Origin of the sequence: Pseudarthrobacter naphthalenicus, assembly GCF_029076445.1 — a bacterium.
Taxonomy (GTDB): Bacteria; Actinomycetota; Actinomycetes; order Actinomycetales; family Micrococcaceae; genus Arthrobacter; species Arthrobacter naphthalenicus.
Genome location: NZ_JARESG010000001.1, coordinates 227,001 through 341,247, shown reverse-complemented (window position 1 = coordinate 341,247; position 114,247 = coordinate 227,001). Strand labels below are relative to the sequence as shown.

General features: G+C 65.8%; 108 protein-coding genes, 1 tRNA gene and 1 riboswitch (2 of these 110 only partly in view). Of the genes, 45 read left to right on the top strand and 64 right to left on the bottom strand.

The annotated features are described in order from the left end of the window. On the bottom strand, positions 1–159 hold the 5' end (the start) of the coding sequence (gene hemE / locus PY310_RS01645) for a uroporphyrinogen decarboxylase (RefSeq protein ID WP_275212398.1). Its footprint begins 960 nt before the window's first position; the window shows 159 of its 1,119 coding nt (coding positions 1–159); the start codon lies at positions 157–159; its stop codon lies beyond the left edge, outside the window. A 159-nt stretch (positions 160–318) separates the two neighbouring features. Here hemE and PY310_RS01640 point away from each other — a divergent pair, with 159 nt between their 5' ends. Continuing rightward, complete coding sequence (locus tag PY310_RS01640; RefSeq protein WP_275212397.1) at positions 319–1,647, top strand: glutamyl-tRNA reductase; 1,329 nt, start codon at positions 319–321, stop codon at positions 1,645–1,647. Positions 1,648–1,804: 157 nt separating this feature from the next. Here PY310_RS01640 and moeB read toward each other — a convergent pair whose 3' ends face one another. Further along, on the bottom strand, positions 1,805–3,004 hold the full coding sequence (gene moeB, locus PY310_RS01635; protein ID WP_275212396.1) for a molybdopterin-synthase adenylyltransferase MoeB: 1,200 nt from the start codon (positions 3,002–3,004) through the stop codon (positions 1,805–1,807). 85 nt (positions 3,005–3,089) lie between these two features. On the opposite strand from moeB, the gene PY310_RS01630 reads away from it, so the two are divergent. The 3 genes from PY310_RS01630 to PY310_RS01620 all read left to right on the top strand — a co-directional run bounded on the left by PY310_RS01630 (position 3,090) and on the right by PY310_RS01620 (position 4,405). After that, entirely contained in the window at positions 3,090–3,755 is a 666-nt protein-coding gene (locus tag PY310_RS01630; protein ID WP_275212395.1) for a TetR/AcrR family transcriptional regulator, read from the top strand. A gap of 51 nt (positions 3,756–3,806) precedes the next feature. Beyond that, the gene (locus PY310_RS01625) at positions 3,807–4,031 is read left to right on the top strand and encodes a DUF3107 domain-containing protein (protein WP_056343932.1); all 225 of its coding nucleotides are present in this window, start codon (positions 3,807–3,809) and stop codon (positions 4,029–4,031) included. Positions 4,032–4,102: 71 nt separating this feature from the next. Then, complete coding sequence (locus PY310_RS01620; RefSeq protein WP_275212394.1) at positions 4,103–4,405, top strand: hypothetical protein; 303 nt, start codon at positions 4,103–4,105, stop codon at positions 4,403–4,405. A 33-nt stretch (positions 4,406–4,438) separates the two neighbouring features. Here the strand turns inward: PY310_RS01620 and PY310_RS01615 are convergent, their stop codons facing one another. From PY310_RS01615 to thiO, 4 genes are all read right to left on the bottom strand, one after another. Then, the gene (locus PY310_RS01615) at positions 4,439–5,116 is read right to left on the bottom strand and encodes a 4a-hydroxytetrahydrobiopterin dehydratase (RefSeq protein WP_275212393.1); all 678 of its coding nucleotides are present in this window, start codon (positions 5,114–5,116) and stop codon (positions 4,439–4,441) included. 59 nt (positions 5,117–5,175) lie between these two features. Continuing rightward, positions 5,176–5,982: a thiazole synthase gene (locus tag PY310_RS01610; protein ID WP_275212392.1), complete on the bottom strand. Its 807-nt coding sequence runs from the start codon at positions 5,980–5,982 to the stop codon at positions 5,176–5,178. Between the two features lie 4 nt (positions 5,983–5,986). After that, positions 5,987–6,223, bottom strand: a complete 237-nt coding sequence (thiS, locus tag PY310_RS01605) for a sulfur carrier protein ThiS (protein ID WP_275212391.1) — start codon at positions 6,221–6,223, stop codon at positions 5,987–5,989. Next, positions 6,220–7,545, bottom strand: a complete 1,326-nt coding sequence (gene thiO, locus PY310_RS01600) for a glycine oxidase ThiO (protein WP_419095435.1) — start codon at positions 7,543–7,545, stop codon at positions 6,220–6,222. The genes thiS and thiO overlap by 4 nt, the downstream gene beginning before the upstream one ends. Further along, a riboswitch (TPP riboswitch) is annotated at positions 7,538–7,657 on the bottom strand. It overlaps the preceding gene by 8 nt. A 27-nt stretch (positions 7,658–7,684) precedes the next feature. Here thiO and thiE point away from each other — a divergent pair. From thiE to PY310_RS01580, 4 genes are all read left to right on the top strand, one after another. Further along, on the top strand, positions 7,685–8,434 hold the full coding sequence (thiE, locus tag PY310_RS01595) for a thiamine phosphate synthase (RefSeq protein ID WP_275212390.1): 750 nt from the start codon (positions 7,685–7,687) through the stop codon (positions 8,432–8,434). Positions 8,435–8,539: 105 nt separating this feature from the next. After that, a complete protein-coding gene (locus tag PY310_RS01590; RefSeq protein WP_275212389.1) occupies positions 8,540–10,042 on the top strand; it encodes an RNB domain-containing ribonuclease in 1,503 nt (500 codons plus the stop codon). A gap of 291 nt (positions 10,043–10,333) precedes the next feature. After that, positions 10,334–12,028 carry a DEAD/DEAH box helicase gene (locus tag PY310_RS01585; protein WP_275212388.1) on the top strand — a complete coding sequence of 565 codons (1,695 nt, stop codon included), beginning with the start codon at positions 10,334–10,336 and terminating at the stop codon, positions 12,026–12,028. 8 nt (positions 12,029–12,036) lie between these two features. Continuing rightward, positions 12,037–12,909 (top strand): DNA-methyltransferase, encoded by an 873-nt coding sequence (locus PY310_RS01580; protein ID WP_275212387.1) that lies wholly within the window; start codon positions 12,037–12,039, stop codon positions 12,907–12,909. Between the two features lie 48 nt (positions 12,910–12,957). On the opposite strand, the gene PY310_RS01575 is transcribed toward PY310_RS01580, so the two are convergent. Further along, a complete protein-coding gene (locus PY310_RS01575; protein ID WP_275212386.1) occupies positions 12,958–13,833 on the bottom strand; it encodes a PHP domain-containing protein in 876 nt (291 codons plus the stop codon). Between the two features lie 82 nt (positions 13,834–13,915). Between PY310_RS01575 and PY310_RS01570 the strand changes: the two genes are divergently transcribed. The 4 genes from PY310_RS01570 (at position 13,916) to PY310_RS01555 (ending at position 19,005) form a co-directional block, all read left to right on the top strand. Beyond that, a complete protein-coding gene (locus PY310_RS01570) occupies positions 13,916–15,508 on the top strand; it encodes an aminopeptidase P family protein (protein WP_275212385.1) in 1,593 nt (530 codons plus the stop codon). Between the two features lie 192 nt (positions 15,509–15,700). Then, the gene (locus PY310_RS01565; protein ID WP_414004225.1) at positions 15,701–17,071 is read left to right on the top strand and encodes an ABC transporter substrate-binding protein; all 1,371 of its coding nucleotides are present in this window, start codon (positions 15,701–15,703) and stop codon (positions 17,069–17,071) included. 33 nt (positions 17,072–17,104) lie between these two features. Then, a complete protein-coding gene (locus PY310_RS01560; RefSeq protein ID WP_275212383.1) occupies positions 17,105–18,091 on the top strand; it encodes a carbohydrate ABC transporter permease in 987 nt (328 codons plus the stop codon). A gap of 80 nt (positions 18,092–18,171) precedes the next feature. Beyond that, complete coding sequence (locus tag PY310_RS01555; RefSeq protein ID WP_275212486.1) at positions 18,172–19,005, top strand: carbohydrate ABC transporter permease; 834 nt, start codon at positions 18,172–18,174, stop codon at positions 19,003–19,005. Positions 19,006–19,197: 192 nt separating this feature from the next. Here PY310_RS01555 and PY310_RS01550 read toward each other — a convergent pair whose 3' ends face one another. Next, positions 19,198–20,118, bottom strand: a complete 921-nt coding sequence (locus tag PY310_RS01550; protein WP_275212382.1) for a YflT domain-containing protein — start codon at positions 20,116–20,118, stop codon at positions 19,198–19,200. A gap of 76 nt (positions 20,119–20,194) precedes the next feature. Between PY310_RS01550 and PY310_RS01545 the strand changes: the two genes are divergently transcribed. The 3 genes from PY310_RS01545 to PY310_RS01535 all read left to right on the top strand — a co-directional run bounded on the left by PY310_RS01545 (position 20,195) and on the right by PY310_RS01535 (position 23,380). Next, the gene (locus PY310_RS01545) at positions 20,195–21,478 is read left to right on the top strand and encodes a magnesium transporter MgtE N-terminal domain-containing protein (protein WP_275212381.1); all 1,284 of its coding nucleotides are present in this window, start codon (positions 20,195–20,197) and stop codon (positions 21,476–21,478) included. Positions 21,479–21,587: 109 nt separating this feature from the next. Continuing rightward, on the top strand, positions 21,588–22,241 hold the full coding sequence (locus PY310_RS01540; RefSeq protein WP_419095437.1) for a DUF1003 domain-containing protein: 654 nt from the start codon (positions 21,588–21,590) through the stop codon (positions 22,239–22,241). 11 nt (positions 22,242–22,252) lie between these two features. Continuing rightward, on the top strand, positions 22,253–23,380 hold the full coding sequence (locus tag PY310_RS01535; RefSeq protein ID WP_275212379.1) for an Mrp/NBP35 family ATP-binding protein: 1,128 nt from the start codon (positions 22,253–22,255) through the stop codon (positions 23,378–23,380). A gap of 28 nt (positions 23,381–23,408) precedes the next feature. On the opposite strand, the gene PY310_RS01530 is transcribed toward PY310_RS01535, so the two are convergent. The 3 genes from PY310_RS01530 to sigE form a co-directional block, all read right to left on the bottom strand. After that, on the bottom strand, positions 23,409–23,816 hold the full coding sequence (locus tag PY310_RS01530; protein ID WP_275212378.1) for a twin-arginine translocase TatA/TatE family subunit: 408 nt from the start codon (positions 23,814–23,816) through the stop codon (positions 23,409–23,411). A 69-nt stretch (positions 23,817–23,885) separates the two neighbouring features. Further along, complete coding sequence (locus PY310_RS01525; RefSeq protein WP_275212377.1) at positions 23,886–24,731, bottom strand: anti-sigma factor; 846 nt, start codon at positions 24,729–24,731, stop codon at positions 23,886–23,888. Positions 24,732–24,739: 8 nt separating this feature from the next. Then, positions 24,740–25,354 (bottom strand): RNA polymerase sigma factor SigE, encoded by a 615-nt coding sequence (sigE, locus tag PY310_RS01520; protein WP_275212376.1) that lies wholly within the window; start codon positions 25,352–25,354, stop codon positions 24,740–24,742. A 228-nt stretch (positions 25,355–25,582) separates the two neighbouring features. Here sigE and PY310_RS01515 point away from each other — a divergent pair, with 228 nt between their 5' ends. Beyond that, on the top strand, positions 25,583–26,215 hold the full coding sequence (locus PY310_RS01515) for an O-methyltransferase (protein WP_275212375.1): 633 nt from the start codon (positions 25,583–25,585) through the stop codon (positions 26,213–26,215). Positions 26,216–26,307: 92 nt separating this feature from the next. Here the strand turns inward: PY310_RS01515 and PY310_RS01510 are convergent, their stop codons facing one another. The 4 genes from PY310_RS01510 to PY310_RS01495 form a co-directional block, all read right to left on the bottom strand. Next, positions 26,308–26,475 (bottom strand): DUF3117 domain-containing protein, encoded by a 168-nt coding sequence (locus tag PY310_RS01510; RefSeq protein ID WP_009357720.1) that lies wholly within the window; start codon positions 26,473–26,475, stop codon positions 26,308–26,310. Between the two features lie 233 nt (positions 26,476–26,708). Continuing rightward, positions 26,709–27,956, bottom strand: a complete 1,248-nt coding sequence (locus PY310_RS01505; protein ID WP_275212374.1) for a hypothetical protein — start codon at positions 27,954–27,956, stop codon at positions 26,709–26,711. Next, positions 27,953–28,363, bottom strand: coding sequence for a DivIVA domain-containing protein (locus PY310_RS01500; protein WP_275212373.1), 411 nt, complete (start codon positions 28,361–28,363; stop codon positions 27,953–27,955). The genes PY310_RS01505 and PY310_RS01500 overlap by 4 nt, the downstream gene beginning before the upstream one ends. 23 nt (positions 28,364–28,386) lie before the next feature. Further along, positions 28,387–29,172, bottom strand: a complete 786-nt coding sequence (locus tag PY310_RS01495) for an LOG family protein (RefSeq protein WP_275212372.1) — start codon at positions 29,170–29,172, stop codon at positions 28,387–28,389. 116 nt (positions 29,173–29,288) lie between these two features. Here PY310_RS01495 and PY310_RS01490 point away from each other — a divergent pair, with 116 nt between their 5' ends. From PY310_RS01490 to PY310_RS01475, 4 genes are all read left to right on the top strand, one after another. Further along, a complete protein-coding gene (locus tag PY310_RS01490) occupies positions 29,289–30,044 on the top strand; it encodes an amino acid ABC transporter ATP-binding protein (protein ID WP_275212371.1) in 756 nt (251 codons plus the stop codon). Between the two features lie 74 nt (positions 30,045–30,118). Continuing rightward, on the top strand, positions 30,119–31,006 hold the full coding sequence (locus tag PY310_RS01485) for a glutamate ABC transporter substrate-binding protein (protein WP_275212370.1): 888 nt from the start codon (positions 30,119–30,121) through the stop codon (positions 31,004–31,006). A gap of 113 nt (positions 31,007–31,119) precedes the next feature. After that, a complete protein-coding gene (locus tag PY310_RS01480; protein ID WP_275212369.1) occupies positions 31,120–31,770 on the top strand; it encodes an amino acid ABC transporter permease in 651 nt (216 codons plus the stop codon). Continuing rightward, the gene (locus PY310_RS01475) at positions 31,767–32,606 is read left to right on the top strand and encodes an amino acid ABC transporter permease (RefSeq protein ID WP_275212368.1); all 840 of its coding nucleotides are present in this window, start codon (positions 31,767–31,769) and stop codon (positions 32,604–32,606) included. The genes PY310_RS01480 and PY310_RS01475 overlap by 4 nt, the downstream gene beginning before the upstream one ends. Before the next feature lie 85 nt (positions 32,607–32,691). Here PY310_RS01475 and dapE read toward each other — a convergent pair whose 3' ends face one another. Next, positions 32,692–33,828 (bottom strand): succinyl-diaminopimelate desuccinylase, encoded by a 1,137-nt coding sequence (gene dapE, locus PY310_RS01470; protein ID WP_275212367.1) that lies wholly within the window; start codon positions 33,826–33,828, stop codon positions 32,692–32,694. 50 nt (positions 33,829–33,878) lie between these two features. Here dapE and dapD point away from each other — a divergent pair, with 50 nt between their 5' ends. Next, positions 33,879–34,907, top strand: a complete 1,029-nt coding sequence (gene dapD / locus PY310_RS01465) for a 2,3,4,5-tetrahydropyridine-2,6-dicarboxylate N-succinyltransferase (protein ID WP_275212366.1) — start codon at positions 33,879–33,881, stop codon at positions 34,905–34,907. Between the two features lie 25 nt (positions 34,908–34,932). After that, positions 34,933–35,763, top strand: a complete 831-nt coding sequence (locus PY310_RS01460) for a transglycosylase SLT domain-containing protein (protein WP_275212365.1) — start codon at positions 34,933–34,935, stop codon at positions 35,761–35,763. 8 nt (positions 35,764–35,771) lie between these two features. On the opposite strand, the gene PY310_RS01455 is transcribed toward PY310_RS01460, so the two are convergent. The 3 genes from PY310_RS01455 to PY310_RS01440 form a co-directional block, all read right to left on the bottom strand. Next, positions 35,772–37,145 carry an NAD(P)-binding protein gene (locus tag PY310_RS01455; RefSeq protein WP_275212364.1) on the bottom strand — a complete coding sequence of 458 codons (1,374 nt, stop codon included), beginning with the start codon at positions 37,143–37,145 and terminating at the stop codon, positions 35,772–35,774. Between the two features lie 295 nt (positions 37,146–37,440). Next, positions 37,441–38,052: a hypothetical protein gene (locus tag PY310_RS01445; RefSeq protein WP_275212363.1), complete on the bottom strand. Its 612-nt coding sequence runs from the start codon at positions 38,050–38,052 to the stop codon at positions 37,441–37,443. A gap of 91 nt (positions 38,053–38,143) precedes the next feature. Next, a complete protein-coding gene (locus PY310_RS01440; protein ID WP_275212362.1) occupies positions 38,144–38,755 on the bottom strand; it encodes a TetR/AcrR family transcriptional regulator in 612 nt (203 codons plus the stop codon). Positions 38,756–38,819: 64 nt separating this feature from the next. Here PY310_RS01440 and galE point away from each other — a divergent pair, with 64 nt between their 5' ends. Then, positions 38,820–39,833, top strand: a complete 1,014-nt coding sequence (gene galE, locus PY310_RS01435) for a UDP-glucose 4-epimerase GalE (RefSeq protein ID WP_275212361.1) — start codon at positions 38,820–38,822, stop codon at positions 39,831–39,833. 158 nt (positions 39,834–39,991) lie between these two features. Here galE and PY310_RS01430 read toward each other — a convergent pair whose 3' ends face one another. The 3 genes from PY310_RS01430 to fdxA form a co-directional block, all read right to left on the bottom strand. Further along, the gene (locus PY310_RS01430; protein ID WP_275212360.1) at positions 39,992–41,275 is read right to left on the bottom strand and encodes a citrate synthase; all 1,284 of its coding nucleotides are present in this window, start codon (positions 41,273–41,275) and stop codon (positions 39,992–39,994) included. A 228-nt stretch (positions 41,276–41,503) separates the two neighbouring features. Further along, on the bottom strand, positions 41,504–42,652 hold the full coding sequence (gene dapC, locus PY310_RS01425) for a succinyldiaminopimelate transaminase (RefSeq protein WP_275212359.1): 1,149 nt from the start codon (positions 42,650–42,652) through the stop codon (positions 41,504–41,506). A 14-nt stretch (positions 42,653–42,666) separates the two neighbouring features. Further along, complete coding sequence (gene fdxA / locus PY310_RS01420; RefSeq protein ID WP_275212358.1) at positions 42,667–42,993, bottom strand: ferredoxin; 327 nt, start codon at positions 42,991–42,993, stop codon at positions 42,667–42,669. Positions 42,994–43,128: 135 nt separating this feature from the next. On the opposite strand from fdxA, the gene PY310_RS01415 reads away from it, so the two are divergent. Then, positions 43,129–43,374, top strand: a complete 246-nt coding sequence (locus tag PY310_RS01415; RefSeq protein ID WP_275212357.1) for a putative acetyltransferase — start codon at positions 43,129–43,131, stop codon at positions 43,372–43,374. 101 nt (positions 43,375–43,475) lie between these two features. Here the strand turns inward: PY310_RS01415 and typA are convergent, their stop codons facing one another. Then, on the bottom strand, positions 43,476–45,404 hold the full coding sequence (gene typA / locus PY310_RS01410; RefSeq protein ID WP_275212356.1) for a translational GTPase TypA: 1,929 nt from the start codon (positions 45,402–45,404) through the stop codon (positions 43,476–43,478). Positions 45,405–45,774: 370 nt separating this feature from the next. On the opposite strand from typA, the gene PY310_RS01405 reads away from it, so the two are divergent. Beyond that, positions 45,775–46,593, top strand: a complete 819-nt coding sequence (locus PY310_RS01405; RefSeq protein ID WP_342755727.1) for an SGNH/GDSL hydrolase family protein — start codon at positions 45,775–45,777, stop codon at positions 46,591–46,593. Between the two features lie 78 nt (positions 46,594–46,671). On the opposite strand, the gene PY310_RS01400 is transcribed toward PY310_RS01405, so the two are convergent. From PY310_RS01400 to PY310_RS01380, 5 genes are all read right to left on the bottom strand, one after another. Further along, on the bottom strand, positions 46,672–48,378 hold the full coding sequence (locus PY310_RS01400) for an ABC transporter ATP-binding protein (protein ID WP_275212354.1): 1,707 nt from the start codon (positions 48,376–48,378) through the stop codon (positions 46,672–46,674). Positions 48,379–48,389: 11 nt separating this feature from the next. Further along, entirely contained in the window at positions 48,390–49,334 is a 945-nt protein-coding gene (locus tag PY310_RS01395) for an ABC transporter permease (RefSeq protein WP_275212353.1), read from the bottom strand. Beyond that, complete coding sequence (locus PY310_RS01390; protein WP_275212352.1) at positions 49,324–50,253, bottom strand: ABC transporter permease; 930 nt, start codon at positions 50,251–50,253, stop codon at positions 49,324–49,326. Before PY310_RS01390 ends, PY310_RS01395 begins: the two co-directional genes overlap by 11 nt. Positions 50,254–50,378: 125 nt before the next feature. Next, a complete protein-coding gene (locus PY310_RS01385; protein ID WP_275212351.1) occupies positions 50,379–52,064 on the bottom strand; it encodes a peptide ABC transporter substrate-binding protein in 1,686 nt (561 codons plus the stop codon). 275 nt (positions 52,065–52,339) lie between these two features. After that, a complete protein-coding gene (locus PY310_RS01380; RefSeq protein WP_275212350.1) occupies positions 52,340–54,097 on the bottom strand; it encodes an ABC transporter family substrate-binding protein in 1,758 nt (585 codons plus the stop codon). A 173-nt stretch (positions 54,098–54,270) separates the two neighbouring features. On the opposite strand from PY310_RS01380, the gene PY310_RS01375 reads away from it, so the two are divergent. Further along, a complete protein-coding gene (locus tag PY310_RS01375) occupies positions 54,271–55,311 on the top strand; it encodes an LLM class flavin-dependent oxidoreductase (protein WP_275212349.1) in 1,041 nt (346 codons plus the stop codon). A 56-nt stretch (positions 55,312–55,367) separates the two neighbouring features. Here the strand turns inward: PY310_RS01375 and PY310_RS01370 are convergent, their stop codons facing one another. Next, entirely contained in the window at positions 55,368–55,763 is a 396-nt protein-coding gene (locus PY310_RS01370) for a hypothetical protein (RefSeq protein ID WP_275212348.1), read from the bottom strand. Positions 55,764–55,864: 101 nt separating this feature from the next. Continuing rightward, positions 55,865–56,518 carry an SDR family NAD(P)-dependent oxidoreductase gene (locus tag PY310_RS01365; RefSeq protein WP_275212347.1) on the bottom strand — a complete coding sequence of 218 codons (654 nt, stop codon included), beginning with the start codon at positions 56,516–56,518 and terminating at the stop codon, positions 55,865–55,867. Positions 56,519–56,622: 104 nt separating this feature from the next. Between PY310_RS01365 and PY310_RS01360 the strand changes: the two genes are divergently transcribed. Next, positions 56,623–57,207, top strand: coding sequence for a DapH/DapD/GlmU-related protein (locus PY310_RS01360; protein WP_275212346.1), 585 nt, complete (start codon positions 56,623–56,625; stop codon positions 57,205–57,207). 99 nt (positions 57,208–57,306) lie between these two features. On the opposite strand, the gene ychF is transcribed toward PY310_RS01360, so the two are convergent. Continuing rightward, the gene (ychF, locus tag PY310_RS01355; protein WP_275212345.1) at positions 57,307–58,392 is read right to left on the bottom strand and encodes a redox-regulated ATPase YchF; all 1,086 of its coding nucleotides are present in this window, start codon (positions 58,390–58,392) and stop codon (positions 57,307–57,309) included. A 129-nt stretch (positions 58,393–58,521) separates the two neighbouring features. On the opposite strand from ychF, the gene PY310_RS01350 reads away from it, so the two are divergent. After that, a complete protein-coding gene (locus PY310_RS01350; RefSeq protein WP_275212344.1) occupies positions 58,522–59,751 on the top strand; it encodes a DNA recombination protein RmuC in 1,230 nt (409 codons plus the stop codon). Between the two features lie 112 nt (positions 59,752–59,863). Here PY310_RS01350 and PY310_RS01345 read toward each other — a convergent pair whose 3' ends face one another. Together PY310_RS01345 and PY310_RS01340 are read right to left on the bottom strand one after the other, a co-directional pair. Beyond that, positions 59,864–60,940: a 4-hydroxy-3-methylbut-2-enyl diphosphate reductase gene (locus PY310_RS01345; RefSeq protein ID WP_275212343.1), complete on the bottom strand. Its 1,077-nt coding sequence runs from the start codon at positions 60,938–60,940 to the stop codon at positions 59,864–59,866. A 9-nt stretch (positions 60,941–60,949) separates the two neighbouring features. Beyond that, on the bottom strand, positions 60,950–61,801 hold the full coding sequence (locus tag PY310_RS01340) for a hypothetical protein (protein WP_275212342.1): 852 nt from the start codon (positions 61,799–61,801) through the stop codon (positions 60,950–60,952). A gap of 194 nt (positions 61,802–61,995) precedes the next feature. Here PY310_RS01340 and xseA point away from each other — a divergent pair, with 194 nt between their 5' ends. Continuing rightward, a complete protein-coding gene (gene xseA / locus PY310_RS01335; RefSeq protein WP_275212341.1) occupies positions 61,996–63,321 on the top strand; it encodes an exodeoxyribonuclease VII large subunit in 1,326 nt (441 codons plus the stop codon). Then, the gene (locus tag PY310_RS01330; RefSeq protein ID WP_275212340.1) at positions 63,302–63,520 is read left to right on the top strand and encodes an exodeoxyribonuclease VII small subunit; all 219 of its coding nucleotides are present in this window, start codon (positions 63,302–63,304) and stop codon (positions 63,518–63,520) included. The genes xseA and PY310_RS01330 overlap by 20 nt, the downstream gene beginning before the upstream one ends. On the opposite strand, the gene PY310_RS01325 is transcribed toward PY310_RS01330, so the two are convergent. The 6 genes from PY310_RS01325 to PY310_RS01300 form a co-directional block, all read right to left on the bottom strand. After that, positions 63,517–64,371: a polyphosphate kinase 2 family protein gene (locus PY310_RS01325; RefSeq protein ID WP_275212339.1), complete on the bottom strand. Its 855-nt coding sequence runs from the start codon at positions 64,369–64,371 to the stop codon at positions 63,517–63,519. The two genes, PY310_RS01330 and PY310_RS01325, sit on opposite strands and share 4 nt — an antisense overlap. A gap of 49 nt (positions 64,372–64,420) precedes the next feature. Then, positions 64,421–65,641 carry a pyridoxal phosphate-dependent aminotransferase gene (locus PY310_RS01320; protein ID WP_275212338.1) on the bottom strand — a complete coding sequence of 407 codons (1,221 nt, stop codon included), beginning with the start codon at positions 65,639–65,641 and terminating at the stop codon, positions 64,421–64,423. 134 nt (positions 65,642–65,775) lie between these two features. Further along, positions 65,776–66,735 (bottom strand): ABC transporter substrate-binding protein, encoded by a 960-nt coding sequence (locus PY310_RS01315; protein ID WP_275212337.1) that lies wholly within the window; start codon positions 66,733–66,735, stop codon positions 65,776–65,778. Beyond that, a complete protein-coding gene (locus PY310_RS01310; protein ID WP_275212336.1) occupies positions 66,725–67,477 on the bottom strand; it encodes an ABC transporter permease in 753 nt (250 codons plus the stop codon). The genes PY310_RS01315 and PY310_RS01310 overlap by 11 nt, the downstream gene beginning before the upstream one ends. Continuing rightward, entirely contained in the window at positions 67,474–68,184 is a 711-nt protein-coding gene (locus tag PY310_RS01305; RefSeq protein ID WP_275212335.1) for an ABC transporter permease, read from the bottom strand. The genes PY310_RS01310 and PY310_RS01305 overlap by 4 nt, the downstream gene beginning before the upstream one ends. Next, positions 68,184–69,284 carry an ABC transporter ATP-binding protein gene (locus PY310_RS01300; RefSeq protein ID WP_275212334.1) on the bottom strand — a complete coding sequence of 367 codons (1,101 nt, stop codon included), beginning with the start codon at positions 69,282–69,284 and terminating at the stop codon, positions 68,184–68,186. Before PY310_RS01300 ends, PY310_RS01305 begins: the two co-directional genes overlap by 1 nt. A 248-nt stretch (positions 69,285–69,532) precedes the next feature. Between PY310_RS01300 and PY310_RS01295 the strand changes: the two genes are divergently transcribed. After that, entirely contained in the window at positions 69,533–70,561 is a 1,029-nt protein-coding gene (locus PY310_RS01295; RefSeq protein WP_275212333.1) for a pirin family protein, read from the top strand. Positions 70,562–70,585: 24 nt separating this feature from the next. Here the strand turns inward: PY310_RS01295 and PY310_RS01290 are convergent, their stop codons facing one another. Then, positions 70,586–71,479: an N-acetylglucosamine kinase gene (locus tag PY310_RS01290; protein ID WP_275212485.1), complete on the bottom strand. Its 894-nt coding sequence runs from the start codon at positions 71,477–71,479 to the stop codon at positions 70,586–70,588. Between the two features lie 113 nt (positions 71,480–71,592). Continuing rightward, the gene (locus PY310_RS01285) at positions 71,593–72,579 is read right to left on the bottom strand and encodes a LysR substrate-binding domain-containing protein (RefSeq protein ID WP_275212332.1); all 987 of its coding nucleotides are present in this window, start codon (positions 72,577–72,579) and stop codon (positions 71,593–71,595) included. A gap of 101 nt (positions 72,580–72,680) precedes the next feature. Between PY310_RS01285 and PY310_RS01280 the strand changes: the two genes are divergently transcribed. Together PY310_RS01280 and PY310_RS01275 are read left to right on the top strand one after the other, a co-directional pair. Then, positions 72,681–73,949 (top strand): MFS transporter, encoded by a 1,269-nt coding sequence (locus tag PY310_RS01280; RefSeq protein WP_275212331.1) that lies wholly within the window; start codon positions 72,681–72,683, stop codon positions 73,947–73,949. A 165-nt stretch (positions 73,950–74,114) separates the two neighbouring features. Further along, the gene (locus PY310_RS01275) at positions 74,115–74,618 is read left to right on the top strand and encodes an Lrp/AsnC family transcriptional regulator (RefSeq protein WP_275212330.1); all 504 of its coding nucleotides are present in this window, start codon (positions 74,115–74,117) and stop codon (positions 74,616–74,618) included. A 12-nt stretch (positions 74,619–74,630) separates the two neighbouring features. Here PY310_RS01275 and PY310_RS01270 read toward each other — a convergent pair whose 3' ends face one another. Then, on the bottom strand, positions 74,631–75,872 hold the full coding sequence (locus tag PY310_RS01270; RefSeq protein WP_275212329.1) for an MFS transporter: 1,242 nt from the start codon (positions 75,870–75,872) through the stop codon (positions 74,631–74,633). Positions 75,873–76,024: 152 nt separating this feature from the next. Between PY310_RS01270 and PY310_RS01265 the strand changes: the two genes are divergently transcribed. Next, entirely contained in the window at positions 76,025–76,555 is a 531-nt protein-coding gene (locus PY310_RS01265; RefSeq protein WP_275212328.1) for an Lrp/AsnC family transcriptional regulator, read from the top strand. Further along, the gene (corA, locus tag PY310_RS01260; protein ID WP_275212327.1) at positions 76,552–77,547 is read left to right on the top strand and encodes a magnesium/cobalt transporter CorA; all 996 of its coding nucleotides are present in this window, start codon (positions 76,552–76,554) and stop codon (positions 77,545–77,547) included. The genes PY310_RS01265 and corA overlap by 4 nt, the downstream gene beginning before the upstream one ends. 12 nt (positions 77,548–77,559) lie before the next feature. Here the strand turns inward: corA and PY310_RS01255 are convergent, their stop codons facing one another. Together PY310_RS01255 and PY310_RS01250 are read right to left on the bottom strand one after the other, a co-directional pair. Further along, complete coding sequence (locus PY310_RS01255) at positions 77,560–79,155, bottom strand: ABC-F family ATP-binding cassette domain-containing protein (protein WP_275212326.1); 1,596 nt, start codon at positions 79,153–79,155, stop codon at positions 77,560–77,562. A 162-nt stretch (positions 79,156–79,317) separates the two neighbouring features. After that, positions 79,318–79,899, bottom strand: coding sequence for a hypothetical protein (locus PY310_RS01250; protein WP_275212325.1), 582 nt, complete (start codon positions 79,897–79,899; stop codon positions 79,318–79,320). A 332-nt stretch (positions 79,900–80,231) separates the two neighbouring features. Between PY310_RS01250 and PY310_RS01245 the strand changes: the two genes are divergently transcribed. Beyond that, complete coding sequence (locus tag PY310_RS01245; protein WP_275212324.1) at positions 80,232–81,341, top strand: cytochrome P450; 1,110 nt, start codon at positions 80,232–80,234, stop codon at positions 81,339–81,341. A 49-nt stretch (positions 81,342–81,390) separates the two neighbouring features. Here the strand turns inward: PY310_RS01245 and PY310_RS01240 are convergent. From PY310_RS01240 to galU, 4 genes are all read right to left on the bottom strand, one after another. Further along, positions 81,391–81,463: transfer RNA gene (locus PY310_RS01240), tRNA-Ala, on the bottom strand. A gap of 80 nt (positions 81,464–81,543) precedes the next feature. Then, positions 81,544–82,467: a hypothetical protein gene (locus PY310_RS01235; RefSeq protein ID WP_275212323.1), complete on the bottom strand. Its 924-nt coding sequence runs from the start codon at positions 82,465–82,467 to the stop codon at positions 81,544–81,546. Between the two features lie 108 nt (positions 82,468–82,575). Then, a complete protein-coding gene (locus PY310_RS01230; RefSeq protein ID WP_275212322.1) occupies positions 82,576–83,193 on the bottom strand; it encodes a GNAT family N-acetyltransferase in 618 nt (205 codons plus the stop codon). A gap of 5 nt (positions 83,194–83,198) precedes the next feature. Beyond that, a complete protein-coding gene (gene galU / locus PY310_RS01225; RefSeq protein ID WP_275212321.1) occupies positions 83,199–84,104 on the bottom strand; it encodes a UTP--glucose-1-phosphate uridylyltransferase GalU in 906 nt (301 codons plus the stop codon). Positions 84,105–84,204: 100 nt separating this feature from the next. On the opposite strand from galU, the gene PY310_RS01220 reads away from it, so the two are divergent. From PY310_RS01220 to PY310_RS01210, 3 genes are all read left to right on the top strand, one after another. Beyond that, a complete protein-coding gene (locus tag PY310_RS01220; protein ID WP_275212320.1) occupies positions 84,205–84,825 on the top strand; it encodes a 5-formyltetrahydrofolate cyclo-ligase in 621 nt (206 codons plus the stop codon). A 136-nt stretch (positions 84,826–84,961) separates the two neighbouring features. Continuing rightward, the gene (locus PY310_RS01215) at positions 84,962–85,234 is read left to right on the top strand and encodes an FmdB family zinc ribbon protein (RefSeq protein ID WP_275212319.1); all 273 of its coding nucleotides are present in this window, start codon (positions 84,962–84,964) and stop codon (positions 85,232–85,234) included. A 122-nt stretch (positions 85,235–85,356) separates the two neighbouring features. After that, positions 85,357–86,103 carry an RcpC/CpaB family pilus assembly protein gene (locus PY310_RS01210; RefSeq protein ID WP_275212318.1) on the top strand — a complete coding sequence of 249 codons (747 nt, stop codon included), beginning with the start codon at positions 85,357–85,359 and terminating at the stop codon, positions 86,101–86,103. A 43-nt stretch (positions 86,104–86,146) separates the two neighbouring features. Here the strand turns inward: PY310_RS01210 and PY310_RS01205 are convergent, their stop codons facing one another. From PY310_RS01205 to PY310_RS01175, 7 genes are all read right to left on the bottom strand, one after another. Next, the gene (locus PY310_RS01205; RefSeq protein WP_275212317.1) at positions 86,147–90,244 is read right to left on the bottom strand and encodes an AAA family ATPase; all 4,098 of its coding nucleotides are present in this window, start codon (positions 90,242–90,244) and stop codon (positions 86,147–86,149) included. Between the two features lie 128 nt (positions 90,245–90,372). Further along, positions 90,373–91,962, bottom strand: a complete 1,590-nt coding sequence (gene guaA, locus PY310_RS01200; protein WP_275212316.1) for a glutamine-hydrolyzing GMP synthase — start codon at positions 91,960–91,962, stop codon at positions 90,373–90,375. A gap of 101 nt (positions 91,963–92,063) precedes the next feature. Beyond that, positions 92,064–92,564, bottom strand: a complete 501-nt coding sequence (locus tag PY310_RS01195; RefSeq protein ID WP_275212315.1) for a DUF3817 domain-containing protein — start codon at positions 92,562–92,564, stop codon at positions 92,064–92,066. Further along, complete coding sequence (locus tag PY310_RS01190) at positions 92,561–93,421, bottom strand: SURF1 family protein (RefSeq protein ID WP_275212314.1); 861 nt, start codon at positions 93,419–93,421, stop codon at positions 92,561–92,563. Before PY310_RS01190 ends, PY310_RS01195 begins: the two co-directional genes overlap by 4 nt. 54 nt (positions 93,422–93,475) lie before the next feature. Beyond that, positions 93,476–93,964, bottom strand: a complete 489-nt coding sequence (locus PY310_RS01185) for a PTS sugar transporter subunit IIA (protein WP_275212313.1) — start codon at positions 93,962–93,964, stop codon at positions 93,476–93,478. Between the two features lie 42 nt (positions 93,965–94,006). Continuing rightward, positions 94,007–95,746 carry a glycerol-3-phosphate dehydrogenase/oxidase gene (locus PY310_RS01180; protein ID WP_275212312.1) on the bottom strand — a complete coding sequence of 580 codons (1,740 nt, stop codon included), beginning with the start codon at positions 95,744–95,746 and terminating at the stop codon, positions 94,007–94,009. A gap of 83 nt (positions 95,747–95,829) precedes the next feature. Next, a complete protein-coding gene (locus PY310_RS01175) occupies positions 95,830–96,966 on the bottom strand; it encodes a GuaB3 family IMP dehydrogenase-related protein (protein WP_275212311.1) in 1,137 nt (378 codons plus the stop codon). A gap of 56 nt (positions 96,967–97,022) precedes the next feature. On the opposite strand from PY310_RS01175, the gene PY310_RS01170 reads away from it, so the two are divergent. Beyond that, entirely contained in the window at positions 97,023–97,670 is a 648-nt protein-coding gene (locus PY310_RS01170) for a hypothetical protein (protein ID WP_275212310.1), read from the top strand. A 53-nt stretch (positions 97,671–97,723) separates the two neighbouring features. Beyond that, the gene (locus PY310_RS01165; RefSeq protein WP_275212309.1) at positions 97,724–98,257 is read left to right on the top strand and encodes a hypothetical protein; all 534 of its coding nucleotides are present in this window, start codon (positions 97,724–97,726) and stop codon (positions 98,255–98,257) included. A gap of 36 nt (positions 98,258–98,293) precedes the next feature. Here the strand turns inward: PY310_RS01165 and PY310_RS01160 are convergent, their stop codons facing one another. The 3 genes from PY310_RS01160 to PY310_RS01150 form a co-directional block, all read right to left on the bottom strand. Then, a complete protein-coding gene (locus tag PY310_RS01160) occupies positions 98,294–100,135 on the bottom strand; it encodes an ABC transporter ATP-binding protein (RefSeq protein WP_275212308.1) in 1,842 nt (613 codons plus the stop codon). A 74-nt stretch (positions 100,136–100,209) separates the two neighbouring features. After that, a complete protein-coding gene (guaB, locus tag PY310_RS01155; protein ID WP_275212307.1) occupies positions 100,210–101,721 on the bottom strand; it encodes an IMP dehydrogenase in 1,512 nt (503 codons plus the stop codon). A gap of 236 nt (positions 101,722–101,957) precedes the next feature. After that, positions 101,958–104,024 carry an acyltransferase family protein gene (locus PY310_RS01150; protein WP_275212306.1) on the bottom strand — a complete coding sequence of 689 codons (2,067 nt, stop codon included), beginning with the start codon at positions 104,022–104,024 and terminating at the stop codon, positions 101,958–101,960. Positions 104,025–104,155: 131 nt separating this feature from the next. Between PY310_RS01150 and PY310_RS01145 the strand changes: the two genes are divergently transcribed. Continuing rightward, positions 104,156–105,124, top strand: a complete 969-nt coding sequence (locus tag PY310_RS01145) for a DUF389 domain-containing protein (protein ID WP_275212305.1) — start codon at positions 104,156–104,158, stop codon at positions 105,122–105,124. 26 nt (positions 105,125–105,150) lie between these two features. Here PY310_RS01145 and PY310_RS01140 read toward each other — a convergent pair whose 3' ends face one another. Continuing rightward, positions 105,151–106,689 carry an ATP-dependent DNA ligase gene (locus PY310_RS01140; protein WP_275212304.1) on the bottom strand — a complete coding sequence of 513 codons (1,539 nt, stop codon included), beginning with the start codon at positions 106,687–106,689 and terminating at the stop codon, positions 105,151–105,153. A gap of 63 nt (positions 106,690–106,752) precedes the next feature. On the opposite strand from PY310_RS01140, the gene PY310_RS01135 reads away from it, so the two are divergent. After that, positions 106,753–107,355, top strand: a complete 603-nt coding sequence (locus PY310_RS01135; protein ID WP_275212303.1) for a dihydrofolate reductase family protein — start codon at positions 106,753–106,755, stop codon at positions 107,353–107,355. Positions 107,356–107,424: 69 nt separating this feature from the next. Here PY310_RS01135 and groL read toward each other — a convergent pair whose 3' ends face one another. Continuing rightward, positions 107,425–109,035, bottom strand: a complete 1,611-nt coding sequence (groL, locus tag PY310_RS01130) for a chaperonin GroEL (RefSeq protein WP_275212302.1) — start codon at positions 109,033–109,035, stop codon at positions 107,425–107,427. A gap of 78 nt (positions 109,036–109,113) precedes the next feature. Then, on the bottom strand, positions 109,114–109,407 hold the full coding sequence (groES, locus tag PY310_RS01125; RefSeq protein WP_275212301.1) for a co-chaperone GroES: 294 nt from the start codon (positions 109,405–109,407) through the stop codon (positions 109,114–109,116). Positions 109,408–109,700: 293 nt separating this feature from the next. On the opposite strand from groES, the gene PY310_RS01120 reads away from it, so the two are divergent. Continuing rightward, entirely contained in the window at positions 109,701–110,831 is a 1,131-nt protein-coding gene (locus PY310_RS01120) for an AI-2E family transporter (RefSeq protein WP_275212300.1), read from the top strand. Here PY310_RS01120 and PY310_RS01115 read toward each other — a convergent pair. Beyond that, entirely contained in the window at positions 110,828–111,877 is a 1,050-nt protein-coding gene (locus PY310_RS01115) for a phospholipase D-like domain-containing protein (protein WP_275212299.1), read from the bottom strand. The genes PY310_RS01120 and PY310_RS01115 overlap by 4 nt on opposite strands. 34 nt (positions 111,878–111,911) lie before the next feature. Next, the gene (locus tag PY310_RS01110) at positions 111,912–112,439 is read right to left on the bottom strand and encodes a phospholipase D-like domain-containing protein (protein WP_275212298.1); all 528 of its coding nucleotides are present in this window, start codon (positions 112,437–112,439) and stop codon (positions 111,912–111,914) included. 169 nt (positions 112,440–112,608) lie between these two features. On the opposite strand from PY310_RS01110, the gene PY310_RS01105 reads away from it, so the two are divergent. Beyond that, positions 112,609–114,204: a S53 family peptidase gene (locus tag PY310_RS01105; RefSeq protein ID WP_275212297.1), complete on the top strand. Its 1,596-nt coding sequence runs from the start codon at positions 112,609–112,611 to the stop codon at positions 114,202–114,204. Positions 114,205–114,236: 32 nt separating this feature from the next. Here PY310_RS01105 and PY310_RS01100 read toward each other — a convergent pair whose 3' ends face one another. After that, on the bottom strand, positions 114,237–114,247 hold the 3' end of the coding sequence (locus tag PY310_RS01100) for a hypothetical protein (RefSeq protein WP_275212296.1). Its footprint extends 373 nt past the window's final position; 11 of the gene's 384 nt are visible here — the last part of the coding sequence; its start codon lies off the right edge, out of view — the gene reads right to left on this strand; it ends in the stop codon at positions 114,237–114,239.

Below are 114,247 nucleotides of genomic sequence, written 5' to 3'. Positions count from 1 at the left end.
GAACCACACGGGGCGCCGCGATGGCTTGCCGCCCCGGTAGGCGGTGATCAGCGGTGAATCGGCCGTGCGGCCATCCATCAGCGGGTGGCTGTCGGCAAGGGCGCCGCCGTGAGACGGGGCATTGGACGCGGTGTTTGACGCGACGGAGCTGGAAGTCATGCCTTTGATTGTGCCCAAAAACGGGGCTAAAAGATAACGCACAATCTGTCACATGCAGGCGGATTCACCGCAGCGTGGCAGGAATCACGGGCAGGACGCCCGGGAACTGCGCCCCCGGGTTGTTCTACAGCACCACGAAAAAGCTATGATGGGTCTGCTGTGGTTCTTTTCTCATTGGTGGCTACACACGCCGACATCGATCTTGAGACCGTTGCTCAACTGAGCAGCGGTGCTTCAGAGATCGCAACATCCGCACTCTCCGGATCGCCGGCAGTGAAGGGTGCGGTGGTGCTTGCCACCTGCAACCGGTATGAAATCTACGGTGAAGCCCCCAACGCCGATGACGTTGAAGCCGCCAGGGCGGCCCTGGTGTCCGAGATCAGCGAACTGAGCGGACTCAACGAACAGCTGGTGTCCCGCTCCTTCAGCACCCGCACCGGCCCGGAAGTCAGCCAGCACCTCTTCGCAGTCAGCGCGGGCCTCGATTCCGCCGTCGTCGGAGAGCGTGAAATCGCCGGGCAGGTCCGCAGAGCCCTCATCAACGCCCAGCACGGAGGCACGGCCAGCGCCGGCCTGGTCCGGCTGTTCCAGGCCGCATCCAAAACTGCCAAGGATGTCGGCGCGCAGACGGCACTCGGATCACGGGGCCTGTCCATCGTCTCCGTGGCCCTGGACCTTGCCACCGATTTGTCCGAGAACCCCGACTGGGCCGGTAAAAAAGTCGTCCTGTTCGGCACGGGTGCCTACGCCGGCGCCACCATGGCTCTCCTGCGCGAACGCGGCTGCACCAACATCTCCGTCTTCTCCTCATCAGGCCGCGCCGAAGCCTTCGTCGCCAGCCGCGGCGGAACAGCACTGGACGCGGAGACGCTCCCGTCCGCTGTGGCCGCAGCCGATGTGATGATCGGTTGCAGCGGCTCGGACACCCGCGTTGAGGCCGCTGAACTGGCTCAGGTCCGTGCCGGGTCCGCCCAGCCGCTGATCGCGATCGACCTTGCCCTCACCCACGACTTTGACCCCGAAGTGGGCCAACTGGACGGCGTCGAACTGCTCACGCTGGAATCCGTCCGCCTGGCCGCTCCGCAGGAACAGGCCGAATCCCTGAGCCAGGCCAGCAGCATCGTGTCCGGCGCCGCCCAGGCGTTCGAACAGGAACGCGAAGCACGCTCCGTGGACTCCGCCATCGTTGCTCTGCGCCGGCACACCATGAACGTCCTCGATGCCGAGATGGAGCGGGTCCGCGCCCGGCACGGCTGCACAGCGGCCGCCGAGGAAGTGGAGTTCGCGCTCCGCCGCATGGTCAAGCAGCTCCTGCACGTTCCCACGGTCCGCGCCCGGGAGCTGGCGGCGAACGGCCAGCAGGACGACTACGTGTCGGCTCTGGAAACCCTCTACGGCATCACCGTGGAGCAGCCCGCCGCGGCGGCCCAGGCCGAGTGCCCCGTGGACCACGCAGGCAGCGCCCGGCCGGGCACGGCAACCGCCTGACCCAGGGCAACGCTCTCTCACTTAATGCGGCTTTTCCGTCGACGCTCTCTCAGTTAATGCGGCTTTCAGACCGATGCTCTCTCACTTTCTTGAAGGAAGTGAGAGAGCATCGACGTTTAAAACGACATTAAGTGAGAGAGCGTTGCGAGGGGGGTGCTCAGTACACGGGCTTTTCCGGCTCCACGTCCCGCACCCACGCCAGGATCCCGCCGTCGAGATGGCTGACCCGCTGGTACCCGGCCTTCCGCGCAGCCGCCAGGACGTTCGCTGACCTGGTCCCCGCCTTGCAATGGAACACAATGTCCTTGTCCTGCGGCAGTTCCGCCCAGGCCTCGCCTGCAAGGATCCTGCCCTGCGGAATCAGCACTGAGCCGTCGATACGGACAATGTCGTGCTCGCCGGTTTCCCTGACGTCCACCAGTTCGAAGTCCTTCAGGCCCGCCTTGCGCGAAGCCAGCATGGTGGCCAGCTGGGTGGCCGTGACCGTGTGCTCTGTGTCCGCGGCAACGCCGGGGGTGATGCCGCAGAAGGCCTCGTAGTCCGTTAGTTCAGTGATGGGCTCGGCGGCGGGGTCCTTGGACACGCGGATCTCCCGCCAGCTGCCGCCCAGCGCATCGAAGAGTGCCACCCGGCCAAGCAGGGAACGCCCGACGCCGGTAATCAGCTTGACTGCCTCCGTCACCATGAGGGACCCCACGGCGGCGCAGAGCATGCCGAAGACGCCGCCCTCACCGCACGATGGCACGGACCCGGCGGGCGGGGCCTCAGGGTAGAGGTCGCGGTACGTGGGGCCGTGCTTCTCCCAGAAGACGCTGACCTGGCCGTCAAAGCGGAAGATGGACCCCCACACGTAGGGTTTGCCAAGAATCGCCGCGGCATCGTTGACCAGGTAGCGGGTGGCGAAGTTGTCCGCACCGTCCAGGATCAGGTCATAGTCGGCGAAGAGTTCCAGGGCGTTGGAGGCGTCGAGCCGGACGTTGTGGAGCCGCACGTCCACCAGCGGGTTCAGCGCGGCGACGGCGTCGCGGGCGGATTCGATCTTCGGCCGCCCCACATCGGCGACGCCGTGGATCACCTGCCGCTGCAGGTTGCTCAGGTCAACGGCGTCGTCGTCGATGATTCCCAGGGTTCCCACCCCCGCGGCCGCCAGATAGAGCAGGGCCGGTGAGCCCAGTCCGCCGGCACCGATAACCAGCACTTTGGCGTTCTTCAGTCGCCGCTGCCCCACCGAACCTATTTCCGGGATGATGAGGTGCCGCGAGTACCGTTCCACCTCGGCAAGCGTCAGCTCCGCGGCGGGCTCCACCAGCGGCATAAGCGATACAGACGAGTCATTTGCGGTCAAAGTCGAAGCCATACTTCAATCTATGCCTGAAGATACCGCCCGGTCATATTACCGCGCAGTATTGTGTAAGTAACGGCAAGGGAAAGTAGGGCTCACTGTGGCGCATGAAGCACAGGCTGACCGGGCGTCAAGCGGGGAACCGCCCGTACCTCAACGCACTGGGGGCCAGCGGTCTGCGCGGCTTCCGAGGGACGAGCGGCGGGCGCAGCTCCTCGCGGCAGCGCAGGAGGTCTTCGTCGCCAACGGTTACCACGGTGCCGCCATGGATGAGATCGCGGAGACCGCCCATGTGAGCAAACCTGTGCTGTATCAGCACTTTCCGTCCAAACGCGAGCTCTACCTTGCATTGCTGGACACCCACCTGACGTCCCTGACGGACCTGATGCTGGGCGCCCTGAACTCCACCACGGACAATGACGAACGTGTGCAGGCGGTGATGCGGGCCTATTACCGCTTTATTGCCAGCGACGATCAGGCTCACCGCCTCGTCTTCGAATCGGACCTCATCAATGATCCCGATGTCAGTTCGCGGCTGGAGACTTTCAACAAAACCTTCGCGGACGCCGTCGCCCGCGTGATTGCGGAGGACACCAAACTTCCGCATCTGGAGGCGCAGCTGCTGGGACGCGGGCTGGCCGGAATGGCGCAGGTCAGCGCGCGCTACTGGCTTGAAACAGACGGTAACCTGGACCTCGATGTGGCCAGCGACCTCATTTATCGTTTAGCTTGGCGCGGAATCTCGCGCTTTCCCAAAGAGACCTAGACTACAAATAAGAGACCCGAAGAAACTTTTGATTGGCTGGGAGGCCCCCTTTTGGAAATTAAGATCGGCATTCAGAACATTGGCCGCGAAATCGTGCTCGAATCAGCACAGGACGCTGACGCTGTAGCTACGGTCGTTGAAGAAGCCATCACCAAGGGCACCGAGCTTCGCCTCAAGGATGACAAGGGACGCATCATCATCGTTCCGGGGAACGCGCTGGGTTACGTCGAGATCGGCGCCGAGGAAGCCCGCAAGGTGGGCTTCGGCCAGTTCTAAGCCACGAGCTCTAGCACCCAGGCGGGCCACCACCTCTTGGCGGTGGCCCGCTGCATTCCGAGGGAGATCCCATGCTTTCGCTGACCATCGTTGTCCTGGTCACCGCCGCCGCCGGCTTCATTGTCTGGGCAAATGACAAGCGCCATACCAGGTACGGGATGGCTCTGCCCGCCGGCGTGGCCGTCACTGTGGGTGCGCTCAGCTGGATCGTCTTTATCGCGGCAGGCTTCGGCTACCTGCCCGGCCTCACTTGGATCCCCTGGATCCTGCCCATGGCCCTGGGCGCCGCGGCCGCTGTCGCGGCTGTCATCTACCTGGGCCGGACCCGCGAACGGCACGACATCCAGCGGCTCACCAAAGCCCTGAAGCTGTAGGCAAGCTGGAGGAATCCGAGGCAGGCAAGTCCCTCAGGGACCAGCAGACGCCTCAGGCCGGTGACCGGCCTCCGTGCAAAGGCACAGCCGGTTTCCCTGGGCGTCCGTAACCACCACCCAGTCGGGTGCGTGGTCATGATTCATGACGGCCCCCGTGGCCGCGGTCTTCTCCAGCACCGGACCCGATTCAGCCAAGCTCCAGTGCACGTCAACGTGGAGCCTGCTGCTGTTGGGTGTCGCCGTTTCCTGGAACCAGATGGACGGCCCCCGGCCGTACGGGTCCACCAGGTCGCCGCCGGGGCCTTTTTTGTACCCCAACGCCACCCTCCAGACCTCGGCAATTTCTGCCGGGTCCGCGGTGTCGATGCCCACCTCCACCGTCCTGAACAGCCCCGGCTGCGCAATTGCCCCCGCCCGGGCGGCGGCTTCGCTGGCAGCGGTGGCCGCCGCAGTGTCCCGCTCCGTGACCTTGCCGCCGGCATCGTGTGAGGTATAGCGGATGAACACCCTGTTGTAGCGCCAGTCGAGGTCGGGATGGTGGTTCTGTTCTTCTGCGAAACGCCCGACGGCGGCAATCAGCTCAAGTGCGGCAGCCGCCGTCGGCGCTTTATAGACCGTGACGAGCCCGCCCAGCCGGTACCGCCAGTCGGGCAGCACGGCCAAGGCGGCATCAAGCTTTTCCCGGGTGAGGACGTCTTGGGTTCCTTCCACAGCGGACTCCTGGGCTTGTTCCGTGTGCCCGCGCCGGCGGCCGGCCTGCGGTGCCGGACTTAGAGGAACTCGGCCCGGTTTTCCATCGCCGATGACGCCAGGGCGTGCTCGCGGCGCGGTATCCTGCCGGCCGCTTTCGCCAGCCTACCGGCGATCACGGCGTGTTTGAAGGCCTCCCCCATGAGCGCCGGGTTCTGGGCCCGGGTCACGGCCGTGGCAAGGAGGACGGCGTCACAGCCCAGCTCCATGGCCAGCGCAGCATCGGATGCCGTCCCGATTCCGGCGTCGAGCACCACAGGCACCGAAGCGCGCGAGACGATCAGTTCGATGTTGTGCGGATTGAGGATTCCCAGACCCGTCCCGATCGGCGCCCCCAGCGGCATCACCGCGGTGGCGCCCAGGTTCTCAAGGCGCAGGGCCAGCACGGGATCATCGTTGGTGTAAGCGAACACCTTGAAGCCCCGGTTCACCAGCTGTTCGGTGGCGTCAACGAGCTCGACGGCGTCCGGCAGCAACGTCTGCTCGTCCGCGATGACCTCCAGCTTCACCCAGTCCGTTTCCAGGGCTTCGCGGGCCAGCTCAGCTGTCATGACGGCGTCCCGCGCGGTGAAGCAGCCGGCGGTGTTGGGCAGTACCCGGATTCCATGGTCCACGAGGAGCTGGAAGAGGGACCCGGACTCGGCCGGCGAATACCGCCGCATGGCAACGGTGGTGAGTTCCGTTCCCGATGACAGGAGTGCCGCTCCCAGGCCGTCCAGGCTGGGAGCGCCCCCGGTGCCCATGATGAGGCGGGAGCCGAGTTCGACGCCGTCGATGACAAGTTTGTCCGTGTCCGGCGAGATGGCGGTGGTGCTTGTATCTGTCATGGTCTTAGCCTCCCTGAACTGCGGTGACCAGTTCGATGGTGTCCCCGTCCGCGAGCGCTGTGGCGGACCACTGGCTGCGGGGCACCACTTCCGAGTTGCGGGCAATGGCGACGCCAAGTTTCTGCCCGTCGGTGGCCTGGCCGTTGGCCGCGATCGTGCGGCCCGTGATCTGTGTGACGAGTGTCGTGATGGACGCTTCCCGGGGCACGGCATGCGGCGCGCCGTTGAGGGTGATGTTCATGCTGTTTCCTTTGTGGGTTGAAGGGCTTCATGGTGCCGGCCGCTAAACCTTGCCGGGTCCAGGGCGGTTCGGTGCGGATCGATCCGGCCATCCAGCAGGTTCCGGCAGATGGCTGCCGCCGCCGGGGCCAGCAACACTCCGTGCCGGTAGAAACCGGTGGCAATAATCAGCCCCCGCACGTGTCCGCCGTCGGGAACGGAGACCCGGCCGAGCAGCGGTGCGTTGTCCGGTGTTGCAGGACGCGCCCGCGCGGTGCACTCGATGAGCTCCAGCTCGGCCACGGCGGGTACCAGGACCTGCGCGTCGCGCAGCAGTTGGTAAACGCCGCCTGCAGAGACGGCCGTTCCTGGCGCGACGGTATCTCCGGCTTCCGGCAGTGCGTCCTCCCGCTGCGTTGCGCCGATCACCACTGTGCCGTCCTGGCGGGGGACGATGTATACGGGTACTCCGTGGACCAGGCCCCGTACCGTGGAGGTCACTAGTGGACGCAGGTGCTGTGGAACGCGCAGGCGCAGTATGTCGCCGTACACGGGCCTCAGGGGCAGCTGCACCCCGGCCGGCAGGCCCTCCAGGGCAGCGGCCTGAAGGCCGTTGGCTACGATTGTCTCCCCCGCCCGGACCGTTCCGCCATTGGCCAGTTCCACGCCCCGAACCCGGTCCCCCTCCCAGAGGAGTCCGGTGGCCCGGGAACCGACCGCGAAACCGTTAACGGCGCCGTCCACGAAGGTCCCGGCGCCCGGTTGGTGGCCGGCCAGCACTGTCCGGAGCGAGGGGATCAGCCTGCGCGGGTCCACCTGATGGTCCGCCGGAATGTCCAGGGCACAGGAAATTGCAGGACTGAGAAGTGGTTCCTTTGCCCTCGCGTCGCGCACCGTCAGCGGCTCGACGAGCAGTCCGTTGGCCTCCTGGACGGCCCGGAGGTCCATCAGCGCACGACGGTCCGCGGCGTCGGCACCCACGGCGAGGGTCGGCGTCGTCAGGTAGCCAAAGTCCCCCGCCCCGGCCCGGCCGAGGTTTGCCGCGAAGTCAGGCCAGAGGCGCGAGGACTCGAGCATCAGCTCCAGGAGGCTTTCCTCCTGGTAGTGCAGCTCGCTGACGGGGGCGAGCATGCCGGCGGCCGCCCAACTGGCCCCGGAGCCTGGTTGGTCGTCGATCAGCAGTACGGAACGGCCGGAGGCCCGCGCCTCCCACGCGATGCTGTGGCCGATGACGCCGCCACCGATCACCGCCACGTCCGCGTGCACGACGGCGGGCCCGTTCATGTCGCTGCCCACGGCAGGATGGGATGTGCTGGCGGGCGCGCCGCCGGATGGGGGGACCATGTGTTTCCTTCCCTACGCCGGTACTAGCCGGATCAGGTCAAGCGGTCGGCTCTGACGCCCTCTCAGCCCGGCCGCTTGGTGACGGCTGTAACGGGCTCCCGCAGTACTCGCCCAGTTTAGGGGAACTATGGTGGTTTCCATGAACGTGTCCTCCCGCCCCAGCGCCCTACCCAGCCCCACTGCCCAGGAGTCCCGCGGATTGCCCCGTGGCGCCAGGTTGTACTTGTGCACCGATGCGCGCCGGGACCGCGGGGACTTTGCCGATTTTGTGGACGCCGCGTTCGCCGGCGGCGTGGACATCATCCAACTCCGCGACAAGGACATCGAGGCCGCCGAGGAGTTGGACCTGCTGGCAGTCCTTCAGGCGGCCGCCGCCCGGCATGGACGGCTCTGGGCTGTGAATGACCGCGCCGACATCGCCATGCTCTCCGGCGCCCCGGTGTTCCACATCGGCCAGCAAGACCTGCCCGTGGCCTCCGCCCGCACGCTGCTGGGGCCCGGCGCCGTGGTGGGGCTTTCCACCCACACCACTGAACAGGTGGAAGGCGCCATCCGCTTGTCGTCCTCGGTGGCCGGCGACGACGGTCTTGACTATTTCTGCGTGGGACCGGTGTGGGCCACCCCCACCAAACCCGGGCGTGCCGCCGTCGGCCTTGACCTGGTGCGTTACGCCGCAGACGCGGTCAACGCCGCCGGTGACGCCGGTGATGCGGCCGGTCCGGGTGCCGTGCCGTGGTTCGCGATCGGCGGGATTGACCTGACGAACGTTGAACAGGTGGTGGCGGCCGGTGCCAGCAGGATCGTTGTGGTCCGCGCCATTACGGAAGCGGCTGATCCCGCCGCCGCTGCCACGGCCCTCCTGGCCGCCCTGGATGCCGGTACCGCCTGAGATTTCCCTGCCGGTTCCGCAGAATCAGCCGGCCGGTTCCGGGAATCCGGCGCACGGCGGGGCGGAGCGTGCACGATCCCCGGAAATCGGGCTAATCTGACTTTTGTGTCCCATCATCGGTTGGCTCCCAACGTCCACGAGAAGACCAACGCTCTCGCGGCAGCCCTGAGTGCACTGCGGACTGAGCTGGAACTGCCCGGGCCCTACCCGGCCGAGGCAGTCCGCGACGCCGAGGCTGCCGTGGCAGCGCATCAGCTGCCGGTTACTGACCTGACGGACGTTGAATTCCTGACCATCGATCCGGCGTCGTCCACGGATCTGGACCAGGCGCTGTTCATTGAGCGGGCCAGCGCCGGCTACCGCGTCCTGTACGCCATCGCGGACGTGCCGTCCTTCGTCCGCCCCGGCGGTAGCCTCGACGCCGAAACCCGACGCCGCGGTCAGACGTTCTACGCCCCCGATGGCCGGATTCCGCTGCACCCCGAGGTCATCAGCGAAGAGGCGGGCAGTCTGCTGGCCGACCAACTGTGCTCGGCGTTTGTCTGGGAATTCGGCCTCAACGGCGACGCCCATGTCGACAGTGTGTCCGTGCGGCGGGCCACGATCCGCAGCCGGGCCAAGCTGGACTACAAGGGTGTCCAGGCCCAGATCGACGCCGGAACGGCCGGCCCGGTGCTGCAGCTCCTCAAGGAAGTGGGGCTCAAACGGGTTGAACTGGAGCGGCAGCGCGGCGGGGCCAGCCTCAACATGCCGGAGCAGGAGATCGTTCAACTGCCCGACGGCGGCTACCGGATTGCCGCGGCACCCCAGCTTCCGGTGGAGGATTGGAATGCGCAGATTTCGCTGATGACCGGGATGGCGGCGGCGGACATGATGCTGGCCGGAAAGGTTGGCATCCTGCGGACCATGCCCGCCCCGGACGAACGCTCCCTCCGGCATTTCCGGCTTCAGACGATGGCACTCGGCAAGCCGTGGGACGGAAAGATCAGCTACGGCGAATACCTTCGCAGCCTGGACCCCACCGAGCCCCGGCAACTGGCCGTCCTCTATTCCGCGGGAATGCTCTTCCGCGGCGCAAGCTACACGGCTTTTGATGGAAGTGTTCCCGAGAACGCCATCCAATCCGCCATTGGCGCCGCCTATGCCCACACCACGGCGCCCCTCCGGCGGCTCATCGACAGGTTTGTCCTCGTGATCTGTGAAGCCCTCAGCAACGGCAAGCCGGTCCCCGGGTGGGCTCGGGAAGCCTTGCCCAGCCTCCCGGAAATCATGGCCGCGTCCGATCAGTTGGCAAGCCGGATGGAGCGCCTGGCCCTGGACACCGTGGAAGCGGCCCTCCTGGTAAACCACATCGGCCAGGAATTTGATGCCATTGTCATTTCCGGGTCCAAGCCGCAGAAGGAGAACGGGAACGGTGCCAAAAACGGCAATGGCGGCAGGAACGGCAACGGGAAAAACGGGAACGGTCCCTCAGGGATCATCCAGATCGCCGAGCCGGCCGTGACGGCCCGGTGCGCGGGCGACCTCGAATCCGGCACGCAGGTCCGGGTGCGCCTGGTCTCCTCCGACATCACCACCCGTACGGTCCACTTCGAACTCCTGGCTTGAGCAGCCTGCCCCTTCTTGAAGGGCCAAAAGCCGGGTTTCGGCATCCGTACGGCTAGACTGAAGAAGTAGAAATGGATGCCCGGTCGTTGATTTCCTTGATTTTGAATTCAACAAGCCCGCCCCTACGCGATCTTGAGACAGACCCGCTGGTCACCAGTGCCAGCATTTAGATAGCCCGCGATCGGCTTCCACTGGATTAGCTTGCGCGCCCGAGCGTGCTCCGGAGCGGCCACGTTGGCCGGCCCGTTGAGCAGGCAGCGCCCACGCCCAAATGAATAAGGAAACTCACCTGTGAGTGAATTGCATACCCACCAGCTCCTGACGGACGATTCCGGCACCGAAACGCTGGAACCTGAAGAGACCATCATCTCCGACGAGAAGCCGCACGAAATCCCGGAGAAGTCCTTCGCCGATTACAACGTCCGCGCCGACATCGTCGAGTCCCTGGCAGACGCCGGGATCACCCACCCGTTCCCCATCCAGTCCATGACCTTGCCGGTGGCCCTCGCGGGCCACGACATCATCGGCCAGGCCAAGACCGGCACGGGCAAGACCCTCGGCTTCGGCATCCCGGCGCTGCAGCGCGTCGTGGGCCCGGACGATGCCGGTTTCGACAAGCTCGCCGTTCCAGGCGCACCGCAGGCCCTGGTCATCGTGCCCACCCGCGAGCTTGCCGTCCAGGTAGCGAACGACCTCCAGACCGCTTCGCTGAAGCGCAACGCGCGCATCACCACCATCTACGGCGGCCGCGCCTACGAGCCCCAGGTGGAAGCCCTGCAGAAGGGCGTCGAGATCGTGGTGGGAACCCCCGGCCGCCTGATCGACCTGTACAAGCAGAAGCACCTGAGCCTGAAGAACGTCAAGATCGTCATCCTCGACGAAGCTGACGAGATGCTGGACCTGGGCTTCCTGCCGGACGTGGAAACCCTGATCGCAGGCACCCCGGCCGTCCGCCAGACGCTCCTGTTCTCTGCCACCATGCCCGGCCCGGTCATCGCCATGGCCCGCCGTTACATGACGCAGCCCACCCACATCCGCGCGGCTGATCCCGAAGACGAAGGCCTCACCAAGCGCGACATCCGCCAGCTCATCTACCGTGCCCACAGCATGGACAAGGTTGAAGTTGTTGCCCGCATCCTGCAGGCACGGGGCCGCGGCCGCACCATCATCTTCACCAAGACCAAGCGCACCGCCGCGAAGGTGGCCGAAGAACTGGTGGACCGCGGCTTCGCGGCCGCCGCCATCCACGGGGACCTCGGCCAGGGCGCCCGCGAACAGGCGCTCCGGGCCTTCCGCAACAACAAGGTGAACGTCCTCGTGGCCACCGACGTCGCCGCACGCGGCATCGACGTGGATGACGTCACGCACGTGATCAACTACCAGTGCGTTGAAGACGAAAAAATCTACCTCCACCGTGTGGGCCGCACCGGCCGCGCCGGCAACAAGGGCACGGCCGTGACCTTCGTTGACTGGGATGACATGCCGCGCTGGGGCCTGATCAACAAGGCGCTGGGCCTGAGCTACCCTGAGCCCGTGGAGACCTATTCCTCCTCCCCGCACCTGTATGCAGAGCTGGACATCCCCGAAGGCACCAAGGGCAGGCTGCCCCGCAACAAGCGCACCCTCGCCGGCGTGGATGCCGAAGTCCTGGAGGACCTGGGCGAAACCGGCAAGAAGAACACCCGCAGCAGCGGACGGGACGCAGGACGCGACGGCGGACGCGACGCCGGCCGTTCCGGCGGGCGCGACTCCAGCCGCCGCGGCGGCTCCGAAGGTGGACGCTCAGGCGAGGGCAGCCGCTCAGGCGAGCGCCGCCGTCGTACGTCCGATACGGCCGCCGCCACCGGGCCTGCCGCCGAACCTGCTGCCCCGGCTGCGGCCGCCGGCGAAGTGGATCCCCGTGCGCGGCGCAGCCGGACACGCACCCGCCGCCGCAACGGCGAAGTAGTGGCCGGAGCCGACAAGCCCGGCAGCGCAGAGGCTTAACAGCCTCGATGACTGACACCGTCTGGGCGCCGGACGGCAGCAACCTGGTGGTACACGCGGATAACGCGGAGTTCCTCCCGTCGCTGCCGGACGGCGCCTTCACACTCATTTACGTGGACCCGCCGTTCAACACGGGCAGGGCCCAGACCCGCCAGGAAACCCGGATGGTGCTCAACACCGACGGGGACGGCGACCGCGTGGGCTTTAAGGGCCGCTCCTACGACACCATCAAGGGCGCCCTGCACCGGTACGATGACGCGTTCAGCGATTACTGGGCCTTCCTGGAGCCCCGGCTGGTGGAGGCGTGGCGGCTGCTGGCAGACGACGGCACGCTGTACCTGCACCTGGATTACCGGGAAGTCCACTACGCCAAGGTGATGCTGGACGCCATCTTCGGGCGCGAGTGCTTCCTGAACGAGATCATCTGGGCCTACGACTACGGCGCGCGCGCCAAATACCGCTGGCCCACCAAGCACGACAACATCCTCGTGTACGTCAAGAACCCGTCCAAGTACCACTTCAACAGCGCCGAGGTGGACCGGGAGCCGTACATGGCGCCGGGCCTGGTGACGCCTGCCAAGCGGGAACTCGGGAAGCTGCCCACTGACGTCTGGTGGCACACCATCGTCTCCCCCACGGGCAAGGAGAAAACCGGCTACCCCACGCAGAAGCCCGAGGGCCTCATCCGCCGCGTGGTGGCCGCGTCAAGCCGGCCCGGCGACTGGTGCCTGGACTTCTTCGCCGGCTCCGGAACACTCGGCGCCGTCGCGGCGAAGCTGGACCGGAAGTTCGTGTGCGTGGACCAGAACCAGCCCGCCATAGAGGTCATGGCCAAGCGGCTGGGTGCCCACGCCGAGTTCACGTCGTTCCCGCCCAACTAGGTAGCAGTAAGTGTCGTTTTGAGCCGTCAAAACGACACTTAGCGCTACCTACTTGGGGTGCGGGGCGCCGGGGCTCTCACGGCGGACGACGGCGGTGCCCGTGCCGAGCTCCTCGATGCGGGCCAGGACGTCGGGCGTCGTGAGGTTCTCCCCCAGCAGGTTGGGTTTGCCGGTGCCGTGGTAGTCGGAGGACCCCGTGATCAGCAGTCCGTGCCTGGCGGCCAGCCCCCGGAGGAACTCACGTCCCTCTTCAGGGTTGTCGCGGTGGTTGATCTCCAGGCCCGCCAGGCCGGCGTCGATCATGTCCCGGTAGGTGCGCTCCCCCACGATCCGTCCGCGCGAGGACGCCACCGGATGGGCGAAGACGGGGACCCCGCCTGCCGCCCGGACAAGTTCGACGGCGGCTGCCGGGTCGGGTGCGTAGTGCTGGACAAAGTAGCGCGACCGGGAGGTGAGGATGGACGTGAACGCTTCCGAACGGTCCGAAACCACCCCCGCCGCCACCAGGGCATCCGCGATGTGCGGCCGCCCCAGGGTGGCGCCCGGCGCCACATGATGGATGACATCGTCCCAGGTCAGCGGGTAGTCCTCGGCGAGGAGGGTCACCATGCGCTCGGCCCTCGTGAGGCGTGCGTCCTTGGACTTGGTGATTTCCTCCAACAGCCCGGGATGGGCGGGATCATGCAGGTAACTCAGCAGGTGCACACTGATGCCCTGCTCCGTGCGGCAGGAAACTTCCATGCCCGGAACCAGCGCCACGCCGAGCTCCAGCGCCGCGCGCGACGCTTCCTCCCAGCCGTCCGTGGAGTCATGGTCGGTCAGGGCCACGACGTCAAGGCCAGCCCGGGCAGCGGAGGCCATCACGTCCGCGGGGGCTTCCGTGCCATCCGAAACGTTGGAGTGGGCATGCAGGTCAATCTTCACCTGCCCAGCCTAGTAGACTGCGCGGGCCCGGGATCGGCTCCGTTGTTCGCGCATGTCAGGGTGCTGGTGAGACGATGGTGCCGTGAACGATGCCGAAAACACCCAGAACTCTGCTTCCCAGCCGCTCGATGAGCGCGTCAACAACCGCTCACAGCGGCCCAGTTCCGATGCCTTTAAGACCTTTATGGCCAGCAACTGGGCGCCCAGTGGCCAGGAACTGCCTGCCCGCGACGCCGTGGCCGACTACGCCGCAGCCAGGCGCAAGGCGATCTCGGACCAGTTCAAAGGCGAACGCCTGGTCATCCCCGCGGGCCCGCTGAAGGTCCGGTCCAACGACTGCGATTACCGCTTCCGCCCGCACTCCGGCTTCGCGCACCTGACCGGGCTCGGTCTGGACCATGAGCCGGACGCCGTCCTGATCCTGGAACCGGTTGAGGAAGGAACGGGCGACGACGGCGGGAACCACCGTGCGACCCTCTACTTCCGTCCGCTCGCGGGACGGGATACGGAACAGTTCTACGCAGACTCCCGGTCCGGTGAATTCTGGATCGGTGCGCGCCCCACGCTCGCCGAGTTCGAGGCCCTGCTTGGCCTGCCCACGGCACACATTGATGCGTTGGAAACGGCGATCACGAAGAACGTGGGGGCCCCCGAAATCGGCGGCATCTCCATCCGGCTGGTCCGCAAGGTGGATGAGAACATCGACGCGCTGGTGGATACGGCCCGTTACAACACGGCCAAGGATCCGGAAAACCTGGACCTCGCCGTCCTGGATGCCCTCGACGAAAAACTTTCCGAAGCCCTGTCCGAACTCCGGCTCCTCAAGGATGACTGGGAAGTCGAACAGATGAAGACAGCCGTGGCAGCCACGGTTGAGGGTTTTGTGGAAGTGGTCAAGTCCCTTCCCCGGGCGCTGACGCACGCCCGCGGCGAACGCGTGGTGGAAGGTGCCTTCTTTGCGCGGGCCCGCGAAGTCGGCAATGAACTGGGCTACGACACCATCGCCGCCGCAGGGAACAACGCCACCGTGCTGCACTGGAACCGCAACACGGGGAGCATTCGTGCCGGCGACCTGCTGCTCCTCGATGCCGGCGTCGAAGCCGACTCGCTGTACACCGCCGATGTCACCCGGACCCTGCCTGCCAACGGCACGTTTACGGACATTCAGCGCAAGGTCTATGAAGCTGTCCTGGACGCCGCCGATGCCGGGTTCGCCGCCGCCCGGCCCGGCACCAGGTTCCGGGACATCCACACCGCCGCCACCACGGTTCTGGCAGAACGGCTCGCCGAGTGGGGCTTGTTGCCGGTCAGTGTGGAGGAAGCCATCAGCGTCGAGGGCCAGCAGCACCGCCGCTGGATGCCGCACGGCACCAGCCACCACCTGGGACTGGACGTCCACGACTGTGCTCAGGCCAAGCGCGAGCTTTACCTCGATGGCATCCTCACTGCAGGCATGGTCTTCACCATCGAGCCCGGCCTGTACTTCAAGAACGAAGATCTCGCCATCCCGGCCGAATACCGCGGGATCGGCGTGCGGATCGAGGACGACATCCTGATGACGGCCGATGGTCCGGTCAACCTCAGTGCCGAACTCCCCCGAAAGGCTGCCGACGTCGAGTCCTGGATGGCCGGCATCTACAACGAGGTCGAGCACGCCGCGCACGGCGGCGCCTGAGGCAATGCGCAAACCCCCGCCCCCGGCGTTGAGGGCTGCCCTGCGCCTGGTGAAGCTCCGATAACAGTTTTTGGCAATCGCTTGCCAAAGGTTGACTTCGGTGAATACGCTAGCCGCGGAGAAACAAAATCGTAGACTGTGATCTACATCTCGGGTCTCTGCCGCAGCGTATGTCTTCGAAGGAGAAGTCTCATGGGTATGTCCAAACCACGTCGCCTGGGTGCTGTTGCCGCCGCGACCATTTCCGTCCTGATGCTCGCCGCGTGTGGCGGCTCAGGCGGGTCAGGCGGCACCAGCACCGGGGGTACGGGCGGCAAGGTGGATGGCACCGGGAAAACGCTCAACGTCCTGATGAACGTGACCGCTCAGTATCCCCAGGAGCAGCAGGCCTGGTTCAAGGAGATGAGCACCAAGTTCAAGGCCGAAACCGGGGCCGACATCCAGTGGGAGACGTTCGCCACCGCCAACGACGAAATGACCCGGATCCAGACTTCCGTGGTGTCAGGGCAGGGTCCCGACGTTTACGGCCTGGGCACCACCTTCACTCCAACGGCCTACTCCACCGGGGCCTTCGTCAAGCTCGGTGACAACGAATGGAACCAGCTTGGCGGCAAGGACAAGTTCGTTCCCGCGGCTTTGGGCATTTCCGGCCCCGACAAGGACAACCAGATCGGCATCCCCTTCGTGAGCCGGCCGTTCGTGATGGCCTACAACACCGAACTGCTGGCGGCCGCCGGCATCGAGAAGCCGGCCACCACCTGGGACGAATTCGCCGAACAGGCCAAGAAGCTCACCAAGGGCGATCAGTACGGCGTGGCCGTGGCCTACAAAGACAACTTCGATCCCTGGAAGTACATCTGGGCAATGTCCATCCAGGCCGGCAATCCCATCATTGACGGCAATAAGGTCCGCCTTGACGATCCCATCACCAAGAAGGCCTATGAGACCTACTTCGGCTGGGTGACCAAGGACAAAGTGGTTGACCCTGCCGCGGTTGGCTGGGCCAACCCACAGGCACTGGCAGCATTCGCAGCAGGCAAGGCCGCCTACTTCCCCATGACCTCCCCGTTGTCCATTCCCGCGTTGGACGCCTCCGCGGTCAAGGGCAAGTACAAGTACGCCCTGATGCCCACCGTTCCGCCGGGCGCCACCTCCAACCCGTCCGGGGGCAAGCCGGCGGCCAGCATTCTTTCCGGTGACAACCTTGTGGTTGCGGACTACTCGAAGCAGAAGGACCTCGCCTTCGCGTTCATCAAGATGATCACCGAGAAGGATGTCCAGCTCAACTACTTCAAGGTCTTCGGCCAGCTTCCTGCCAACGCCGACGCGGCGAAGGAACTTGCCAGCAACGAAATGATCGCTCCTGCCCTCGACTCCGGTGCGAAGTCCGTGGCCACTCCCTTCAGTGGCGCCTGGGGCGACGTCCAGCTCTCGCTGACCAACGTGGTGGTTCAGTCCATTCCGGATCTGTCCGCCGGTGCCGTCAGCGATGCCAACCTCGCCCAGCGGCTCAAGGACGAACAGGCCAAGTCGCAGACGGCATTGGACCGGGCCAAGAAGTAAAGCCGACCGGAGAACTGCGGAAGGTTACGGAACATGGCAAGCAGCGTCACCGAGCCCCGGCCGTCGGACAGCAGTCCGGCGGCCGGGCCGGCCGCCGGACCCGGCGGCTCCACACCCGGGGGAAAGCGCCGGAAGGCACTCAGCGAAAAGAACCGGCCGCTGTGGCTGCTGATTCCCGGCGGGTTCCTGATGACGGTCGTCATCCTCATCCCGCTGGCCATGGGCATCTGGATGTCCGTGATCGACCTGGACCAGTACAGCCTGCGGCGCTGGGTCAGTGCCGAATTCATCGGCATCCACAACTACATTGAAGCGGCAACCAGCAGCGACCTGCTCCGCTCGATCTGGCTGTCCGTTTCCTTCGCGGTCATTTCAACCCTGGTGACCATCCCCCTGGGCGTCGCTGCCGCCGTCGTCACGCAGAACGCCTACCGCGGCCGCGCGCTGGTGCGTTCGGTCTTCCTGATTCCCTACGTCCTGCCGTCCTTCGTGGTGGCCAGCGTGTGGCGGACCATGCTGCAACCGGACGGCATCGTGAACGTGACACTGACCAATATGGGCATGGGCGGCGGGCTCTGGCTCAACGGCCCCAACTCGTACTGGACGCTGGTGTGGGTGGAAATCTGGGCGGCGTGGCCGTTCATCTACCTGCTTGCCCTCTCCGGGCTGCAGGCCGTTGACCACGAAGTTCACGAAGCCTCGGCCCTTGACGGTGCGCTCTGGTGGACCAAGCTGCGCTACGTGATCTTTCCCTACTTGAAGGGCCCGGTCTCGCTCGCCTTCCTGCTGGCCACCTTGAATCACATCAATAACTTCACGCTCCCCTACGTCCTGTTTGGCGCGCCGGCCCCGTCGGACGTGAACGTACTACCGATCCTGGTTTACGTCACCAGCTTCCAGAGCTTCCGGTTTGGCCTCAGCGCCGCCATGGCTGTCGTGTCACTGATACTGATCGCCATCCCCCTCTTCATCTACCTGCGCGCAGTCAGGCTTGACGTGCACGAGGGAGGAAAGAAATGACCCTCGACGCAGCGAACCCTATCGAACGGCAGTCCAAGCAGCCCATCCGCCGTGACGCCGCCCTGGAAGTCACACGCCTGATGCCGAAGCCGCTGCTGATCATCATCACGGTCCTGCTGTGTGCCCTGGTGCTGATCCCCATCCTGTACATCTTCCTCGCGTCCCTGAACACGGACGTCGGGGTGGCCAGCGGTGAGTTCTGGCCAAGCAGTTTCTCGCTGGACAGCTATAGCAAGATCTGGGATTCGGTGGGCCTGGCGAAGGCCATCGGGAACAGCCTGATCGTTTCCGGTGCCACGGCCGTGGTTTCCGCCCTGATGGCTATCGGCACAGCCTATGTCCTGGTCAGGTTCGAATTCCGGGGCCGCCTGACGGTTCTGCGGGGCCTGCTGGGCCTGCAGTCCATCCCCGGAACCCTCATGCTTCTGCCCGTGTTTGTGCTGTTCTCCTCGGCGGGAACCTACCTGGGTGTAACGGTCATCGGTACACTCTGGGGGCTCTTCATCGCCTACCTGACCTTCGCCCTGCCGTTCTCCACCTGGGTCATGGTCACCTACCTGCGCGGACTTCCGCGGGAACTGGAGGAGGCGGCACGCATCGACGGCGCTTCCAACCTTGGAATCCTGTTCCGGATCATCATTCCGCTCAGCTGGCCCGGAATCATCGTTTCTGCAATCTTCGCCTTCCTGCTTGGCTGGAACGATGTCCTGTTCGCGTCGGTCTTCACCCGGCCGGACACCCACACCGCGGCCGTGGCGCTGCAGGTCTTCGCCTCGGCGGTTGAAGGCGGAGCGATCCCCGTGTATTCGCAGATGATGGCCGCATCGCTGGTGTGCGCCGTCCCTGTGGTGGTGCTGTACTTTATGTTCCAGAAGTACCTCGTGGGCGGCCTGACGGCAGGCAGTGTCAAGTAGCCCGCAGCGTCACATAGCGGCAGCGTCAAGTAGCCCGCAGCGTCACATAGCGGCAGCGGCGCCCGGAAAAAGGTCCGGCAAAACCTCCAGCCGGGCACGCAAAAAGAACTCCGTCCCTTCGGCAGACACCCGGGTGGGGACGGAGTTCTTCTGTTGACGTGCGGGCCCGCACGGACTGCCCGGGTGGGCCGTCTACGGCGTGGGCTCGCCTGAATCCTTCGGGGATTCCGCCGGGGCGTTGTTCCGGGCGTGGGGCTCACCGGCGGTGTGCTGGCCGGGACCTGCACTGCCCGCGGCCGGCTGATCGCTGACGCGGACCCCGTACTGGGGCCGGCCGTCAGGAAGGTCGGGGTAGCGGACGGCTGCAACGGGAGCCTTGGCCGGCTGCTGCGCATCCTCGGCGGGCGCAGGCTGCCCGGGTTCTGCCGTGTGGCCGGCACCCTGCTGACCGTAGGGGTCATTCCAGCCAGCGGGCCGGGCGGGGGCCTGTCCCGGCTGGTGCGCCTGACCCTGCTGGCCGTGTTGTTGCGGCTGCTGCTGGCCCGGCTGGCCATACTGCGGATTGTGGTAACCCGGTCCGCTGTAGGGGGTGGCTGCTGCGTCTGAGCGCGTCATCGGCAACTGCTGCAGGAGCCTGCGGGCCTCATGGGCGGCTTCCACGGACACCACAACGTCGTAGTTCGTGGCCACCACCTGGCTGGTCGAGGTGAAGTCGCGCTTGCCCCTTTGCATGGCGTAGGTGACGATGCCGAACAGCATAAAGAAGGCGGCGCCCATCAGCACCGACGCCAGGATGGAGAAGGAGCCGGCGGACGGGGCGAAGAAGGACAGCATGACGCCGACAAACAGGCCGAACCACATACCGCTGAGTGCGCCGGAGAGCGCCACCCGGGGGTAGCTGAGGCGGCCGGTGACCCGCTCCACCATTTTGAGTTCGTTACCCACGATGGACACCATCTGGACCGGGAACTGCTGGTCCGCGAGGTAGTCCACCGCTTTCTGGGCATCCAGATAGGAGGTGTACGAGCCGACGGTGTCACCGACCGGAACCATGCGGGCGTCGTCGGGCCCGTTAGGGCTACCGGCCTTGGGAGCACCAAAGATGTTTGACATACACCCATTCTTGCCCATCAGCATGTGTGCCGCCTGAAATTCAGCTAAAAGAGAGCAGACTCGGTAGCCTGTAGGCGTGAGTACAAATCTTTCGCGCGTCTTTGTGGCCCGCCTTCTGGGTCTTGATGTCTTCGACCCCTTGGGCGACCGCCTGGGCCGGCTGCGCGATGTTGTGGTGCTCTCCCGCGGCAGCCGGGGCGCACCGCACGTGGTGGGCATCGTCGTCGAAGTTCCCGGCAAGAAGCGCGTTTTTGTTCCCATGACCCGTATTACCTCGATCGACCAGACCCAGATCATTTGTACCGGGCTGGTCAACCTGCGCCGCTTTGAGCAGCGCGGCGCGGAGACCCTGGTGGTCGCCGAAATGTTTGACCGCCGGGTCACCCTCCGGGACGGCAGCGGCGATGCCACCATCGAGGACATCGCCATGGACCAGCACCGCTCCGGCGACTGGTTCGTCAGCAAACTTTTCGTCCGCCGCGGCCATTCGCTTTCCCCGCTTAGCCGGCTGCGGCGCAATGAGACCATGATCATCGACTGGGCTGACGCCCTGCAGGGTCCGCGGACCGAACCGCAGGCGGCCACCCAGTTCGTGGCCAACCATGAGGACCTCAAACCTGCGGACTTTGCCGATGCGCTGCAGGAGATGAGCGACAAGCGGCGCTTCGAGGTGGCCAGCGAGCTCCAGGACGAACGGCTCGCCGATGTCCTGCAGGAGCTCCCGGAGGACGATCAGGTGGAGATCCTTTCGGCCCTCGACCTCCAGCGCGCAGCCGATGTCCTGGAAGAGATGGACCCGGACGACGCCGCAGACCTTCTCGGTGAGCTGCCTTCGGCCCAGGCGGAGCAACTGCTGCAGCTGATGGAACCCGAGGGCGCCGAGGACGTCCGGCGTCTGCTCGAATACGATGAAGACACCGCCGGTGGCCTGATGACGCCGGTCCCGGTCATCCTTCCCCCTGAGGCAACGGTGGCCGAAGCCCTCGCCCACGTCCGGCGCGAGGAGCTGTCCCCCGCACTGGCCTCATCGATCTTTATTGCCCGGCCACCGCTGGAGACGCCCACCGGACGTTTCCTGGGGGTGGTTCACATCCAGCAGCTCCTGCGGTTCCCGCCGTTTGAACCGCTGGGGAACCTGGTGGATAAAAACCTTGAGCCGCTGTCCGACCAGGCCCACATCAGTGAAGTCGCCCGGACCCTGGCAACCTACAACCTGAACTCCCTTCCCGTGGTCAACGACGACGGCCGCCTCGTGGGGGCGGTGACTGTTGATGACGTCCTGGATCATCTGTTGCCGGATGATTGGCGCGCCTATGATGGCGAAGCCCCGATAAGAAAACTTGGAGGCCGCATTGGCTGAGACCGGCCCCTCAAAGAATTTCGCCCAGCCAAAAAACTCCACTCAGCGCGGCTCCGCCAAAGTTCCTGCCAAGGGCGGCCTGGATACGCCGTTGAGCGGCCGGCAGCGAATGCTGCCGAAATTCGCACCCAACCCTGACGCTTTTGGCCATGCCACCGAAGGCTTCGCCCGATTCATGGGTACGCCGCAGTTCCTGGTGTACATGACAATCTTCGTGGTGGTCTGGCTTGGCTGGAACACGTTTGCGCCGGAACAGTGGCAGTTTGACTCGCAGGCGCTGGGCTACACGTTGCTCACGCTTATGCTGTCCCTGCAGGCGTCCTATGCCGCCCCCCTGTTGCTGCTTGCCCAGAACCGGCAGGACGACCGGGACAGGGTGTCACTCCAGCAGGACCGGCAGCGTGCGGAGCGCAACCTGTCGGACACCGAGTACCTCACCCGCGAGCTCGCTTCGCTGCGCATCGCCCTGCGGGAAGTGGCCACGCGCGATTATGTCCGCGCCGAGCTGCGATCGCTCCTGGAGGACTTACTCGAAGCGCAGGAGGAGTTGCGTACCCACGATCCCGCCGGCTCCGCCAGCCACGAGTCGCCCCGCGACAAGGTCAAGGAAAAGCTGAAGGAAAAACGCGACAAACAGCGGGGCCCCCGCACACAGCAGCTGCCGCGGACCAAACCCGGCCACGCCGCCACCGGGGCCGCGTCCGGCGGGAGCACAGAGCAAGTCCCGGCCGCCCCGAAGCACACCACTACCCCGGAAAGCTGAGCCCTGCCCGCATGAGCAACACCTTGGAGCAGGCAGTCCACGCTGCACTGGCCACCGTCATCGATCCTGAGCTCCGCCGTCCCATCACGGAACTGGGCATGGTGGAATCGGTGGACGTTGATGCCGGCGGCAGGGTGAAACTTGCTGTGCTGCTCACCATCGCCGGCTGCCCGCTGCGGGGCACCATCACGGCGGACTCCGAACGGGCGCTGTCCGCCGTGCCGGGTGTGACGGCCGTGGAGGTTGACCTGAAGGTGATGAACCAGGCTCAGCGTGATGCCTTGAAGGAGCAACTGCGCGGCGCCGGGAGCCAGCGCGGCATTCCGTTTAACGAGCCCGGGTCGCTGACGAAGGTCTTCGCCGTTGCCAGCGGAAAGGGCGGCGTGGGCAAGTCTTCCCTCACCGTCAATCTCGCGTGTTCCCTCGCTGCCCAGGGCCTCCGCGTTGGCATTGTGGACGCGGACGTCTACGGCTTTTCCGTCCCGGGGCTCATGGGCATCACCCAGCCGCCCACCCGTGTGGACGACATGATCCTGCCCCCCGTGGCTTACGGCGTGAAGGTCATCTCCATCGGCATGTTTGTCCGTGGCAACCAGCCTGTTGCCTGGCGGGGGCCCATGCTCCACCGCGCCTTGGAGCAGTTCCTCACCGACGTCTACTTCGGCGACCTTGACGCCCTCTTCCTGGACCTCCCGCCCGGCACCGGCGACATCGCCATTTCAGTGGCCCAGCTGCTGCCCAAGGCCGAGATTTTGGTGGTGACAACACCCCAGGCCGCGGCAGCCGACGTCGCCGAGCGCGCGGGCGCCATCGCGACCCAAACGGGGCAGTCGGTGGCCGGCGTCATCGAGAACATGTCCTACCTGGAAATGCCCGACGGCGGGAGGATGGAACTGTTTGGAAGCGGCGGCGGGGCGGTCCTCGCCGAACGGCTCACTGCGACGGTGGGCACCGACGTTCCGCTGCTGGGACAGATCCCGTTGGACATCCTGCTGCGTGAGGGCGGCGATGCCGGTGAGCCGATTGTGCTTGGCCGGCCGGAAACGCCGGCGGCCGTTGCCCTAAACGCCATCGCGGGGAAGCTCGCCGCCAAACCACGGGGCCTGCCGGGCATGAAACTAGGCCTGCAGCCGCGCTGAAGCCTGGCACCGGGAAACCGGGAACCGACTACGTGGCCTCGGTGTCGAACGGAGCTGCTGCGCCCGGCGGCAAAGTCTGGACCACGCGTTGGGGCCGGGCCGGTGCACTGCCGGCGGCAGCCACAGCGGTGCCTGTGACAGCCGCCACAGCGGCGGGAGCCCCGGAGCTGACGGGTTTGGTGTCGTCGTCCAGCAGCGCTTCCTTGATGATGCGGCGCGGATCGTACTGCCGGGGATCGTACTTCTTCCAGTCGACATCATCGATGTCGATCCCCACTTCTTCTTTGATCTGCTCACGGGCCCCGGAGGCCATCCGGCGGACTTCCTTGACCAGGTTCGCCAGCTTCTGGGTGTATTCGGGCAGCCGTTGGGGACCGATCACCAGGATGCCGATAATCAGGAGCACAAAGAACTCAGGGCCGTTGATTCCAAACACGTTAGGAAGATTACCCTCTCCGAAGCCGCTCTGACGATTCGTGTCCGCCGGGCCGGGTACGTGCCAACATTACCCCGCCAAAATCTCTCCAAATTTGCGGATTCCCCGTTCCAGCCTGGCCGCCGGCGATTCCTCACCGGCAACCGGGGAGGCCGCCCCTGACGCGATGCCGGCGTCGGCCTCAACACCTTCCGCCGCCACTGAACTGAGCCGCTGGAACACCGGGAGCGTGGCCTCGGCGCGGTCTGCGGGGAGGTCGGACTCCACGGAGAACGTGCCCGCGGACGTGGCATACGTAGCCGTCCAGGGAACCGTGCCGGTCACCTCAAATTCGCCGGTGGCCGCGGGCGGAGCGGTGGGGTGCTGTTCCACCACGGTGGCGTAGTGCTGCCCGTCCGAAAGGTGCAGCTCCACGGCCGGCATGCCGTTGCGTGTGACGGCGTTGGCACTGCGGATCCGGAAACCCAGCGACTCCAGCCCCGGGCACACCCACCCTTCGGCACGAAGCGCAGACAGCTGCGGGGCCGTGAGCGCCCTGCCGTCGGCGGGCAGCTGGGTGGCGTGCTGCATCAGGCTGCCGTTCATAGCCGCGCCCGCCGCGGGTAGGGTGTCTCCTGCCAGCGCGAATGCGCCGACGGCAAGAATCCCGGCCGCGGCAGCCGTCCCGCCGGCGGCGAGGGCAAGTGCCCGCACTCCGGGGTGCCGGCTCTGGGCAGGTTCCGGTGCGGCCGCGAGCAGGTGGGTCCGGGCCAGCAGGCGGGCTGTCAGATCATCGCTGGCCGGGGGCACGGCCGATTCACGGAGCCGCTCGATGTATTGACGTTCGCGCTGGACGGTCGCAGCGCACTCCGTGCAGCACTGCAGGTGTTCTGCTCCGCGGTGGTGCCGGCGGCCAAAAGGGTTCTGAGGCGTCATGGTGCCGATCAGAGGATGCTGGCGATGCGCGGCAGCGACAGCTTTGGCTTCCGGCCCTGCTGCGGCCGGGGATCCCGGTGTGCCAGTTTCTCGCGGAGCATGGTCCGGCCCCGGTGGATCCGTGAACGCACGGTGCCAAGCTTTACTCCCAGTGCCGCGGCCACTTCATCATAGGAAAGGCCTTCCAAGTCGCACAGGACGACGGCGGCGCGGAAGTCCGGCGGCAGCTCCTCCAGGGCGGCCTGAACATCAAGGTCCAGGTTGTTCAGCTCGAAGCTCTGCTCCGGACCGGGCTCGCGCCCGGGGATCCGGGCCTCCGCATCCTCGCCCAGGGCATCGAAGCGGATCCGGCTCTTGCGGCGTGCCTGGTCCAGGAACAGGTTGGTGGTGATCCGGTGCAGCCAGCCGTCGAGGGTTCCCGGCTTGAAGTTCTCCAGGGAGCGGAAGACGCGCACGAACACTTCCTGGGTGAGGTCCTCGGCGTCGAACTTGTTTCCGGTCAGCCGGTACGCGAGCCGGTACACCTTCGCAGAGTGGTTGGCCACCACTTCTTCCCAGGTCGGCCTGACCCAGGCGGCGGAAAGTTCTGTTGCAGGGACAGGTGTCACATCTGATGCTGACATCGTCCACTCCCATCGTGGATTGCTATCGCCCGGATACTGTTGACATCTCTGGTTCGGCGCCGATCACCTCGCGGATGAGCGGATCTCCATCATTTCAAAGTTGACTGGGAATTTCCTGATCAGAGCAGCCCTTCAGCCGACGGCGCAAAGGATTACTTCCACTGCCCGCACCACCGGACACAGTAGGCTGTACTAAACACTCCCCTGCGCCTAGAAAGCGAATCCCCCATGAGCGCCGACAAGTCCACGAGCTGGTCCTATGCTGAAGATCTGCCCGCCGAGGACGAAGTCATGGTGCGTGCCAGGGAGCGGTCCTTCGAGCTGGGGGTGACCCCGATCGGGACGGGCGTCGGTGCTGTCCTGACGGTGCTGGCTGCAGGGTCCAAAGCCCAGACCGCCGTCGAAATCGGAACAGGGGCGGGCGTCTCCGGTGTCTGCATTCTGCGGGGCCTGGGTCCGCACGCGGTGCTCACCACCATCGACGTTGACGTGGAGCACCTGAAGGCTGCCCGCGAGGCGTTTTCGGAGGCCGGCAGCCCGGCGAACCGCACCCGGACCATCTCCGGCCGGGCGGGCGACGTCCTGCCCCGCCTGACCGATGCTGCCTATGACCTGGTCTTCATTGACGCCGACAAGCCCGGCCTGCCCGGGTACGTGGAGCAGGCGGTCCGGCTCCTGAAGACCGGGGGGCTGCTGATCATCAACGACGCCCTGGACAAGGACCGCGTCGCCAACCCTGCCGCCCGCGATGCCAACACCGTGGTTTTGCGTCAGGTGGGCAAAACGATCCGCGACGACGACCGCCTGGCCTCTGCCATGCTGCCCACCGGCGACGGCCTGTTGGTCGCCGTCAAGAGATAGAACAGTCAAGAGACAGCACCGTCAAAAAACAGAACAGGGCCCGCAGCCTGTAGCTGCGGACCCTCGCCCCACGGGATCAACCGGTCCCGAAATTATTCGGTAACGCCCACGAGGCATTCCTTAAGGTTGGCCGCCTCAGCAGCGTTGAGTTCCACCACAAGCCGTCCGCCGCCTTCGAGCGGTACGCGCATGATCAGGCTGCGGCCCTCCTTGGTGACTTCCATAGGGCCGTCGCCCGTGCGTGGTTTCATAGCCGCCATGAGGAATTTCCCCTCCATTTAGTCCCAGGACATAGCAGCCCGGGCGGGCTGTGTCCGCGTGGTCAAATCAAGCCGCTATGGCGGCCCGTACTGATGCCGCCATTGCTGAACATTCTGAATCCTGTTGTCCCTGCTTACTCCCTATTATCCTGTAATTACCCGCACGTAGCTAATCGATGGACATTTACGGCCGCGTCGGATTCTCCGATCCCGGGGCGCGGGACCGCTTACCGTCACGGGGGATAATCGCCGCCACCCGGGAGCGGTGCCCATGCCCAGAGCCAGACAATCCACACGACCTGGAGCAGCACAAACATGGTCAGGACGGTGCCGCGGTACGCCTTCGAACGGGACAGCATCGCCGCCCCGAGTGCCAGCGGAAACAGCGGGAGCAGCATGCGGAATGTACTGGTCTGGGGGTCCAGGAATACCAGGAGGTACCCCATGTAGCACGCGCACCACAAGCGCAACTCCGTGCCGAGCCGGAGCACCGGCCGGGCGAAAAGCAGGAGTGCAAAGAGTCCCGCAAAAACGAACGGCGCCAGGATACCCAGGACCGGGCCGAACAGGTCCACGCCGGTATCGAACCATGGCTTGAAGGGCACCAGGCTGTGGCCGCGCCAAACGGTTTCGGTCTTGGTATAGGCGGCCATGTCGCCGGTGGCAACCCATGCCGCGACGGGCCAGGAGAGGGCCGCTGCGCCGCATACGGCGGTAAGCCCGGCAAGGGACACCAGCCCGCGGATGCTGTGGGATCCCTCGGGACCTTTGCGGATCCGTTCCGCGGCCCCGGCGATCAGGAGTACTCCCAGCATGACCGCAAATGGGACGCCCACGGGGCGGGACAGGCACAGGAGGACCACCGCCGGCATGGCCCACCCGTAACGCTGCCGGATAACCAGCAACAGCGTGATGGCCAGCAGGAGGATGGTAAGCGGTTCCGCGTACGGAACCTGAAGGATGGCCGAGGCGGGAAAGGTTGCGAAGAACGCCGTTCCCCACAGGGCCGTGCCATGTGATGCCCTGTGCCGGAACAGGGAGTAAACGGCAAGGGCGGCCGCAAGGCCCGCGAGCATCGCCACAACCGTCAGACCCGCCGCCGGGCTGGCCCCGGTCACCTCTGACAGTATCCGCCCCAGCGCGGGGAAGAGCGGGTAGAAGGCCCAGGCGTTTTCCTGCACATTGCCCGCTGCATCGGTGGGCAACGACGAGGGGTACCCGTCAGTGATGATCCGGCCGTACCACCGCGCATCCCAAATGTTGATGAAATTCCAGTAGTCAGGTTTGGAGGGTAGCCAGGGATTGGGCCCCTGATGCCGGGCAGCGGCAATAAAAATGCAGGCACTGACCAGGCGGGCCGCGACGTAGAGGACTGCTACCTGGAGCCACCACGGCCACCGCCCGATGGCACCGGCGGCGCGGGCCCGCAGGGCAGCGACCGGCGCCGTCGGGCCCGTCCTGTCCCCCGTGTCAGCGCTCAAGCGCCGGCCTCCGGGGCAGCGGCCCGTTCCGCATCGAGCAGCCGGGCCCGCAGTTCCGCCAGTTCGGCGTCCTTGGACGCCAGTTGGTCCCGCAGTTCGTCCAGGACCTGGTCCACCTGATCCATCCGGTAGCCCCGCAGGCCCAGGGAGAACCGGACGTTATCGACGTCGGCCGGTGCCGCGTCCGCGGGCAGCAGCACCGGCGGCAGGTTGGCCGGGGGCTGGGTGAATCCGCCATAGAGCAGCTCCGCGCCCGGAGGGTCGGCCGCAGGTTCGGGGCTGGAATCCCGGCCGGTGATGCGCCGGAAGCCGGCCAGGAAGCTGTGGGAACCACCGGCGCCGGCCCAAATCGTGGCACCGACCAGCACAACGGCGATGAAAACCAGGAAAAAACTCACAGCACCCATCGTGCCAGATCACGGCCCACGGACTACTCGGGCCGCTGTTCCCCGTTGCTTGAGGGGGTGGGAACCGGGCCATGCAGCACCAGGTCCACGGCTTCAGCGGGATCGTCCACCACCTGGATCAGATCCAGGTCCTTTTCCGAGACCATGCCCTCGGCCACCAGCGTGCCGCGGATCCATTCGATCATCGGCCCCCAAAAGTCCACGCCCAGAAGCACGATCGGGAAGGACGTCACTTTCCGGGTCTGGACCAGGACCATGGCCTCAAAAAGTTCATCCAGGGTCCCCAGTCCACCGGGCAGGACGATGAAGCCCTGGGCATATTTGACGAACATGGTCTTCCGGGCAAAGAAGTAACGGAAGTTGATGCCGAGGTCCACCCACTGGTTCAGGCCCTGCTCGAACGGCAGTTCAATGCCCAGCCCAACGGACACACCGTTCCCCTCCACGGTGCCGCGGTTGGCCGCCTCCATGGACCCCGGGCCTCCGCCGGTGATGACGGCTACCCCGGCGGCCGCGAGGTGACGCCCCACCGCCATACCCATTTCATAGAACGGGCTCCCGGGTTTGGTGCGCGCCGAACCGAACACGCTGACAGCCGGCCCCAGGTCCGCGAGCGCTCCGAAACCTTCCACGAATTCGCTTTGGATCCGCAGGACGCGCCACGGATCAGAGTGGACGAACTGTCCTGCGCCCTTGGTATCAAGCAAATGCTGATCGGACATTTCCACAGCTGCCTGTTTGCGGCGCAGTTCCAGGGGACCCTTACGGCGCGGCTGAGTGGATTTTGCCGGATCTGCGTTGATGCTCATCCCCCTAGGCTAGTGCCCCCGTCCCGTTGCCGCGGCAGGTATCTCTTGAATCACGATTCCGCGGGAACATGGCGTGATTCCCGTCATAAGCAGTCTTTGTTCGCTAGATTCTTCTTATGACTACTCATGTGCCCGGCGACGCGCTCGTCTCCCTGAATGGTGTGAATAAGCATTATGGCCAGCTGCACGTTCTGAAGGACATCAATCTTCAGGTCAAGAAGGGCGAGGTGGTGGTTGTCATCGGGCCCTCAGGCTCGGGCAAGTCCACACTGTGCCGTGCCATCAACCGCCTGGAAACGATTGAGGGCGGCACCATCAGCATTGACGGCAAAGTGCTGCCGGAAGAAGGCAAGGAGCTGGCTCAGCTGCGCGCCGACGTCGGCATGGTTTTCCAGTCCTTCAACCTTTTCGCGCACAAGACGATTCTTGAGAACGTGACCCTGGGCCCCATCAAGGTCAAAGGGGTGGCCAAAGGGCAGGCGGACAAGGAAGCCATGGCCCTGTTGGAGCGCGTGGGCGTCGGTCACCAGGCGCCCAAGCTCCCGGCCCAGCTTTCGGGCGGCCAGCAGCAGCGTGTGGCCATTGCCCGCGCCCTGGCCATGAAGCCCAAGGTCATGCTCTTCGATGAGCCCACCTCAGCGCTGGACCCCGAAATGATCAACGAGGTCCTGGACGTCATGATCCAGTTGGCGAAGGAAGGCATGACCATGGTGGTGGTCACGCACGAAATGGGCTTCGCCCGGAAGGCTGCTGACCGCGTGGTGTTTATGGCCGACGGCCAGATCGTCGAGGACGCCACCCCAGAGGAATTCTTCACCAACCCGAAGAGCGACCGCGCCAAGGACTTCCTGTCCAAGCTGCTCACCCACTGATTTTTCCAGCACCCATTACCCACTCCAACTCGCATCCGGGCCGCGACTTGCGGCCCACCAATGAAAGGAATGTCATGATGGCATTTATGACCCGCCGGAAGTCGTTCTTCGTGGCGGCCAGCGCCGCCCTGGCACTGTCCCTGAGCGCATGTGGCGGCTCTACCCCCGGCACAACGACCAACCCGACGGTTGCCGAGAAGCCGTCGTTTGCCGCAGGCACCACCATGGCGAAGCTTTCCAGCGCAGGCACCATCAAGATCGGCACGAAGTACGATCAGCCCCTCTTCGGCCAGGTCGGCCTGGACGGAAAGCCCGTCGGGTTTGACGTGGAAATGGGCAAACTCATTGCTGCCAAGCTGGGTATCCCGGCGGACAAGATCGAATGGTCCGAGACCGTGTCGGCCAACCGCGAACCCTTCATCGAACAGGGCAAGGTTGACCTCGTCATCGCCACGTACACCATCAACGACAAGCGCAAGCAGGTTGTCAGCTTTGCGGGCCCGTACTACGAAGCCGGCCAGGCCCTCATGGTCAACAAGGACAACAACACCATCAAGAAGCCCGAAGATGTCAAGGGCAAGAAGGTCTGTTCCGTGACCGGCTCAACCCCGGCCGCCACCATCGTGGACAAGTACGGAGCCGAACTCGTTCCGGCAGCGACCTACTCCGCCTGCCTCGAGCCGCTGCGCAACAAGCAGGTTGAAGCCATCACCACGGACAACGTGATCCTGGCCGGCTTTGTGGACAAGGAACCGGACGCCTTCAAGCTTGCCTCGGATGAGACCTTCACCAAGGAGCCCTACGGCATCGGCCTGAAGAAGGACGACGCCGAGTTCCGCAACTGGATTGACGACCAGCTTGAGGCATTCGCCAAGGACGGGTCCTACAAGAAGGCCTGGGAAGCCACCGCAGGTTCGGTCATCAAGACCGCCCCTGAGCTTCCCGCCATCGTCCGTTACTAGGCAGCACCGCTACCCTGTAGCCTCCCCAGTTTCCGGGGCGTACGCATCACAGCGGACGCCCCGGAAGCTGCCAGCCTGGTTTACGCCCACTACGCCCAGAGCCGAAGGATCCTATGGACGTCATCATTCACAACCTCCCCCTCTACTGGGAAGGCCTTCTGCGCACCCTCTTCCTCTCTGTCGTCTCCGGGATCATCGCGCTCATTGTCGGAACACTCCTGGCTGCTGCCCGGGTCTCCCCCATAGCGGCCCTCCGCGGATTCAGCACCGTGTACGTGGAAGTCCTCCGCAACACACCCCTGACCATTGCCTTCTTCTTCGCAGCGATTGTCCTCCCCCGCCTCGGCGTTAAGTTTGAGCAGTTTGAGATCGCAGCCATCATCGCGCTCAGTGCCTACACCGCGGCATTCATCGCCGAAGCCGTCCGCTCGGGCGTCAACAGCGTCCCCATCGGCCAGGCCGAGGCAGCGCGCAGCATCGGCATGAAGTTCGGCCAGGTCCTCTCGCTCATCATCCTGCCGCAGGCCCTTCGGACCGTGATCCCGCCGCTGATCAACATCCTGATCGCCCTGGTCAAGAACTCCTCGGTGGCCGGTGCGTTCTTCGTGCTTGAACTGTTCGGCTACGGCCGCCAGATGGCCAACGCCAACGGTGACCAGGTCATGGCCGTGCTGCTCGGCGTGGCATTCTTCTATCTGCTGCTCACCGTCCCGCTGGGCATCCTTGCCAGCACGGTGGAACGAAAGGTGGCGATTGCCCGATGACTTCAGTCCTCTACGACGTACCGGGCCCGAAGGCCCGCCGGATCTCCCTCATCGGTTCCATCATCGGAACAGTGATCATCCTGGGCCTGTTGGCCTTCATCATCATGACGCTCGCTCAGCAGGGTATTTTCGAAGGCCGCCGCTGGGCCATCTTCACCCGGGCCGATGTCTGGACACTGCTTGGCAACGGCATCGGGGCCACCCTCAGCGCCGCCGCCATCGCGGCTGTCATTGCTTTCCCGCTGGGCCTGATGCTGTGCCTGCTGCGCATCTCCCTGGTCGCCTGGATCCGGATCCCCACCCGGGTGGTGCTGGAGTTCCTGCGCGGCATGCCCGTTGTCCTGATGATGCTGTTCGTCCTGCTGGTGTTCGGCACCAGCTCGTTCATCGCAGTGATCGCCGGGCTTGTCCTCTACAACGCTGCGATCTTCGCGGAAATCATCCGGGCAGGCATCCAGTCGCTGCCCAAGGGCCAGCGGGAGGCAGGCCTGACCATTGGCCTGACCAGCTTCCAGTCCCGGATGCTGATCGAGCTGCCCCAGGCTATCCGGCGCATGATGCCGTCACTGGTTGCCCAGCTGGTGGTCCTCCTGAAGGACACCTCGCTGGGCTACATCGTGGCCTACGGCGAACTGCTCCGGGCCGTGCAGGTCATGGCGGACTTCCTGGGTAACGCGTTCCTGTTCCCCATCTTTTTCGTCGCCGCCGCAATCTACATCGCGATCAACATCACGGTTTCCCGGATAGCGGTCTGGATCGAGCGCCGCGGGTCGAACAAGACCGCGGGCGGTGTGGCGAAGGCACCCACCGCCGTCGTTGCACCGGAACTCAAGTAGCCCATCGCCCACACAGAGGAGGGTCCGCAGCCAACTGGCTGCGGACCCTCCTCTGTGTGCGCGCTATGTGCGTCTAAGGCGGCAGCTACTCCGCCAGCCAGCTCCGCAGCACCCTGAGGCACTCGCGGATGGCATCGGCGTCGACGTGTTCCTCATCCTTATGGGCCAGCAACGGATCACCGGGGCCAAAGTTCACCGCCGGGATCCCCAGTTCACTGAAACGCGCGACGTCGGTCCAACCGTATTTGGGTTTGGGCTCGGCTCCGACCGCGGCCACGAAGGACGCGGCAGCCGGATGGTTCAGTCCGGGACGCGCGCCCGCGGCAGCGTCCGTGCGCACCACCTCGAACCCCGCCAGCAGCTCCCGGACCACGGCCTCAGCCTGCTCCGGAGACTTGTCCGGGGCGAAGCGGTAGTTGATCTCCACCACGCACCGGTCCGGAATGACGTTTCCCGCGGTGCCGCCGTTGATCTTGACGGCGTTGAGGCTTTCCCGGTAGTCGAGGCCGTCCACGTTGATGGTCTGCGGTTCGTAGGCTGCCAGCCGGGCAAGGATGGGGGCGGCGGCGTGGATGGCGTTGCTGCCCATCCACGCACGTGCGGAATGTGCCGCCTCCCCCACCGTCGTGGCTTCGAAACGGCTGGTGCCGTTGCAGCCGCCCTCCACGGTGCCGTGCGTCGGCTCCAGGAGGATGGCAAAGTCGCCGTCGAGGAGGTCGCCATGGTTGCGCACCAGGCGCCCCAGTCCGCTTTTGACCGCTTCCACTTCCTCATGGTCATAAAACACAAAGGTGACGTCCCGCCCCGGGACGGCCCCGCCGTCGAACATGGTGGCCGCAAGCGCGAGCTGCACCGCAACCCCGCCCTTCATGTCCGTGGCGCCACGCCCGTAAAGGACGCCCTTCCCCGGAGTGCCGGAATCCCAGGTTGACGGGACCGTGCCGCGCGCGCCGGGGGTGGTGGGCAGCGGCACTGTGTCCAGATGCCCGGCAAGAATGACGCGTTCCGGCCGGCCCAGCTCCGTGCGCGCAATAATCGAGTCGCCGTCGCGGACCACACGGAGCTCCGGAATGGCCCGAAGCGCCACGTCAACGGCGTCCGCCAGGTCCTTCTCGTTCCCGGACACACTGTTGATGTCCATCAGGGCGGCGGTCAGCACCGCAACGTCCTGGCTGAGGTCTAAAGGAGCGGTGGTCGGTTCAGGGGCGGTTTCGGCAGTCACGTTGCCAGTCTAGTTCGAACCCCGCGCCCTGCTCTCGCTAGACTGGGGGCATGACTGAGACCGCTACTTCCGCCGTGCCCGAAGACCAGAATGCAAGCTCCGAAGACCGCTCCGCTTACGGCTTCGGCCTGGCGACCATCGCCACAGCCGGCGGACAGGCCACTGTCCTGGATGTCTGGTTCCCTGCACCGGCCCTGGGCATTGCGGCCGACAGCCTGCGTGCCGTGGAGAACGCGGACGCAACCCTCCTCCAGCTCGCCGAAGAGGGAACCGACGCGGACCGCGGGACCGACCAGAAGGTGGTCTTCGCCCAGATCAACCTTGATGAAGCACCGGCGGACACCGTGGACGCCTACCTCCGCCTGCACCTGCTCTCGCACCGGCTGGTGCAGCCCAACACCATCAACCTGGACGGCATTTTCGGCAAGCTCCCCAACGTTGTCTGGACCAACTTCGGCCCCGCCGCCGTGGAGGGCTTTGAACTGACCCGCGCCAGGCTGCGCCGCCGCGGGGCCGTGACGGTCTACGGGATCGACAAGTTCCCGCGCATGGTGGACTACGTCGTACCCTCCGGTGTCCGGATCGCCGACGCCGACCGTGTCCGCCTGGGCGCCCACCTCGCGGAGGGCACCACCGTAATGCACGAAGGCTTCGTGAACTTCAACGCCGGCACCCTGGGCGCCTCCATGGTTGAAGGCCGCATCTCCGCCGGTGTGGTCACCGGCGACGGCAGTGACGTGGGCGGCGGCGCCTCCATCATGGGTACCCTCTCCGGCGGTGGCAAGGAGCGGATCGCCGTCGGTGAGCGTGTCCTGCTGGGCGCCAATTCCGGCGTCGGCATCAGCATTGGCGATGACTCCGTGGTGGAAGCCGGCCTCTACGTGACCGCCGGCACCCGCGTTCGTGTTCCGGGGCCCAAGGACGAGGTGGGCGAGGACACCACCAAGATCGTCAAGGCCGCAGAGCTCTCCGGCGTCCCCAACCTGCTCTTCCGCCGCAACTCCACCACGGGCGCCGTCGAAGCCCTGCCGCGCAAGGGGCAGACGGTGGAACTGAACGACGCCCTCCACGCCAACTGACACGGTGCTAACCAGGGGCCGTGGCTTGCGGCGCGCCACGGTACTCCTGCTCGCCCTGGCACTCCTGGCAGGGGGCATCTATACGGTGGTGGCCGTCGTGCAGCGTTCCGAGACATTGGTTGCGGAACGCTGCACGGCCGACGTCGGAACGCAGCACGCCGAGCTCGCCACCGACCAGACGGTCAACGCAGCGCTGATTACCGCCGTCGCCGTGCAGCGCGGCCTTCCGCCGCGGGCAGCCAGCATCGCCTTGGCTACCGCGATGCAGGAATCCAAGTTGCGCAACATCGATCACGGCGACCTCGCCGGGCCCGACTCCCGGGGGCTGTTCCAGCAGCGCCCGTCCCAGGGGTGGGGAACCGAAGAGCAGATCATGGATCCCTACTATGCGGTCAACGCCTTCTACGACGCGCTGGTGAAAATTCCCGGCTACGAGTCCCTGGACATTACCGACGCCGCGCAACGCGTGCAGCGCTCGGCCTTTCCCCACGCCTACGCCCAGCACGAGGAGATGGGCCGGTCCTTTGCGTCTGCGCTATCCGGCCAGACGCCCGCGGCTCTTCAGTGCACGCTGCGCGCCCCGCAGGAGCCAGGTCAGCCCGAAACGGTGGACGCGGAACTCGCTCGGGCCTACGGTGCCCTGGAAACCGCCGTCGAGGGCAAGTCGCTGGTTGTGGACGCGGCCAGCAGTGAGGCCTGGTCCGTGGCGCAGTGGGCCGTGGCAAACGCCAAGGACCTGGCCGTGACACGCGTCGATGTTGCCGGCCATAGCTGGGTCCGGAAGGACCAGGCTGGCTGGCAGGTGGCTGACGTCCCGGCCGGCCAGGTCCGGATCACCGTAGCGCCCACGAAGTAGGAGAGCGCTCAGTTGCTGCCGGAACGGCCATGTGCCAGGCCGGTTGGGAAGCCGACCAGCACCGGTTCCGGAGCGGAGCAGCAACCGGCGTCCTGTGTGGCCGCCGGGGTTGCCGGAGTGTCGCAACTGGTGCCGCCGTCAGTGGAGCACACCCCGGTCTCCGGCAGTTCGAGGTGGACGGTGTCCGCTGCGGCCTGGTCACCGGCGAGGGCCGCCACGACCGACCGGACCTGTTCGTAGCCGGTGGCCAGCAGGAAGGTCGGCGCGCGGCCGTAGGACTTCATGCCCACGATGTAAAAGTCTTTGTCCGGATGGGCCAGCAGCTTCGCGCCGTGCGGGGCGACGGTTCCGCAGGAGTGGAATTCAGGGTCGATCAGCGGGCCCAGCCCGGTGGGTGCCTCGACGGCGGGGTCCAGGCTCAGGCGCAGTTCGCGCAGGATGTCCAGGTCCGGGCGGAAGCCGGTGCAGGGGATGATGACATCAACGTCCAGGAGACGTCCATCCACGGATTCGACACTTACGCCTGAGTCCAGGGATTTGAGCGCCGAGATGCCGAATCCGGTGTGCAGTTCGATGGTCCCGGCCTCGACAAGGCGGCGGAGCCGGGAGCCGAGCTGGCCGCGGGCAGGCAGTCCGTCGGCGTCTCCGCCGCCGTACACCTTCTCGGCTGAGGGCCCGCGCACGGCCCACACGATCGCCGTGTCAGGTTCTTCCTGGGCCAGGCCGGCCAGGTTGATCAGCGTGTTGGCGGCCGAGTGCCCCGCCCCGACAACCAGGACCCGGCGGCCCGCGAATGTGCCGCGGTCCCGGCCTGTGACGTCCGGCAGGGGCGAGGCAATCCGCTCCGCGGCGGACTCCTCGCCGCTGGCGGGAAGCCCCGACGTGCCGAGCGGATTGCGGGTGGACCAGGTTCCGGACGCGTCGATGACGCCGGCCACCGCGTGGTCCCGGACTTGCCCGTCCTGGTGCTCGACCCGGACCACGAACGGGGTGGTCCCGCGGTTGCGGGTGTGCGTCTTGTCCATGCCCTGGCGCGTGACGGCCAGGACCCGGGCACCGGTCTGCAGCCGTGAACCGATGGCCGGGATGGCGGCGAGCGGGGCGAGGTAGTTGTCGATGAGTTCCCCGCCGTACGGGAGCGCCGTGGGCCGCGTCGGAACCCATCCGGTCGGCTCGAGCAGGCGGACCGCGGCGGCGTCGAGGTTAAACCGCCACGGTGAGAACAGCCGGATGTGGCGCCACTGCTCAATGGCAGCCCCCGCCGTCGGACCGGCCTCGAAGATCAGCGGCTGGAGGCCGCGTTCGAGCAGGTAGGCCGCGGCGGCGAGACCGACGGGTCCGGCACCGATGACGGCAATGGGAAGGTTTTTCAGTGAATCCATGGTGCGCGCTGCTTCTTCCGTTGGCGGGGCGGGGCTTTTATTTGGCAGCCGGGATGCTCATGCGGTTACCCCTTGGGTTCATTGACGTTCGTCGATACAGCGAGTATATCGACGCATGTCAATATTCGCGAATGACGGGTTCCGGCGGCGTGCAGGCCCTGCAGTCCAAGCGCTGGCGGATCCCAGCCGGCGGCGGCTGCTCTCCATCGTGAAGGCCGAGCCCGCCGGGGAGTCCCGCGTGTGCGACCCGACGGGACCACTGGACCTGGGCCAGCCCGCCGGACCGGGCGCCGACCTAAGCGAGGATTTCCACCACCGGCTGGACGTAGCTGCGGAAGAGCTCGGGCTGTGACATGAGGTTGTGGCTCATGAGGATCTTGTCCGGTTCCAGGTACCAGGCCCGCTCTTCGTTCAGCGGCAACTCGATGATGGTCAGGTTGAAGTCCCGCGCCTCCCGGCCAACCTCCATCAGCCGGTCGTCCACGATGTCACCCAGGAGCTGGTCGGTGCCACTGGCCACCCGTTCCGCCTCCAGGCGGGTGTATTCGCTCCGGCGTTCCCGTGCCCAGGTCAGGGCGGCACCGAAGTGCGCCTGCAGGACACGCTGGAGGGCCGGGGAGTTGCCGAAGGCCTCAAATGCCGGCGGGGAGAGTTCCGGCGCGGTCTGCGGATGGGCCTTGAGCAGCTGCTCCCACCAGGCTTCCCACTCGGTCTTCAGCGCACTTACCCCGCCCACATCGGCAGTCAGATGCGAATGGTCGGCCTGCCGGACCTTCGGGGCTGCGTGACAAAGTGCGGGATGGCCCGCCCCGTCCAGGCCTGCCGCATCGCGGACAAACAGCGCGATCATCAGGGGTCCGGACGTGTCCGTTGTGATCTGCCAGCCGGGACCACCTGTTTGATTCATCCCAATTCCTCCTTTGGCCTGCCCCTGCCGGGTTCCGGCCGCTCCGCTCCCCCGGCTCCCAGTCTATTCCGGATGGCGGCGGACGGTAGTGTCAGCCGGCCAGGCTCCACACGTGCCGGTCAAGGACATCACGGCACATCTGCGCAGTCATCCATTCGGGTTGGAGGAGGGCGTGCATGCACAGCCCGTCGAGCGTCGCCAGCAGTCGCTCCGCTTCCACCGTGAGCCGGTCCTGATCCTCACCGTCGCCGCGGACCAGGGCCGTGATCACCTGTCCGACGACGGCGGCCACCTCGCGGTGGCTGCGGTCGGCTTCCGCTGCGAGCACGGGCCGGATCCTGGCCGCGTTTTTGAAGGCCATCCATACGCACGCATCCACGGCGCGGTCTTCGTCAAGGGGCAGGAATTCACCCAGCAGGGTTAAAACGGCCTCCCGCCGGGACTCCGATCGGGGTTCACTCTCCAGCATCGCCGGCAGTCCCGCCGTAAGCCTTGCCAGGATCCGGTCCACCACCGCAGCGAAGGAGAAGCGGAGCAGTTCGTCGCTGCCCGCGAAGTAGTGCCGGACGGACCCGACGGCCAGGCCTGCTTCGTCGGCCACCTCCCGCAAGGAGGCCCGTTCCAGCCCGTCCACGGCGATGATCCTGAAGACCGCTTCGACAATTTCCGCGCGCCGGGCTTCGGCATCAACAATTTTGGGCACTACTACTATTTAGCACGCCCGTGCTGTAATCCGTTCATCGACGGAATTGGGATAGCGTGGGGGCATGAAAATTCTGGTCACAGGCGGCACCGGCTATATCGGTTCGCACACTGTTTTGTCCCTTCAGGAAGCCGGTCACGATGTGGTGGTGATCGACAACCTGGTGAACTCCAGCGAGGAATCGCTGCGGCGCGTCGCCGAACTCACCGGCAAGACCGCGGACTTCCACAACGTGGATCTCGTGGACGAGGCAGCAGTGGACAGCGTTTTCGCAAGCAACCGGATCGACGCCGTCATTCACTTCGCGGGCCTGAAGGCCGTGGGCGAATCCGTCCGTGAACCGCTGAAGTACTACTACAACAACCTCGTGGGCACGCTGAACCTGATCAGGGTCATGGACCGCCATGACGTGCGCTCCATTGTCTTCAGTTCCTCCGCCACCGTCTACGGCGAGCACAACCCCATTCCCTACGTGGAGAAGATGGAAATCGGCGCCAACAACCCGTACGGCCGCACCAAGGAGCAGATCGAGGACGTCCTCTCGGACCTTGGCGCCGCGGACAGCCGCTGGCACATCGCACTGCTGCGTTACTTCAACCCGGTGGGCGCGCACCCGTCCGGCCGCATCGGCGAGGACCCCCAGGGCATCCCCAACAACCTGGTGCCCTTCATCGCCCAGGTGGCCGTGGGCCGCCGCGAGAAGCTCATGGTGTTCGGCGGGGACTACGACACGCCTGACGGAACGTGCCTGCGCGACTACATCCACGTCGTCGACCTCGCCGAAGGGCACGTCGCCGCCCTCAACCACGTGGCGGACCGCGCGGGAGTCTTCCGCTGGAACCTCGGTTCAGGCAAGGGCTCCTCCGTGCTGGAGGTCCTGCGGTCCTTCGAGAAGGCGGTCGGGAAACCGATCCCCTATGAGATCACCGGGCGCCGGGCCGGCGACCTTCCCGCATTCTGGGCGGACGCCACCTCCGCCCTGGCCGACCTCAGCTGGTCCACCACCAAGACCGTGGACGAGATGTGCGAGGACCACTGGCGCTGGCAGAAGAACAACCCGCTGGGCTACTCGACCTAAACAGCCACGCGGGGTCATTTATCGCCCAATGCGGAGTCTTTTTCGGGCGTTAAGTGACCCCGCGTTGCAGTTTGCTGTAGATGAACGACGGCGGCCGGTCACCTTCGCGGAGAAGGTAACCGGCCGCCGTCGTACTCAGTTCACAGACCGTGGCGCGCTTAGCGGACCGGGTAGTCACGCTCCGGCTCGCCGATGTACAGCTGGCGCGGGCGGCCGATCTTGGTGTTCGGGTCGGTGATCATTTCACGCCACTGCGCGATCCAGCCCGGCAGGCGGCCGATGGCGAACAGCACGGTGAACATCTTCTCCGGGAAGCCCATGGCCTTGTAGATCAGGCCGGTGTAGAAGTCCACGTTGGGGTAGAGCTTGCGCTGGATGAAGTAGTCATCGTTCAGGGCCTTCTCTTCCAGGCGGAGGGCGATCTCCAGCAGCTCGTCGTTACCGCCGAGCTTGGTCAGGATCTCGTGTGCCGTGTCCTTGACGATCCTGGCCCGCGGATCGTAGTTCTTGTAGACGCGGTGTCCGAAGCCCATGAGGCGGACGCCGTCCTCCTTGTTCTTGACCTTCTCCATGTAGTCCTCGGGCTTGGTGCCGTCGGCCTGGATCTGGCGGAGCATCTTGAGCACTGCTTCGTTGGCGCCGCCGTGGGCGGGGCCGAAGAGGGCGTTGATGCCGGCCGACACCGAAGCGAAGAGGTTGGCGTTGGAGGAGCCAACCAGGCGCACGGTGGAGGTGGAGCAGTTCTGTTCGTGGTCCGCGTGCAGGATCAGCAGCAGGTCCAGCGCCTTGGCGATGACCGGGTCCACTTCATACTGTTCGGCCGGCAGGCCGAAGCTCAGGCGCATGAAGTTCTCCACGAGGTTATGGGAGTTGTCCGGGTACAGCATGGGCTGGCCGATGGACTTCTTGTGCGCGTACGCGGCAATGACCGGCATCTTGGCCATGAGGCGGATGGTGGAGAGTTCCACCTGCTCGGCGTTGAACGGGTCCAGGGAGTCCTGGTAGAAGGTGGACAGCGCGGACACGGCCGAGGACAGCACCGGCATGGGGTGCGCGTCGCGGGGGAAGCCGCTGAAGAATCCCTTGAGCTCTTCGTGCAGCAGGGTGTGGCGGCGGATCTTCTGGTCGAATGCTTCCAGCTCCGTGGCGGTGGGCAGGTTGCCGTAGATCAGCAGGTAGGAGACCTCGAGGAAGCTGGAGTGCTGCGCCAGCTGCTCGATGGGGTATCCGCGGTACCGCAGGATGCCCGCATCGCCATCAATGTAGGTAATAGCGGAGGTGGTTGCTGCCGTGTTCATGAAGCCGGGGTCAAAGGTGACTGCGCCCGTCTGCTTGAGCAGCTTGGAAACGTCGTATCCTTCGTTTCCTTCAACAACTTTGATGCGCGGGAGCTTGAGCTCGCCTCCTGCATGGTGCAGGGTTGCGCTGTTGGTCTCAGTCATGGAGTCCCCTTCATGAGGCGCTTGGGCCTCTGTCGAAAGCTTGATCCAACCGGTGAGCCGTGGCACTGTCCCTGTTCATCCAGGAAATCCAACACCCGGGCTGCCTTCTTGTAGAAAGCCACCATTGATAGTCACTTAAAGAGTACCGCCCGATGGTCGGGTGGCACTAATCGGCGGCCGTCAAAATCCCCCCAAAACGCCGCCTTTGTGGCGCGAGTCACATGATTGTTACCGCCCCGGGGCCAGCCGGGCCACGGCCGCGTCGATGCGTTCGTCGGTACCGGTGAGCGCCACCCGCACAAAACCGGTGCCGGCGTCGCCGTAAAACACACCCGGACCCACCACGATGCCCAGGTCCGCGAGGCGGCCCACCGTGTCCCAGGTGTCTTCCCCCGCCGTGGACCACAGGTACAACCCGGCGTCGGAATACTTGATCTCCAGGCCAAACTGCTGCAGGGCGGGCACCAGCCGTTCGCGCCGGCCGCGGTAGAGATCCTTTTGGGCCTGGACATGCGAATCGTCACCCAGGGCAACGCGCATGGCTTCCTGTACCGGGTAGGGCACGATCATGCCGGCATGCTTGCGGCTGTTGACGAGATTCGCCATGATGGCGGGATCCCCGGCCACAAAAGCCGCCCGGTAGCCGGCAACGTTGGACTGCTTGCTCAACGAATACACCGCAAGGAGCCCATCGTGGGAGCCGCCGGCGACGCGCGGATCCAGGACGCTGGGAACAGGTTCCCCGCCGCGCTGGGCATCCCATGAGCCCCACCCGAGCTCGGCATAGCATTCATCGGAGGCCACCACGGCACCCAGTTCCCGGGCCTGGGACACCAAGGCCTTCAGCGACTCGACGTCCCGGACGCTTCCGGTGGGATTCCCCGGGGAGTTGACCCAGATGAGGCGCACCCTGGCGCGGGTGGCGGCGTCGAGCTCATCCAGAGTGTCAGTGGCTACGGAGGTGACCCCCGCGAGCGTAGCGCCGATGTCATAGGTGGGGTACGCAACCTTGGGGCGGACCACAACGTCGCCCGGGTTCAGTCCAAGCAGGAGCGGCAGCCACGCCACCAGTTCCTTGGACCCGACCGTGGGCATGACGTTCTTCGGGTCCAGTCCTGCAACGCCGCGGCGGCGGTGGAACCACGCCGCGATCGCTTCACGCAGCCCGGCGGTGCCGTGCACGGTGGGGTACCCGGGAGCGTCAGCGGCGGCTTTGAGCGCCTCGCGGATCAGCACGGGCGTCGGGTCCACCGGCGTGCCAATGGAGAGATTGACGGCCCCGCCGGGATGCTCGGAAGCCTTGGCGAGGTAGGGCGCCATGGCCTCCCACGGGTAATCGGGCAGGCTCAGGCCAAAAGTATTCACCGCTGATGTCACCGGGACGGCCCGGCTCAGGCGTCTTGGTTCTGCGGCGGCAGGGCGGCAACCATCGGGTGGTCCTTGCCCGTGTTGCCGATCTTCGCGGCCCCGCCGGGAGACCCGAGGTCATCGAAGAATTCGACGTTGGCCTTGTAGTAATCGGCCCATTCCTCGGGAGTGTCGTCCTCATAGTAGATGGCCTCCACCGGGCACACAGGCTCGCAGGCACCACAATCGACGCACTCATCGGGGTGGATGTACAGCGAACGCTCACCCTCGTAGATGCAGTCGACCGGGCACTCCTCAATACATGCCTTGTCTTTGACATCTACACACGGCTGCGCGATTACGTACGTCACGTCCCTTGCCTCTCCACGTTGGTTCCGGCCACCGCCGGCACTTGAATCCGGTGCAATCTCCGGACTATTGACTACTGAGCTTATTATCTCCCGGCCGGTTCCCGCGAACCTAGCGGACCGCCTTAGTATGAACTGGTGAGTCCCGCCCAGCCTACGCCCCGTGAATTCCTGGCCGCGGCCACGCCCGGAACCAGGGTGGTGGTGCGGTACCGGATCGACGGCGGGCTGACGGACGCGCTGGGGCACCTAGTGACCACGGACGACGGCGAGTGCACCGTCCGGACGCGGCAGGCCGACGTCGTGATCCCCCTGCACCTCGTGGTCGCCGCGAAAGCGGTCCCGCCCGCCCCTGAGCGGCGCGCGTCCCGCGCCCGCCACTGACTTCCGGCATTCACTCCCCGGACCGGCATCCGGGCAAAAGAAAAGCTGCCGGTACGACGGCGGTTTCCCGCCTGCCGTACCGGCAGCTTCAACAAACTCGGTTAGGACTTGGCGCGTGCGCGGCTGGCCTTGGCGCGTTCGTTGGCGTCCAGGATGAGCTTCCGGATCCGGATGGAGTCCGGGGTCACCTCAACGCACTCGTCTTCGCGGGCGAATTCGAGGGACTCCTCGAGGGTCAGGTTGCGCGGCGGGGTCATGTTCTCGAAGGTGTCCGAGGACGCTGCACGCATGTTGGTGAGCTGCTTTTCCCTGGTGATGTTCACGTCCATGTCATCGGCGCGTGAGTTCTCGCCAACGATCATGCCTTCGTAGACCTCGGAGGTGGGCTGCACGAAGAATGACATGCGTTCCTGGAGCTTGATCATCGCGAACGGGGTGACCACGCCAGAGCGGTCAGCCACGATCGAACCGTTGGTGCGGTACTCGATGGGGCCGGCCCACGGCTCGTAGCCCTCGGCGATGGAGGAAGCAATGCCGGCACCGCGGGTGTCGGTGAGGAATTTGGTGCGGAAGCCGATCAGGCCACGGGCCGGAACGATGAACTCCATGCGGCACCAGCCGGTGCCGTGGTTGGCCATGTTGGTCATGCGGCCCTTGCGGGCTGCCATCAGCTGGGTGACGGCACCGAGGTACTCTTCCGGTACGTCAATGGTCATGTGTTCCATCGGCTCGTGGATCTTGCCGTCGACGGTCTTCGTGACAACCTGCGGCTTGCCGACGGTCAGTTCGAAGCCTTCACGGCGCATCTGCTCAACCAGGATGGCAAGCGCGAGCTCGCCACGGCCCTGGACTTCCCAGGCGTCCGGGCGCTCGGTGGGGAGAACCTTGAGGGAGACGTTACCGATCAGTTCCTTGTCGAGGCGGTCCTTGACCTGGCGGGCGGTGACCTTGGCGCCCTTGACCTTGCCGGCCAGCGGCGAGGTGTTGATACCGATGGTCATCGAGATGGCCGGGTCGTCAACGGTGATCAGCGGCAGCGGCTGCGGGTTGTCGACGTCGGTGAGGGTCTCGCCGATGGTGATTTCCTCAATACCGGCGACGGCGACGATTTCGCCCGGGCCCGCGGACTCGGCCGGAACGCGGTCGAGGGCCTTGGTGGCCAGCAGTTCGGTGATCTTGACGTTCTTGAGCTCGCCGTTGGCGCGGGCCCAGGCAACGGTCTGGCCCTTGCGGAGCGTTCCGTTGTAGATGCGGAGCAGGGCGAGGCGGCCCAGGAACGGGGAGGCGTCAAGGTTGGTCACGTGTGCCTGGAGCACGCCATTCGGGTTGTACGTCGGCGCCGGGATGTGCTCGATGATGGCCTTGAACAGCGGCTCGAGGTTCTCGCTGTCCGGGGCGGACCCGTCGGCGGGCTGCACGAGGGAGGCGCGGCCTACCTTGGCGGCTGCGTAGACAACGGGGACGTTAAGGATCTTGTCGAGGTCCAGGTCCGGAACTTCATCCGCAAGGTCAGAGGCGAGGCCCAGGAGGAGGTCCATGGACTCGTGGACGACTTCGTCGATGCGGGAGTCGGGGCGGTCCGTTTTGTTGACGAGCAGGATGACCGGAAGGTGCGCGGCCAGGGCCTTGCGGAGCACGAAACGGGTCTGGGGCAGCGGGCCCTCGGACGCGTCAACCAGGAGGACAACGCCGTCCACCATGGACAGGCCGCGCTCCACCTCGCCGCCGAAGTCGGCGTGGCCGGGGGTGTCGATCACGTTGATGGTGATGGTTTCACCATTGGAGGACGGTCCGTTGTAGGCCACCGTGGTGTTCTTGGCCAGGATGGTGATGCCCTTTTCGCGTTCCAGGTCACCGGAGTCCATCACACGGTCTTCGAGGTGGTTGTGTTCGGCAAAGGAGTTGGTCTGCTTGAGCATGGCATCGACCAGGGTGGTCTTGCCGTGGTCAACGTGGGCCACGATCGCGACGTTACGCAGGTCACTGCGTGATGCAGTGGCTACCGCAGTGTTGGTGGTGGTTTCAGACATGCGTTATTGCTCGATTCAGTGTGAGTCAGCTGTTGTTTCGCCGCATTTCCAACCGGAGTCCACGACGGATTGGCCCATTAACACAGGGCGCCTTCCATTATTCTAAACGCTGCAGCCTAAGGCGCCTAAAAATCGACCAAGGGCCCAATACCGGTGGACCGGGGTGATCTCTACCAGTCACCGTCTGACAGTGCTCAAAGTCACTGGATTTTTGTGACTTGATGCCCCATTATTGCTGTGATACTTCAAGCCCGGAGAACCACTGATGCCTCAAGCCTCGGCTCTGACCCGCTTAGTCGCATCGGGAATCGCTGCCGGCGTCCTCCTCTGCAGCTGCGGGCAGCCACCTTCACCCCCCGCTTCCTCCGCTGTGTCCACGGTACCGGCTCCGACGGCAACCGCCGGTGGGCCCATCGCGGCCGGCGGGCCTGTCGCCGCCGGCGGGCCTGTCGCCGCCGCGAAGGGGCCTGCCCCCGCCGGGGCTGCTCTTGCCGCAGGGCCCGGCGCCGCGGGCGGTGCCGCCAGTGGATACATTCCACGCGGGGCTGATCCGGAAGCGCTTCCGCCCGGTACGGTAATCCGCAATCCTGCCAGCGGGCGCGACGAAGTTGCTGTCCCGGACCTGAGGCACACCGCCCTCCTCATCGGTGACTCACAATCCGAACCCGCCGACGGCTGGCCCCGGCTTGGCCTGGCCGCTGTTGGCTACAAGGTCCACTTTTGCGGCCTGGGCGGAACCGGCTTTGTGGCTGCCAATGGCAAGACGGGCAACTACATTGATGCCCTGGAGCGGGGCGACTGGAAGCTGCCTTATGGAACCCCGGCCCTGATTGTCATCCAGGGGGGCGGCAATGATGCAGCCCGTGGCGCTACCGACGCGCAGATCGTGGCCAATGCGGACCGCCTGATCGGCGCCCTCAAGAACCGGTATCCGGGCACCCGGCTCGCGATAATCGGCACTTTGGCCCGCGGATCGAACTACGGGGGCGGGCGCAGGACACAGATAGATGCGCTCCTGGGGGCACTGGCAGCCAGACACGGCCTACCGTTTGTGAGCGTGGGTGACTGGCTGACCAAGTACAACCTCACGAAGGACCTGGCGGATGCCGTGCACATGAACGCCGCCGGCCGAAAGACGCTGGGCACGCTGCTCGGCGACAAGCTTCGGAAACTCAACCTCCAGCTGTAGGCGTTAAAAGCAGGAGCCGGCGTCCTTCCGGACACCGGCTCCTGCTTTTGTGGCTGCTGCCGTTTAGGCCACTGTCCTTTAGGCCACTTCCGGCGGAAGCATCAGCTTCGCACCGGGAATGGCGTTGAGCAGTGCCTTGGTGTAATCCTGCTGGGGCGATTCGAAGACGTCATCCGTGGAACCCGTTTCCACCAGCTTCCCCTTCTCCATCACGCACACGTGGTCAGCTATCTGCCGGACCACTGCGAGGTCGTGGGTTATGAAGAGATAGGTGAGCCCCAGGTTGGCCTGCAGGTCGGCCAGGAGGTTCAGTACCTGGGCCTGGACCAGAACGTCCAAAGCCGACACGGCTTCGTCGCAAATGATTACTTCCGGGTCCAGGGCGAGGGCCCGGGCGATGGCAATGCGCTGGCGCTGCCCCCCGGAGAGCTCGTTCGGGTACCGCTGCATGGTCGACTGCGGCAAGGCCACCTGGTCCAGGAGTTCGCGGACCTTTTTTTCACGGCTCGCGGCGTCCCCTATCTTGTGTACCCGGAGCGGCTCCTCGATGGTCCTGAAGATGTTGTACATCGGGTCCAGCGAACCGTAGGGGTCCTGGAAGATCGGCTGCACCCGGCGGCGGAACTTGAACAGTTCCTTTGCCTTGAGCAAGGAGGTGTCCACGCCGTCGAAGAGGATCCTGCCCTCGGTGGGCTTTTCCAGCTGCAGGACCATTCTGGCCACTGTGGACTTGCCTGAGCCGGACTCCCCCACAATTGCAGTGGTGGTTCCCCGCTTCACGTCGAAGCTCACGCCGTCCACGGCGGCGAAGTCCGTGGACTTCCCCAGGCCGCTGCGGAGTTTGTAGACCCTGCGCAGGTCCTGGATCTGCAGGACGTTGTCCGCGGCCACTGCCTCAGCGGCGGACGCCAGCAGGTCTGACGCCTGCACACCCTGCTCCTTGGCGACCTGGATGCGCCGGCTTGCCAAGGAAGGGGCGGATTCGACCAGGCGCTTGGTGTAGGGGTGCTGCGGGTTGCGGAGCAGCTCCAGTGAGGGACCTGCCTCCACAACCTGTCCCCGGTACATCACCACCACCTTGTCGGCCCGCTCGGCGGCCAGTCCCAGATCGTGCGTGATAAGCAGGACGGCCGTGCCGAGCTCGGACGTCATGGTTTCCAGGTGGTCCAGGATCTGCCGCTGGACGGTGACGTCCAGGGCAGACGTGGGCTCATCCGCTATCAGCAGTCGTGGCTGACAGGACAATCCGATGGCGATCAGCGCACGCTGGCGCATGCCGCCGGAGAACTCGTGCGGGTACTGGTTGGCCCGGCGGTGGGCGTCCGGCAGGCCCGCCTCGGACAGCACCTTGGCGATGTCATCCGGGCCGCTGGGCCGTCCGTTGGCCCTCAGGGTTTCCTTGACCTGGTAGCCGATCTTCCAGACCGGGTTCAGGTTGGACATGGGGTCCTGCGGGACCATGCCGATCGTATTGCCGCGCAGTTCGATCATCCGTTTTTCGGAGGCATGCGCAATGTCCTCCCCGTCAAGGAGGATTTGCCCGCCGGACACCGCACCGTTGGTGGGCAGGAGGCCGATGGCGGCCAGCGCCGTCGTGGATTTACCGGAGCCTGATTCGCCCACGATGGCCACGGTCTCACCGGGCATGATGGTCAGGTGCGCGTTGCGGACCGCCTGGACGTCACCGCCGCCGGTCTTGAATGTAATGGCCAGGTCGCGGATTTCCAGCAACGGCTTTACGCCGGTGGGGACGGCCTCGTCGATGTTGATTTCTGGAGTAAGCATCTCTTTGTCTCTCATCGCTGACGGCTCTTCGGATCAAGCGCATCCCGGACGGCATCTCCGAGCATGATGAAGCTCAACACGGTAATGGACAGGGCCGCCGCCGGGTAGAGCATGATCTGCGGATGGGTGCGGATGGATGCCTGGGCACCCGCAATGTCATTGCCCCAGGACATGATGCCCTGCGGGAGGCCGATGCCCAGGAAGGACAGGGTGGCTTCGGCCACAATGAAAACGCCCAGTTCCAGGGTGGCCAGGACAATGATCGGTGCCAGCGCGTTCGGCAGGACGTGCCGGACCAGGGCCCCGAACCTTGAAACGCCCAACGAGCGGGCCGCGGTCACGAAGTCCGCGTTGCGCACCTCGATCACGGCTCCGCGGGTGATGCGTGCCATTTGTGGCCACGCCAGCAGGGAGATGACAAACACCACCGTCCAAACGCTCCGGTTTTCCCTGAACAGCGGGAGCTGGGTGATGACCAGGGCACCCAGGATCAGGGGAAGCGCGAAGAAGATGTCACCGAGGCGGGCCAGGACCGCGTCAACCCAGCCGCCGTAGTAGCCGGCGATCGCACCGATGGTTACACCGATGACAAGGACGCACAAGACGGAAAGCACACCCACCGAGAGGGAGGCCTGGGTGCCGTGGATGACGCGGGAGTAGATGTCACAGCCCTGGAAGGTGAAGCCGAACGGGTGGCCCGCAGTGGGACCGCCTTCCGAGTTCGCCAGTTCGCAACCGTCGTTTGGCGCAACGGAGGAGAAGAGTCCGGGGAACAGCGCCACGACCACCAGTGCCAGGATCAGGAGCGAGGAGATGATGAACAACGGCCGGCGGCGGAGTTTGCGCCATGCGTCCGACCACAGGCTCAGCGGTGCCTGGTCGGTTTTGACGGCGTCCGTTGCAAGCAACGGCGTCTCGTCGATGGGCGCCACAAAGTGGCTGTTATTACTGGTCATAACGGATCCTCGGGTCTAGCCAGGCATACAGGAGATCAACGAGCAGGTTGGCCACCACAAAGACCAGCACCAGGACGCTGACGATGGAGACGATGGTTGGCCCTTCGCTGCGCAGTACGGCTTGATAGAGCTTGTTGCCCACACCGGGGACGTTGAAGATGCCCTCCGTCACGATGGCACCGCCCATCAGGCCGCCGAGGTTGGCGCCGAGGTAGGTCACCACCGGTATCAAGGAGTTGCGCAGGATGTGGGCAATCACAACCCGCGGCCGGGACAGGCCCTTTGCGGTGGCTGTCCGGACGTAGTCGGCGTTCATGTTTTCGCTGACCGAGGCGCGGGTCAGGCGGAGCACGTAGGCAAATGACACCAGGCCCAGGACCACCGCGGGGAGCAGCAGGCTGCCCCAGTCCGCGTTGGCGCCGACCGTGGGTTTGGCCCAGCCGAGCTGGACACCGAAAACCAGTTGGAAGACAAAGCCGAGGACAAAGGTGGGCACAGCGATGACGACGAGGGAAGCCACCAGGACGGTGGAGTCGAACCAGCCGCCGCGGCGGAGGCCGGCGAAAACACCGAAGGCAACGCCGAAGATGGCCTGGATGGCAAGCGCCTCGACGGCGAGCATGGCCGTCACGGGAAAGACCCGTGCCAGGCTCGCCGCAATGGGCTGACCGGTGAAGTCATTACCCAGGTTGAAGGTGAAAAGGTTCTTCAGGAACAGGCCGTACTGGACCCAGAAGGGCTGGTCGAGGTGGTACTGGCTGCGGAGGGTATCAATGACGGCCTGCGGGGGCTGGCGGTCACCGAAGAGCGCGGCGATGGGGTCGCCGGGAAGGGCGAAGACCATGTAGTAGACCAGGAGCGTGGTGCCGATGAAGACGGGGATCACTTGGAGGAGCCGACGCAGGATAAAGCGGACCACCGGATCACCAGCCTTCGGGGAAAGAAGTGGGGGGTTTCATGTGTGCCTTCCTGCCGTACAGGACAATGGGGGCCCGGCTGATGCCGGACCCCCATTTGCCTGACGGCAAGTTTAGATCCTGGAGACTACTTGGCCGTGATGTTGTAGTAGAGAATGCCGCCATTCCAGCCGGTCTCGGCCTTCGTAACGTTGTTGCTCCACACGATCGGCCGTGCCTGGTCCCACAGGGGCAGACCCGGGAGGTCCTGGAAGAGGATTTCCTGTGCCTGGTTGAACTTGGCGTTCGCCTCATCGGTGGTCTTGGCGGCGAGGCCCTCCTTGAGCAGCTTGTCGAACTCGGGGTTCGAGTACTTCTCGTAGTTGGAGGATGCTCCCGTGGCCCAGACCGGTCCGAGGAAGTTGTACAGCGACGGGTAGTCGCCCTGCCAGCCGGCGCGGCTCAGGCCGGGGAGCTGCTGGGACTTGCGGAGGTTCAGGACTTCGGCGAACTTGGCGAACGGCTGGATTTCAGCCTGAATGCCGAGGTTGTTCTTGAAGCCGTTGGCTACAGCGTCGATCCATTCCTTGTTGCCGCCATCAGTGTTGGAGGCAATCTGGAGCGGCTTGGAGCCGTCGTAGGGCTGGATCTTGTCGGCCTGGGCCCACAGGTCCTTGGCCTTGGCAGCGTCAAACTTAAGGACTTCGCTGCCCTTGAGGTCGGCCTTGAAACCATCGATGACCGGCGGGGCGAAGGCCTTGGCCGGGGTGCGCGTTCCGTTGAAGACCACCTTCGCGATTTCCTCGCGGTTGATGGCGTAGGACAGCGCCTGGCGGCGCAGCTTGCCGGCTTCACCCTGGAAGTTCGGGTTGTAGCCCGGGATGTTCAGCGTGGAGTCGGTGGCTACGGGCTTGGTGGAGTTGCGGTCCGGGAAGTCCGAGGTGTACGTCTTCAGCGCGTTGGAAGGCAGAACATCGGTGACGTCGAGGTTGTCGGACTGCAGGTCCGTGTATGCGGGGCCCGGATCGGTGTAGAACTTGAAGGTCACGCCGCCGTTCTTGGATCCGCGGGGGCCTTCGTAGTCAGCGTTCTTGACGAGCGAGATGGACTGATCGTGGACCCAGGCACCGGCTTTTTCGAGCTTGTACGGTCCGTTGCCAACAGGGTTCTCGCCGTAGGTCTTGGGGTCGGTCAGGGCTGCCGAGGGCAGCGGGTAGAAGGCCGAGTAACCCAGACGCAGGGACCAGTCAGCTTCAGGCTGGGCCAGCTTGACCGTGATGGTCGAATCGTCGGTGGCCGTCAGGCCGGACATGGTCTCGGCCTTCGGGGCCGGAGTGGTGGTGGTCTTGCCGTCCGCCGCCTTTTCCGTGTTTACGGCGGAGACATCCTCATAGCCGGCGATGGACTCGAAGAAGAAGCCGTTGTTCTGCAGGTTCTTGGAGTTCGCTGCGAAGTTCCAGGAGTCCACAAACGTCTTCGCGGTGATGGCTTCACCGTTGGTGAACTTGTGGCCCTTCTTGACCTTGATGGTCCAGTTCTGGGCGTCACTTGACTCAATGGATTCTGCCAGGGCGTTAACCGGCTTGCCATCGGCGTCGTAGCTGCGGAGGCCTTCGAAGAGCAGTTCGACGACCCTGCCGCCATAAACTTCGTTCGTGTTGGCCGGCAGCAATGGGTTCTGGGGTTCGTTGCTGTAGGCGGTGATGACCTTGTTGGGATCACCGGCAGATTGGCTGGCACCGTCATTGCTGCCGCCTCCAGCGCCGCAGCCGGTCAGGGCTAAGGCAGCGATCGCCACCATGCCGAGTGCTTTGGAAGTGCGCGTGAAACGCATTCCGCCTCCTATGAGTTGTGGGAGATGTTCAGGGGATCGTTTGCTCCCCGGCAGGCCGGCCCCAGATTTAAACTGTGACGCAGCCCATGTACGAGTAGCCTAACCGCACAAAGTCCAAATACTGGTACACCGTTGCCAAACCGTAATCAGTTAATCGCCGATAACTAGCCTGCACCCGGAAGTTGCGCAAGTCACATGCTACTCGTTGGTAGGACCGACGGCGAAATCGGCTGTGCATGCCGGGTCCGTCCGGACTTGGGCACGCCTGGGCAGGACTATTTCAGGCGCCAGTCCCACACGTTCCACCAGACGCCCAGCGGGCCGGAGCTGGGCACAATGCCGGTGACACGGTTGCTGTAGGCGACCATTCCGGTGGTTTGGTAAAGCGGCAGGCCATAGGCGTTTTGCCAGATCCGTTTGTCCACGTTGGCCAGGAGTTCGTCCTGTTTTGCCAGGTCCGTGGTGGCAGCCAGTTCCTCCATGGTTTTGTCCGCTTCAGCGTCGGAGAACCCGGTGAAGTTGCTGCCTGCGCCGGTCTTGAAGATCTGGGGGACGCGGCTGACACCGACGCCGGGTCCGATCCACCCCAGGATGGCGGCGTCGTACGCCCCCTTGCTCAGGGCGGCCACCCAATCAGAACTTCCGAGGCCGGCGTCTTCGACGGTGAACCCGGCAGCCCTGGCCGAATCTCGAATCAGGGCAAAGGCCCGTGCACGGTTGGGATTGTCCTTGTTGTACAGGATCCGGATTGTCGGGGCCGCCCCGCGGAGCTGCGCGGCCGCACCCTGGATATCCACTTTTGCGTAGTCAGCGGATCCGTTGTTCTTGACAGTGTCGGCGTACTTGGGATGGTCCGGAAGGAACACGTGCGAATCCAGCGGCTTGGCATCATCCACCGGGCCGCCCACCACGTCTTTGACGATTTCCTGCCGCGGAACGGTCTTGAGGAACGCCTCACGGACACTCTTCTCCGCGAACGGGCCGGAGAACTTCAGATCGAGGTGGTCATAGCCGGACTGGTTGTACCTCTCCACGGTGTTTCCCTGGGCGGCCAGCCCATCGAAGAGTCCTTCGGTCCCGGCAGAGGGCTGAGGGGCAATGATGTCTGCCTGGCCGGCGCGGAGGGCCGCGGCGGCGGCACCGGCAGCCCCGGTAAAGCGCACGGTGATCTCATCCAGGTAAGGTTCAGCACCCCAGACGTAGTCCTTGTTCCGCACCAGAGTGACAGAGGTGTCCGGAACCATGTCCCGGACAATGTACGGGCCGCTTGAGAGGTACATCGCTGGGTCAGGGGGCAGCGCCTTGGTGTCGAAGCCGGTGTTCCAGAAATCGCTGACACGCTTAAGCCGGGTGTTCACCGCGGGGCGGTCGGTGTCTCCGCGGGGCGAGTCCTTGAGCAGCGCGATGAGGTCGCCTTCGTCGTTCAGGCCGCTCTTGGCGGCGACCACGTGGGCCGGAAGGCCGACGTCGAACGCCACCTCCCAGTCCGCGTACGGCGACAGGTACTCGAGGGTGATCGAACGGCCGTCGCTGCCGATCTCCGGGAATGCGGTGCCCGCCAGGCCGGTCCTGTCAGCAGCGGCGGAGAAGTAGGTGGTGCCGGTCCCGGCCTTCGCGTCGTCGAAGTAGCCTGAGTCCGCGGCCCATGCCAGCAGGAGGTCACCGGCATCTATGGGGTCGCCGTCGGACCATTTCACACCCTCGTTGACGGTGTATTTGACCTTTAGCGGCCTGTCGGACACCTTCTCGTAGCGGCCGAACTTCTCGTTGCGGACAACCTTTTCGTTGTTGTCCACGTAGTAGAACCCGGAGTGGGTGATCTGGCCGATCTTGGTGTTGATGTCGGTATTGCCTGCGGCACTGAACGGGTTGAAGGACGTGAACGCGTTCACCTCGGCCACCGTGACGCTGCCGCCGCGTTTGGTCTCTCCCACGACCACGGGCGGGGCTCCCCCGGAGGCGGAACATCCTGAGATGACCAGCACCGCGGCAACGGCCCCCGTTATGACCTGCATCAAACGCCTCAGCGGCATGCCGCCTCCTTTGCCAGTTCCGGACGTTGAAGCGGAACGTATTTTCTTGCCACACGCCGTTAAGTCACTTTGTTTTCATTGAATTCTAACGGTTCCGGGAGCCCGCCCAGGAGCGGGTCTGCCGCCCCGCATATGATGAGGATCAGTCCCCCTGCCGATCCCGAAGGACGCCGATGCCCCAGTCTTCACACCCGCTGCGCAAGCTTGGTTTCCTGACGATCGGGCTTTTCGATCCGGCGAACCCGGCCGCGGGCCACGAATCCACGTTGCAGGTCATCGAACTGGGTGAGCGGCTCGGGTTCGACAGCGCCTGGCTGCGCCACCGCCACCTGCAATTCGGCATCTCCTCCCCCATTGCCGTCATGGCTGCGGCGAGCCAGCGCACCTCCCGGATCGAGCTTGGAACTGCAGTAACCCCGATGGGGTGGGAAAACCCCTTGCGGCTGGCGGAGGACCTGGCCACCGTGGACGTGCTCGCCGGCGGACGAATCAATCCGGGTCTGAGCGTGGGTGAACCCATGCACTTCGAGACGGTGAAGCACGAACTGTATCCCCATACCGCCGATCTGGAGGACTTCAGCTATGCGCGGGTGGAGCGGCTGGCGCGTTTGATTGCCGGTGAACCGGTCCGGGAATTCTCCGGCAAACAGGGTGTTGTCGAGGAGTTCTCCAACCGTGTGGAACCGCACTCCGCCGGCCTGCGTGAACGGCTCTGGTATGGGGCGGCAAGCAGGAAATCGGCGGTGTGGGCCGGGGCCAACGGTTTCAATCTGCTCTCCAGCAGCGTGATCTTCCCCGACCCGGATGAGGAGCCGGCCTTTGCCCGAATCCAGCAGTCCCAGATCCGTGCGTACCGTGAAGCCGCCGCCGCGTCAGCGCAGCCGCACGGCCCGGCCCGGGTCTCGCAAGGCCTGGTGGTGATCCCCACTGATTCGGCCTCGCCGGGGCAGCGCGAAAAATACCAGCGCTACGTCGGGGAGCGGACGCCCCGGACCCTGACGCCCCAGGGGCCACGAGGGATGCTGTTTGCCGCCGACCTTCTGGGCACCAGCGATCAGATCGCCGAGCAGCTATACGCACACGAGGGGTTCCAGGAGGTCGACGAGGTGGCCTTCGCGCTGCCTTTCAGCTTCGACCACGAGGACTATGTCCAGATCCTTACCGACATCGCCACCACCTTGGGTCCGGCGTTGGGGTGGTCCCCGACTGTGTAGGCGTTGCCCGACTGCCCGCGGCCGCTGCAAGCCCCGTGAAGAGGCCATGGAGAGCATCATCCGATCATGTAGACCATGCCGCGTCCGTCAGCAGCAAGGTTCGCCATAAAGGTTCGCGCTTGCCGAAGGTAGCTCACGACAAAGTTGAACTCACCATCAAGGTCGCTACCGACGGAATGCGATTCCCGACGGCGCAGCTCCAAATCCTCGTCGGTGAAATTTTCCAGGTCACTGGCGACAGCCACCACCTCGGGTGGGGTGAATGTCCGAACCCAAGGCTGCCAGCCCATGTCGTTCATGACCACTGCGCCTTGGAACATCCGATAGGCAGGGCGGGCGATCACGTCTGGTTCCGCTGGTGCAGTGAGGCACTGCAAATGCCGCCATTTGTCGAGGCATGGCCGGACGGCGGGCTGCACATAACCGCGGGATTCGGGTATGTGGATAACCATTGCGCTTCCTTGGCATCAAGGGTTCAGCACCCTCCTGAGGGCAGGGTGCAGCGCACAGCCAAGAATCCGGGAATCGCTCAATAACAGGACCTTGGCCGAGCCTAGAAGGCGGTGCTGGGTAGATCCTTCTCGCCATCGACGATCGCAGTGATAATCCGCGCTGCAACCACGTCCGGATCCAGCCCCGCTCCGAATCGCGGCGCTGACCCGGCGATTGGATGCTCGGAGAGCGCCGTACGAGTGTGACCTGGGCGGGCGTCCAGGATTCGGATGCCCGCGCGGCGATACTCGCGCGCCGCTGCGACGACGAAGGACGCAAGCCCAGCCTTCGACGCCGAGTAGGCCGCCAGACCAGCCACGGGTGCCTCGGCAACGACGCCGCTCAGTGTGACCACAAAAGGCTCCCGGCCCTCACGTGCCGAGGCCGCGAGGTAGGGCTGGCTCTGGGTAATGAGCTGGATCGGACTGATGGTGTTCACCGCGAAGAGTTCGTCCACCGTGGCGGGTTCAAGGTCGGATGCGGCGCCGAAGGCGACGACCCCGGACGCAACCACTAGCCCGTCGAGACGTCCGTACTGCGCATTTGTGCCATCCAGCACCTCCTGGATCACGGAGGGTTCGCGCAGATCGTACCCAGCAGACTTTGACGACCGGGCGACGATAGCGCCGGCACTCTCCAGCTGAGCGGCTATGCGCGAACCGAGTCCGCCAGTGGCGCCGACCACCAGAACAACCGCACCCTGAAGAGTCGTCATGGGTAGATCCTAGGTCACGCGCTGCAGGCAACCCCGCGCGGCTCGGTTTCCAGAGGCTGGACGGATGCGGTACTCCCCACGCAACGAAGCGCTATCGTGGGCCCATGGCCAAAATTCAAGGACTCAAGGACCTGCTGACTGCGCTGAATGCCGGGGAGACGATCCCCGGCGGTTCGCCGCACCACGAGGCTATGCTGGCCGCGAGTCAGGAGTCGCTGCGCGTCACCGCCACTCTCAACGGGCGCTACAACTCCCCCGCTGAGGTAAGGACCCTGATGAGTGAACTGATCGGGAGCCAAGTCCCCGATTCCTTGCAACTCTTCCCACCGTTCAGCGCTGACTTTGGCAAGAACATTAGTTTCGGTGAGGATGTGTTCGTCAACAGCGGCTGCCGGTTCCAGGACCAAGGCGGCATCGACATCGGCGATGGATCCCTCATCGGCCACAACGCCGTGATCACAACGTTGAACCATGACATGTTGCCGAGCAGGCGGGCCGATATGCACCCGGCCCGCGTTGTAATCGGCCGGGGCGTGTGGTTTGGGGCCAACGTGACAGTATTGCCGGGCGTGAGCATTGGCGATGGGGCAGTCGTCGGCGCGGGTGCGGTCGTCACCAAGGACGTCCCAGCCGGGGCAGTGGTCGTCGGCGTGCCAGCGAAGCAGGTCGGCACGGTGCCGGAGGGATGATTCCGTGCACTGGGCCGGGACGATTACGGAGACATAAACGACGCAGCTCAGTCGACTTCAAATGACTGAGCTGCGTTGTTGTACTGCCAAAGCGAAACGTTAGACGTTAAACCGGAACTCCACCACGTCGCCGTCGGCCATCACGTACTCTTTGCCTTCGATCCGGACCTTGCCGCGGGACTTGGCTTCGGCCATGGACCCGGCCTCGATGAGGTCATCGAACGAAACCACTTCAGCCTTGATGAAACCGCGCTGGAAGTCGGAATGGATCACGCCGGCTGCCTGCGGGGCCGTATCACCCTGGTGGATGGTCCAGGCCCGGGTTTCCTTGGGGCCAGCCGTCAGGTAGGTCTGCAGGCCGAGGGTGTGGAAGCCGACGCGGGCCAGCTGGTCCAGGCCGGACTCATCCTGCCCGTTCATCTCCAGCATCTCGCGGGCCTCTTCTTCGTCCAGCTCCACGAGGTCGGACTCGAGCTTGGCGTCGAGGAAAATTGCGTCCGCCGGTGCAACCAGGGAGCGGAGCTCGTCCTGCTTTTCCGGGCTGCCCAGGATGCCTTCGTCTGCGTTGAAGACGTAGATGAAGGGCTTGGCGGTCAGGAGGCTGAGCTCCTTGAGGTGCTCCATCTCCAGTTTGTCGCTGGTGATCGAGGAGAAGATGGTGTCCCCGCGTTCCAGGACCGCCTGGGCCGCCTTAATGGCTGCGAGCTCGGCTGCGTCCCGCTTCTTGATCTTGACTTCTTTTTCGATCCGCGGAATGGCGTTTTCGATCGTCTGAAGGTCAGCCAGGATCAGCTCCGTGTTGATGGTCTCCATGTCCGAGCGGGGATCCACCTTGCCGTCCACGTGGATGACATCCGGGTCATCGAACACGCGGACCACCTGGGCGATTGCCTCCGCCTCGCGGATGTTGGCCAGGAACTTGTTGCCCAGGCCTTCGCCCTCGGACGCGCCCTTGACGATACCGGCAATGTCCACGAAGGACACCGGCGCGGGCAGCAGCCGCTGGGAGCCGAAGATCTCCGCGAGCTGCTTGAGCCGGGGATCCGGCAGGTTCACGACACCCACGTTCGGTTCGATGGTGGCGAACGGATAGTTCGCCGCCAGCACCTGGTTGCGGGTCAGTGCGTTGAAAAGGGTTGATTTGCCGACGTTGGGCAGTCCGACGATGCCAATAGTAAGAGCCACGAGTATTGATTCTACCGGTTGCGGCACATCTCGGCCCCGGCAGGGCCGAACGCGCCGGGAACCGGCGCGGACGGCGAGCGGAATACGTCGCTTCCGGAAAATGTCAGAGGGCCATGCCACAGTGAGGCTATGGATGCTTTAGCCGTGATTCTTGCCCTGTTGATGCTGTTACTCGGTGCCGTTGCCGGCGCCGTTGCCGCCTACCTGCTCCTGCGTCGGCGTACGCAGGCGCTGGAAGAAGACTTCGACGCCGTCTCCGCGCGCCTTTCCGAGGTCAACGCGCAGTTCGCAGCGGCCGACGCCGAGCGGCGGCTTCTGAGCGTACAGAACCGTGAGCTGGGTGAGTCCCGCAGCCAGGACGGCAACGTCCTCCGTGCGCTGGCCCCGGTGGCGGAAAAGCTGACCGCCGTGCAGCAGCAGGTGGCTCTCCTGGAGCGGGACCGCCTCGAACAGTACGGTCAGCTGGCTCAGCAGCTGCAGGAAGCCCGGCTGTCCGATGCCCAGTTGATCCGTTCCACGCATGCCCTCGAGTCGGCGCTCCGTTCAAACAGTGCCCGCGGCCAGTGGGGCGAAGTGCAGCTGCGCCGTGTGGTGGAGGCCTCGGGGATGCTCAAGCACGTCGACTTCCTGGAGCAGGTGCACAGCGCAGGGGGCGACTCGACCATCAGGCCGGACCTGGTGGTGCAGCTTCCAGGCGAAAAGCAGCTTGTGGTGGACGCCAAGGTGCCGCTGTCCTCATATCTTGAAGCGCAGGAGCTGGGGTCCGGATCCGCTTTGGAGCCGTCCGCGGCCAACGCCCGCGGAACGCAGGGTACCGTTTCCCAGCAGGCGCTGCTCGCCGCCCATGCCAAGGCCCTGCGCGCCCACGTGGACGCGCTCAGCAGCAAAAAGTACTGGGACATCCCCGGCAACTCCCCCGAGCTGGTGATCTGCTTCCTGCCGGCGGAATCGATTCTGGCGGCAGCGCTCACCGCGGACGCAACGCTCCTGGACCATGCCTTGTCCCGGAACGTGGTGCTCGCCTCACCAAGCACGCTTTTGGCCGTGCTGAAATCGGTGGCCTTCACCTGGCGCCAGGATGTGCTGACGGACAACGCCCGCGAACTTTTCGATCTTGCCCGCCAGCTCTACGAACGCATGGGAACCCTGGGCGACAACGTCGGAAAGCTCGGGTCCTCACTGAAATCTTCCGTGGACCGCTATAACTCCCTGATCGGCACCCTGGAGGCCCGCATCCTGCCCACGGCACGGAAACTCAATGCGATGGATGAGTCAGGGCTGCTGACCCCGCCGGCGTTGGAAGTCACGCCACGGTCGCTGGCCGCCCCGGAACTTCAGCAGGACGACGAGGCAGCCTAAAACAGAAGCCGGAGTACGGCAGCCACGCTTGGCCTCCCGATTACCGGGAGGCCAAGCGCCGGCCTGGCTGTTGGGGCCCCGTCAGTTGCGGGATGCCAGTCGCGTGCGGATGTCAGTCGCGTGACCGGCGTCCGCCGAGGGCGCGGCTGACGTCACCGGCTTCCTTCAGGGTTGCGCGGAGTTCCTTGGGCAGGGAGAACAGCAGGTCTTCCTCGGCGGTGACCACTTCCTCCACCGAGCCGTAGCCATAGTCCGCAAGCAGGCGCAGGACATCTGTGACCAGGACCTCCGGAACCGAAGCGCCGGACGTGACACCCACGGTCGCGACCCCTTCGAACCAGGCCTCGTCCACTTCATTGGCGAAGTCCACGCGGTAGGAAGCTTTGGCGCCATACTCCAGGGCGACTTCTACCAGCCGGACCGAGTTCGACGAATTCGCTGATCCCACCACAATGACGAGGTCGGCCTGGGGCGAGATCTTCTTGATGGCCACCTGGCGGTTGGTGGTGGCGTAGCAGATGTCATCGCTGGGCGGATCCTGCAGCGTGGGGAACCGCTCCTTGAGCAGCCGCACGGTCTCCATCGTCTCGTCGACGCTCAGCGTGGTCTGGGAGAGCCAGATGACCTTTTCGGGATCCCGGACGGTGACCTTGTCCACTTCGTGCGGGCCGTTGATGATTTGGATGTGTTCGGGGGCTTCGCCGGCCGTACCTTCAACTTCCTCGTGACCGTCGTGGCCGATCAGGAGGATATCGAAGTCATCCTTGGCGAACCTGACGGCTTCCTTGTGGACCTTGGTCACCAGGGGGCAGGTGGCGTCGATGGTGCGCAGGCCGCGGTCCTCGGCCGACTGAACCACCGCGGGCGACACGCCATGGGCGGAAAAAATCACGAGGGCGCCTTCGGGCACTTCGTCGGTTTCGTCCACAAAGATGGCGCCCTGGGCCTCGAGCGAGCTCACCACGTGGACGTTGTGCACTATCTGCTTGCGGACATACACGGGCGGGCCGTAGTGCTCCAGGGCCTTTTCCACCGCTATGACTGCCCGGTCCACGCCGGCGCAATAGCCTCGGGGAGCTGCGAGCAGGACCTTTTTGGGGCCTGATACCGGCGCTGCGGCAGATACTTCCTCAGGCGAGCGCCGCCTTCGCGGGACAGTTGGCATCGAAAGGGAAACGGAGGAGGTCATGCCTCCATGCTACCGGTTGGGCCGTCGCCGCCCCGGCGACGCGATCCTGGTCACAAGGCCTGCAACGAGAAGCGCACCGCCGGCAATGAGGGCTCCCGTGACCCACGGTCCGAAGCTATTGGAAGCAGCCGCCACGAACTCGTTCTTGAACATGTCCGCGATGCCATTGCCGCTGGCTGTCCGCAGCACCGCGTCGCGCGCCGCGGCGGAGCCGAGGGTCCACAGGCCCGCCAGCACGAGGGCCCCGAAGCCCACACAGACGAGCACTGTCCATTTGCGGCGGGCGGCCACCAGGGCCAGGGCGAACGCAATTCCAGCGCCGATGGCCATTGGATAACCCAGCGGAGCGTACGCGGTCAGGCCTGCGATCAGCTGGCGCTGGCCCGACTGCCCAACCTTGATCAGCGTTTGTTTCGGCGCATCCAGCGGCAGCCCGGTTGCGCGGGAGATTTCCCCTGTCGCCAGCGCCACCAGGGGTGCAACGTCCAAGGTGAGCGACGACGACGAGTCCGCTTCGCGAGGCGATGCGGCCGGGTCGGCGAAGCTGAGCCGGTGGCTCCGGCGCAGAGTTTCCTCCCAGGCCGCAGGGTAACCGGGCAGCCCTGTCAGGGATCCTGCCGCTGCTTCAAGGACCGGCTTGACCAGACCGGCAAGGGCGTCCGGTACCGCGGCGGTGTCGATGGTGCCCACGGTTGCGGCCGCCAGCCGTTGCTGGAACCCGGCGTCCTGCCCGAGCGGTGCCGCCAGCGCTACGAACCCATCCTCCTGGACGATGTTGCGGTCAGCCCAGATCGCCGGGATTGCCACGGCGGACAGCAGAAGGCCAAGAACGGCAGCGACGGCCGAGACAAAGGTACGCAAAACGGGTCCTTACTGGTTGGGGCGGCTAAGCCATCATAGGGCCGGTCCCCGGACAGGGGATGTCAGCCCCGGGTGGTAGAGCTTATGGATAAGGTTGAATGACAGCCGCCACCAACCTTATCCATAAGCTGCACCTGCACTTGCGAACAAAGGACCTGCCATGCCTCCAGCTACACCTCCCCGGGGCACAGCACATGTCTGAACAGGCTGCCCTTCCCGGCACCGGCGCGTCGACTCTTCCCGCCACCGCCGCCGACACCACCCCGGACAATCCGTGGCCCCTGCAGCTACTCTCCCAGAAACTCAAGATCCATATCGACCGTGCGCCGGCAGCCTGGGTGGAGGGCCAGGTCATCGAAATGAACCGCCGCGGAGGCAACGCCTACCTGACGCTGCGGGACGTGGATGCGGAAGTTTCGCTGCCTGCGTCCGTCTGGACCAAGATCCTTGACCGGCAGAACCTGCCGCTGGAGCGTGGCTCCCGCGTGGTGGCGCTGCTCAAACCGGAGTTCTGGCTCAAGACCGGCCGCCTGAACATGCAGGTCCGGGACATCCGGCCAGTTGGCCTGGGCGACCTCCTGGCCCGCATCGAACGCCTTCGCCAGGCTCTCGCCGCCGAGGGGCTCTTTGCCGATTCAAGGAAGAAGCCGCTCCCGATGCTCCCGCACAGGATCGGGCTGATCACCGGGCGCGACTCGGACGCGAAGAAGGACGTCCTGCAAAATGCCGCCCTGCGCTGGCCGGCGGTTGAATTCGAAATCCGCGAAGTCGCCGTCCAGGGCAACACCGCGGTGTCCCAGATCGTCCGTGCCCTTCGGGAGCTGGACGGCCGCCAGGACGTGGACGTCATTGTCATCGCCCGCGGCGGCGGGGCGCTGGAGGATCTGCTGCCGTTCAACAGCGAGGAACTGATCCGCGCCGTGGCCGCAGCGGTCACTCCGGTCGTCAGTGCCATCGGCCACGAGGCGGACCGGCCCCTGCTCGACGACGTCGCCGATCTTCGCGCCTCGACACCCACCGACGCCGCCAAGCGAATCGTGCCTGACGTTGCCGAAGAACTGGCCAGCGTGCGGCAGGCGCGGGAATACCTGCGGCGGTGCATTGCCAGGCTGGTGGAGCGCGAGACGGACCGGCTCGCGTCACTCCATTCCCGGCCGGTCCTTGCCAGCCCCGAGGGCATGGTCACGGTGCGCGCTGAGGAACTCGAACGGCTCCTGAGGCGGTCGTCGGCAGCCGTCAGCTCAACCGTGGTCCGGGCGACTGACCAGCTGATCCATCTGCAGGCCCAGGTGCGCTCATTGTCGCCGCAAAAGACGCTCGACCGCGGCTACGCGGTCGTGGAACTCGCCGACGGCCGGCCCGTCCGGCCCACGGAAGCAGCCGGCCATGCGGTGGTCCGCAACCCTTCCGAGGCGCCCAGCGGGACAGCATTGTCCGTGCGGGTCGCCGACGGCCGGTTCGGCGCCACCTCCACCGGCGAACTTACACAAGGAGAAACACATGCCCGAGACAAAGCCTGATCCGGAAATCGACGCCCTCAGCTACGAGGAAGCCCGCGAGCAGCTGGTCCTGGTGGTGGGCAAGCTGGAGGCCGGCGGTGCCAGCCTCGAGGAATCCCTGGCGCTGTGGGAGCGTGGTGAAGCCCTGGCCAAGCGCTGCGAGGAGTGGCTGGAAGGGGCACGCAAGCGGCTCGCTGCCGCCCGCGACCAGCCCCTCTAGGAGCGTTCCACCAGCTCCCGTTCGATCGGGACATCGAACTCAGCTTTCGGCCATTCCAGCCGGAGGTCGCTGAGCGCAGCGAGGACCAACTGCTGCACCGCGATCCTCGCATACCATTTCTTGTTGGCTGGAACCACGTACCAGGGCGCGTGATCCTTGCTGGTCTCGTCGAAGGCGGCCTGGTAAGCGTCCATGTAGTCCTGCCAGAAGGCGCGTTCCTTCAGATCGCCGCCACTGTACTTCCAGTGTTTGGCGGGGTCGTCAAGCCTGGCCAGGAGCCGGGCCTTCTGTTCGTCCTTGCTGATGTTGAGCATCACCTTGATGACCGTGGTGCCCGCATCGGTCTGCCGCCGCTCAAACTCGTTGATGGCACGGTACCGGCGCTTGAGTTCCTCAGGGGTTACCCAGTTGTGGACCTTGTGGATGAGGACATCCTCATAGTGGGAGCGGTCGAAGATCCCCACCATGCCAGCAGCGGGGACGGCCTTCTCGATCCGCCAGAGGAAATCGTAGGACTTCTCCTCCTCGGTGGGCGCCTTGAATGCCTTGAACTGGACGCCCTGCGGATCCATGGTGGCCATGACGTGATTGACGATCCCGCCCTTGCCGGCCGTGTCCATGGCCTGCAGCACCAGGAGGATCCGCTTCCTGCCGCCGAACCGGGACTCTGCAAACAACATTTCCTGCAAGGCCGTGAGCTTTCCGTCCAGATCGGCCAGCAGGGCCTCACCGTCGGCCTTGTTTCCGCTGTACCCAGGGGTCGCATCAGGGTCAGCCTTGGCAAGGGAGAAACCTTTCCCCACCTTCAGCGTGTCGGCAGGATGCTTCTCAAATTCCACGATTCCGGCCACGGCGGTCCCTTCCGATCGTTCCGCGCGCCAAGAAGCGCGTCACCACAGGCTAGTTCCCTTTGTACCTGCTCAGGAAGTCCCCCATGCGGTTGATGGCCTCTTCGAGGTCCTTCACCAGCGGCAGGGTTACCATCCGGAAGTGGTCCGGGCGGACCCAGTTGAAGGCCCTGCCGTGCGAGACCAGGATTTTTTGCTCGCGGAGGAGATCCAGGACGAACTTCTCGTCGTCACGGATGTGGTAGACCTCGGGGTCGAGTTTCGGGAAGAGGTACATGGCCCCCCGTGCCTGCTGCGTGCTGACCCCGGGAATGGCGTTGAGCATGTCGTAGGCCTTGTTGCGCTGCTCGAGCAGCCGGCCTCCGGGCAGGATCAGGTCGTTGATGCTCTGGTAGCCGCCGAGGGCCGTCTGGATGGCGTGCTGGGCCGGAACGTTCGCGCACAGGCGCATGTTCGCCAGCAGGCTGATGCCCTCCAGGTAGTCTGCGGCATCCTTCTTGGGCCCGGAAATGGCCATCCAGCCGGCCCGGTAGCCGCACACGCGGTAGGCCTTGGAAAGACCGCTGAAGGTAAGGCAGAGGACGTCGTCCCCCGTCAGGCCGGCCAGGTTGATGTGCACGGCGTCTTCGTACAGGATTTTTTCGTAGATCTCGTCGGCGAAGATCACCAGCCCGTGTTTTTCGGCGAGGGCCACGATCTTTTTCAGCGTCTCCTCCGGGTACACGGCACCGGTGGGATTGTTGGGGTTGATCACCACGATGCCCTTGGTCCGGGGCGTGATCTTGGCCTCCATGTCCTCAAGGTCGGGCTGCCAGCCGGATTCCTCGTCGCACAGGTAGTGCACGGGTTTGCCGCCGGCGAGGGCGACGGAGGCGGTCCACAGCGGGTAGTCCGGCGTCGGGATCAGCACTTCATCGCCGACGTCGAGCAGCGCCATGAGGGACATGGTGATCAGCTCGCTGACGCCGTTGCCCAAGTAGATGTCGTCAACATGGATGTTCTGGATGCCGCGGGTCTGGTAGTACTGCGAGACGGCGGTGCGGGCCGAGAAAATGCCGCGGGAGTCGCTGTAGCCCTGGGCATGCGGCAGGTGGCGGATCATGTCCACCAGGATGGCGTCCGGCGCTTCGAATCCAAACGGCGCGGGGTTTCCGATGTTCAGCTTGAGGATGCGGTGACCCTCCGCCTCCATCTGCTGGGCGGCCAGGAGAATCGGTCCACGGATGTCGTAAAGGACGTTGCGAAGCTTGGTGGACTGCTTGAATTCTGCCATCCATCAAATATGCCACAGGAAGGATGTGCTTCCGTTGAGACCTCGGACACACCTGCGCGTCCCGCGAACGACGGCGGCTGCCGGACCTTGTGGGTCCGGCAGCCGCCGTCGTGGTCATCGCAGGACGTGGGAGGTTACTTCACGATGCCTTTGTCCTTCAGCCAGGAAGCCGCCGCATCCTTGGGGTTCTGCTTCTGGCTCCCGCTGACGGCCCGGTTGAGGTTGATCAGGTCATCAGTGGTCAGGATCTTCGACACGCCGTTCAGCGCTTCCTTGGCCTTGTCTGTCATCTTGGCCTTGTTGTAGAGCGGCAGGACCTGCTGGGCTTTGAAGTTGTTCTTGGGGTCGTCCAGCACCACCAGGTCGTTGTCCGCGATGGACGGGGTGGTGGTGTAGATATCCGCCACCTGGACGTCATCGGTCAGCAGCGCCTGAAGTGTCAGGTTGCCGCCACCGTCGCTGAACGGCTTGAGCCCCTTCATTTCGCAGCCGTAGTTCTTCTTCAGGCCGGGGAAGCCGTAGGGCCGGGTCTCGAAGGTGGCAGGCGCGCCCATGGTCAGGTCCTTGCAGACCTTGGCCAGGTCCTCGATGGACTTCAGCTGGTATTTCTCGGCGGTGGCCTTGGTGACCACCATGGCGTCCTTGTCTTCGGCCTTTGACGCGTCCAGGACCGCCAGTCCGTCCGGGAGCTTGCCGGGGAGGGCTTTATAGACGTCGTCCGCTGCAACTTCCGGGGCCGAGGCGTCAAAGTAGGACAGCAGGTTGCCGGTGTAGTCCGGCACCAGGTCCACCGAGCCGTCCTGGACGGCCTTGACGTAAATTTCGCGGGAGCCGATGTTCGGCTTGGTGCTGGCAGTCACGCCGGCGGCGTTGAGCGCGCCCGCGTAGATTTCCGCAATGATCTGGCTCTCGGGGAAGTCCGCCGAGCCCACCACCAGGGACCCGCCTCCGCCGCCGCCGCTTGCAGCGCTGGTGCTTGGCGTAGCCAGCGGGTTGCCGCCGCCGCACGCGGTCAGCGCTACGGCCAGGCCGACGCCGGCGGCCAGGCCGGCCAGTCCCCGGCGGGTGACGGTTGTCCGGTCGTTATCTTTCATAGGTACCTCCTTGAACAGCAGCTGGCGCAGGCGCGGCAGCTGGGAGATCGGCGGTGGCCGTGCGGCTACCGCGGGGATCGGTTTTGAGGCCCGGCGAAAGAATGGTTCTTTGCACGGCGGCCAGGATCAGGTCAACAACGATCGCCAGCCCGGCGATGAGCAGCGAGCCGGCAAGCATGCGGGGAAAGTCCTGCAGGACCAGTCCGTCAAACAGGTACCGGCCCAGACCGCCCAGCGGCAGGTAGGCCACCACGGAGACCGTGGCGATGACCTGCAGGACGGCGGTGCGGATGCCGCCGAACATCACCTGCAGTCCGTTAGGCACCTCCACCTTGAAGAGGATCTGCAGTTCGGTCATGCCCATGGCCCGTGCGGCATCCACCACGGTCCTGTCCACGCTGGAGATCCCGGCGTAGGTGCCGGCGAGAAGGGGCGGGACCGTGAGGATCACGAGGGCCCAGACCGGGGGCATCAGGCTACTCCCGGCAAGGAGGGCAAAGAGGACCAGCAGGCCCAGGGTCGGCAGGGCGCGCAGCGCACCCGCCACCGCAACGGCCACCACCCGCCCGCGGCCGGTGTGCCCGATGTAGAGCCCGGTGGGGACCGCGATCGCCGCCGCAATGACGAGCACCAGCGCACTGTACTGGAGGTGTTCGGTCAGCCGGACGGGGATTCCTGAGCTGCCGGTCCAGTGGACCGGGTCCGCGAGCCAGCCGATGGTGTCCGTGAATATGTTGCTCATGGCGCGGCTCCTGTATGCACAGTGGCGTCGGCCACGTACTGTGCGCTGACCGGCACCGAGGGGCCGGCCACTTTGGCGGCCCGGGTCCACGGGGTGAGCAGCCTCTCAAGGAGCACCAGCACGGCGTCCATCAGCAGCGCGAGCACCAGGATGGCCAGGATTCCCACCACAACCTCGGTGACGAAGTTGCGTTGCAGTCCGTCGGTGAACAGCATCCCCAGGTTGCCCACGCCCAGGAGGGCAGCGACGCTCACCAGGGAAATGTTGCTGACGGACACCACGCGCAGCCCGGCAAACATGACCGGGAGGGAAAGCGGCAGATCGATCTGCACGAACCGGAGCCAGGGCTTGTAGCCCATGGCGGTGGCCGCCTGCCGGAGGTCCTCCTCCACGGAGTCAAATGCGTCAAGGGCCGCCCGCACCAGCAGGGCCACGGCATAAAGGGTCAACGCGACAATGACGTTGAGCGGGTCAAGGATCCGGGTTCCCAGGAGGGAGGGCAGGATGATGAACAGGGCAAGGGACGGGATGGTGTACAGCAGTGAACTGGCCGTCACCACAACGGATCTCAGCGCGGGATGGGTCCGGACCAACTGGGCGAGGGGAATGGAAATGACCAGCCCCAGGACCATCGGGATCAGCGCGAGGACAAGGTGCTGCCCTGCCCTCTCCAGGACCATTCCGCTGTTCGCCAGAAACCACTCCATCAGAGTGCAGCCTGTCTTACCTGCCGGGCCGCCTCAATGACTTCCAGGACTTCCTGTGCCCTGATGGCACCCAGGACCCTGCCCTCACCGTCCACGGCCACGCCCTGGCCGGACGGGGAGGAAAGCGCTGAGTCCAACGCCCGCCGCAGGGATTCGCCCGGATGGAACAGGGATCCTCCCGGGATCAGGTCAGTATTGGTCCCGGGCCGCGCCCAGCCCAGCGGCCGCATGCCCTCATCCACCACAAGCTGCCAGTCGGTCACTGCTGCAGGGTCGCCGTCGAACTGGCCGCCGCGAACTATCAGCGTGGGCACCCGATGGATGGTCACGGCGTCGGACGTGGTGAACCCGAGGTGGCGGAAGCCCCGGTCCCGTCCCACAAAGGAGGCCACAAAGTCGTTCGCCGGGGCACGCAGAATCTCTTCGGGAGTGGAGTACTGTGCCAGCTTCCCGCCGACGGCGAACACGGCCACCTTGTCGCCGAGAATGGTGGCTTCGTCAATGTCGTGGGTCACGAAGACAATGGTCTTGGCGAGGTCCTGCTGCAGCCTCAGGAGCTCCTGTTGCAGTTCGTCCCGGACCACCGGGTCCACGGCGCTGAACGGCTCGTCCATCAGGAGGATGGGCGGATCGGCGGCGAGCGCCCGGGCCACGCCAACGCGCTGCTGCTGGCCGCCGGAGAGTTGGGACGGATACCGCTTGCCGAGCGATGAAGCCAGCCCGACGACGTCGAGCAGTTCCGTGGCACGCCTGCGGGCCTCCGCCTTGGAGACACCGTTCAGGCGGGGCACGGTGGCGATGTTATCCAGCACGGAGCGGTGGGGCATCAGGCCGGAGGACTGCATCACATAACCCATGGACCGGCGTAATTCCGCGGCTGCAACCGTGGTGACGTCACGCCCGTCCACGGTGATAACGCCCGAGGTGGGCTCCACCATGCGGTTGATCATTCGCAGGGACGTGGTCTTGCCGCAGCCGGAGGGTCCCACAAAAACGGTGATGGATCCTTTGTCGATGGACATAGTGAGGCTGTCCACGGCCGGATTCCCGCCCTCGTACTGCTTGGTGACGCTCTGGAACTCGATCATGGCTGGGTCCATTCCCGGACTTTACCCGTTCTGTTGGGACGGCATCGGACGGTGAAGCGGTGGTCGTAAGCTCGCTGATATTTACCGTAGCGCAATCAGTTCCCCGCGTAACCAGATCCGCGGGCAATTCCGGGCAAGCGAATCCCTACTGTAACCATTCATTCGTTGCCCTGCCCTGTCCGGATGGGTCCTGGGAAAGGTTGATGTGCCTCCGCGGGCGTGTGCCTGACACGGGACCCGTCCGGACCTAGAGTGGGACTGTGACGAACCTGGAAGTGGCACCCACAGAGGAAATCTGTCCCCCCGCCGGACCGGGCGGGACGGCCGGCCCCTGCCTCCAACTCTGGCCCCAGCGTGAGGTCCCGTTGGGTGGGGTGCGGGCCATGAACGTTCAGCGGACCCTCCCCCAGCGCGGCCTGCCCACCATCGGCGCCTGGTGCTTCCTGGACAGTTTCGGCCCGGACCGCACCGCCATGTCCGTGCTCCCCCACCCGCACACCGGCCTGCAGACAGTCACCTGGCCCCTCGCCGGGAACATCCGGCACCGGGACAGCGTGGGCAGCGATGTGGTGGTCCGGCCCGGGGAACTGAACATCATGACGGCGGGGAGGGGGGTCTCCCACTCCGAGTTTGCGGTTCTGCCGGATCCCGACGCCGGCGCGCTGCTGCCGCTGCAGCGTGGACTTCAGCTATGGGTTGCCCTTCCTGATAGCGACCGCCACCGCGAACCGGCGTTCGAGCAGCACCGCGATCTGCCCACGGCAACCGGGCCCGGGTTCACGGCCACTGTCATGGTGGGCGAATTCGCCGGGGCCGTATCACCGGCCGCCATGTACTCCCCCATCGTCGGAGCCGACATCGCGTCCGAGGGCCGCGCGGTCCTGCCGCTCAACACCGCTTTTGAGCATGCTGTCCTGGTGCTCGACGGCGGGCTGACGCTTGATGGCCAAGAGGTCCTGCCGGGCCCGCTGGGCTTCCTGGGCGCCGGCCGGGAGGCGCTGGATGTTGAGGCACAGCCCGGTACCCGGTTCCTGCTCATCGGCGGCGAGCCCTTCGAGGAGGAGCTGCTGATGTGGTGGAACTTCGTGGGCCGCACGCACGACGAGGTGGAGCAGGCCCGCCGGGACTGGGAGGCCCAGGCGGACCTGCCCGACGCAGAAGCCCGCGAGGCCCGCTACGGGCTGGTCCCGGGGCACGGCCCCGACGCCGGCGCAGAAGCCGGCCGCATCCCGGCTCCGCCGATGCCGGCAGTCAGGCTCGCGCCGCGGCGGCGCTCCCACGAATTCTGACCGGCCGCTTAGGACCGGCTTCCCTCACGAACCGGGTTCCCGCACCAACTGCAGAACCCCAAACACCGGATCCTGGTCCAGTACCCGGACTTCGGTAATGCCGGCCGCGGCAAGGTACTTCCGGAAGGCGACCTGCAGCGGGACCACGTTCATGCCCAGCCCGCTGCCCACGATAACGGGGCCCTCGATTCCGAGCTTCCGGAGCGCCTGCGCGGCCAGCGCCGCCAAATCCTTGCCAGCCTGGTCCAGCAGGGCCTGGCTGGCCTCGTGGCCGGCCGCGGCGGCGTCCACTACCAGGCGCGCCTGTTGGGCCCAGAACCGGCGGCCGGTTTCCGGTGAGTGGAAGAGCGCGATGAGCCGGTTGGGGTGGTCCACGCCGCAGGCTGCAAGCAGGGCGGTGGTGAGCTGGTCGGCCGGGAGCCCCTGGTTCATACGGCGCAGGCTGTGCCTGACGGCCTCACGGCCCAGCCAGTAGCCGCTGCCTTCGTCGCCGAGCAGGTAGCCCCAGCCGCCGGCGCGGGCTTCCTCCCCCGCCGCATTCCTGCCCCAGGCCGCGGAGCCGGTTCCGGCAATCACGGCAACCCCGGTGTTCGCACCGCCGGCGGCGAGCAGCAGCCTCGAATCGTGGACCACGGTGACTTTGGCGCCCGGGGCATGCGGCGCGATGAGCGCAGCGAGGGCTGCAGCGTCGTCGTCGGTGTCGATTCCGCCGGCCCCCGCATATACCTGGGCCACGGCGCCGCCGCCGATCCGGGCGAATAGGTCCGCAAGGTTCAGCGCGGCCTGTTCGCGGCTGACGTTCTGGACGTTGGCGCTGCCCGCGGACTGGTCTGCCACCGCCACGCCGTCCTCGAAGCGCACGCCGCGGGTCTTGGTCCCGCCGATATCCAGGCCGATAATGGCTCCTGACCGGGTCAGGGAAGATGGTACGGTTCCGGGCTGGTTTCCGGAGGGCGCGGCCTGGGGGTGCTCGGTGTCAGTCACCCCATCAGCCTACTGAAGGGCCGTCGTCGTGTCCCAAACGACCTTCCTCAGCTGCCCTGCGAGCGCGCGGCCACCAGGCCGGCCAGAAGTTCCGGCCCTTCCTGCAGCACCAGTTCGCGGAAATACTTGACGGCATCCGGTTCCGCGTCCGGTCCGGGTTTCCGCCGGCGCCAGCCGAGTCCGATCTCCCGGTAGGCGAGGGCAGACTCCAGCGGCAGCTCAACCCAGCCCAGGTTTCCGGTTTCCGGGCTGACATGCCGTCCTGGCCCGTGGCCGCCCGGCGGGAGGATGCTGACCCCAAGACCCGCGGAGACCAGGCCGCGGGCTGTGTGCGTGTCCTGGCTTTCGAACGCGATCCGGGCGCGGAACCCCGCCTCACGGAAAAGCGCGTCGGTGAGCGAGCGCATGCCGTACCCCGGTTCAAGCGCCACGAACGGGTCTGTGCGGATGTCCTGCAGCGCCACACTGCGGCGGCCTGCCAGCGGGTGGCCGTGGTGTACCACCAGCCGCAGGGGCTCGCGGTACAGGGCGCTCGAGGCGATGCTGCTGCTGGCGCCGGGCACAGGCGCCGTAAGGGCGAGATCCGCCTGTCCTGCGGCGAGTTCCGCGAGGCAGGCGTCCCGGGCCCCCTGCCGCAGGATGAAACCCGCCTCCGGGTGCCGGCTGCGGAAGGCACTGATGAGCAGGGGCAGCGTGGCCTCGCCGAACGTGTGCTGGAAGGACAGCGAAATCTTTCCCCGCACCACATCCGATTCGTGCCGCACCAGGTCCAGTCCGGCCTGGAATTCACTCAGTGCCGCGTCGATATAGGGAAGCAGGGTCGTGGCGGCCGCCGTGAGGCGCACTCCCCGCCCGTCCCGGATGACCAGTTCAGTTCCGACGACGGCGCTGGCCCGGGACAGCGCCCTGCTCACCGTTGACTGGGGTACTCCGAGCAGTTCGGCCGTTTCCGTGACGTGCTGCGTGCGGCCGAGTTTCGCAAGGATGGGCAGCAGCGGCAGGAGCTTTGAGAGTTGCTGATGATCGGTGAGCACGGGTTCGTCCTTCGTTGCGCCTGTAAACGTTCCATCTTCGCTATTGATACTAATTGGATCATGCATTGGAAGCATGAATCCGTAACCCCTACCCTTGATTCATGCCAGACCTTGCCACCCCACCCGGATCGCCCGCCCCCTCCGGAAGCAGCGGGTCCCAGGGGAATGCCTGGCAGGGCCACCCTAAAGGCTCGGCCGCCTACGGCAAGATCCTCGCGGGGCTGGCCTTCGCGGGCGTGGCCACCTTTGCCCAGCTCTACTCCACCCAGGCTGTGCTGCCAATCATGGCTGCGGACCTTCAGGTCACGGCCGCCGAGGCAGCGCTGACGATCTCACTGGCGACAGTGGGGCTGGCTGTCACCGTTATCCCTTGGTCCTTCCTGGCGGACAGGATCGGCCGGGTCAAGGCGATGGCCTGGGGCATTTCGGCAGCCACCGCCTTTGGGCTCCTGGTGCCACTGGCGCCCACCTTGGGGATGCTGCTTGCCCTCCGGCTGTTCGAAGGCATGGCCCTGGGCGGAATTCCGGCGATCGCGATCGCCTATTTGAATGAAGAGGTGAACCGCGCCCATGCGGCCGTGGCGGCAGGAAGCTACGTTGCCGGCACCACCCTGGGCGGCCTCGCCGGCCGGCTGGTTGCGGGCCCCGTGGGTGATGTGTGGGGCTGGCGGACAGCGGCCCTGGCGGTGTCCCTGCTGGCAACCGTGGCCGCCGTCCTCTTCCTGATCCTCATCCCCCGGGCCAAAGGGTTCGCGGCCACCAGAAAGGCCGGCCTTCGCGGCGCCCTGGCAACGCTCGGGGGCCACTTACGGAACCCCCGGCTGCTGGCGCTTTATGTCCAGGCGTTCCTGATGATGGGAGGCTTCGTGGCGGTTTACAACTACCTGGGCTTCCGGCTGTCCGCGGAGCCGTTCGCGCTCCCGGCCACCCTGATCAGCTTCATCTTCCTCGCCTACCTGTCAGGGACCGTGACCTCCCGGTGGGCCGGCGGCCTGACGGCCCGTTTCGGCCGCCGGAGTGTGCTGCTGGCAGGCCTTGGGCTGATGGCCGCGGGCCTTGCCCTGACGCTCACACCGGTGCTGGCCGTCATCCTTGCCGGGCTGGTGATTTTTACCGGCGGGTTTTTCGCGGCACACAGCATCGGCTCCGGCTGGACCGGAACCATCGCCACCACCGGCCGGGCGCAGGCAGCATCGCTCTACAACCTAGCCTACTATCTTGGCTCAAGCCTCATCGGCTGGTCCGGCGGACTGCTCTTCCAATCGCTCGGCTGGACAGCCCTGACCCTTGTCATCGTGGCCATGACGTTCGTAACGGCAGTGACGGTCGCCGTGGTGCATCCGCGGCTGAACCCGCCGGTACAGCCGTGAGCAGGGGAAGTCGCGGGCGGGCGGGGTCGTGCCCGGGCCCCGTGCAGAACTATCTGTACGAAACCGCCCGTACCTCTGGCGATTGTTCGGGAATCGGCTCTGACCGAAGATGATCGGGCGGAATCGGACGTCTAGGATGAACTCAAGGACATTTGAGGAGATCCCATGAGCACCAACCCAAAAAACATCCGGCCGGGAAGCCACGTCGAACCACTGGATGCCATTGACGAGCGGCTCCTCGCCGCCCTGGTGGACGATGCGAGGATCTCCAACAAGCAACTGGCCGAGCTGGTGGGCATTGCCCCCTCCACCGCCCTCATGCGGACCCGTGCACTGTCCGAGCGAGGGATCGTCCAAGGCTTTGAAGCCAAGCTCAGCCTCTCTGCGATCGGCCGGTCTGTCCAGGCGTTGGTGGCAGTCCGGCTCCGGGCACACGATCGGGATCAGATCGACCGCTTTACGGCGCGGGTGCCCCACCTGCCCGCAGTGCTCTCAACCTTCCACACCTCAGGGTCCGTGGACTACCTGCTGCACATCGCCGTCGGAAGCACCGAGGACCTGCGGGACTGGGTCCTGGACAACCTGGCCACCGACCCCGTTGTGGGCCACACCGAAACCACCCTCGTCTTCGAGCACATCCAGGGCAATCACGGACCGCTGCCGGTCTAGCCCTTCCCGCTCCTAACGTTGCCGCTGCAGCGCGGTCCGGAAAGTCACAACGGCGAGTGCCATTGCGGCAGCGCAGCACACGGTCACAAACGCCATGACTGCGGCCTCCAGCCCGAACGCGGCGGTGGCCCAGCCCAGCCCGATGACCGGGACGGCACTGCCCAGGTAGGTGATGACGTAGACAGTGCTGACCACCTGGGCATGCTGCGAAACCTCCACTTTGGCGGCCACATCGTTGAAAACGGTCCGGAAGGCTACGCCCTGACCGAGCCCGGCACAGACACTGGCCGCCACCAGCAGCCACAGGCTGTGCCAGGCCGCGGCGGTGGCCAGCAGCAGCACGGCCATCCCCAGGACCGCCAGGCCGGCCGGAACCACAAAGCGTCCACGTGCTGCCAGCAGCTGGCTCAGCGCCGAGGCGCCAAGCGTCAAACCGGCCAGGGCACCGATCAGCGGGCGGGAGCCGGTGTCCAGGGCCTGCGCGAAGTAGCCCGGTGCCAGGGAGAGACAAAAACCAAAAACGGAAAAGCTGAGGAATCCGACGGCGGCGGCGAGCCAGAAGGCACCCCGCGCCTCAGTGGACACCGACGGCCGGCGCGGAGCCAGGACCAGGATGGGCCTCGGTCCGGCCGGAGGCTTAATGGCGGGCCGGGCGTTCAGGAGGACCAAGGGCACGAGCATTCCGGCGAGTGCCACGGAATGGACATAGTAGGGTGCCGTCGTGGGTCCGGGCAGCAGGGACAGCACGCCGCCGATGACAGGACCCGCCGCCACGCCGCCGGCCGTGGCCAGCAGGGTGAAGCGGGAGGCCCACTCGGGGCGGGACGGGAGCAGTTCCCGCAGGGCGGCAGCGCTGGCACCGGTGGCCAGCGCAACAGCCACACCCTGCAGCGCCCGGCCGGCCGACAACGCCAGCAGGTTCCCGGCCTGGGGGAACATCCACCCGCCGGCCAGTCCAGCCAGGACAGCAAGGATAAGCGCGGCCCGCCTGCCAATATGATCGGACCAGTGCCCGGCCAGCAGCAGCGTGGCCACCAGCGCCAGGACGTAGCTGGCAAAGGCGGCGGTCACCCCGAGCGGCGAGAGCCCCAGGTTTGCCTGCAGCAGCGGGTAGAGGGGTGTGGCCAGGTTCGCACCGACCAGCAGCAGGGAGATCACGGCCCCTGCCATGACCAGCCGGGCTGTGGTGGAGGCGTTCCATCCCCGGCTCGCGGCTGTGGACGGGCGCATGCGGAGTTCATTGAAGACGGTCATGAGGGGTGGCCTTGGCATCTGCCGGGGTTTGAGGTCCTTGTGGGATGCGCCCCGGGGTGTACGTGGATATCCAAAATTGTGGTCTATTGCTGCCGGATGGAGCCGCGCTACGTGGTTGAATTGAGCAAAACACGCAATTTGTGGAAACAGCCATGACTGAAAGTGACGGTTTGCATACTCTCGACTCAACCGACCTGAAAATACTGCTGGAGCTCATTCGTGATCCCCGCGTCCAGATCGGGGAACTCAGCGAACTGCTGGGCATTGCACGGAACACGGCTCAATCGCGCGTCCGGCGCCTGCTGCGGGCGGGGGTGCTGCACGACGGCGGCCGCGAGATTGATCTCGCGGCGGTGGGGTACGACGTCGTCGCTTTCGTCACGATCGAAGTGACCCACCGGGAACTGGACGGAGTGGTGGGCTCGCTGCGGCTCCTGCCGCAGGTTTTGGAGGTCCACGAGATTTCCGGCCGGGGCGATGTGTGGTGCCGGGTTGTGGCCACCGATACCCACAACCTGCAGTCCGCCCTCCGCCAGATCCTCCGCATCAAGGGTGTCATTCGCACCGAAACGGTCCTGGCACTCCACACCCATATCCCCTACCGCACCGAACCCCTGATCAGCCGGCTGGCGCAGGCCGCGCCGGGCAAGGCTAGGATTCCCAGGATGGATGACCTGACGTGACCATTATTGATAACGCCGTCTATGTTGACGGCCTCCGCAGTGCAGAGCCGCAAAGCCTGGAGCAGACGTTTGAAACCCTCACCCATCACGGCGGGATGGCCTGGATCGGGCTGTACCGGCCCACTGCCGAGGAAATGGCTGCCGTGGCCGACGAGTTCGGGTTGCATGCCTTAGCGGTGGAGGATGCCGTTTCGGCGCATCAGCGGCCCAAGCTGGAGCGGTACGAGGACAACCTGTTTACGGTGCTCCGGCCCGCACGCTACCTGGACTCCACCGAGACCGTCGAGTTCGGCGAACTGCACGTCTTTACCGGCCGGAACTTCGTGGTGACCATTCGCCATGCCGAAATGGCCGGGGTGGGCCGGGTGCGGCGTCGTCTGGAGGGCCGGCCGGACCTGCTCCGGCACGGCCCGGAAGCGGTCCTTTATGCCCTGCTGGACATGGTGGTGGACGATTACGCGCCGGTGGTGGCGGGCCTGGAAAACGATATCGACGAGATCGAAGACCAGCTGTTTAGCGGAGACAGCAGCGTCTCACGCCGGATCTACGAGCTGGCCCGCGAAGTCATCCAGTTCCAGCGCGCCATCCATCCCCTGCCGGAGATGATGCAGCAGCTCAGGCGGGGCTTCGAAAAGTACAGCGTGAACACCGAACTCCAACACAGCCTTCGGGACGTGGAGGACCACGTGGAACGGGTGATCTCGCGTGCGGATTCGTTCCGTGACCTGCTGCAGAACGCGCTCACCTTGGACGGAACCCTGACCGCCAACCGGCAGAACGAGGCGAGCGCCGAACAGAACGAACAGGTCAAGAAGATCTCATCGTGGGCGGCCATTTTCTTCGCGCCGTCGTTCGTGGCCGGGGTGTACGGGATGAACTTCGACCACATGCCCGAACTTCACTGGGCCGCCGGCTATCCCATGGCCATTGTGCTCATGGCAGCCACCGCAACGCTGATGTACGCCATTTTCAAGAGGAAGGGCTGGCTTTAGCCGCGCCGGATATTAGCTCGCGTGCAGGTCAACGGTCCCGTGGCCGGAGTCTGCCGTGCTGAACACCAGCCTCCGGTTGGCGATCTTGTCCGTGAAGAAACGGTCGTGGCTGACCACCACCACGGCGCCCGGAAAGTGCAGCAGGGCGCGCTCCATGACCTGGGTGCTGGACAGGTCAAGGTGGTTGGTGGGCTCGTCAAGGAGCAGCACCGAGGCGCCGGAGAGCAGGCATTGGGCCATCGCCACGCGGGCGCGCTGGCCGCCGGAGAGGTTGCCGATTCTCTGCTTGAGGTCGGCTTCGGAAAACTGGAACATCGCCAGGAACCTGTTGACCGATTTTTTCGTCGCCGTCAGGGCCAGGCTGTCCGGCATCGCGTTCACCGCGTGGGTGACCGTGTCGTCGTCGTCCAGCTCCTCAAGCACCTGGTTGTACGAAACCATGCCCGCGCCCTTGGCCCAGGCCACCGTGCCGGCATCGGCCGGCTCCTCCCCCGTGAGCGCCCGCAGCAGCGTCGTCTTGCCGCTGCCGTTGGCTCCGATGACGGCGATCCGGTGGCCGCGGCCGATCTCAAAACTCAGATCGCTGAAGAGCGTCCTGCCGCCGTAGGCCTTGCCCAGGGATTCCACGCGGCACAGAACGTCCTTGACGTAGAGACCGCCGTAGATCTCCGTGATGATCTGGTCCACGGGCCGCGGCGCCCTGGACTTCTTGATGCGGGCCAGCTGGTTTGCCAGGCCCTTGCCAGCGGCCTTGGCAGCCTCGCGGCGGTCCGAAATACCCTCGGCCTCGAAGGCCAGCAGCTCCGACTCGTGAACAAACTGGCTCTCCAGGCTTTTGAGCCGGAACTGTTTGGCAACCACGTATTCGGCGAAGTTCCCCGGGTACTCGTGGAGGTGGTAGTTCTCCACCTCGATGATCCGCGTGACAACGGAGTCCAGGAATTTCCGGTCATGCGAGACGATGATCGCCGCGCCCTTGAACGTCCTGAACCAGCTTTCGAGCCATTCGACGCCGGCAACGTCCAGATAGTTGGTCGGCTCATCCAGCAGCAGGACGTCCGGGGCCTCCAACAGGATCTTCGCCAGCGCCGCCCGGTTCCGCCAGCCGCCGGAGAGCTCGTCGATGGCACAGGTGCGGTGGTGTTCGCTGAAGCCGAGGGTGGTGAGGACTTTATCGATGCTGCGCCGGTAGTCCCAGCCGTCCAAGTGGTCCATGGCCTCAAACAGCTCGGACTGGCGGTGGATCAGCTCATCCAGCCGGGCGGCATCGGAGGAATCGGTGGCGATGGCGGCGTCGATGCCGGCCAGCTCGGCTTCGATCGCCTTCACGTGCGCGAACAGGCCGTCCAGGACCTCTGAAATGGTGGACTCACCGTTCAGCTCTGAGAACTGGGAGAAGTACGCCAGCCTGGTGCCCAACTCGACGGCGACTGCGCCGGAGTCCGGTTCAACCTGGCCCTGGACCAGTTTGAGGATGGTGGACTTGCCGGATCCGTTCTTGCCGATCAGACCCACCCGGTCTCCGGCCTCGAGCTTGAAGAAGGCTTCGCGGAGAACTTGGCTTTTGTCGAAACTGACGTTGACGTCGTTCAGCCGGATCAAACTCATGGGTGATGTCCTCTTCAGATGCTGACTGATGGGCACGGAACGCCCGGCCGGTTTCACGATCGCGGCCAAATCAGTGGGTGTGTGGGGCGGTGCGGCAGGCTCACGTTGATCAAGGCACCCTGTCTGATCCTAGCGGTCTCCCGGGCGGCCAAATCCCCTGCCTCAGGAGGCCGCGTTGATGAACCCGATGATGATTGCGGTCCACCAGCACAGCTGGGAGATCATCAGGCAGGACACCAGATGCACCCGTTGACCGGCACTCAGGTCCGTGAACGCTGCCTTGACCGGCAACCGTGCCAGCCTCCGCATGAGGGGGATCAGCAGTATTCCGTTCAGGCTGAGCACCAGGATCGCCGTGAGTTTGACCTCGGTCAGGGGGTTGCTCAGGTGCGGGCCCAGGAACACGCCGGTGGCCAGCAAACCAACCAGACCACCCCAGATGAGGGGTGTTGCGGCCCCGTCGAGCCGGATGATCTCCGCGAGGTCCCGGCGGCCAATGAGCCAGAGGAAACCGTGCCAGTCGACCAGAATGATGGCGCCAAAAGCCACCACGAGGAACAGGTCGTGTACAACGAGGTCGATGCTTTCGGCCGGCCCGTCCACATGGACCATGGTGGAGGACGCGACCGACAGCAGCCAGGCCACCACAGCGGCAACGGAAAGGGCGAATACCAGGCGTCGGGTGGACCGTTCGGATTCGCGGTGCCGCCGGATGGTGCGTCGGCTGACCGGGATGTAACTCATGAGATACCTCCGCAAGACCCGCCGCAGGCAGCCGTCCCAGCACGGCCCCGGGGATAGCTCCAAGATAGCCCCGCCAATGGCCGCCAGCAACAATATTGTGAACTGGCGTCCCTCCGGAGGGGCGGAGTCAGCGGGGCGGGCAACCCCGACGGCGGCCTGCCGTACGCTAATGACCTCGGAGCCTGCTTTGGATAAAATCAGGGTTCAACGCTCAGTCGGCACAAACCCCGGCGTCTGCCTGGCCGACGGAGCCCAGGCGCGCAGAGAGGCCGGCCATGGACTTCCTCCAGTCCACTGAAGATCAGCTCGACCCATTTCCGCACTACCAACGAATGCGGAAAACCGCCCCCGTCTTCCATGACGAACAAACGGGAAGCTGGCACGTCTTCCGGTATGACGATGTGCAGCGGGTACTGTCCGAATTTGCGACCTTCTCGTCACGCATGGGCGGTGACAACGGATCGGGCAGCGGACAGCTGTTCGCCTCCAGCCTGATCGTCACCGATCCCCCAAGGCACCGGCAGCTACGCTCGCTGGTGACCCAGGCCTTCACGCCCAAAGCAGTGGATGCGCTGACACCCCGTATCCAGGGGCTCACGGACGAACTACTTCAGGGAATTCAAGCCCGCGGCAGCGCGGACCTGATAAAGGAATTGGCGTACCCGTTGCCGGTCATTGTGATCTCCGAGCTCATGGGCATCCCGGCCCAGGACCGTGAGCGCTTCAAATACTGGTCCGATGTGATCGTCAGCCAGACCCGGACCGGGTCGGCCACGGAGGAGCACTACGCCGCCAACACCGAGATCACGGAGTACTTCCTGGCCCTGATCGATCAGCGCCGCAGCCGGCCCGGCAAGGACCTCATCAGCGTCCTGCTGTCCGCCGAGATTGATGGCCAGAAACTGACGGTGCCCGAACTGCTCGGCTTCTGCGCTCTGCTGCTCGTAGCCGGCAATGAGACCACCACCAACCTGATCGGCAACGCCGTCCTGTGCCTCACGGAGAAGCCCGGCACCATCGAACGCCTCCTGACGGAACAAGCGCTGCTTCCCCCGACCATCGAAGAAGTGCTGCGCTTTCGGTCGCCGGTCCAGTCCATGTACCGCATGACGGTGGCGGAGGCTACCCTGGGCGAGGACGTGATACCCGCCGGCGCACCGGTCGTGGCGTGGATCGGCTCCGCCAACCGCGACGAGCGGCACTTCGAGCGTCCGGCCGAGTTCGACGTCGACCGCGGGCAGAACAGGCATTTGGCCTTCGGCCACGGGATTCACTTTTGCCTCGGCGCACCGCTGGCCCGGCTCGAAGCACGGATCGCACTGGCGGCCCTGCTGTCTCGGCTGCCCGGGCTCACCCTTGCTCCGGAGGCCCGGCTGGAACGCATGGAAAGCACCATCGTTTACGGGCTGAAGGAGCTCCCGGTGAATTGGCAGCCGGCCTGATCACAACGGAAGCAGGAGTCCGGAGCAGTGGCCTTACTGGCCTGAATTGTGGAGCTAAGGAGATTCGAACTCCTGACCTCTTCGATGCGAACGAAGCGCTCTACCCACTGAGCTATAGCCCCGGAACAGTCCGTCTCCCGGGAGGAGCAACGATACCGGTGAACTTAGGCTACAAATATTCCTTTCGCATTGCCAATTGAGATCAGGCGCGGCGGCGCTGCAGGACGTCGTCGAGGTTGCTGAGGGCGCTCTGGGCCTTGGTGAGCGGCTTGGCTGACGGCACGGGCGGAACAGCGGGGGTTCCCTGCTTCAGGGACGGCTTTCCCACGGCCTTGGGCGCTTCCGGAAGGTCAAGCGGTTCGGGAGCAGGACGCTCAGCCTTTGCGGCCTCCACATAGACAGGCTTGGGCACATCGACGGGTTCCCAGGTGGTTTCGACCGGCTCAGGCTTAACGGCTCCGCCGGCGCTGGCGTCTCCCGCGGCGACAGCCACGGCGAGGGCGGCTTCCCTGAGCTCCATCGCTGTCAGCGGTTTCGGCGCAGGCGCGTGGGCCTCGGCATCGAACAGCGGGCTTTCCGGCTGGACAGCCGGGCGTGGCTCGTCCGGCGCGTCGGAGACCGCCTCCCGGGCCCGGACCGGGGCGCTCATGGCCGAGCGGAAGGCGGCCTGCACTTTGGCTTTGCGGTCCCGCACGGCGAGGAAACGCAGCAGCGCCACAGCGACGACGGTGGTTGCCATCCCCGCGACCGGCAGCAGGGCGGTTCCCAGCCCGAAGAGGAGCAGCACGGTGGAAATGAAAGCTGTCAGCAGCCCAACCACACCGGCGAGGGCAAGTGCGGTGCGGCCGTATCGGATCCGGAACGCGCCCGTCGTTGCACTGCCGGATGGCGCGGCTACGGTTTCGGGGCTCTTCCTGATATCCATGGCTTTCTCCTGCGGGGCGGCGATATTCATGACCATCCCGGCTCGTGGGTCGGATGATTCAATAGCTGGAACATCTGCGAAAAACTCGGCAGCGGCGTGGGCCTGGTGCCGCCGGTTCCGCAGGACGTAAGGCGCAACCCATACGATCCAGAGCACAACGGCAACCACAAGGATCACGGAGCTGCTTAGGGGGATGTCCACAATCAAAACCGTATGAGCATTCCGCCAGCGCCTCCCGCATTAGGCTCGGTGTGTCGCGGGCAACGTGGCAAATCAATGGATTTATGACCCGGGAAGAGCCTTGGCAGGTCAGGCCCGGGATGCCAGCCACCGGTTGAGCAGCCCTTCAGGTACTTCTTCCGCCGTCAACGCGAACGACCGGTGGTCAGCCCATGCCCCGTTAATGTGCAGGAACCTGGGCCGGTAACCCTCGTCGCGGAAGCCAAGCTTTTCCACCACCCGCAGGCTGGGGCCGTTCTCCGGGCGGATGTTGATCTCCATCCGGTGCAGTCCGAGGACCTGGAAACAATGGTCGGTGGCCAACGCGACTGCGGTGGGCGCGATGCCATGCCCCGCCCGTGCCTGGTCAACCCAGTACCCCAGGGTGGCCATCATGGCCGAACCCCACACAATGGAGGACACCGTCAGCTGGCCAACGATTGCCGGCGCTGCGGACCGTGGCGTGCGTTCGGTGATCAGGAACGGCAAGGCGGTGCCCTGGGCCGCCTGGATCTTCAGCGACCTGACCATCTGCCGGTAGTCCGGGAGAAGGCCGCCGGGAGCGGGATTGGAAGCCTCCCAGGGCTCCAGCCACTTCCGGTTGCGTGACCTCACCTCGGTCCATTCCCGCTTGTCCCGGTACCTGATGGGGCGCAGGACCAGGTCACCACACTCCAGCGTGGTCGGCCAGATCGGACCGGGACGCACGGCAGTTACTTAGCGAGCCCGGCAGCGAAGCCCGGCAGCCATTCCCGAAGGCCGGGGCCGAGGTCTTCGCTGTCAATGGCAAGCTGAACGCAGGCCTTAAGGTAGCTGAGCTTGTCCCCGGTGTCGTAACGGCGGCCGCGGAACACCACGCCGTAAACGCCGTAGCCTTCGCCTTCGCCGGCGGCCAGTTCCTGCAGCGCGTCCGTCAGCTGGATTTCGCCGCCGCGGCCCGGGCCCGTGCGTTCCAGCACGTCAAAAACTTCGGGGTGGAGGACGTAGCGGCCAATGACGGCCAGGTTCGATGGAGCCTCGTCTACGTCCGGCTTTTCGACGAGCTTGTTGATCCGGACGTAGCCTTCACCGTCAATGGCCTGGACGTCGGCGCAGCCGTAGGCACTGATCTGGGAGGGCTCCACCTCAATGAGGGCCACCACGGATCCGCCGGTTTTGGCCTGCACTTCGATCATGGTGCTGAGCAGATCATCCCGGGCATCGATCAGGTCATCGCCCAGGAGGACGGCGAACGGTTCGTTGCCGACGTGCTGCCTTGCACGAAGCACCGCATGGCCCAGCCCGTTGGGGTCACCCTGCCGGACGTAGTGGATATCGCCGAGGTTGCTGGCGGCCTGAATGGACTCAAGCTTGGCCATATCGCCTTTGGCTTCCAGCGTGTCCTCCAACGAGGGAACCCTGTCGAAGTGATCCTCCAGGGCGCGTTTGTTGCGTCCGGTGATCATCAGGATGTCGTTCAGTCCAACGTTGACAGCCTCTTCAACCACGTACTGGATGGCCGGCTTGTCCACCACCGGAAGCATTTCCTTGGGCATCGCTTTGGTGGCCGGCAGGAACCGGGTGCCGAGACCCGCTGCGGGGATTACGGCCTTGCGTACAGTCTGCTGAGAGGTAGTCACTGGACTAATCTAACGGAGGGGCAGACCATTCAATAATTCCTGCCCGCCCGTGCCCTGCATCCGGCAGAAGGCACATCTGCAACGCGGAAGAGGTGACCCTATGTCCGAGCACGACAGGGCCGTCAAGGAAAGCATCCGGGCACGCCACCGGGCGCAGCGCACGGCCACGCCCTCGGGCCAGCGCGACGCCGCCGGCGCCGCCATCGCCGTCCACGGCGCAACATGGGCCGAGCAGCTGGCAGGTGCTGCGCCGTCGACCTTTTGCGCCTATTTGGGCGTGGTGCCTGAGCCGCCCACCCTGCCGCTTATCAGCGAACTCCACCGCCGCGGACACACGGTCCTGCTCCCGGTTTGCGAACCGGGGCGCCAGCTGAGTTGGACGCAGTGGACGCCGGAAACAGAGTTCGTCCGCAGCCGCTTTGCCCCTGTCCTGGAACCCGCCGGCCCCCGGCATGACCTGGCCATCATGGCTTCCGTGTCCGGCCTCCTGATGCCTGCCACGGCACTGGATCTGAGCGGGAACAGGATCGGCCAGGGCGGCGGCTACTACGACGTCCTGCTCGGCTCACTGGCCAGCGAAGGGTTGGAGATCCCGCTGGCGGCCATCGTCTTCGATACTGAAGTCCTCCCGGCCGGAACCATCCCCGCCGAAGCGTTCGACCGCAAAGTACCCGTTGCCTTGACCCCGTCCGGACTGGTTCGGTTGGCGGCCCCCTCCTGAATAGCTCCGGCGGCGTGCTAAGGAGCTCCCCGCCGGGGGTGATAGAATTAGCACTCAGGCCCTGAGACTGCTAATGGACGGCCCGCCCGTTCAAGGCAGCGCAGGACCTCTCGTTTGCCCAAGAGGAGGATCACCAGTGCCCACTTATGCCTACGCCTGCAAGGATTGCGGCCACGCCTTCGACGTTTTCCAGTCGTTTACCGACAGCACCCTGACGTCATGCCCGGAGTGCCAGGGTGCCTTGCGCAAGAAGTTCAACAGCGTCGGTGTGGTGTTCAAGGGCTCCGGCTTCTACCGGACGGACTCCCGCGACGCCAAGGGAAGCACCGTTTCTGCAGCTCCTGCGGCAGCGCCTGCCCCGGCAGCTGCACCGGCCCCGGCCGCCGCAACCGCAGCCGCAGCCAGCTGAACGTAGTCATCACCGCACTTCGTTAGTCACCTTGGCACGGCGTTCGACGCCGGCAGCCAAGTTATCCACATAGGCATCTTCGCTCCTGTGCCCCGCCGGCGCGGGACCATAGCGTGGGTGCCATGCCAGCCACTCTCTTTAGTCCGGGACGCGGAGCCGCATCCGCCGTCCGCCCGGTACGCCGCCCGCCGGCGGCCGGAGTCACCCGCCGCCCCGGCCGCCGCAGATTCCTGTCGTGGCTGAGCCGGAACCGGCGTCTCGCCATCGCCCTCCTGCTGTGCGTTGCCGCCGGGATCACCGTCCATCAGCTCACGCCCCCGCCCGCAGACACGGCCACGACGCTGGCGGCCGCGCGGGACCTGCCCGCTGGCACCGCCCTGGCAGCAGCCGATCTGGCGTCCGTGCGCATTCCCCCGCAGCTGGTGAGTGACGGGTCAATCACCGTGCCAGGCGAAGCGACAGGCAAACAGCTGGCGGCGCCCCTGCGCAAAGGGCAGCTGCTGACGGATTCCCAGCTGCTGGGCCCGGGACTCCTTACCGGAACAGCGGCAGGTGCCGCCGCCGTGCCGCTGAGGATGGCAGACCCTTCCTCAATCCAGCTGGTGTCTCCCGGGCAGCTGGTCAACGTGGTGCTGACCGGAGCCAACGGCTACGACCAGAACTCCCCGTCCGAAGTACTCGCTTCCTCTGTGCCGGTCCTCTGGACATCGGGGCAGGGCGGAAAGACAGGTCAATGGCTCGGGACCGCTGAAACGGACGGGCTGATCGTGGTGGCGGCCGCCCCGGAACAGGCCGCCCGCCTGGCCGGCGCGTCCACCCAGGGCAAGCTGTTCTTTGTCCTCGTCGGACCTCCCGCCGCCCAAGGGTGACGCGGTGAGCGGCGCAGCGCGGCCTGCAGGCAACCTGGCGCGGTTAGCCCCAGTGCGGCGGTTTATTCTCCTTGAGCCACGAGTCATGATCGTCTTCGGCGCCGTCTCCCCAATTCCGGGGATCGTCCTCAGCCGCCTTGTTCGGCAGGATTCCCCCGGTACCGGCCTTCGGGTCAACGGGCGCGGCTTGGCCGTCGCCGTTGGTGTCCGGCTGGCCGCCGTCTTCGGTGTTGTCCTGGCCGTGGTCCTGCGGGGTCACAACAGCCTCCCTCTCCAGGCGTGGGGCCTGGTCATCGTTTCTATCATCTCCGGCCGTTCCCGCCGGGCGCGAGTCCAGGTCCTCGTCAAAGAAACCACCCGAGGCGGTGCCCCGTCCCGGAGGCAGGACATTTTCGAGTCCCAGGTAGCCGGCAATCCGGTCAGCGCAGGTGGACGGGTCGGTGAAGACCTCGATGGTCCACAGCGGCATGTACCGCCAGCCCATCCGCTCGAGCAGCTGCGGACGGAGACGGCTCCGCTCGCGCACGCTCATGGTGCGGTACTGTTCCGTGCCGTCGGATTCGATCGCCACCGGCCACGGGATATCCGCGTCGTCCTGACCCATGGTGCTCAGCGGGTCAGCCGCCGCCACCACATCGATGACGCCGTCGTACTGATGCCAGACGCGTGCGCCGCGGGCCCGCAGCCGGTCACCGAGGTCGGCCACCAGCGGGTCAGCGCCGAGGGCCTGTTCGCTGGCGGCAGCCCGGGACGCCGGGGTGCCCAGGTCTGTCTTCCCGGCAATTTCGCGGTTCAGCAGCTCGTAGAGTTCCACGGCGCCGTGCGAAAGCCGCGTGTGGTCCAGGTCTTCGGGCTGGAAGCAGGTCAGGACGTGGATCGACCGGCGGGCGCGTGTCATGGCGAGGGCAAATTTTTCCCGGCCGCCCTCAGCGGAAAGCGGACCGAAATTATGCAGCGCCCGCCCATGGGGCGTCCGGCCGAAGCCGGGCGAGAAGATGATGTGGTCGCGGACCAGGCCCTGGGCCCGCTCCAGGTCAACCACGCGGAACGACTCCGCCCCGCCGCCAAAGAACCCGGCAAGTGTGGGGTGGTTGGGAAGCTGCAACCGGATGGACTCGCCAATCCGCGCCGCGTGCCGGAGGCTTGCGGTCACCACGGCCAGGGACGTGCGGGAACGCAGCCGTGCGTGCTCAAAAACCAGTTGCACCACACGGTTGACCTCGGCCACCACGGACTCCACGCCCTCGTGATCGGCACTCGGCAGTCCCGTCCCGTCGGGCAGGTACTCAACCGTCAGCGCCCGGTCCAGGCCGGTGGCAGCCTGGCCCTCGGGCAGCCGGCGGAGACCGTCGTCGTAGAAATTCTTGCTCAGCTGAAGGACCAGGTCCTCATCGACGGCACGGTAGACAAAATTCAGGCGCCACACCGGCAGCACGGCCGAGAGGGCGGTGTAGGCACTTTCCACCCGCTGGTGGGCGGCTTCGCCGGCGGCCAGGCGCTCCACGCCCACGGTAAAGGTCCGGGGGCTGGCAATCTTGGCATCGCCGAAGGCAATCACCTGCTTGGCGCGGGCAATGGACGGCAGGACCGCCTGCAGCGATGTGGCTTCCGCGTCCAGGATGACCACGGCATCAAAGCGCTGTTCTGCCGGCAGGAGACCGGTCATCAGGTACGGGCTGACCGACCAGACCGGAACCAGCATCGGCACGAGGTCCGGCGCCTGGGCGGTCAGGGCGGCCAGTGTCACGCGGCCGTCCTTGAGCAGGCTGCGGAGCAGCTGGGCCTGGCGCGGGTGCTCCGCCAACGCGGCGCTCCACCGCTCGGAAAGGTCCCAGCGCAGGCGCGCGGCACCGCTGGCAATGTGGGCGTTGTCCGCGAGCCGGTATTCGGCCTCCAGCTGGCGGAGGGCGTCGCCGTCGGACATGGCCAGGTAATCATCGCCGCTGATCATGGCTTCCAGGGCCGACTGCCACCAGGCAAGTTCAAGCTCGGCGGCCACGGACTCCGCCGGAACTTCCCGGTCCGCCAGGTCGGAGAGGAGTTCACCCAGGCCATGCTCACGCATGTTTTCCACCAGCAGGGTGCGCTCGGGCAGGGTCTTCAGCGTGTCGGTGTCCGCCACCAGCCGCTCAAGCCGCTCCATGAGTTCCTCATAGCGGGCAGTGGCCAGCGAGCCGCCGGCCGGGGTGTGCCGGAGGGCCTCCCCCAGTTCGGTCAGCTCGCGGTCCAGTGACCGGTACAGAACGTTCATTTCGGCGAGGCCTGAGGGAACGGCCGGGTGGCGCTGGGTCGTGGCGTAGCCGGACCACAGCGCCCGCTGTTCCTGGACCAACACCAGTGAACTGTGGAGGTCAGCGATGTGGACACCGGGCCGCACGTACTCCTTGGCGACCCGGCGCAGGCGGGACCGCTGCATGGACGCCATATCAATGTTCCGCTCGCGGCGCCAGGCCGAGGTGGCGGTGGCCGAGATCAGGTCATGGACGGGCCGGTCGAAGATGTCGGGCGTGAACTTGTCCAGGCTTTCGCGGACCGCCACCAGCAGTTCGAGCTGCTCGCCCCATTCAGCAAAAGAACTGCCCAGCCGGATCTCGGCGTGCTCGGCCACGCTGTGCATCCGGTCGCGGAGGACCGGAAGGTTCTTCGCGACGGAGCGGGCCAGGTCCTGGGCTTCCTCGGTCTCTTTGCGGGTGAGGAGTCTGGCACCGTGCCATGGACTGGTGGTGGACGCCCGGCTGAAGCTGCCAAGCTCGGCTGCCCGCCGGAGCCGGCCGGCGAGTTCGTTGCGGTCGCGGATGCTGTCCAGCACGCTGCGCTTGAGCCGCACCGTGGTTGCCGGGGCCGGGTGGATGGAGGTCAGTTCGGCGAGCGACTGCATGGCCTGGTACGGCGAGCAGCCCCAGCGCTGGCGGACGTTGTGCAGGGAGGCCACATGGTCCATCAGGGCGTGACGGTGTTCGGTGAGGGTCTTGTGCAGGTTTCCCAGCTGCGGCTCGAGAGATTTCTCGTTGCGCACAATGGCGCGCACCAGCTGGGCTTTGAGCTGCTGGGGTGTGGCGGTGCCGGAAAGCTGGAAGAGGATGGACTCCAGGCCCAGGGCTTCCAGCTGTCCGGATACTTCGTTCAGGCTGGCACGGCGGTCCCCGACCACCAGGACTGACCGTCCCGCGTCCACGAGTGCGCCGATGGTGTTGATCGCGGTTTGGGTCTGGCCCGTGCCCGGCGGGGTGCTGACCACCAGCGAGTCACCGGCCCGCGCAGCGTCGATGACGTACTGCTGGTCCGGGTCGGCGTCAAGGAGCAGGAGTTCGTCGCCGGGGTGGCGGTCGTCCACGCTCGGAAAGCGCGAAGGGTCCGGTTCCTCGACATCCACCACTTCGCCGCCGCCGGCCTTGGCCAGGGCAGTGATCAGCGGGTTGCCGTCGTTGATCCAGGGGTCATCGAGGTTGCCGGACAGATCAGCAAAGGTGGAGACGAGCAGGTTGTGCTGGGCTTCGGCACCGTGGATGGGCCTGATCAGCGTGGCCAGCCGGTCCAGGACCGGCTGCGGATCGAAGCGGGCGGTGCTGTAGGCGAGGCGGGTGACGGCATTGACGTCGAACACAATCCCGTGAATGTTCTTCAGGTGCCGGACCAAGGCCGGGTTGATGTGGGCCTGCTCGGTGAGCTGAAGCTCGTAATCGTCCTCGCCGGGACGGACCGTGAGCGAAATCGCTGTGAGCATGACCGGGGCGGAAATCCGCTGCGGCTTGCCTCCGACGGCGGATGTCCACACCACAGTGCCGGCGGAGAAATACCCGGCGTCGATCCCGCGGTCGTTTGCGAGTTCAAAGATTTTTGAGCGGATATTCCGCGAGGCCCGGGCCGCAACCACGTACTGCTGCTGGTCCCGGATCAGGGTGGACAGCCGGGTGCGGCGGCCCGCCATCAGCTGCGCCAGCCCCGAGGGGTGGGCGTGGGTCAGGTCAATGGAGCCTTCCGGGGTCTTGGTGAAACGCAGCATGGTGTCTGCCCCGGTGACGGGTTTAAGCCCGGACAGCCATTTTCCGAGCTCCTCAGAACCCTCCGGGTGGCCTTGACCAACTGACACTACTGCCTTCTTTTCTGCGTTTACACGTGACGCCCTGGACCATACCGGCATAGATTCGAGCGTAGCCGCAAAAGGAGCCGGGATGAGAGACCGCAACACGGGGTCAGGCCAAATTAGGGGATTTGAACGGATAAGAGCAATGGCCGGCCTCCGCTGACGGAGACCGGCCACTCACACTGTTATTCCCACTCGATGGTTCCCGGCGGCTTGCTGGTCACGTCCAGCACCACCCGGTTCACGCCTTCCACCTCGTTGGTGATCCGGTTGGAGATCCGGGCCAGCAGATCGTACGGCAGGCGGGACCAGTCGGCCGTCATGGCGTCCTCGGAGGACACCGGGCGGAGGACAATCGGGTGGCCGTAGGTCCGGCCGTCGCCCATGACCCCAACACTGCGGACATCGGCGAGCAGGACCACCGGCATCTGCCATACTTCGTTGTCCAGGCCGGCTGCGGTGAGTTCGGCGCGGGCAATGGCGTCCGCCTTGCGCAGCAGGTCCAGGCGTTCCTTGGTGACCTCGCCGACAATGCGGATGGCGAGGCCGGGCCCGGGGAACGGCTGGCGTCCCACGATTTCCTGCGGGAGCCCCAGCTGGGCCCCCACGGCACGGACCTCGTCCTTAAAGAGTGCGCGCAGCGGTTCCACGAGTTCGAACTGCAGGTCCTCGGGAAGGCCACCCACGTTGTGGTGGCTCTTGATGTTGGCTGCACCTTCGCCGCCGCCTGATTCGACGACGTCCGGGTACAGCGTGCCCTGGACCAGGAACTTGATCTTCTCGCCGTGGGCCGCCGCTTCGGCGATGATGGCCAGTTCAGCTTCCTCGAACGCGCGGATGAACTCGCGGCCGATGATTTTGCGCTTGGTCTCGGGGTCGCTGACACCGGTCAGGGCGTCCTGGAAACGCTCCTGCTCATTGGCCACGTACAGCTTCACGCCGGTGGCGGCCACGAAGTCGCGCTCCACCTGTTCGGCTTCGCCTTCACGCAGCAGTCCGTGGTCCACGAAGACGCACGTGAGCTGGTCGCCGACGGCCCGCTGGACGAGCGCGGCGGCAACCGCGGAATCAACTCCGCCGGAGAGGCCGCAGATGACCCGGGCGTCGCCGATCTGCTGACGGATCCGGTCCACCTGCTCTTCGAGGATGTTCCCCGTGGTCCAGTTGGGCTCGAGCTTGGCGCCCTTGAACAGGAAGTTCTCCAGCACCTGCTGGCCGTAGGCCGAGTGCTTCACCTCCGGGTGCCACTGCACGCCGTACAGGCCCTTTTCCTCGTTGGCGAACGCGGCAACTTCGGCGCCCGCCGTCGTCGCCAGCACTTCGAAGCCCTCAGGGGCGGTGTGCACGGAGTCGCCGTGGCTCATCCAGGTATTCTGGTGCTGCGGCATCCCCTCGAGCACGGAGCGGCCTTCGCCGAGGATGGTGGTCTGGGTGGAGCCGTACTCGCGCAGGCCGGTCTTATCCACCTTGCCGCCCAGGGCGTTGGCCATGGCCTGGAAGCCGTAGCAGATGCCGAACACGGGAACCCCGGCCTCAAAGAGATCGGCGCCGACGGACGGGGCACCGTCCGCGTACACGCTGGACGGGCCACCCGAGAGAATGATGGCAGCGGGGTTTTTGGCCAGGAGCTGCTCGGTGCTGTAGGTATGCGGAACCACTTCCGAATACACGTTCGCTTCCCGGACGCGGCGGGCAATCAGCTGCGCGTACTGGGCACCGTAGTCAACAACCAGCACCGGCTTCTGGGAAGTCTGGGGTGCAGAGGGAGTAGTCACCGTCCTAGCCTACTTTGCGCAGTTGCCCCGCCGCACATTCATGGCCGGTGGTGTGACGGAAGGAACGTACGACGGCGGGACTCACCTGCCGCCGCGGCGCGTCAGTACCGCTGGGCCGCCTGCGGGTGCGCGGCGAGCTCCGCTTCGACCTCGGCGTGGAACTTCTTCTCCACGAAGAAGGACAGGAACGGGACCACACCACCCAACGCCAACAGGATGAGCTTCAGGAACGGCCAGCGCATCAGCGTCCACAACCGGAAGTTGGAGATCAGGTACACCACGTACATCCAGCCATGCACGATCAGCACAGCGACGGAAAGGTTGAATCCACCCACCACGCCCTGGGGGTCTGCTTCGGCAAAACCGAATCCGAAGGGCTGCCCGGTGACGGCGTTCGTTCCGCCCGCGAAGAGGTACTGGCCAAACGCGTAGCGTGCGATCAGTTCAGCGCACAGCAGGAGCAGCATCCCGCCGGTCAGGTAGGCCATGACCTTGTAAAATTTCAGCGCGGAACGGATCTGGGCTTCGGTACCGCCGAAGCGGCGCTTCTTGGGCTTACCCTGGGCAGAACCCTGCTGGACGGCCGGTTTCGGTTCAATCATGGCTTTACCTTTTGTTGGAGCTGTTCAGAAGTTGCGGAGCTGGGCGGCGTAGGCGGCGCATCGTCGTGGGCGTCGTCGTCGAGGTCCTCTTCGAGGCCACGGCGGTAGTCATCCTTCACCAGCCGCCACCAGATAAACAGGGCGAACCCGGCGAACACCACCCACTCCAGGGAGTAGAAGAGGTTGAGCCAGTTGACCTTTTGGGCCGGCGGCTGCGGGCCGATGTTCAGCGGCTTCAGATCTCCGCTGACCGCCGCCGCGCTCACGTCGGTCCCGTCCACCATTTCGGCGGTGGCGGCGACAAATCCCGGGTAGCTGCTGACGTCCCAGTAGTTGATGAGTTCGGCGACCGAAACGGCGGAGGCGTGTCCTGCTTCCGGCGCGGTCTCCGGCAGCGGCGATTCGGAGGGAATGAGCCGTCCGGTCAGGTCGACTGTGCCCGGCGGCGGCGCCACGGCATCCTCCGGATCGGACACCCAGCCGCGGGCCACCGGAATCCACGTCTGGGGGGAAGCAGCCACACCGGTGAGAACCGGGGCGCCCTTCACGGCGAAGGCGGAAACCACCCAGTAGCCGGTCTTTCCGTCCTTGAGGCGCCCCGGAACCAGGACCTGTTTCGCGGGGTCGTAGGTGCCCTCTGCTGAAACCATTTGGTCGGAGACGGACCCCGGGAAGAAGTGTCCGGGCTCAAGGGTCTCCGTGAGCGCCTTGGTTTCTTCGGTGGCCGGGCTGACCGGAACCTCGGGTTGCACGGAACGGCCGAACTGCCACTGGCTGAGCAGGACAAACACCCCGGAGACGACGATCGCAAACACCAGGCCTGCGATCCATCGGGGCTTAAGGGCTGTTTTCCACACCCCTTAACCGTACTTCGTTCCGCTGTAGAACAGCTAAACGGGCAGGTTCCCGCCCTAATGGTCGAAGAACACCAGGCTCGAGTTGATCAGCTCGGCGATGACTTCGGCGTCGTAGGCCCGCCGCAGGGACTCCCGGAAGGACTCCTTCGACAACGAACGCGCCAGGGTGGCAAGCACTTCGAGGTGATCGGAGAAGGAACTGGCCGGAGTGGCGATCAGCAGGATGACGGTGGCAGGGCCGTCGGCGGCGCCGAAGTCCAGCGCGTGGCCGTACTTGGTGATGCCGACGGCGATGGACGTCCGCGAGACGTACTCGCTGCGCGCGTGCGGGAGCCCGATTCCGCCCGGCAGTCCGGTGGCGAGCTGGTGTTCCCGGGCGTTGACGTGCTCCAGAAAGCCCTGCAGGTCCGTGATCCGGCCGGCCGCGTAAAGTCGTTCCGCGAGTTGCGCCGCAGCGTCTGCCTTGTCCTTTGCCTCCAACTCCAAAATCACCAGTTCGGAGGTGGTCAGATCGGCATCATACCGGTCAAGTGGTTCGGCCAAGGCGTGTTCCTTCGGTCAGGTCAGAAGCGGGCTAACGGCATGTCAGCGCAACGGGACGATGTCCTCCACACCGAGTCGGGCGGCGTCGGCTGATTCGTCATCCGGCTGCTGCTGGCTCAGCCTTTCGGCCTCAACACGGGCGATGTAGTGCTTAATTTCGCTTTCGCGCTGCGCATCGCTCCAGCCAAGGACTTCGCCCATCAGTTTAGCGACTACGGGCACCGCGGACACGCCGCGGTCCCACGCTTCGATGGAAATGCGGGTCCGCCGGGTCAGGACGTCCTGGACGTGCCGGGCACCTTCGTGGGTTGCCGCGTAGACGGCCTCCGCCTGCAGGTAGTCGTCCGCGCCGGGCAGCGGCTCGGCGAGTTCGGGCCGTTCCTTGATGATGGCGAGCACTTCGGGGGTCATGGAGCCGTAGCGGTTGAGCAGGTGCTCCACCCTGGCCACGTGGACGCCGTATTCCTCGGCTGTCCTGCTCCGGCGGTTCCAGGCGGCTTTGAAGCCGCTCGCCCCCAGCAGCGGGATGGTTTCGGTGCAGCTCGGCGGGACGCGCTCGTCCATGGTCCGGGTGGCCTCGTCCACTGCGTCCTTGGCCATCACCCGGTAGGTGGTCCATTTGCCGCCGGCCACCACCACCAGGCCGGGCACGGGGTGGGCCACCACGTGTTCACGGGAGAGTTTGGCGGTGGAGTCGTTTTCACCGGCCAGCAGGGGGCGCAGGCCGGCATAGACGCCTTCGACGTCTTCCCGGGTAAGCGGGCGCTTCAGCACCTTGTTGACGTGTTCGAGGATGTAGTCGATGTCCTTGCTGGATGCTGCCGGGTGGGCCTTGTCCAGGTGCCAGTCGGTATCGGTGGTGCCGATGATCCAGTGCCGGCCCCACGGGATCACAAAGAGTACCGATTTTTCGGTCCGCAGGATCAGGCCAACGGTGGACTGGAAGCGGTCGCGGGGCACCACAAGGTGAATGCCCTTGGAAGCCCGGACCTTCAACTGTCCGCGGTCGGTGACCATGGCCTGGGTTTCGTCAGTCCACACACCGGTGGCATTGATGACCTGCTTGGCGCGGATGTCGAACTGCGAACCGTCCTCGTGGTTGACCACCTTCGCCCCCACCACGCGTTCGCCCTCCCGGAGGAAATCAACCACGGCCATCTGGTTCACCGCGTGGGCGCCGTAGTGGGCCGCCGTCCGGATCAGGTTGGCGCAGTACTTTGCGTCGTCCACCTGGCCGTCGTAATAGCGGATGGACCCCACAAAGGCATCCTTTTTGAGGCTTGGCGCCGCCCGGAGGGTACCGCGCCTGCTGAGGTGCTTGTGGAAGGGCACACCCCGGCGGTGCCCGTTGGAGACGGACATCAGGTCATACAGGGCAATGCCTGCCCCCACATAGGGACGCTCGAGGAAGGGTTTGGTCAGCGGGTACAGGAACGGCACCGGGCGCGCCAGGTGCGGGGCGAGCTCCGAAAGCAGCAGGCCGCGCTCCTGCAGGGCTTCCTTGACCAGCCCGAAGTCCAGCATCTCCAGGTAGCGCAGGCCGCCGTGGATCAGCTTGGACGACCGCGAGGACGTGCCGGCCGCCCAGTCGTTGGCCTCCACGATGCCCACGCTCAGTCCACGGGTCACCGCGTCCAGGGCCGAGCCGGTGCCGACGATCCCGCCGCCGACAATGAGGATGTCCAGTTCGTTGCCCGGTTCGGTCGTGGCCCTCAGCCGGGCAATCGATGCCTCCCGGGCCTCGGGCCCCAGGGCACCGCCTTCGTTTGGAACACTGTTCATGGAACGCCTCCCCTTGCCGCTGCTGCCGGTAGTAACCCCACACTACTTCGTTGCCGCGCAGTTGGGCAGGCGTTTGAGGGCCCTTAGTTACCGGCGTACGGGGAGACCACGACGTCGACGCGCTGGAATTCCTTGAGGTCCGAGTACCCGGTGGTAGCCATTGACCGCCGCAGGGCTCCGATCAGGTTGGACGTGCCGTTGGTGTGGTGGCCCGGGCCGAAAAGCACCTCTGCGAGCGACCCGACAGTGCCCACATTGGCCCGGTCCCCCCGCGGCAGTTCCAGGTGGTGGGCCTCCTGGCCCCAATGCCAGCCCTTGCCGGGGGCTTCCTCAGCCCTCGCGAGGGCGCTGCCGAGCATGACGGCGTCGGCGCCCATGGCGATGGCCTTGACGATGTCACCCGAGGTGCCCATGCCGCCGTCGGCGATGACATGGACGTAGCGTCCGCCGGATTCGTCCATGTAGTCACGGCGGGCGGCCGCGACGTCGGAAATGGCGGATGCCATGGGTGAGTGGATGCCCAGCGCGCGGCGCGTGGTGGCGGTGGCCCCGCCGCCGAAGCCGACCAGGACACCGGCGGCGCCGGTGCGCATCAGGTGCAGCGCGGGCGTGTAGCCGGCCGCGCCGCCCACAATCACCGGGACGTCGAGTTCATAGATGAACTGCTTGAGGTTCAGCGGTTCATGGTCCTTGGAGACGTGTTCGGCTGACACCGTGGTTCCGCGGATCACAAAGATGTCGACGCCGGCGGCCACCACGGTTTTGTAGTGTTCCTGGGTGCGCTGGGGCGTCAGGGATCCGGCCACGGTCACTCCGGCGGCGCGGATCTCGGCGAGGCGGGAGGTGATGAGTTCAGGCTGGATGGGGGCGCGGTACAGCTCCTGCATGCGGCCGGTCACGGCGGGGCTGTTGACCTCGTCCTCGAGGGCGGCGATCTCATCCAGGATGGACTGCGGGTCCTCGTAGCGGGTCCACAGGCCCTCAAGGTCCAGGACACCCAGACCGCCCAGGCGGCCCAGGGCGATGGCCGTCTCCGGGGACATCGCCGAATCCATCGGCGCCGCGATGACGGGCATCTCGAACTTGTACGCATCGATCTGCCAGGAGACAGACACGTCCTTGGGGTCGCGGGTACGACGGTTAGGGACGATCGCAATGTCATCCAGGGAGTAGGCACGACGCCCACGCTTGCCACGGCCGATCTCGATCTCGTAAGTCACTGCTCTAGGTTATCCCAGCCCCGGCGTTATCCTTGGCCGGGGCTACGATGCTGGGGATGGGTAAGCGCTGGATCTTCGACGGGCACATCGCCGGCCTTGGCACCGGGTCAGGGCTGCGGGCCGTTGTGGGCCTCTGGCAGCAGTCACCGTTCGGGTCGTTCGCGGACGTTATGGTCCAGCATCCGTCCGGGCACCGCCTGCTGCTGGCCCCCACCCGGGAAGTGGCCGGCTTCATCGCCGCCACGTACAGCTTCGATTCGGTGCAGGTGGTGGAGGTGAACGCGATGTTCGCAGACCAGCGCATCACGGTGGACGCCGGCCCCCTGCAGCTGAGTGCCGGGGTGGGCCGCAGGACCGTCCTGGGGACGGCGCTGCAGGCAGTTCCACGGCGCCTTGCCGTGCACACCGCCTGGCTGCAGGCAATCAGCCCCGTTGCCGGGTTGCTCAGTCCCGGGGCCCGGACCTCGGGAACCGCCGGAAGCGGTCGGCTGGAGTATTACGGGGTGAGCGACCTGCACCACATCAGGTCCGCCGTCGTCCGTTGGAACGGTCTGCACGCCGGGGAGTTGTCCCCGATCACGCCTCCGGTGACCTTCGGCTTCAGCAGCGTTCCCGCCCGGCCCAGCCTGGCGAGGGTCCGCACCACCGTGGTGGAGTCCGCCTCATCGGGGAACAAGTCCCCGTCGCCGCCCCCGTACGATTGACGGAGTTTGGGCTGCAAAGCACGGTACGGAGCACTGAAAAATTGGGGGATATCATGGCGCCTGGGATCTACGGTGCGGACACCGGCATGACGCGCACGGCAACGGATGCCCGCGCAACGGCGTTCGGCTTCGGTCAGCGCCGGTCCTGGGTCTTCTCGGCGTGGTGGTACCCCGCCGTGCTGGCGATGGCAGGAACAGTGCACGCCGGACTTGCCGCCGCCCTGGGACAAAGCGCGGAGATCGGGGTGGTCATGATGGTCCTTGGCGGGATCTTCGCGGCCCTGGGCTGGGCGTGCACCGCCTGGCCGCGCTTTACCCGCAAACCGCCGAAGCCGGCCTCGGACATCCCCCGGGTGGAGCAGGGAATCCGGATCACCCCCGGCATGATCCGGACAATGCTCATCGCCAGCGCCTTGGGCATCGTGGCCTTGGTGGTGCTGACCCCCATGGGCGGGTCCGTGGAGGCGGTCCCGCTGCTCGGCATGCTCGTCGCGGTGACCCTGGGCGTCGCCGCAGGCCTGGCGTACACGGGCCGGCTCATGAAGAACAGCGCCGAGGTTTACTCCCGATGGCTAGACCGTCGCTAGACACGTGGTGCCACCCTTAGGGCACCGCGGGTCGGGTTACGGCCCGCTTTGAGGGTCCAGGCTCAGCTGCGACTCGAACATCCTGAAGTAGCGGCCGCGCAGCGCAACCAGTTCCTTGTGGGTGCCCTGTTCCACGATCTGCCCGTCCTCGAGCATGTAGACGACGTCAGCCTTCTCAATGGTGGCAAGCCGGTGGCTGATGGCGATGATGGTGCTGCTCCGTTCGGCGAACAGCCGGGTGAAGATCCTGTGCTCCGCGAGGGCGTCAATGGCTGAGGTGGGCTCGTCCATCACCATGAACTCGGCGTTCCGGTAAAAGTTCCGGGCCATCGCGAGCCGCTGCCACTGGCCGCCGGAAAGTCCGCTGCCCTTCCGCCCGCGCGGGTCCTCCATCCAGTTGCTGACGTGGTTGTCCAGGCCGTTGGGCAGCTTGTTTATGAAGTCCAGCGCTTCGGCGTCGGCCGCGGCCCGGCGGATCCGGACGTCATCCCGCGGCGAGTCGACGTCGCCGAAGCGGATGTTGTCCGCTGCGGTTGCAAACTCATACTTCAGGAACTCCTGGCTCAGCACCGCCAGGTGGCGGTGCCAGGAGGTGACGTCGACGGCGGCGAGGTCCACGCCGTCGAGCATGACCTGCCCGGAGTCCGGGGCGTACAGCCCGGCCAGGATTCGGATCAGCGTGGACTTTCCTGCACCGTTCTCCCCCACGATGGCGATGTGCTGTCCCTCCCGGATGGTCATGCTGATCCCCCGGATCACCTCGAGGTCGCTGCCCGTGTAGGTAAAGCGGATGTCCCTTAGCTCCACAACCCTGGGCGACTGCAGCAGCGGCGGGGCGTGGCCGGAGTGGACCGGAAGTGCCATGAACAGTTCATAATCTTTGAGGTTCGCCAGGTCCTCGTCGATGGAACTCAGCGACGACACCAGGTTGTTGGCCGTGGACAGGGCCCGGCTGACAATCTGCTGGACGTACAGGAACTGGCCCACCGGCTGCGCCCGGGCGATGATCTGCCCCACCACCCAGATCAGCGAGACCACCTCGGCGCCGTACTGCAGCGCGTCGGCGGCGAGCTGTTTGGGGATGTAGCGCCTTTGGAAGTCGAGGCGGCGGCGCTCGTCAGCGTCCCGCAGCCGGGAGCGGAGGTCCATGAGGTAGCCCACGATCCCGTACAGCCGCATCTCGGCGATGTGCTGCGGGCGGAGCAGGTTGGTTTCGATCATCCGGCGCTGCCGGCGCGAATCCACCTGGGTGTTCCAGTGCGCGATCTGTTCCCGGGACAGCCTGAACTGCAGGTAGACGCTGGGCACGATGGCCACCAGGACAATGACGGCGATCCACCAACTGACCAGCAGCAGGGCACCCACGGCAAGGATCACCGAAACGAGCTGGGTGAAGATGGCGGCGATCCGGTCCAGGACCCGGGCGTAGGAGTCGGAGAACCGCTTGGCGCGGTCGTACAGGTCCACGGTTTCCTTGTCGTCGTAGCGCCAGAACTCCAGGGCCAGGAAGCGCTCGTACATCTGGTCACCCACGATGGCGCCCACTTTGAAGCTCATCAGCTGCTGGATGTAGCGGTCCACACTGCTGAATGCGCCCCAGAACAGGCCCAGGGCTGCGGTGATGATGACGTAGACGATGGCCTGCTGGCCTGCCGCGGCGTTGCCGGCGTAGGCGGCTGCCAGGGCTGTGGTGGTCAGGGCGGCGAAGTAGGTGGTCACCAGCGGCAGCGTCGCTGAGATCAGCGAGCCCACAACCTTCATGACGACGGCGGCGGGCGAGGCGCGGAAGCTGACGCGCAGCACCTGCGCCACGGCCCGGGCGTACGGCCGCAGGGCGAGTTTGCGCTTCGGCTCACGCGCGGGAAGGAGTTCGGCCATGGATTTAGCCTAATCCCGCGCATGGACGCAAAAGGCCGCGGGGGCTCTGCCCCCGCGGCCTCTTTTGGTGAACCTTAGCGTGTGCCGTAGTTCGGCGCTTCCACCGTCATCTGGATGTCGTGCGGGTGGGATTCCTTCAGGCCGGCCGCCGTGATCCGGACGAACTTGCCGCGGGCCTTCAGTTCCGGGACGGTGGGTGCACCGGTGTAGAACATGGTCTGGCGGAGGCCGCCCACCAGCTGGTAGGCCACCGAAGCGAGCGGGCCGCGGTAGGCCACCCGGCCTTCGATTCCTTCGGGGATCAGCTTGTCGTCACCGGAGACGTCCGCCTGGAAATAGCGGTCCTTGGAGTAGGACGTGTTCTGGCCCCGGGTCTGCATGGCTCCGAGGGAACCCATGCCGCGGTAGAGCTTGAACTGCTTGCCGTTGACGAAGATCAGGTCACCCGGGGACTCGTCGCAGCCGGCGAGGAGGGAACCCAGCATCACGGTGTCGGCTCCGGCGACCAGCGCCTTGCCGATGTCGCCCGAGTACTGCAGGCCGCCGTCGGCGATCAGGGGAACCCCGGCAGGGATGGCTGCCTTGGCGGATTCGTAGATGGCGGTGATCTGCGGGACGCCCACGCCGGCCACCACGCGGGTGGTGCAGATGGAGCCCGGACCGACGCCCACCTTGATGCCGTCGGCACCGGCGTCGATCAGCGCCTGCGCTCCTTCACGCGTGGCCGCCTGGCCGCCGATGATGTCCACGTGGGCTGCCACGGGATCAGACTTGAGGCGGCGGATCATGTCCAGCACACCCTGCGAGTGGCCGTTGGCCGTGTCCACGAAGAGGGCGTCCACGCCGGCGTCGATCAGCGCCATGGCACGTTCCCAGCCGTCACCGAAGAACCCGATGGCGGCACCAACGCGGAGCCGGCCCTCGTCATCCTTGGTGGCCAGCGGGTACTGCTCGGCCTTGGTGAAGTCCTTGGTGGTGATCAGGCCCTTCAGCCGGCCCTGCTCGTCAACGAGCGGCAGTTTCTCGATCTTGTTCGTGGCCAGTTTGTGCGAGGCCTCTTCGCGGCTGATGCCGACGTGCCCGGTGACCAGCGGCATCTTGGTCATGACGTCGCTCACCATCCGGAGCGGGAAGTCCGCCTCCGGCACAAAACGGGTGTCGCGGTTCGTGACAATGCCCAGCAGGCGCATCCCCTCGTCCACCACGGGAAGGCCGGACACCCGGTAGTGGGAGCAGATCTCGCCCAACTCGGCGAGGGTCGCTTCGGGTCCGATGGTCAGCGGGTTGGTGATCATCCCGGACTCGCTGCGCTTGACCCGGTCCACCTGGTCGGCCTGGTCCTGGATGGAAAGGTTGCGGTGGATGACGCCCAGGCCGCCCTGGCGGGCCATGGCGATGGCCATCCGCGATTCGGTGACGGTGTCCATGGCGGCGGACAGCAGCGGCGTGCGGACGGAGATCCGCTTGGAGATCCGCGAGGACGTGTCCGCTTCGGACGGGATGACGTCCGTATGGCCCGGCAGGAGCAGGACGTCGTCGTAGGTCAGGCCGATGAAGCCGAAGGGGTTGTGCTCGGGCTGGGTCATGAGTGCGCCTCTTACCTTGGTCTTGGGTTCTCGGGTAGGGGTTGCAGCTAATGACCAGCCCGTCATTACGGGACTGGTCGGTGCAGGGGCCTAATAAGTTTCTGCCTCGTGCACGGATGCCATGCGCAAAGCTTTGAGTAAATATTAGAACCTCGCAGCCGATCCCCCTATTCCGGGAGCGCATTGTGAGCAAGGGCACTCTCGGCCCGCCCGCTGCCGGCCCTGCTGCCGCGGCGTCACGTCCAACCGGTGGCCGCCAGCAGGCGTTCCTCAAACATGGGGGTCATGCTTTCAACGTACGTCCGGCTCAGATGGTTGTCGTCCTTGTACACGTACACGTTCCCCACCACCGCCGGGCAGCTGCCGCCGGCGCAGATGAAATCGCTCAGGTCCATCAGGTGCAGGCCGTCGACTTGGCCGCGGTAGCCCTCCAGCGGCGAAGGATCCACCAGGGACTCGCTCAGCGGCGGGTTGCACGCCGGGGCGTCCGCCGAGTAGCGCTGGACGCACTCGGGCATGCTGAAGGTGAACCGGGGGTTGTCGCGGATTCCCACGATCTCGATGCCGGCGTCGGCGATCGGCTGGATTCCTTCGAGATAGGCGGGGACCTCGGTTTCGAACGGGGCCTCCTCATGGGTCAGGGTGGCCACCGTAAAGACGGCATCGGGCCGGTGTTCGAGCACGTACGCCGTGCTGGCGCGGTTGTAGGCGTTGCATTCGGCGTTCCGGGTTTCTGACTCCGCCCCGAAGCGGCAGGCCGGCATGAGCAGTGTGACCAGCTCCCAGCCGCGGGCTTCCGCAATGGGAGCCAGGGCTGCGAGGTATTGCTGGGCGTGCGAGTCCCCCAGCACCACGATCCGCTTGGAGATTTCACCGGGCGGCACCGCCTGCCGGCAGCCTTCCAGCACCGGGTCCGGCGTCGCATTCATACCGACACAGGGCGCATGGATCCCGGCCCAGTCATTGTCCAGGGCGGCGGGGGCAGGAATAATGCGCGCCGCCGGCGCAGGCGTTCCGCCGTTCCCCGGCGCGAGCTGGGCAGCGCCGGGTGCCAGCTCCCGGGGCTGCGCTGCGGTGGCGGCTTCCTCGGAGGTGAGGCTTGTCTGCCAGACCGCCACCGGGCCGGCCAGGACGGCGCAGCAGGCAGCAATAACGACGGCGGTGCGCCAGCTGCGCACCTGCGGCCAGCGCCACTCGCGGAGCGGCTTTTCGACAAAGCGGGTGGTCAGGACGGCCAGGATCACGGATGCCCCGATAATCGCCCCGCCCTGGCTGAGGTTGGGTGACTCGACGCCGGTGGCCGCCAGTGCCAGTACCAGGACCGGCCAGTGCCACAGGTAGAGGGCATAGGAGTTATCGCCCAGCGAAACCAGCGGCTTCCAGCTCAGGAGGCGGTCCACGCCGAAGCGGCTGCCGCTCTGGCCGGCCACGATGATCGCTGCCGCGGCCAGCGTGGGCCAGAGTGCCACGAACCCGGGAAAGGCCCGGTCCACGGTCAGGACCAACCCGCAGGAGACCATAGCCGCAAGCCCTGCCCAGCCGAAGACCAGCCGGGGCATCCTGCCGGGGTTCAGCAGGGGCAGGCCCAGCGCGAGAAGGGAGCCCAGGGCAAATTCCCACAGCCGGGCCCGGGTGTCGAAGTAGGCGTAGGCCTGGTTCGTGGCGGTCTGGTCAATCGAGAACGTGAGCGAGGCGGCGAGGATGGCTGCGAACGCACAGGCCACGACGGCGCGGTAGCTGGTGTTGAACCGCCGGCGGAGGAGCCGCCACACCACGGCGGACCCGGCGAAAACGAGCGGCCACAGGATAAAGACCTGCCCCTGGATGGACAGGGACCAGAAGTGCTGCAGCGGGCTGGCACTGGCGTGGTCCTGGGCGTAGTAATCCACGGCGGCGTCTGCCAGCAGCCAGTTCTGCCGGTACAGCAGGGACGCCCAGGTCTGCTCGAGCACCATGGGCCAGCGGCCTTGCGGCAGGACCAGCCAGGTGCCGGCAAGGACGCCCAGGATCACCACGACGGCGGCGGGCAGCAGCCGCTTGAACAGGTGCAGCCAGTGCCGGACCAGGTTCAGGGGCGTCCCGGACTCGACTTTCCGGACGAACGAGAGGGTCAGGAGGAAAGCCGAAATAAGGAGGAAGATATCCACGCCGCCGGACACCCGGCCAAGCCACACATGGTAGGTCACCACCATCAGCACGGCGAGCGCACGGAGCCCCTGGACTTCGGGACGGAAGGTGGGTTTCCGGCGGCCGCCGGTGGCGCCTGCCGTCTTGTCCGGGGCCGCCTCGGTTCCCGCCTTCACAAGTGACCCCCTCAAAACCGGCTGGCAAAAACATCAAGCCTATTTGACTGGAGCGCCCGCTGGCCAATCAGATACCCCGGACCTGCGATCGGCACGAACTAAGCTGGCCACATTCAGGGAAGGGAGCGGACGTGATTGTCGAGCTGCGGATTTGTGTGCCCGAAGGACTGTCAGCAGTAGCATTGCAGGCTTGCCGGGACCAGGTGGGAACGGCTGAAACAGCGTTCTTCCCCGGGGCGTCCGTAGCTCCGAAGGGCGACCTCATCGAGGTGCAGGTGGCCAGGGAATCGGTGGAGGAACTGATCGAGAAGCTCCAGGTCCTCAAGGTGGAGGAGGTGGGCTCCATTGTCATCGCCACGCCCGAGCTGGTGTTGTCCCGCCGGGCGGAGGAAGCGGAATCCGTGGCGCCCGGGGACGGCGCGGATGCCATGATCTGGGACGAAGTCAGCCATCAGACGGGTGAGGACTCCCGGCTCACGTGGAGCTACCTTGCCTTCCTGGTGCTGGCCACCCAGCTTGCGGCCATCGGCATCGTAACGAACTCCACCATTGCCATTGTCGGGGCCATGGCCGTGGGCCCCGAGTTCGGCCCTCTGGCTGCCTTGGCCGTGGCACTGGCGAGGCGGCAGTGGACCCTGGGGCGCCGTGCGGCCGTGGCGCTGGCCGTGGGCTTCCCTGTGGCCATGCTGCTGGCAGCGCTGACCGCATGGCTGTCCATCCCCCTGGGCCTCTTCCCCACCGACGCATTGGATACCGGGTCCGCCGTCGAGTTCATTTACCACCCGGGGCCCTACTCCCTGATTGTGGCGGTCCTGGCCGGAACCGCCGGGATGTTGTCCGTCATCAGCCGCCGTTCGGCTGCCCTGATTGGCGTCTTTATCTCGGTCACCACGGTCCCGGCCGCTGGATTCGTTGCGGTGGCGCTGGTCCTTGGCGAGTACCAGAAGGCCGCCGGCTCGGCCCTGCAGCTGCTGGTCAACCTCGTGGGCATCGTGGCGGCGGCTTTCGCCGTCCTGGTGTTCTACCGGCTCATTTCCCGGCGCCTCCCCGAGGCCACGGCCAAGCGCCTCAGGTGGCAGCGTGCCCGGACCCTCGGTTAGCGGAACCGGGGATCCGTCCGGCCACGCTACGCCCGCGCCCCACCCGGCACGAGAAGCCCGCGCAGCGTCTGGATGGTATCGGCCTCCGCCGCCGTTTTGTCGTCCCGGTAGCGCTTCACCCTGGCGAACCGGAGGGCGATTCCGCCGGGATAGCGCGAGGACTGCTGCACACCGTCGATGGCGATCTCCACCACGGTGACAGGCTCCACCCAGACGGTGCCCGCCGTGCGCCGCACCTCGAGCTCCTGGAACGTCTCCGTCTGCCAGCGCAGCAGCGCGTCGGTGAGGCCCTTGAACGTCTTGCCCACCATCACATAGCCGCCGGGTTCACCGAACTCGCCGGCGGGGTCCAGGGCACCGAGATGCACATTCGACAGCAACCCGGCGCGCCGGCCCGAACCCCACTCGCAGGCGAGAACCACCAGATCGTAGGTCAGCACCGGCTTCACCTTGATCCAGTTCGAACCACGCCGGCCGGCAGCGTAGGCCGACCCCACCGCTTTCACCACCACGCCCTCATGACCCGCCGCGAGCGCCTCGCGGGACACTCGTTCGGCCACAGCGGCGTCCGCCGTGATCTCTCCCGGAATCCGGTAGTCGGGGGCGATGCGCCCGAGCAGGCCGAGGCGCGTGGACAGCGGCTCATCGAGCAGGTCGCGCCCGTCGAGGTGCAGGACGTCGAAGAACCACGGATGGAGCACCGCCGTCCGCGCAGCGTCCGCCCCGAAACGCGACATGGTTTCCTGGAAAGGCCGCGGACCGCCGTCCTCGTCGAGGGTGAGGGTCTCGCCGTCGAGAATCACATCCTGCACGGGCAGCCCGCGCACCACCTCCACCACCTCGGGCAGCCGGTGGGTCACCTCGGCCAGGGTGCGGGTGAAGATGCGGACATTCCCGCCGAGGCGATGCACTTGGATGCGGGCGCCGTCGAGCTTGTATTCCACGGACGCTTCCCCGGTAACCTCCAGCGCCTCACTGGTGCTGGCCGCGGTGGCGGCGAGCATGGGCAACACGGGGCGCCCGACGACGAGGCCCACGGCGTCCAATTGGGCTGCGGTGCCCGTGATGGCCAGCAGAGCCGTCCCGCCGAGATCCCCCGACAGCATGGCCGCGCGGCGGACTGCGTCCACCGGCTTGTCGGCGGCGCGGGCTACCGCGTCCGTCAGCACCCCCTCCAGGGCACCGGTGCGCAGCTCCCCCAGCAGCACCCCGGCGATGAAGGCCTGCTCACCTTCGGTGGCCGCCGCCGTGAGCCCCCGGAGGGTCGAGGCACGCTCCGCGGCTGACCCCGCGCCGCCCGCGGCGAGCAGCCGATCCAGGGCGGCGTCAAGATCGGACACGGTAAGGCCCGGTTCGGTGGCCGGTTCACCCATGGCCGCCGACATGCCGCGCCAACCGACGCCAACCCTGCCCTGGCGCGGCCGGGCCGTCAGCAATCCGACCACGGTGGGGATGTCCCCCGGTTCGAGGCGGCGCAGGAGGTCAGCCAGTGCTTCGACCTTCGCGAGCCGGGAGCGCGTGGACGTGACGGCCTGGGTTGTTCTCACGAGCTCATCGAGCAGCATGGCAACAGTCTGCCACGGCCGCCGGGTCTGGACAGCGCGGGAACACCGTTCCAGACTTGGTGGATGGGTATCATCGTCGCTAACCTGTTCATCACCCTCGACGGCGTCTACCAGGCGCCCGGCGGCCGCGAAGAAGACCCGGAAGGCGGTTTCGCCTATGGGGGATGGCAGGCCCCGGTGTCCGACGAGGAGGCCGGCGCGGCCATCGGCGAGGAAATCAACCGGATCGACGCCCTGCTCCTGGGACGTAAGACCTACGATATCTTCGCCGCCTACTGGCCCCACCAGACCGACGAGATCGGCGGCATCCTCAACCGCGTGCCAAAGTTCGTTGTTTCCAGCACTCTGACGGAGCCGGGCTGGGCGGGCACCACCGTGCTGCCGGATGCCGCGGCCGCGGGCCGGCTCCGCGAGGAATACGGCCAGGTGCACATGTTCGGCAGCGGCGCCCTCATCCGTTCACTGCTCGAGGCTGACGTGCTGGACCGCCTCCACCTCTGGCTTTATCCGGTCACCCTGGGGCAGGGCAAGCGCCTCTTCGATGCCGGGACCATCCCCGCCACCTTCCGCCTCGCGGAGCCGGCCCGCTCCTTCCCGAAGGGTGCGGTGTCACTGGTCTACGAACGCGCGGGCGGCGTCGAGACGCGGGACATGGCGGCCACTTAAGGGCCGCCGCCGCGGGTACACAAAAAACCGGCCCAGCCGAGGCTGGACCGGTTTTTGTATGACCATCAGCTAGTGGCTGTGGCCTGCGTGCTCGTCTTCTTCAGCGGGCTTCTCCACCACGAGGGTCTCGGTGGTGAGAACCAGCGCGGCGATGGAGGCCGCGTTGCGGAGGGCCGCACGGGTGACCTTGACGGGGTCGATGACGCCGGCACGGATCAGGTCTTCGTACTCGCCCGACTTGGCGTTGAAGCCGTTGTTGGTTTCGAGTTCGGCAACCTTGGCCGTGACAACGTAGCCGTCGAAGCCGGCATTCTGGGCGATCCAGCGCAGCGGCTGGACCAGCGCACGGCGGACAATGCCCACAGCTGCGGCGGCGTCGCCTTCGAGGGCCTGCACTGCGGAGTCCTCGTCGAGGGCCTTCAGCGCGTGGATCAGTGCGGAACCGCCACCGGCCACGATGCCCTCTTCAAGGGCGGCGCGGGTGGAGGACACGGCATCTTCGATGCGGTGCTTCTTTTCCTTCAGCTCAACCTCGGTGGCTGCGCCAACCTTGATCACGCCGATGCCGCCGGCAAGCTTCGCCAGGCGTTCCTGGAGCTTTTCCTTGTCCCAGTCAGAGTCGGTGCGGGTCAGCTCGGCGCGCAGCTGGGCAACCCGGGCTGCGACGTCTTCTGCGGAACCGGCGCCGTCAACGATGGTGGTGTTGTCCTTGGTGACCGTGATGCGGCGGGCGGTACCCAGCACCTCGAGGCCAACGGTGTCCAGGCTGAGGCCCAGTTCCGGCGAGACAACCTGCGCACCGGTGAGGGTGGCGATGTCCTGCAGCATGGCCTTGCGGCGGTCGCCGAAGCCCGGAGCCTTGACGGCAACCACGTTCAGGGTGCCGCGGATGCGGTTGACGATCAGGGTGGACAGTGCCTCGCCCTCGATGTCTTCGGCGATGATGAACAGCGGCTTGGAGCTCTGCAGCGCCTTCTCCAGCAGCGGCAGGAAATCCTGGACCGAGGAGATCTTGCCCTGGTTGATCAGGATGAGGGCGTCCTCAAGGACGGCTTCCTGGCGCTCGGTGTCGGTCACGAAGTACGGGGACAGGTAGCCCTTGTCGAACTGCATGCCTTCGGTGAGGACCAGCTCGGTCTGCGTGGTGGAGGATTCCTCGATGGTGATCACACCATCCTTGCCGACCTTGCCGAATGCCTCGGCGAGGAGCTCGCCGATTTCGTCACTCTGGGCCGAGATGGCGGCCACGTTGGCGACCTGGGTACCCTCAACCGGGCGTGCGTTCTCCAGGAGGCGGGCAGCAACGGCTTCAACGGAAACCTCGATGCCGCGCTTGATCTGGCCCGGCGCGGCGCCGGCAGCAACGTTGCGCAGGCCTTCCTTGACCAGGGCCTGGGCCAGCACGGTGGCCGTGGTGGTACCGTCGCCGGCAACATCGTTGGTCTTGGTGGCTACTTCCTTGGCCAGCTGGGCGCCAAGGTTCTCGTACGGGTCATCAAGCTCAACTTCGCGGGCGATGGTGACGCCGTCGTTGGTGATGGTGGGTGCTCCCCACTTTTTGTCGAGGACAACGTTGCGGCCGCGGGGGCCGAGCGTCACCTTGACAGTGTTGGCGAGCTTATCAATGCCGGCTTCAAGCGACCGGCGGGCAGCGTCATTAAACGCAAGCTGCTTTGCCATGGTTTTGTCCTTTCAAGACAGAACCCCGTGCAGCTGACCAGCGGAATGCATGGTCAGCGGCACGGGGATCCAAAAGAGTTACTTTACGACGATCGCCAGAACGTCGCGGGCGGAGAGCACGAGGTACTCGGTGCCGCCGGTCTTGACTTCGGTTCCACCGTACTTGGAGTAGATAACAACGTCGCCAACAGCAACGTCCACCGGAACGCGGTGGCCGTCTTCGAAGCGGCCGGGGCCTACTGCAACAACTTCACCCTCCTGCGGCTTCTCCTGTGCGGAGTCCGGGATAACCAGGCCGGAAGCCGTGGTCTGCTCGGCTTCGAGCGGGCGGACAACAATACGATCCTCAAGAGGCTTAATAGAGACCGACACTCGGACCTCTCCTTCTACGTCAGCAAAATTCATGGACAGTTGAGCTGCTTCGCCGTGGCTGGCAAACCGTCGTCGCGGTGCCGGCAGCAGCCTGGCGGGCCGCTCTTCATGTGTTAGCACCCTCCTAGGGAGAGTGCTAATGACGACTCTATGTATTCGTTAGCACTCGGTCAAGGCGAGTGCCAGAATTACGTCCTCGGTGGACAAGTTCGACGCTTTCAATCCACACCCGGTCCCGCAGACCCGCACCGACCGTCCTACGTGATGGCGGCCCAGGTTCGGATAATGGCCTGATGGACAGTAACAGCACCCCCAGCCCATCCGACGGCGCTCCGTCACCGCTGCCGCCAGCATCATTCCCGTCCAGGATGGCCCTGCTCTGGACGGACAGCCTGGGCAGGGCCGCGGTCCGCTCCATCCAGGTACTGGCCGTGGGCGCGGTGGCCTGGGCTGCGGTCGCGGCCGCAACCCGCGTCCCGCTGGTCACCACTCCTGTTCTGATAGCCCTGATCCTGGCGTCTGCCATGGCACCCGTGGTCCGCTGGCTCGCAGGCCACGGCTGGCCGCGTGCCCTGGCCGTCCTCTCCTCGTTCCTGGTGATCCTCGCCGTCGCAGCCGGAGTGATCGGGGGAATCGTGACTCTGGTCCGGCAGCAGTCCAGCGCTCTTGCCGTCCGCGCCGAAGCGGGCATCGCGGAGCTCCAGAAGACCATCACCACCGGCCCGCTGCCCTTCTCCAGGGACCAGATCAATGCTGCCCAGAGTGAATTCCAGAAGTTCCTCTCCGGCGGAAGCCTGGGAGCCGATGCCCTCACGGGCCTGAGGACGGCCGGGGAGATAGCCGCCGGCACCGTCCTCACAGCCGTGATCCTGTTCTTTTTCCTCAAGGACGGAGAGAGGATCCGGAACTTCCTTATCGGGTTCCTTCCGGCCGCCCGCCGCGGCACCGCGCACCTGGCTGCCGAACGCAGCCTCCTGGTGCTGGGCGGGTATGTGCGTGGAACCTTGATCATCGCCGCGATCGATGCCGTCATGGTCCTGGCGGGATTGCTGATCCTGCGCGTTCCCCTGGCACTGCCCCTGGCGGCGGTGGTCTTCCTCGGCGGGTTTGTGCCCATCATCGGGGCCACCGCAGCCGGCAGCCTGGCGGTCCTCGTGGCCCTGGTGGAAAACGGCCCCGTGCCTGCGCTGCTGGTGCTGATCATCCTGGTGGTGGCCAACCAGTTCGAACACCACATCCTGCAGCCGTTCTTCATGGGCAGGGTGCTGCGGATCCACGGGCTGGTGATCATTCTTGCCCTGGCGGCAGGGGCAACCCTGGCCGGCGTCATCGGCGCCTTGCTCGCGGTGCCGCTCACCGCCGTCGGCTGGACCATCTACCGGACGCTGGCGGGGAACCGGGCCACAGGCCAGGAGCAGGACTAGAACTCGGTGGTACCGCGCAGCCGGCGCGGGCGGCCGTCCGGATCAACGATGAACCGGTTGATCGGGAGCGCCCAGCGGCGCTGACGGGGAGAGACCGGCTCCGGAGTATGACGGCGCACCTGCCCGGCCGGACGGGGCCCGCGGCGGCCGGCCCGGTGCCATTGATCAAGGGCGTCGGCGGCGGCATCCCAGAGCCTGAGAGCGGACGCCGGGTCCTGGAGTTCCGGATCGTCCTGGTCCCGGCCCAGGTGTTCCGCCCAGAGCTCAAGCCGGAGCGACCGGGCCAGGGGCAGCTCCGTCTGCTGGCCGGCGCCGGTCCCGGAAAAGTCCCGGCTGTCCGCCGTTGTGTCGAGCACGGCGCAGGTCAGTTCGCTGTCGGTGGTCCAGGACCGGCGGTTGAAGTTATCCGATCCGCAAGTGAACCAGATGTCATCGATGATGCAGATCTTGGCATGGACATAAATGGGCGTGCCGGCACTGTTCTCCAGGTCGAACACCCCCACCCTGCCCGGCGCCGCCCTGCGCAGCATCCCGATGGCCCGCAGTTGCCCGAGCCGCCTGGGCGGGCCTCCGAGACGCCCGTCGGAGTCCGGGAACTTCGGCACCACGATGATCACGTTCAGCCCGGGGTTCCGCTTAAGGGCATCAGCGATGCCCGCTGCCACCTCCGTCGACCACAGGTGCTGATCCTCGATGTAGATCAGCGAACGGGCGCGGGCGAACGCTTTCGCATAGGCGCGCGCAATGCTTCGCTCGCCGAAAGGCGCGAACGGGAACGGCGGCCGCTTCACCCCGTAGGTCCGCAGCAGCTGCACCGAGTGCGGGCCGGCAGGCGGCGGGGGCGGTGCAGCCTCCGGGAGCGGCTCGGGATGCCGTGGCATACGGGCCAGGCGTTGCAGCAGCATCCGGTATGGAGTGCGCCGGTCCAGGGGGTGCGGATCGTTCCACCGTTCGGCGAAGACTTCCAGCACATCAGCCACCACCGGCCCGCGCAGTTCGAGGGCGGCATCGTGCCACGGAGGCCGCTTCCCGTACCGCGAGTCCATGCTGACCGCTTGCGGATCTCCCTGATGCCGGGCATCATCCCGGCGGCTGTGGGAATGGTCCAGGCCGCCCACGAACGCGACGTCCCGGGACGGATTGTCGCGGTGGGATGACGACGAGTTTTTGGTGGTGCGATCCGAACATCCGTACCCGTTGGTCCAGCAGCACCTCGCCGCCGGCGTCGTTGATTTCACGGCCCAGAAGCTCGTTTGACCGGCCGCTGATCGGGGCTGACACGCGTTCGCCGTGGGATCGCCAGACGAGGCCCCGCACCTCCACCCCTGCACGGGCCAGCCGCGCCAGCAGGTCGCCGATCGACGGCCCGCCGGCCAGCAGTTGCTCGTCGGCGTCGCCCCGCCAGTCGGTAAACCACACACGGTCTCCGGCCTGCAGGGCCGTCAGTTCCTCATGCAACCGGGCGAAGTAGGTGGCCCCGTGAATGAGGGGCCGCACGAGGTTGCCCTCCGACCAGGACGGCGATGCCGGTCCGCCGGCCTGCACGGCTGAGTACGGGTTTCCCCGCTCGGCCCGGCTCAGGAACCACGTACCGGAATCGCTGTCCATCAAGGCTCCTTCGTCCAGGCCATGCCGCTAGTGTCCGGTCTTCAAAGTAGCTTATGCCCGTGCAGGATTGCCGTTAGTGTCGTAACTGACCGGGAGATCCGGCCGCACGATGTCCTCCCGAAACCGACGAAGCCCTGAACAATGACTCTCCTGGGAACGGAGCTATTTCATGTCTGAGCACAGCAACACCACGTCCCGGCCCGCCGTCGGCAGCGTCCCTTTGCCGGGTTCGGAACGTCCGCCCGCCGAACGGATCCAGGCCGCGCACGGTCCCGCCGATCCTTCCCGCAGGATTGAGGTGACCGTGATCCTGCGCCGTCGGGAACCGCTGACGCAGATGCCTGCCGAACCGATGTCCCGCGGGGAGCTCGCAGCCGGCCATGGAGCCGCCGCCGCGGATCTGCGGCTTGCCACCGACACGTTCACCCGGCTCGGAGCCGAAATCCTCGACGCCGACCCTGCCGCCCGCCGGTTGCGGCTGGCCGGAACCGTCGAACTGCTGAGCCGTATCTTCGGCACCAGCCTGGAGGAAGTGACCAGCAGTGGCCCCCACGGTCACGACGTCACCCACCGGCACCGGACCGGAAGCCTGACAATCCCGGCGGAACTGGAGGGAATCGTTACCGCGGTGCTGGGCCTTGATGACCGGCCCCAGGCGCGTGCCCAGTTCCACGCCATCCCGCTGACCGCCGCCCGCACCAGCTACACCCCGCCCGAGCTGGCACGGATCTACAACTTCCCGGCCGGAGCGGACGGCAGCGGCCAGGGCGTGGCCATCATCGAACTCGGCGGCGGCTTTGGCCAGGATGACCTGGACACCTATTTCGCAGGTCTGGGAATCACCGGACCCCGCATCACCGCCGTTGGCGTCGACGGAGCCGTCAACCATCCCGGGCAGGACCCCACCGGGGCAGACGGGGAAGTGCTGCTCGACATCGAAGTGGTCGGCGCGCTGGCCCCGAAGGCGGACATCCTGGTCTACTTCGCCCCGAACACCGACGCCGGGTTCCTGGACGCCATCATCAACGCCTCCCATGCCACCCCGACGCCGGCGGCGATCAGCATCAGCTGGGGCCAGAGCGAGGATGCCTGGACCGAGCAGGCCCGGACAGCCTTTGACCAGGCCCTGGCCGACGCTTCAGCCCTTGGTGTTACCGTCACAGCTGCGGCCGGGGACAACGGAAGTAGCGACGGCGCGACGGACGGCAAAGACCACGCCGATTTCCCGGCCTCCAGCCCGCACGCGCTGGCCTGCGGCGGAACCCGCCTCGACGCGGACACGGCCACCGGAACGATCAGCTCCGAAACCGTGTGGAACGACGGGCCGCACTCAGCCACAGGAGGTGGTTACAGCGACACTTTCCCGGCCCCGGCCTGGCAAAACGGGCTGGCAGCCCGCACCCGCCGCCACAATCCGGCGCCCAAACCCGCCCCGGGGAGCCATGGCCGCGGGGTCCCGGACGTCAGCGGTGTCGCTGACCCGCAGACGGGCTACAAAGTCAGAGTGGAAAGCAAGGACATGGTCATCGGCGGAACGAGCGCCGTCGCACCCCTCTGGGCTGCACTGATTGCGCTGCTTGCCCAGTCAACCAACCGGCACTTCGGGCAGATCCAGCCCCTGCTCTACAGCCGAAAGGCCGGGTTCCGTGACGTCACCTCCGGAAACAACGGCACCTACCAGGCAGCTTCCGGCTGGGATCCGTGCACCGGTCTCGGCAGCCCCGACGGGACGGCCCTGTTGGCGGCCATCACTTCCGGCCACTGACCGGGCAAGTTGTTCGCGGGGCGCCGGACCGCCTACCGGCCGG

Bases quoted from the DNA above. Each gene is read 5' to 3' on its own strand.
- moeB (WP_275212396.1), bottom strand. From the start codon at position 3,004: ATGGCTTCGACTTTGACCGCAAATGACTCGTCTGTATCGCTTATGCCG.
- PY310_RS01620 (WP_275212394.1), top strand. From the start codon at position 4,103: ATGCTTTCGCTGACCATCGTTGTCCTGGTCACCGCCGCCGCCGGCTTC.
- PY310_RS01610 (WP_275212392.1), bottom strand. From the start codon at position 5,982: ATGACAGATACAAGCACCACCGCCATCTCGCCGGACACGGACAAACTT.
- thiS (WP_275212391.1), bottom strand. From the start codon at position 6,223: ATGAACATCACCCTCAACGGCGCGCCGCATGCCGTGCCCCGGGAAGCG.
- thiO (WP_419095435.1), bottom strand. From the start codon at position 7,545: ATGGTCCCCCCATCCGGCGGCGCGCCCGCCAGCACATCCCATCCTGCC.
- thiE (WP_275212390.1), top strand. From the start codon at position 7,685: ATGAACGTGTCCTCCCGCCCCAGCGCCCTACCCAGCCCCACTGCCCAG.
- PY310_RS01580 (WP_275212387.1), top strand. From the start codon at position 12,037: ATGACTGACACCGTCTGGGCGCCGGACGGCAGCAACCTGGTGGTACAC.
- PY310_RS01565 (WP_414004225.1), top strand. From the start codon at position 15,701: ATGGGTATGTCCAAACCACGTCGCCTGGGTGCTGTTGCCGCCGCGACC.
- PY310_RS01560 (WP_275212383.1), top strand. From the start codon at position 17,105: ATGGCAAGCAGCGTCACCGAGCCCCGGCCGTCGGACAGCAGTCCGGCG.
- PY310_RS01555 (WP_275212486.1), top strand. From the start codon at position 18,172: ATGCCGAAGCCGCTGCTGATCATCATCACGGTCCTGCTGTGTGCCCTG.
- PY310_RS01550 (WP_275212382.1), bottom strand. From the start codon at position 20,118: ATGTCAAACATCTTTGGTGCTCCCAAGGCCGGTAGCCCTAACGGGCCC.
- PY310_RS01540 (WP_419095437.1), top strand. From the start codon at position 21,588: ATGCTGCCGAAATTCGCACCCAACCCTGACGCTTTTGGCCATGCCACC.
- PY310_RS01535 (WP_275212379.1), top strand. From the start codon at position 22,253: ATGAGCAACACCTTGGAGCAGGCAGTCCACGCTGCACTGGCCACCGTC.
- PY310_RS01525 (WP_275212377.1), bottom strand. From the start codon at position 24,731: ATGACGCCTCAGAACCCTTTTGGCCGCCGGCACCACCGCGGAGCAGAA.
- sigE (WP_275212376.1), bottom strand. From the start codon at position 25,354: ATGTCAGCATCAGATGTGACACCTGTCCCTGCAACAGAACTTTCCGCC.
- PY310_RS01515 (WP_275212375.1), top strand. From the start codon at position 25,583: ATGAGCGCCGACAAGTCCACGAGCTGGTCCTATGCTGAAGATCTGCCC.
- PY310_RS01510 (WP_009357720.1), bottom strand. From the start codon at position 26,475: ATGGCGGCTATGAAACCACGCACGGGCGACGGCCCTATGGAAGTCACC.
- PY310_RS01500 (WP_275212373.1), bottom strand. From the start codon at position 28,363: ATGGGTGCTGTGAGTTTTTTCCTGGTTTTCATCGCCGTTGTGCTGGTC.
- PY310_RS01495 (WP_275212372.1), bottom strand. From the start codon at position 29,172: ATGAGCATCAACGCAGATCCGGCAAAATCCACTCAGCCGCGCCGTAAG.
- PY310_RS01490 (WP_275212371.1), top strand. From the start codon at position 29,289: ATGACTACTCATGTGCCCGGCGACGCGCTCGTCTCCCTGAATGGTGTG.
- PY310_RS01485 (WP_275212370.1), top strand. From the start codon at position 30,119: ATGATGGCATTTATGACCCGCCGGAAGTCGTTCTTCGTGGCGGCCAGC.
- PY310_RS01480 (WP_275212369.1), top strand. From the start codon at position 31,120: ATGGACGTCATCATTCACAACCTCCCCCTCTACTGGGAAGGCCTTCTG.
- PY310_RS01475 (WP_275212368.1), top strand. From the start codon at position 31,767: ATGACTTCAGTCCTCTACGACGTACCGGGCCCGAAGGCCCGCCGGATC.
- dapD (WP_275212366.1), top strand. From the start codon at position 33,879: ATGACTGAGACCGCTACTTCCGCCGTGCCCGAAGACCAGAATGCAAGC.
- PY310_RS01455 (WP_275212364.1), bottom strand. From the start codon at position 37,145: ATGGATTCACTGAAAAACCTTCCCATTGCCGTCATCGGTGCCGGACCC.
- PY310_RS01445 (WP_275212363.1), bottom strand. From the start codon at position 38,052: ATGAATCAAACAGGTGGTCCCGGCTGGCAGATCACAACGGACACGTCC.
- galE (WP_275212361.1), top strand. From the start codon at position 38,820: ATGAAAATTCTGGTCACAGGCGGCACCGGCTATATCGGTTCGCACACT.
- PY310_RS01430 (WP_275212360.1), bottom strand. From the start codon at position 41,275: ATGACTGAGACCAACAGCGCAACCCTGCACCATGCAGGAGGCGAGCTC.
- typA (WP_275212356.1), bottom strand. From the start codon at position 45,404: ATGTCTGAAACCACCACCAACACTGCGGTAGCCACTGCATCACGCAGT.
- PY310_RS01400 (WP_275212354.1), bottom strand. From the start codon at position 48,378: ATGCTTACTCCAGAAATCAACATCGACGAGGCCGTCCCCACCGGCGTA.
- PY310_RS01395 (WP_275212353.1), bottom strand. From the start codon at position 49,334: ATGACCAGTAATAACAGCCACTTTGTGGCGCCCATCGACGAGACGCCG.
- PY310_RS01385 (WP_275212351.1), bottom strand. From the start codon at position 52,064: ATGCGTTTCACGCGCACTTCCAAAGCACTCGGCATGGTGGCGATCGCT.
- PY310_RS01380 (WP_275212350.1), bottom strand. From the start codon at position 54,097: ATGCCGCTGAGGCGTTTGATGCAGGTCATAACGGGGGCCGTTGCCGCG.
- PY310_RS01375 (WP_275212349.1), top strand. From the start codon at position 54,271: ATGCCCCAGTCTTCACACCCGCTGCGCAAGCTTGGTTTCCTGACGATC.
- PY310_RS01370 (WP_275212348.1), bottom strand. From the start codon at position 55,763: ATGGTTATCCACATACCCGAATCCCGCGGTTATGTGCAGCCCGCCGTC.
- PY310_RS01365 (WP_275212347.1), bottom strand. From the start codon at position 56,518: ATGACGACTCTTCAGGGTGCGGTTGTTCTGGTGGTCGGCGCCACTGGC.
- PY310_RS01360 (WP_275212346.1), top strand. From the start codon at position 56,623: ATGGCCAAAATTCAAGGACTCAAGGACCTGCTGACTGCGCTGAATGCC.
- PY310_RS01350 (WP_275212344.1), top strand. From the start codon at position 58,522: ATGGATGCTTTAGCCGTGATTCTTGCCCTGTTGATGCTGTTACTCGGT.
- PY310_RS01345 (WP_275212343.1), bottom strand. From the start codon at position 60,940: ATGACCTCCTCCGTTTCCCTTTCGATGCCAACTGTCCCGCGAAGGCGG.
- xseA (WP_275212341.1), top strand. From the start codon at position 61,996: ATGTCTGAACAGGCTGCCCTTCCCGGCACCGGCGCGTCGACTCTTCCC.
- PY310_RS01330 (WP_275212340.1), top strand. From the start codon at position 63,302: ATGCCCGAGACAAAGCCTGATCCGGAAATCGACGCCCTCAGCTACGAG.
- PY310_RS01320 (WP_275212338.1), bottom strand. From the start codon at position 65,641: ATGGCAGAATTCAAGCAGTCCACCAAGCTTCGCAACGTCCTTTACGAC.
- PY310_RS01315 (WP_275212337.1), bottom strand. From the start codon at position 66,735: ATGAAAGATAACGACCGGACAACCGTCACCCGCCGGGGACTGGCCGGC.
- PY310_RS01310 (WP_275212336.1), bottom strand. From the start codon at position 67,477: ATGAGCAACATATTCACGGACACCATCGGCTGGCTCGCGGACCCGGTC.
- PY310_RS01305 (WP_275212335.1), bottom strand. From the start codon at position 68,184: ATGGAGTGGTTTCTGGCGAACAGCGGAATGGTCCTGGAGAGGGCAGGG.
- PY310_RS01300 (WP_275212334.1), bottom strand. From the start codon at position 69,284: ATGGACCCAGCCATGATCGAGTTCCAGAGCGTCACCAAGCAGTACGAG.
- PY310_RS01280 (WP_275212331.1), top strand. From the start codon at position 72,681: ATGCCAGACCTTGCCACCCCACCCGGATCGCCCGCCCCCTCCGGAAGC.
- PY310_RS01275 (WP_275212330.1), top strand. From the start codon at position 74,115: ATGAGCACCAACCCAAAAAACATCCGGCCGGGAAGCCACGTCGAACCA.
- PY310_RS01270 (WP_275212329.1), bottom strand. From the start codon at position 75,872: ATGACCGTCTTCAATGAACTCCGCATGCGCCCGTCCACAGCCGCGAGC.
- PY310_RS01265 (WP_275212328.1), top strand. From the start codon at position 76,025: ATGACTGAAAGTGACGGTTTGCATACTCTCGACTCAACCGACCTGAAA.
- PY310_RS01255 (WP_275212326.1), bottom strand. From the start codon at position 79,155: ATGAGTTTGATCCGGCTGAACGACGTCAACGTCAGTTTCGACAAAAGC.
- PY310_RS01250 (WP_275212325.1), bottom strand. From the start codon at position 79,899: ATGAGTTACATCCCGGTCAGCCGACGCACCATCCGGCGGCACCGCGAA.
- PY310_RS01245 (WP_275212324.1), top strand. From the start codon at position 80,232: ATGCGGAAAACCGCCCCCGTCTTCCATGACGAACAAACGGGAAGCTGG.
- PY310_RS01220 (WP_275212320.1), top strand. From the start codon at position 84,205: ATGTCCGAGCACGACAGGGCCGTCAAGGAAAGCATCCGGGCACGCCAC.
- PY310_RS01210 (WP_275212318.1), top strand. From the start codon at position 85,357: ATGCCAGCCACTCTCTTTAGTCCGGGACGCGGAGCCGCATCCGCCGTC.
- PY310_RS01205 (WP_275212317.1), bottom strand. From the start codon at position 90,244: ATGCCGGTATGGTCCAGGGCGTCACGTGTAAACGCAGAAAAGAAGGCA.
- PY310_RS01195 (WP_275212315.1), bottom strand. From the start codon at position 92,564: ATGATTGAACCGAAACCGGCCGTCCAGCAGGGTTCTGCCCAGGGTAAG.
- PY310_RS01180 (WP_275212312.1), bottom strand. From the start codon at position 95,746: ATGAACAGTGTTCCAAACGAAGGCGGTGCCCTGGGGCCCGAGGCCCGG.
- PY310_RS01170 (WP_275212310.1), top strand. From the start codon at position 97,023: ATGGGTAAGCGCTGGATCTTCGACGGGCACATCGCCGGCCTTGGCACC.
- PY310_RS01165 (WP_275212309.1), top strand. From the start codon at position 97,724: ATGGCGCCTGGGATCTACGGTGCGGACACCGGCATGACGCGCACGGCA.
- PY310_RS01160 (WP_275212308.1), bottom strand. From the start codon at position 100,135: ATGGCCGAACTCCTTCCCGCGCGTGAGCCGAAGCGCAAACTCGCCCTG.
- guaB (WP_275212307.1), bottom strand. From the start codon at position 101,721: ATGACCCAGCCCGAGCACAACCCCTTCGGCTTCATCGGCCTGACCTAC.
- PY310_RS01140 (WP_275212304.1), bottom strand. From the start codon at position 106,689: ATGCTGCTCGATGAGCTCGTGAGAACAACCCAGGCCGTCACGTCCACG.
- PY310_RS01135 (WP_275212303.1), top strand. From the start codon at position 106,753: ATGGGTATCATCGTCGCTAACCTGTTCATCACCCTCGACGGCGTCTAC.
- groL (WP_275212302.1), bottom strand. From the start codon at position 109,035: ATGGCAAAGCAGCTTGCGTTTAATGACGCTGCCCGCCGGTCGCTTGAA.
- PY310_RS01120 (WP_275212300.1), top strand. From the start codon at position 109,701: ATGGACAGTAACAGCACCCCCAGCCCATCCGACGGCGCTCCGTCACCG.
- PY310_RS01115 (WP_275212299.1), bottom strand. From the start codon at position 111,877: ATGGACTCGCGGTACGGGAAGCGGCCTCCGTGGCACGATGCCGCCCTC.
- PY310_RS01110 (WP_275212298.1), bottom strand. From the start codon at position 112,439: ATGGACAGCGATTCCGGTACGTGGTTCCTGAGCCGGGCCGAGCGGGGA.
- PY310_RS01105 (WP_275212297.1), top strand. From the start codon at position 112,609: ATGTCTGAGCACAGCAACACCACGTCCCGGCCCGCCGTCGGCAGCGTC.